The sequence below is a fragment of the Roseburia sp. AF12-17LB genome (assembly GCF_003479605.1).
Classification (GTDB): Bacteria; Bacillota; Clostridia; order Lachnospirales; family Lachnospiraceae; genus Roseburia_C; species Roseburia_C amylophila.
Map to the genome: position 1 here is coordinate 1 of NZ_QUHR01000007.1, position 115,343 is coordinate 115,343.

Below are 115,343 nucleotides of genomic sequence, written 5' to 3' on the forward strand. Positions count from 1 at the left end.
GTCAGCTTTTGTCAACAACTTTTTTTATTTTTTTAATTCTTATCTCCCGCCGCGGCAGGCGTTTCCTGCGCGGTGGAGTTTTATAATAGCACGTCATTTTCGGGATGTCAACACCCTTTTTTCGGTTTTTTTACACACTTTTTTCAGGCGGTTTGTGGTTTCTAACAAAAAGCAATAGATATTGTGGATTCTGTTTTTTCATCCTACAATATCTATTTGCTGATATTTTTATGTCATTTTAAATTTTTTATACATTTTAGAAAATTCCGGTAAATATCTGTACCAGAAGATTATGCTGATAGAGAAATGCGAGGAACTCATTTTCTCCGATATATGTCACCAGCCGCGTGCCCCATTCTGTGGCTGCCATAATATGTATCAGATAAAATGCCACCCAGACTATAAGAAATCCTTTCACACCGCCTGCCAACATTCCCATGAACCGGTTGATTCCTTTCAGAACCGGAAGCTTCACCACCAGATCCAGCACATTCAAAATAATATGAAGAACCAGATATACCACCACATATGTCACTATGCAGGCAATCAGACTGATGATAAAATGCGTGATTTTTTGTGCCATTGCCTGATAAACTCCGCTATCTGCCAGTGCCTGATGGACCGCATCACTTCCCGCTTCTGCCGCTTTGTCCATAAGGGCATCCAGTTCTCCGCCACTGATACCATTTTCTTCTAACTGCTGTCTGGTCTCTTCGGACTTCTCCTGTGCTTCCCGGTCCAGCCGGTCCTGCGCATTTTTTTCCACATGCTCTAAGCATTTCTCCGTGATTCTCTCATCCAGCTCTGTGTTTTCTTCTATATAGGTTGTAATCTTTGGAGCTGCAACCGACACCACTGCAAGGGTGATAATCATTGCAAGCAGGGAGAATACTATTTTTATAAATCCACGGAAGTATCCCTCCAGGGCACATACTACCAGGATTCCAATCACACATATCAATAACCAATTCACTTCAGTCTTACCTTCTCTGTTGTTCCTTCCATTATAAATATATAACCATTCTGGCTGCCGTCTGAAATTACATCATACAGCGGTGTATCAAATGTATAGGAAAATTTCTTTACACCATATGTATTGTAAATCTGACACTCTGTGGCGTTCCGGATACAGATTTCTCCATTTCCAAGGAAGTCCACATTTTCATAATCCATGGTAAAATCCTTGCTTAATACATGTTTGCCACCGGTATTATAAATTTCCATATGGCGGCTTTCTTCTGTGCTTTCGGTATCGGATTCTGCCTGCACATCATTATTGTAAATGATGCCAATATAATTTTCACTGGTAAATACACTCTTTATTTCCTGGTTCAGCGCAATTTCATCATCCGGCTCCGGTTTCTGGGTACCTCTGAACAAAATAATTTTGGAATCGCCAAATGCCACCAGACGGTTGTTATCGGTAAATTCTATCTGAGGTATTATCACATCCGGATAGTCGAAGCTTCCTACCATATAATCAATCTCATTTTGTCCTACTGAGCCAAAATTGTAGAATTTGATTGTGCTGCATACTTCTCCATTATTGACCGTGAGCATGGACACTGCTAATTTCTTTCCATCATTGCAAAGGGAAATATCCAGCGGATAACCGCTTTTTTCTGTATAGAATGCGCCGGACACCAGATTTTTGCCATTTTGGTCATACATACGGATGTAATTCTCTCCGTCACTCTCCATCCATACTGCCACAACGCCCTGGTTGGCTACGCTTATTCTGGAGATGTTCATCGGTGTCTCAATTTTGCCCTGCATTCCCGCCTGATTCATGATATAGATTTCAGTTCCGCCCCTATCTGCCAATGCCACATAATCCTCACAGACATCTGCCATTGGTTCTTTCATCTCATAGGTCTGGTTCCAGTACACTTCATCATTGGCGTCGGTATAAATTGCCCCATCGTTACTATATTTGATAAAACCATTTCCATATGCAAGAAACTGGCTTCCAGCAGTGTCCTGACGTTCCACGCTTTTTTCTACCGTGTAACTATTATATTTCCGCAATTTCTGAAAAAAGAAAATCCCCAATGCTGCAACAGCTGCCAGTGCCAGCAACAACAATATGATTTTTATTATTTTCAAACGATGTTTCCGTATTTTGGTATTCAGTTCTTCTTCGTCTGTTTCGATGGTACGAAACTGTGTTTTATCTGCCATTTCTGTTTCTTAACTCCTGCTGTTCTCTTCACTCTTCTATTGATTATAGCCTATATTCCATGTTTCGGCATTATTTTTTTCTTATGGAAGTATTAATTTTTCGCCAACCTTTATATTATCGACATTTTCAATCCCATTTGCCGCACACAAATCTGCCACATGGGAAGCATCCTGATATATCTTTTTACTGATGGAAATCATGCTGTCTCCCGGCTGCACGATATAATAGCCCTGCTGCAATATAATTTCCGCCTCAGACTGGGGCTGCGTACTTGCGGATGCTGCCTGGTCAGATGTATTATCTGGTGCTGCCGTGTTATCCTGTGCTGCCGTGTTATCCTGTGCTGCCGTGTTATCCTGTGCTGCCGTGTCGTCCGCAACCTGTAAGTTTTCTGCATTCTCTTTTTCTGTTGGTTCTACCTGTCCCGCAAGGTCCTCGATGACCAGCTTTGTCTGGGTTTCCGTATCCGGTGCAGGGTCTGTTCCTGATGAATCATTTTTCTGTTCCATGACGCTGACTGCAGTTTCTAATTTCTTCATTTTCTCATAATTATTAAACATGCTGATGCCGACGACTATAATTGCAATGACCACCAGAAGACCACTTCCATAAACCAGTGAATGAAATGCCGGCAGTTGAAAATTCTTTTTTGGTCTGTTTAAGACCAGCTCCCGGTAGTTTTTTAATGCCTCATCCCGGACCTCCTCCGGTTTCACTTCCTGCGGTGTGTCTTTCCGCGATACTATCATATACTCCTGCATCGCCTGGTTGCGTTCATAATAGATATAATAGCCTTCTTTTTTATGAACGGCTCCATCTTCATATATGTATAACGTTTCTTCTTTTTCCAGGGAATCCGACAGCAGCAGAAGTCTATTGTTTCCACCAAAGAAATTTTTCAGTATCCGTTCCAGTTCCGGTGTCAGGCAGGGTGCTGTCCCCTTCTCATCATAAAACCAGCCCAGCAGGGTGCTTCCATCAAAATAGCGTTTAATTAAGGTGCATATTTCTGTCCGGATTTTCTCCTGAAAGACCGGAGCTGTCCCACAATATGCAATTTCTGGCAATTCAAATGCACCGTTTACATAAATGTTTGTATTTTTACCATACTGCTCGATTCTGCCCACCAGAATGCATACCCGCCGTTCATTCATTCCGAGAAATGCCGGATGCAGATAGGTGTATACATAATCTTCTATGAAAATGTGTTTTTCACCCTCTGGCGTCCCAATCTGGCGGAAATTTCGTGGAAACGTTGCCGTATCCTCCGCCTTCTCGTTCGTTCTTCTATTTTCTGTCACTATATTTCCTGTTGCGGTATTTCCTGCCGGTGCATTTCCTGTTGCTGAATTTTCTATTTCCTTCCGTTGTATAATCTCTATCACTTCTGCCGCCCCTTTCCTCTTGTCCTGGGACAACCATAACACAGAGGCGGCGGATTTTTTGCCATATCATGGATGGCGAAAAATGAAGTTTCTGACAGGTTTTTACGAAAAAAGCTGCCACTTTTTCAGTGACAGCTTTCCTTTTTGTCTTTTTTAGTTTTCTTTTACAAAGGCTTTTACCTTTTTGTAGATACTTTCTGCATCCAGTCCGTATTTTGCAATCAGTTCCGGTGCCGGGCCTGACTCGCCAAAGGTATCATTTACGCCAATGCGGAGCACTTTGGCCGGCGCTTTCTCGCAAAGGACTTCACATACAGCACTTCCAAGTCCACCGATGATGGAATGTTCTTCTACGGTTACGACTTTGCCTGTCTTAGCGGCTGATGCAGCAACTAATTCTGCATCGATTGGCTTAATGGTATGGATGTTGATAATCTCTGCATCAATGCCATCTGCTGCCAACATTTTCTCTGCTGCTAATGTCTCACTTACTTCCAGTCCGGTTGCAAAGATGGTAACATCTTTTCCTTCTTTTAAGACGATTCCTTTTCCGATTTCGAATTTGTAATCTTCGTTATCGTTAAATACAGGAATTGCAAGTCTGCCAAAGCGGAGGTAAACCGGTCCTACATGTTCATATGCCGCTTTTACTGCAGCTTTTGCTTCAATATCATCACTCGGATTGATCACTACCATTCCAGGAATTTCACGCATCAGTGCAAGGTCTTCTAAGCACTGGTGGGTTGCACCGTCTTCTCCTACAGAGATTCCTGCATGGGTTGCACCGATTTTTACATTCAGGTGTGGATATCCGATTGCGTTACGCACCTGCTCATAAGCACGTCCTGCTGCAAACATTGCAAAGGAACTCATGAATGGAACTTTACCGCAGGTAGAAAGTCCTGCTGCGATTCCAGCCATATTTGCTTCTGCAATTCCACAGTCCAAGAAACGTTCCGGAAATGCTTTCTTGAAGATTTCCGTCTTGGTTGCACCTGCCAAATCGGCATCTAATACTACAAGGTCTGTGTGTTCCCTGCCCAGTTCTACTAAAGCATTACCGTAGCTTTCTCTTGTTGCAATCTTCTTTACTTCTGACATAATGCTTCACCTGCTTTCTTCAATTCTTCCATTGCCTGTTCGTACTGCTCGTCATTTGGAGCTTTTCCATGCCAACCCACCTGATTTTCCATAAAGGAAACTCCTTTTCCTTTGGTGGTCTTTGCGATGATTGCAACCGGCATGCCTTTTACTTTCTTTGCTTCTGCAAAGGCATTACGGATTTCTTCCATATCATTTCCATTGATATTGATTACATGGAAATTGAATGCTTCAAATTTCTTATCAATCGGATATGGAGAACATACTTCTTCTACCGTTCCATCTATCTGAAGGTTATTGTTATCTACGATTACAGTCAGGTTGTCTAAGTGATGTGCGCCTGCCCACATGGCAGCTTCCCAGATTTGTCCTTCCTGAATCTCACCATCACCACACATTGCATACACCTGGTAATCCTTATCATCCATCTTACCAGCCTGTGCCATTCCTACTGCGCAGGACAATCCCTGTCCTAAGGAACCTGCAGACATATCAACACCCGGAATATGTTTCATATCCGGATGTCCCTGTAAATAAGAACCTGTATGACGCAGTGTCACAAGATCTTCTACCGGAAAATATCCTTTGTGTGCCAGTACAGAATATAATGCCGGAGCTACATGTCCTTTCGACAGCACAAATCTGTCGCGGTCTGCCATCTTCGGATTCTTCGGATCCACATTCATCTCTTCAAAATACAGATATGTCATAATATCTGCTGCGGAAAGTGATCCGCCTGGATGTCCGGATTTTGCACTGTGCAATGCCGTAACAATACTTTGTCTTACTTCATTTGCCTTTTTTTCCAACTCTGCATTCGTCATTTTACTTAACCTTTCTCATGAATAAGCTTGTTTGTATCCATTACAACTCCACACGTCCCTCTAACGCGCGAAGTAATGTTACCTCGTCAATGTATTCCAAATCCCCTCCCACAGGGACGCCGCTGGCAATTCTTGAGACCTTGATTCCGGTCGGTTTCACCAGCTTGCTGATATACATTGCTGTTGTCTCTCCCTCTAAGCTTGAATTGGTGGCGATGATGACTTCTCTTACATCACCCTCCAGCCGATGTATCAGCTCCTTGAGCTTAATGTCATTCGGTCCGATTCCAAGCATCGGAGATATTGCCCCATGAAGTACATGATATACTCCTTCATATTTTCCAGTTTTCTCATAAGCTGCCAAATCCCTGGTGTCCTCTACTACCATGATTACGCTGTGATCCCTCTGGGGATTTTTGCATATCGGACAGAGTTCATCATCGGTCAGGGTCAGGCACTCTTTGCAGTAGTGTATATTCTGTCTTGCATCTAATATGGAATGACTTAATTTTTCCACATTTTCTTCCGGCATATTCAAAATATGAAATGCCAGTCTCTGCGCCGACTTTGGTCCAATTCCCGGCAAGCCGGAAAGTTGTTCTATCAGACGGCTTATCTGACTGCTGTAATAGTCCATTCTGCTTCCTCTTCTCTTCCAGCTGATTAGAATGGGAATCCGCCGCCAAGTCCACCCATGCCACCGGTAATCTTGGACATGGACTGCTGGGAATATTCTTCAATCTGGCGCAGTGCCTCATTGGTTGCTGCCATAATCATGTCTTCTAACATTTCTACATCATCCGGGTCAACTGCTTCCGGATCAATCTTTACTTTGGTTACTTCTTTCTTACCGGAGACTGTAACCTCAACTGCACCGCCACCTGCTGCGGCTGTTACTTCTTTCTCCTCTAACTCCTTGGATGCCTCTTCCATCTGGCGCTGCATCTTCTGTGCCTGTTTCATAAGGTTTCCCATATTTCCCGGCATTCCGCCTGGAAATCCTCCGCCTCTTTTTGCCATGTTTCCATTTCCTCCTGTATTTTATTCATCTTCAATGGTTATATCCATATTGATTATCTGTGACAAATCCACATAGGATTCTTCAAACGGACGATTCGACTGATTCTGCTGAATCTGAATCTCCACTTCTTTTTCTATATAATCAGAAATCACCTGTCGGATTTCATTTCTGTGACCTTCTTCTTCCACGTAGCCTGCTGCAACCGGGTCATCCAGTACAATCATCAGACGGTCATCTCCGCCAAGACTTAAATGTGCCGACTTAAGATAGGTGCGCACCACGCCGCTCATCTTCGGCAGAATGGAATTCCAGTTCTTTACAATCTGTTCCACATCTTCCGGTATTGCTTTTGGCATTGGTGGACGGCTGACCGGTGCTGCTGCCTCGGCCGGCTGTGCTGCGGTATTCACCGGTGCTGCCATGGGAATCCCCTGCTCCATCTTCTTTTCCAACTTTGCTAACCGGTCTGTAATGGAATCCATGTTGGTCTCCATTGCAGGTTTACATAATTTTATAATTGCAATTTCAATTAAGATTCGTTTCTGGGAAGAATATTTTACCTGATTGGACAGCTCGGAGAAAATCCGGATATACCGCATCAGCACATCCGCTTCTACCAACCGGGCTTCTTCTTTTAAAAGTGCCATGTTCTCAGAAGACATATCTAAGACTTCTTCCATATCGTCTGAGCCTTTTAACAAAAGCAGGTTTCTTAAATACCAGGTAAAGTCATTGACAAACTGTCCTAAATCTCTTCCTTCGATGACCAGCTCTTCTAACTGCGAAATAGCACCGGCCACATCTTCTGCCAGCACTTTCCGCAGTAATTTGGAAAAGACTTCCGTATCTACCGCACCCAGCACCTCTAACACATGGTCATAGGTCAGCTTCTGTCCTAGATAAAAAGCGATGCACTGGTCTAAAAGGCTTAAGGCATCCCGCATGGAGCCGTCTGCCGCTTTAGCAATATAACGGATTGCCCGCTCTTCCACTTCCACATTTTCCTTTTCCATCAGTTCCATCAGACGGTCTGATATGGTCTCAATGGAAATTCTCCGAAAATCATACCGCTGACATCTCGAAAGAATCGTAATCGGTATCTTATGGGCTTCCGTGGTTGCCAGTATAAAAATGACATAGGAAGGCGGCTCTTCCAGGGTCTTCAACAAAGCGTTAAAGGCTCCGATGGAGAGCATGTGCACCTCGTCTATGATATAAACTTTGTATTTTCCTTCTGTCGGGCGGTATGCTACCTCTTCCCGGATTTCACGGATATTATCTACGCCGTTATTGGATGCCGCATCAATTTCGATAACATTCATGGAACTTCCTGCCGCAATTGCTTTACAGCTTGCACATTCTCCACAAGGGCTTCCATCTACGGGATGTTCGCAGTTGACTGCCTTGGCAAATATTTTTGCGATAGTTGTCTTACCGGTTCCTCTCGTTCCACAGAACAGATATGCATGGCCGATACGGTCTGCCTTTATCTGGTTCTTTAAGGTTGTTACTATATGCTCCTGTCCTTTGACATCCGCGAATTCCTGTGGGCGGAACTTACGGTAAAGTGCCATGTATGACATCTATTCCATCCTCGCTTCTCTTAATCTCCAAAGCTGATTCCAATGGTCTTTGCTTCTTTAATCATCTGACAATCCGGGTCAACAGTCTTTAACTTGCCAGCCACATCCTTCAGTGGAACACGCTTTGTCTTATCATTAATCATCGCAATCATGTATCCGTAATCTTCATCAATGATTGCCTGGGCTGCTGCTGCACCAAGTCGTGTACAGAGTGCACGGTCATATGGGCATGGACTGCCACCGCGCTGGGTATGGCCCGGTACGGTTACACGTACTTCGGTGCCACTGCGTTTCTCAATCTGGTCTGCAATCTCATAGGATACAGACGGATATTTATAATTCTTTAACTTCTCTTTGTATTCTTTCTTGGAAAGTGCTGCATCTTCCTTGGAAATAGCACCCTCTGCTACCGCAAGAATGGTAAAGCCTTTTCCATCCCTGGTTCTCTTATCTATTGCTTCGATGACTTTATCAATATCATATGGGATTTCCGGCAGTAATATGATATCTGCTCCACTGGCAACACCTGCGTACAGGGTCAGCCAGCCCACTTTATGTCCCATGACTTCTACGATAAAGACACGATTATGGGATGCTGCTGTTGTGTGTATACAATCAATAGCTGCACATGCTACATTGATTGCACTATAGAAACCAAAGGTAATGTCTGTTCCATAGATATCATTGTCGATGGTCTTCGGCAGATGGATGACATTTAATCCCTCTTCCCGAAGGAGATTGGCAGTCTTCTGTGTTCCGTTTCCGCCAAGGATTACCAGACAATCCAGTTTCAGTTTATGATAGGTCTGCTTCATTGCTTCCACCTTATCCAGCCCGTTCTCATCCGGCACACGCATCAGTTTAAATGGCTGTCTGGAAGAACCTAAGATAGTTCCGCCCTTGGTAAGGATTCCTGAAAAATCCTTTGATGTAAGCAGACGGTAATCGCCATAAATCAATCCCTTGTAACCATTATAAAAACCGTAGATTTCCAACTCATCCACATTATGACTTAATCCTTTTACCACGCTACGCATTGCTGCATTTAATGCCTGACAGTCTCCGCCGCTGGTCAACATACCTATTCTTTTCATTTGCTGCATCCCTTTCTTTGCTTATTGTTGTGCATACGCCCACACATCCAAAATATATTATAATATATTTTTTTTTAGGGTACAAGCTATAATGCCCGCTTAAGCAATTTATTTACAGGCAATTACTTTTAAGATATAATCCCATACTCTCTTTGTGGAAGAAATGCTTAATTTCTCCTCTGTGGTATGAATGGCAATCATATCCGGTCCGATGGAGACAGCATCCAGTCCGTCAATCTTACCTGCTAAAATGCCACACTCAAGTCCGGCATGAATTGCTTCTACGGTCGGCTCTTTTCCATACATTTCCTTGAAAATGCGGACCATATCATCCCGGAGTACAGAATCCCTGCGGTATTCCCACGCAGGATAATTACCGGTATTGGTGACTCTTCCGCCAAACTCTTCCACCAGCGCAGCAATACGTTTCAAAAGATATTCTTTTGCGGTTCCCACTGCACTTCTTACGGCATACTGCAGAGTCAGCTTATCTTTTTCCAGAGTCAGAACGCCGAGGTTTAAAGAAGTCTCTACCAGTCCCTTGATGTCATCACTCATGCGAAGAATTCCATTTGGAAGCAGGTTGATTAAAAGCACTGTTTTTCTTGCCGCAGCTTCTGTTAATACTTCCTTCTCACAGTTTTCTTCTACTGCTACGGATATCTGGATATCCGGGTCACTGGTGGAAAATTCATGGGTGATTTTCTCTGCAATTTCTTCTATTTTATGGACAAGCTGTGTGGCATCTTCCTGTACCATAAGCTCTGCTGCACTTTCTCTTGGAATGGCATTCTGCTTATTTCCGCCGGATAATGCTGCTATCTGATAATGATATTCATCTTTTAATTCCAAAAGAATTCTTCCCAGTAAAATGTTGGAGTTGGCTCTTCCTTTGTCAATTTCCACGCCGGAATGTCCGCCCTTTAAGCCTGCCACATGAATAGAAACAAGATTTCCTGCGCTCTTTTCCCATTCCGCCGGAAGCTCACATACGGTGCTGCATCCACCGGCACAGCTTACCAGCATGATTCCTTCATTTTCAGAATCTAGGTTCAGAAGCTTCTTGGCTTTCAAGTGGGAAACATTCAGTGCTACGGCACCTTCCATGCCAACCTCTTCGGACACGGTACAGATAAATTCGATACGCGGATGCGCAATACTGTCAGAGTCTAAGATTGCCAATGCGTATGCAACTGCAATTCCATCGTCGCCGCCAAGGGTTGTTCCCTTTGCACTGATATAATCTCCATTTACTTCCAGTGTCAGTCCGTCATTTTCAAAATCGATGGTGCTGCCCGGTTCTTTCTCGCACACCATATCCATATGTCCCTGAATCATCAGCGGTGCAACATCTTCATAGCCCGGTGCTGCCTCTTTGATGATAATGACATTTTTTACTTCATCCTGATAATATTCTAAGTTCCGTTCCTTTGCGAAGTTTACCAGATAATTGCTGATTTTCTCCTCTTTATAGGATGGACGTGGAATATTGCTGATTTCTTCAAAATAATGAAATACCTCTTTTGGTTCTAAGCCTGCTAATGTGCTCATTATGATTCCTTCTTTCTTAATTTATTCTCATATACGATAAAATGGTTGTTATGCAGAATCTTGATATACTGGGACAGTCTCTCGTAAAGAGGTTCTGCCTTGTCGCCGAATTTTTCTTTTACCAGTGTACCAATCTCATAGATGGTTTTCTTTCCATCCATCTGCTCCCACACGAAGCTGCCGAATTCATCCAGCTCGATATAGCTGTATTTCGGTTTCTTAAATAATACCTGTGCGATTTTGTTAAACACACCTTTGTTATGCATTTTTATTTCTATTTTGCCATCTTTGTTCTTATTACATTCAAATAATGTATTCGGACGTGGGATATAATCTAAATAATTGTCTTTTTTCTTTGCCATATTGCCTCCTGTTATCTTCGCTAGCAGTATAAAACATCTGCCGCCTTTTCGCAAGACGGCAGATGTAAGAACTACTTTATTCTGTTTTTAATTTTCTTTTTTCTTCTTTCCACGGATGAAAAGGATTAAGGTTACAGCAAGTAATGCAAAGAATACCAGTCCGCCAATGTTTCCTAAACTGAAACCGAATATTGCAGATAAGTTAAATGCATCTGCAAAGGTCTCTCCCTTGAATGGAATGACTGCACAGACTGCAAGGAGAATTCCTACCAGTCCCTCTCCGGCAATCAGACCGGATGAGTAAAGCACTCCATTTTCCACTTTGCGTTTCTTCTCTTCTTCAGATTCACCCTTCTTCTTATCGAAGTATAAGCGGATTAATCCACCAACAATCATTGGTGTGCTTAAGTAAATCGGAAGGTAAAGACCTACTGCAAATGGCAATACCGGAATTCCAAGGATTTCTACTACTACTGCAATACCAACACCTGCAAATACCAGTACCCAAGGAAGGTTTCCGCCCATAACTCCTTCTACTACCATCTTCATCAAGGTTGCCTGCGGTGCAGGGATTGATGAGGAACCATAGCTCCATGCTGCATTTAACAGATATAATACTCCACCGATTGCAATAGCAGATGCTGCTACACCGATGATTTCACCAACCTGCTGTTTCCAAGGTGTTGCTCCTACCAGATAACCGGTTTTTAAATCCTGGGATGTATCTCCGGCGATTGCTGCGATGATACAGATGACAGAACCGATTGCAATAGAAGCTACCATTCCAGGCATTCCGATGGTTCCGGTTGCTTTTAAAATCATAGTTGTGATAAGCAGTGTTGCAATTGCCATTCCGGATACCGGGTTATTAGAACTTCCTACGATACCAACCATTCTGGATGATACGGTTGCAAAGAAGAATCCGAAGATTACAATAATAATTGCTCCAAGAAGGCTTACCGGAACTGCCGGAACCAGCCACATGATAATAGCCATGATTCCAATCGTAAGAATTACGATATTTATTGGAATATCTTTATTGAGACGGCTGTTGTCGCCATTTCCTTTGCTTCCGTAGCTCTTTAATGCCTGACGGAAGGTCTTTGCGATAAGTGGCAGATTCTTTACCAGACTGATGATTCCGCCTGCAGCAACTGCTCCTGCTCCAATGTAACGGATATAGTTTGACCAGATTCCTGCTGCGCCAAGTTCAGATACCGGAACACTTGCCGGGAAAATGGTAAGGTCTGCGCCAAAGAGTGCGATTAACGGCATCAGTACGAACCAGCCGATTACTCCACCTGCAAAAATGTAGGAAGATACTCTGGCTCCACAGATATAACCAACTCCAAGAAGTGCCGGAAGTACATCCATTCCGATTCCGGAACCCTTGTAAGATTTGATTTCATAAGTCACTTCACTCGGGAATACTTTCAAACCATCTGTGATGAATTTGTATGCTGCTGCAATTCCCAGACCAGCAAATACGGTACTTGCTTTTGCTCCGCCTTCTTCTCCGGCTACCAGCACTTCTGCACATGCTTTTCCTTCCGGATAAGGAAGCTTTCCATGCTCCTGTACGATTAACGCACTACGAAGTGGAATCATAAACATAACTCCGATAACACCACCGATTAATGCAATCAATGCGATTTCCACTAAAGATGGCATGCTTGTGCCACCTTCCTCTGCCCACATGAACAGAGCCGGAAGTGTAAAGATTGCTCCTGCTGCAAGAGACTCTCCGGCAGAACCGATGGTCTGTACCATGTTATTCTCCAGAATGGAGTCCCTTCTTAAAATTACGCGGATAATTCCCATGGAAATTACCGCTGCCGGTATGGATGCCGACACTGTCATTCCTACTCTAAGTCCTAAGTATGCATTTGCTCCACCGAAAACTACGGCCAGCAGGATACCCAGAATAATAGAGATTGGCGTAAGCTCCGGCAAAACTTTGTCTGCCGGAATATACGGCTTGAACTCTTTTTCATTATTCATTTGTCTAATCCTCCTACTTATGGTCACTATAACCAATATAAATAATATTATACGGGCATTTGCCGGGTCTGTCAATGAAATCTGCTTGCATCCGGCAGGAAAATATTGTATGATATATATGTTATTGTGCAAAACACTTTACCACACGAATCCAACAAAGTGTATGCACTCTTTTTTATCTGGAGATGTATCGAAGTGGTCATAACGGGGCGCACTCGAAATGCGTTAGCCCTCCGGGGCACGCGGGTTCGAATCCCGCCATCTCCGTTTCATAAAAAGTGCCGGTGGAATATTCCATCGGCACTTTTTATACACTCCGGCACCTGTGTCCGGTATTATTTTTATTCCGGCAAATCCGGTATCAGTTCTACATAAATCTGGTCAAAGTATTTCTTTAATTCCTCCCGGATTCCATTTCTGATTCTGGTGAGGGACTGCATTGTAATAATATCATTGGGACTGTCTATGTATATTTCCACCCAGGTTTTTCGTCCGGTCTGGATGACATCCAAAAATTCTATCGTATAGGAACAGGTCTGCATATATTGTTCTGCTATGGAACGTATCTGGTCCATCACTTCCTGCTCCGGTGCAAAGAGCACCAGCTCCCTGAGTCCATGCAATATCATTTTCACCGGTTCTACAATTAAGATTAATGCCATCACAATTGCTACTACCGGGTCTATGTACGGTGCCAGCCATTCGTACGGTGTCTTCTGCAGCAGGAACTGTCCGAAGAATGCGGCGGATACGCCAAAACTGCTGACTACATCCAGTTTCCAGTTATACATTTCCGCTTTTACCACTACGGATGCATACCGTTTACTGAAATAATGAAGCAGGAAATAAATGACAAGGCAGCCGGCAAATACACCAAACTCAAAGCCTGCAAGCTGGCTGGCATTTACCATATGTCCACCATGCAGAATGCTTTGAACACTGTCAATTAAAAGCTGGATGGTAACTACTAAAAGCACACTGTACTTGATTACCAGAAATAACGATTCCACCTGGGAAAATCCATATGGTCTGCGTTCCGTTACCGGCCGGTACAACAGTGGCACCAGCACCAGAAACGGTCCTATCATTATTAAATCTGTCACATCAAATACGCAGTCCATCAGTATTGCATGGGAATGACTGATATATGCCATAACTCCTTCTGCTGCTACAAAGAGTACACTTCCAATAAAGGACAGGTTTATCATTCTTTTTTCCAGTTTCATTTTACTGGCTGCATTCATTTCCTTAATTACCGGTAAATCTTCATTGGCTGTACGGACTATTTTTCGTTCCGGCATTTTCTTTCCTCCCATTCCTGGCTGTTCAAAAGCACATCAGATATATTCTCTTTAAAAAATCACATCAAAAATCGTCCCTCCAGACGGACTGGCCTTAACTGTTATACTGCCATCATGCACTCTCACAATTTCATGAACCAAAGCAAGTCCCAGACCTACGCCCCCCAGTTCCCTGCTTCTGGATTTATCCACACGGAAGAATGGTTCAAACACGCGCTCCCGTAGTTCCTCCGGGATTCCACTTCCTGTATCCTCTACTGACAGATAAACATGCTTTTCCTTCTGATACGCAGTAACTGTAACCTGTCCACCTGAATGATTATATTTTATTGCATTTTCAACAAGATTATATACCAGCCTGTAAATAAGAATATCACTTCCGACCATTGTTGTATTCTTGCATTTTCCAGCAAGCTTTATATTTTTTTCCTGTGCAAGAGGTTCCAAATCTGCCAGCACTTCATCAATGAGAGCGTCAACTGCAATTTTCTCATCTCTCCCCACCGTCTGAAGTTCGCTCATGTCAAGAAGTGTCTTTACCATCCTGCTGAGCCTGTCATTCTGTTCCGTAACCATCTTTATCGTCTGTAAAGTATCTGTATCATTGCCCGGATGTCTGGCGGAATTATATAAATCAAGCTGTACCTGCATTAAAGACAGCGGGGTTCGAAGCTCATGTGCTGCATTTGCGGTAAATTGTCTTTGTATCTCAAAGGCATCCGAAAGGCGTTCCAGCATTTTGTTATATGAAGCACTAAGCTGGTTCAGTTCTTTCACCTGATTCTCTTCTATCCGTGAATCTGCCAGATTCTGTGCCTGTACTTCTTCGATTTTATCCGAAAACTCTCTAATCGGTCTGAGGGCACGCCCACTTATAAAATATGTAGCCACTCCACCAAGAAGTGCCAATAAAGCTGAAATTATCAGGCTGCTTTTTTTGTAATCCGTCTTATTGTTATATACCTGGACCGAAAAATCATTTGCAAATTCGTCCCACTTGTCTTCCGGAATACTGATATATATTTCGTCTGATTCATTTCCATTCCCATCTCCCTGTGCATCAACAGTCTCCTGCAGGGAATCCATATAATACACACCGTTTTTATAGACCAGCATAGTCAGGCATCCACATATTACCGCAATATATAATGTAATGATACAGGTAAGCCTCCACTGCAGCGACATTCTTCTCATTTATCGGACTCCTCTCGTATTTTATACCCCTCTCCCACCTTGTTCAAAACCGGATCATATCCAAGCACGGACTTTAGTTTTCTTCTGAGTGACGACATATGCACTCTGATGGAGCCGCTAAAGCTATCCACGGATGCATCCCAGACATGCTCTATCAGTTCCTCCTGGCTGACCGGTCTGCCAAGATTAAGAAGAAGGTATTCCAGAATACCATTTTCTTTTCTTGTCAGGGGAACCATTTTCCCTTTTGCATATGCCTCGCGTCTTATCGTATTGAACTTAATTTCACCACTTTCCAGGCATATATCCTTCTGCACAAATTTTCTTCTTGTCAGGCTTCTGATACGTGCCTCAAGTTCCTGCAAATGAAACGGTTTTTCCATATAATCGTTTGCACCTGCATCCAGTCCCTCAACCTTATCGGCAATCTGTCCTCTTGCAGATAATATCAGGACCTTCGTCTCCTCATTTTTCTGTCTAAGTTCCCTTAAAATGTCCATTCCATCCATACCCGGCAGATTCAGATCCAGAACAATCAAATCATAATCCTCCGCCAGAATGCATTCCAGTGCCTCTTCCCCGTCATAGCAGGTATCCACCTCGTAACCGGCATCATACAGACTTTTTGCAATTGTGTCACATATTTGTTTCTCATCTTCAACTATTAATAATCTCAAGAGCTTTCACCTGTTTCTTAACAAAAATTTTACAACTGCTATTGTATAATACCCAGGTCAGCAGGTCAATAAATTCAACAAATGAAAGGAGCAACAATATCTTGAAGTGTCAAAAAATATCTCAAATTGCCTTGCTTATCACCGGTATCACTATGGTCAGCTATGGTGCAATCAGAGGTGAAGCAGCTGCCGTACTTGGCAAAGCGATAAAATTATGTCTGGAGTGTGTCGGAATTGGATAAGAATAAAAAAATAATATCAAAAAGAGCTGCTGGAATACGTGGATGGATACAGGCAGCTGCCACGCTGCTTACTAATATTCATATTCCCAATTTATTCAAGGGTAAAATATATCAGGGCAGTGCTAAAACGGTATGTGTACCCGGATTAAACTGTTATTCCTGTCCCGCTGCATCCGGAGCCTGTCCTATCGGAGCTTTTCAGGCAGTTGTCGGTTCATCGCGATTTAAATTTTCATACTACATAACAGGATTTTTTATTTTACTCGGTGTGACACTTGGGCGATTTATATGTGGTTTTTTGTGTCCGTTTGGATGGTTTCAGGATTTAATCCATAAAATTCCCGGGAAAAAATTTTCTACAGCCCGGCTGAAACCACTAAGATACCTGAAATATCTTATCCTTATTGTTTTCGTTATACTTCTGCCAATGTTTGTAACGAACTCCATTGGGATGGGGGATCCGTTCTTCTGCAAATACATTTGTCCTCAAGGCGTTCTGGAAGGGGCTATACCTCTTTCACTGGGAAATGTTGCCATACGATCTGCACTGGGAAAGCTATTTTCTTTTAAATGCCTTATTTTAATTACAGTTGTTGTGTTAAGTATTTTGTTTTACAGACCCTTCTGCAAATGGATTTGTCCTCTCGGGGCAATCTACTCACTGTTTAACAAGGTCAGCTTTCTTAAAATTAAGGTTGAAAACAGTAAATGTGTCGGATGCGGTCAATGTTCCAATGCCTGTAAAATGGATGTTGATGTGCTTAAGACCCCGGATCATCCGGAATGCATACGATGCGGAGCATGTATAAAAGCCTGCCCTAAAGATGCCATCCACTATCAGTTTATGGGCATGCCATGCGAAAAAAGAGCATCCGTAGACAACAATATTCAAAAAAGTAACCATTAATTTTATTATCAATTATTCAAAGGAGAAATTATTCATGAAAACAAAAAGAACCGTTATTTCTATTTTTACCCTCTGTACAGCATTATTGTTTACAGCTTGTAGCGGAAAAGGAACTTCAAACACAGAAGCTTCCCGCGATACCCAGACCGAAGCCGGCACTGAAGTTTCCGGCAGTTCCAACACTACGCTGGATGATTTATATCAGCAGGAGAATCAGCTCTTTGCTGATCATGAAGATGCATGGAACAAAGCATTTGGCATGATGAATAAAAGTACTGCTGATCCAAGCGGAAATTACGCCGACTATCTGGCTGCCACCGTCGAATCAAATAAAGACTCATTTACAGACGATGAATTAAAAACTCTTACAGATGATATTGAAACAATTCGAAAAATCGAGGAACAGATAGCAGCAATCGAAAAGGACAATACAGCATCTGACAATGCCTCCCAGAAGGATAATTCTGACGATACCTCTCCTTTCAGGAATTTCTCCGGTCAGGATTATGATGGTAATTCTGTTGACGAAAGCCTGTTTTCCGGAAATGCAGTAACTGTCGTTAATTTCTGGTTTACCGGCTGTAAGCCTTGTGTTGCCGAGCTGTCAAAACTTAATGAATTAAATGATACCATCAAATCCATGGGAGGAGAGGTAATTGGAATCAATACAGAAACCTTTGATGGAAACGAGGATGCCATCAAAGAAGCTGCAGCTATTCTGGAAAGCCAGGGGGTAGCATACCGCAATCTTTCCATTGACTCTGCTTCTGATGCAGGTAAATATGCCTCTGATATTATGGCATTCCCTACCACAATTTTAGTCGATAGAAATGGTAATATTGTGGGCGATCCGATGCTCGGTGGAATTGATAATCAGGACAACTACGATACCCTGATGAAACAGATTCAATCTGTAATTGATGCTGACGGTGCCAATAAATAAAACGCCCCTGTGGCTACAGTTCCATTGCAGTCATTCTGGTTATATGATATCCGCCGCCCATCGTTCTTTCCCGAACGATGAGGCGGCGGTTTTTTGCCAATTACATCTATCTGATTTTTACTCCAGTTCCACATAAGTTGTAAAATATTTACTTCTTTAAATATTTTTCTTTAATGTTCCGAGATATTCTCCATTACAATAAACAAAGGGACCTGCTTCACCCTCTTCTCCAAAATATTCCGGTCTTAGCGACATAATATCAAGCAATTCATCCATATTATGCACCTTTGTTGCCTGATACGGCTGTTCAAAAGCGATTTTTTCTATAAACAAATAATAGTCACTGTACTTTATCAGAACACCGGTATGCCCCACAAAAACAACATCCGAGTATGGGTCATATATTACTATGCTAAGAAGAGAGAGCCTGTCACTATCCACTTGAAATCCATAATGTTTCCAGCTATCGGAAAATGTATTTTCCGGGTGACTGCCATCTGTTACACTTTTTTCTCCATAGAGTGTGGTGAACATATTTTTATTCTCTTTTATGCTTTCATACCTGTCCACATTATCTATTGCTTCTGTATCAAACATTAAGTAGGTACCCTCATAGCTGTCTTCTGTCGATTCTGCACGGAGCACACCATCCAGCAGAAGAAACGCTGTCATTCTGCAATCAGCATCCGAATAGTCATGGTTCTGTTCCCAGCCATCCATACATTTTCCAATATCTGCTTTCATTTTTCCAGGATCTGACCAGCCATCCTCCAGTCCGGCATTTTTTCCGGCAGTATCCGCGAAATCAGTCGTCCATTCCCGAAATGTATCTACATGGGAAGCTCCTGCTGATTCCAGTTCTTCACAAATCCCGGCAATGGAGTCTTTTCCTCCCATATATGTTGCAGCCGGCAGCTCCTGATTCTGTGATGCTTCTGTACAGGCACACAGCAGCATGGCCAGGAATACCATTGCTGCTGACAATCTCATTGTTATTTTGATTTTATTTTGCCTTTTCAACAGATAATACCTCTCCCTCAAACGGATCTACCTCAGAAATTGTTCCTGTATATTTTACCGTTACAGTATCTCCATTGCTGACATTTTCCAATCCCTCCGGTTTTTCTTCAAAAGTAAAACTATATGGCGTATCATTCTCATCTGTCACAACAAACATAAAATCCTTTATCTCATCAATGGTTCCTGTTAATTCTTTTTCTTCTGCTGTTCCTTCTTCTTTTCCCTCTTCGCTGCTATTTGTGATTGCATTATCCTGCTTCACCTCTGTCTGGCCACATCCTCCAAATAATCCAGCCCAAAATACCATTCCCATTACAATTGCGATTAATTTTTTCTTCATCATCCTATACCTCTTTCTTTTTTATCATGTTTTACAGTCTCTAAAATGCATCTCTGTAATGCCGCTTTGTAGAATTCCAGTCCACCATCAGTACATAGAACACTCTGCCGTATCGTCCATTTTCCACAATTCTGCCATGGTCAAGCACCCTCATTGAGGTTCCATCTGCTTTTTTCAGATGGAAGTGTACATAATCATTGGAATGTCCTTCTCCTATCTGCTGCCAGATACTTTCTTCAACCTGCTCCCTTTCTTCTTCTTCAATCAGGTTACGGAAGCTTCCTTTTGTATACTCCTGCAGTTCTGCCATGGACCTGCATCCGGTGAGACGGATCATCTCATGGTTTGCAAAAAGAATTTCATCATTTTCTTTATCTGCTTTATAAATAATAAATGCTCCCGGAAGATTTTCTGAAACATCCTTCAATGCAAATCCAAGCTGCTTTCTGATTTCAAGGCCAATTCCTTCCCGGTACTGAATACAACCATTTTTCCCGTCAAGCTTTACTTCATAAAGTGCTGCATCTGCACAGCGCATCAACCGTGAATAGTTTTTTCCCTGTAACGGATACTCTGCATATCCCAGGGAAATAGTATATGTCACTTTTTCACCTTCATACCAGAAAGAACGCTTCTTTTTTGTAAACTGTTCCAGTTTCTCCCTTACTTCTTCACCGGTGCAATTATCTAAGAAAATGCAGAATTCATCCCCTCCTTTCCGTCCAAGCACAGCATGTTCCGGGAACGATTTCCGCATGCTTTCGGCTAATATCTGTAATGCCCTGTCTCCGGATTCATGTCCATACATGTCATTAATGAATTTGAAATCATCAATGTCAAACTGCGCTGCCACGCAGGAAGCTTCCGGATACTTTTTCAAATACTGTCTTACCTGCTCCTCAAATCCATGCCTGTTATTGATTCTGGTCAATACATCGGTTACAGCCAGCTTTTTAAATCTATTTTTATGCTCATCCAAAGCCAAAATCATAGAGACAAGTCCCGTCAGCAGCAGAACAATCAACAGTCCGCCAGCCAGCATTCCATAAAGGTGCTCATGATTCGACCAGCCTGTCTTCGGCATGATTTCCAGTTTCCACCGGTTTCCAGCTGCTTCAAATTCATAAGCAACCGGATTTGTCAGAATTGCTCCTGAGCTATATACTTCTTCATATGTTGTATCCCATGGAGAAACGGTCTTTGATAACGTATAATCATAGTCAAAATCCGAAAGTGCTTTTAATGAATCTGAAAAAATAGCCGGTACACGGATAATTACAATGGCAAATCCCCAGAATTCTTCTTCTCCGTTTTCATTTATCAGGTATATCGGATTTCGTATTGCCATTCCATATCCACCCTGCTCTAATTGAAACGGTCCCTGCATAATTTCAATATGGTTATCTCTGGCATAACGGGAAATTTCTCCCCTGTCTGCATCATTGAGCAAGTCGATTTTTCCGGCTTCATTGCCATCTTCCGGATATATCTCTGTTACTACACCATCCGGTGCAAGCTGGATACTCTGGATGGAATCCGTCATCATATCCTCTGCCACCTCTGAAAATTTATTAATCCTGCCATTTTCACTGACCAGAAGCTGCTTTAAAGCATTTGTAGCTCCAACTTCCTGCATAATATCAGACTTTATCCGCTCAGAATATATCATTGCATTCAGGTTCGCCATTTTTCTGCTATGGTTCCTCTGTATATTTCCTACTCCATATAATACAGCTCCCAAAGCAGTCATCCCAAGCAGTAATACCATGACTGGCAATATTATTTTTCTCTTTTGTATCCGCATTTTCTGTCCTCACAACTACCCGAAAATCTTATTTCTCTTTTCATTCTGCTTCCTGTTATCAGGTATGCACTGAGTATAAACCCAAAACTCGGAACGCACAATATCAAAACAGCCGGAAGTGTTGCATCTTCGCTATGCCAGAAAGCTTCCACGAACCAATAAAAACACCTGGTCAGCGGATATGCCAGCAGAAGGTCGATACTTCCTGACACCAAAAGACATTTTCCATATAGTTTCTGTGCCCTGTACCAGTGCTCCTCTGATTGCTCTGCTTTCTTTCCCCGGTAGGTAGGATATCTTTCTCTCTGCCGTTCCTCCCACCTCAAGGGCATATAAAATGCAATACTTCCAGCTACTAGTATAATGATGCTTAATGTAATTGGTAAGATTAATATTGCATATTTTTCCACCGGACTTCTCCTTGTATCTGCGTCTTACTGAAATGCCACCACTTCGTAGCCTGCTGCCTGCGCCGCATCAATAAATCTTCCAAGAATGGCTGTATTGGTGGTAGACTCCGCATGTAAAAGATAAATTGCTCCCGGATGCATCCGGTCTTTTAATTTCTGTAACGCTTCTGACTCGCCTGGCTGGTTATTGACATCATAGTCCTTGTATGCAAAGCTCCAGAACACGCTCTTGTAGTTGCAGTTATTGACCACTGCTAAGGACTGGTCACTGAATTTACCCGCCGGGAACCGGAACAGGTGCATATCATAGCCAAAATTATCCTTAATATACTGGTGGTTCTCCATGACTTCATTTTTCTGCTGCTCCAAACTCTGGGATGGAAGGCCCTCGGACGGATGGGTCACGCTGTGATTACCAATCTCATGTCCCTCGTCAATCATCCGCTGTACCAGCTCTGGCTGTGCCTTGGCATATGGCTCTGTCACAAAAAAGGTTGCCTTTACGCCCTTTTCCTTTAAAGTATCTAAGATTTGCGGCGTACAGCCATATTCGTAGCCTTCGTCAAAGGTCAGATAAATCTTCTTTTCATCTGCTCCGATAAAATTCGCCTGATAGTCTCCGTATTTTTCCTGATAAGAAACAGCTCCAATCGGCCGGTTCTCTTCATCAAAATTCACGCCCTGCCCCCAGTTCTGACAGGTTCCATCCAAAGCTTCCACATTGGCAATCTGCTGGTTGGTAATAACTTCTCCAACGTTTTTCGTATCTTCTGTGGCGGTACTGTCTTCTGTGCTGCCGGAGGTTCCATCTGTGTCTGTATCACCTGTTGTAGTATCTCCGATGGACGTATCTGCTTCTGTATTTCCACCTGTTCCGTCACCATGGTAAGTCTTATAAGTAGCAATAATGGCATCTCCAATAGCCGCCGCATATGCTTCCTTATTATCATCAAAAAGCTGATTGTCTTTGGCATTATTCATAAATCCCATTTCAACGATACAGGACGGCATATGGGAATGGCTGTTTACATAATAATCCTTTGAACTGCTCTTCTGGGTTCCCTTTTTCACATCACGGTCGCGCTGTACACCGACTCCGGCTAACCCCTGCTGGATATTTCCGGCAAGTCCCATGGTCTCTTCATTGGCTCCACTGTATACCCATGTCTCTACTCCATATCCCTCTCCGGTATTCCGGTGCAGGGATACATAATAATCTGCTTCCGCTTCATTTGCTATATCACATCTCTCTGACAGTTTTAAGAAGGTATCATCACTTCGTGTCATGATGACATTCACATCTTTTTCCTGCAAATAACTCTGTACGGCAAGTGCCATGGCAAGAGTATCATCTTTCTCATAGCGGTTCTTATAGTCAGAACCATTGTCCTTTCCGCCGTGTCCCGCATCAATGCACACCGTCAGTCCCTTCTTATCCGGTTCCTTCTCCTCTTTATCTCCGGACAGCTTTTCCAGTATACTGATGGTATAGTCTCCATTCCCATCTATAATAGGAAGATGTTTTTCCAAAACACCGGTCAGAAGGTTTACGATTCCCAGCACTAACAGCAATACCAGTACACAAAAAGCTGCTGAAATTGCATTTCTTATTCTCCTTAATTTCTTTCTTCGTTCTCTTTCTCTTCTTGTAGACAATGTTTTTCTCCGTTGTTTCTTATGTTTTCCGTAATTGCTTACAATCTATTTTCATTGTAAAGCAGCCCCCACAGCGGGTCAATTTAAGATTTCTTAAATTTTTTCATAAACTGGTTTAATCCTGTTTTAATCTGTGTTAAATTATGATTTAATCATATTTGATATGGTAATGTGTTAGCTTGTTATGATTTCTATTTAAGATATATTTGCCACTGCATATTTCTATTAAGCGGCTATTTTGTCTATTTTATAGCATTTTCATTTTTCCGATTATATAATCAGACTAAACAATATAGAAATTGCCTTTTAAGGAGGGGTACTATGCGTATTTATAAAGCAAAGGATTATAATGAAGTATCAGGCCCTGTTTGGTCCAATCACTCCGACTGTTCCTGCTTCTATCCTGCAGTTACATAACAACGTATCCATTGTTGCTGATGAAGCAGCTCTTTCACTGATTATTAAAAATAAACTGATTTAAGGGGGTATTCGAATGATTATCCGAAACGGTCTTGTATGGGGTGATGACTTCACTTTCCGTGAAAAAGACTTATATATCGATGATGTTACACATACAATCGTAGACAAACCCGTCTCCGAACATGAGGAAATTCTGGATGCAAACGGCAATTATGTGATTCCGGGACTGGTTGATGTGCATATCCATGGTGCAAAGGGTCATGATTTCTGTGACGCAAATACAGACGGACTTTCCGATATTGCAGCTTACCTGTATTCCTGCGGTGTTACATCCTTCTGTGCAACATCCATGACTTTACCGGAAAACCAGCTTATGGAAATCTTCGAAACTGTTTCCGGTGTACCGGATGACAGAAACCATTCCTATGTAGCCGGTATTCATATGGAAGGTCCTTTCCTTTCCCCGGCAAAGAAGGGTGCCCAGAAAGAAAGTTACCTCTGTAGCCCTAGTATAGACGTATTTTGCCGCTTGTTAGAAGTTTTCAGTGGCAAAATAAAGTTAATCACCATCGCTCCGGAACTTCCGGGAGCAGACAAATTTATCGAAAAATTCCATGATGAAGTTACTATTTCTCTTGGACACTCTACTGCTTCTTATGAAATTGCCTCAAAGGCCTTCGCAGCAGGTGCCATCCATGCAACTCATCTGTTCAACGCCATGCCGGCATTCCACCACCGTGACCCGGGTATTGTGGGTACCGCTGCTGATGCCCCACATGCAATGGTGGAAATTATCTGTGATGGCATCCACATCCATCCAGCCGTTATCCGCAGCGTTTTCCGCATATTTGGAGATGACCGCGTCATCTTAATCAGCGATGCCATGCGTGCAACCCTGCCAAGAGCATTGGAATGGAGAAAACCATCGGAAGCCTGACCCCGGGTGCAAGGGCTGATGTACTTCTGTTGAATAAGAAATACGAATTAGAACGCGTATTATGATTATTTAATCATCTTTTAATTATTTAGTCTCCCTTTCTTTTTACTGGACTTTGTGCCTTTTTCAAGGTCCAAGAGAGTCCTTTGGTTCTCGCAATAAATCAAGAAAAGCCTCCGTCCCAGGACGGAGGCTTTTCACTTACTTACGAAAGAATCTGGCAAAGCATGTTTCTCGATTCATCTGATTCTTAGTCTAATATCATCTGCACGCAGCCGTACATTCCGGCATCATTTCCAAGGGATGCCAATGCAAACTTGGTGTCCTTGCAGGATGCAAATGCATGCTCTTTGAAATGTTTTGCTACCGTATCAATTAAGATATCTCCGGCTCTGGATACGCCACCACCGATTACGAATACCTGTGGGTTAACGACACAGGCAATATTAGATAACGCCATACCAAGTGTCTCGCCTAAGATTTCTACCGCCTCTAATGCCAGAGCATCTCCTTTTTTTGCCTCATCAAAGATATCCTTTGCTGTCAGCGGTTCAAATCCGCGTAAGGAAGACTCATCATCTTTCTCAGCCAGAAGTTTCTTCGCCATGCGGACGATTCCGGTAGCTGATGCGTACTGCTCTAAGCAGCCATGTCTGCCACATCCGCAGGTATCTTTTTCCTCTGTATTGACGGTAATATGTCCAATTTCGCCGCCTGCTCCGTTTGCGCCCGGAATAATTTTACCATTGTGAATAATTCCGCCGCCAACACCGGTTCCAAGCGTAACCATAACGACTCCGGTGTAGCCTTTTCCACCGCCCTGCCACATCTCGCCAAGGGCTGCTACATTCGCATCATTTCCTACTTTAACCGGAAGACCTGTCTTACTGCTTAATTCATCGGCAACCTGAACCTGTCCCCATCCGAGGTTTACACATACGGAAACAGAGCCATCTTCTAATACAGGACCAGGAACACCTACGCCGATTCCTTCCACATCTTCTTTTGCAATGGATGCTGATTTCATTTTCTCGTCAATGGATGCTGCCACATCATCTAAAATATGTCCGCCATTATCTGCCTTGTTGGTTGGGATTTCCCACTTATTCAGCATTTTCCCGCTGGTCTCAAATAATCCGATCTTACAGGTGGTTCCACCAATATCTACGCCAAAACCGTACTTCTTCATCTTTATCTCCTTTATTATATTAAATTTTCTTCTCTCCGACTTTCTTATGAAGAACCCTTATCTTTATTATATTATAATTTCTAATTTTTTGCATTAAAAACCGAGCATCCTGTTTTGAATTCTCGTTGCAAACGTTACCTGAACAGCCAACTCAGTCCAGGCGACCTTACGGCACACAGGAGCTTCCGCTTAGGGCTGCTTCATTCCTGACCTGACCCGGTTCACAGATTCCTGTTGCGTAAGACCCAGACATCAACGCCACTTATTCAGGGCTGCTTTACAATTTCAAACCCGAGACAGGATATCACCCCAGCTATAGCGGATTGCTGGTACAGGGCACCGCTGCCACCCCGGCTGCTCGGAATCTAAATTATAGCCTATTTTGTGCCGGATTGTCAAGGTTTTGCCTTCATTTTCTGCTGTTTCTTCTTCTCACGCAACCGCCTGAAAAATTCCGACAGCATGTCTGAACATTCTTCCTCCAATACGCCCCGCTCTATCTCTACCTGATGATTAAATGCTGCCACCTGCAAAAGATTCATCACTGAACCGGCGCATCCAGCCTTGGGATTCATAGTTCCGATTACCACCTTTTTCATACGGGACTGTACAATGGCTCCCGCACACATCTGGCAGGGCTCTAAGGTCACATACATCACGCAGTCCTCAAGCCTCCAGTCCCCGGTCTTCTTCGATGCCTTTTTAATGGCAGTCAGTTCCGCATGGGAAAGGGTATTTTTATCGGTATTGCGCCGGTTATAGCCCCGGGCAATAATTTTATCATTCTGCACAATCACGCAGCCAATAGGAACTTCCTCTAATTTTTCTGCTTTCCTTGCCTCCCGCAGGGCTGCTTTCATATATTTTATCTCCGGTTCCATGTTTACTCCTGACTTTTACTCTTTTCTCTGTTATAATAATAGCATATTTTGAGCATAACAAAAAGGTATTCTTATACCAGCTGCAGGAGTTAATAACATGAAATTTATCTATGAAACAGACCGCTTAATCCTGAAATTGTTAGGGGAAGATGATGCCCCTGCAGTTCTTCAGTTTTATAAGCAGAACCGGAATGTCTTTGAGCCATATGAAACCATACACCCGGAGCAGTTCTATACGGTGGCCTACCAGCGGACCCTGATGAACTGTGAGCTGAGTCTCACCTTAAAGCACAGCCTCATCCGCTTCTATATATTCCGCATGGAAAATCCGGACGAAATCATAGGCACCGTCTGCTTCCGCAATATCAACCGTTCTACTTACTATTCCTGTGAGACCGGCTATCGCTTTTCCCCTGCATACTGGCACAGAGGATACGCCCGCGAAGCCCTTGCTTTTGGTATTCAGCTTATGTTTGAAGAATTTCATCTGCACCGGATAGAAGCTGCCGTCATGCCGGAAAATACCGCTTCCATCCGTCTGCTAGAATCCCTTGATTTCCAACAGGAAGGTGTCGCCAGGGAATATGCCCTGATACAGGGAAAATGGGAAGACCATATCCGGTTCGCCCTTATTCGTCCATCCGGCGATACCAGTAGCCAAAACTCCCCTCTAACTGCCGGCACGGCTTTTCCGTCCGGAACTGTGGAAAACCAAAAATAGCCGCCATTACTTTTTCCGGCTTCTGATAAACCCCCGGCACCGCCAAGAACAGCTCTCGTCCTTCCGGCGTCACCTGTTCTCCGAAGAAAAGATACCGGTAATTAAAGAAACCATGCAGAAGAAAGCTGTTATTCCCAAGACACCAGTATTTCTGTGGCAGCTCCCGTAAATCCTGCAGTTCCATATGAACGCAGGTTATATTCTCTCCTTCAAAAGGATGCAGGATCGTCATTTTCTGCTTCAGATTCTCCCAGTGCTCCCAGATGGAGGCCTCTTTTTCCCCAGTGCCTTTTTCCTGCGTGCTTCTTTCCTGGATTCCTTTTTCCATGCTTATCTGTTCCGGGAAAATATGGTGCATCGGCACTTCCTCAGTCTGAAGAGACGGCTCTTCTGCTGCTTGCATTTCTATTTCTTCCTTATGTATCTCCCCATTGTCCCACTGGCTGCCATAAAAATTACCATCTGCCGGCTGAATCAGAATTCCACAGACATCCTGTATATGACAGGTTTCATCCCCCAGCTCACCATCAGAAATCCTTCCACTATAATCTGAGCTTTGGGACATCAGCCGCATATTACCCACCGGAAAAGCCAGAATTTTTCCTTCCCTACGGATAAAAAGGCTTACCTTTCCTTCCTGCCCCGCATATTCTGTTCCTTTTAAATGTATTTCTAATCTGCAGATGTCTCCGCGCATTTCTACTCTGGCAAATCCGGCAAGATATTCCTTTGTATCATTTTCATAATAATAAAGATATGCAACGAACCGTTTAAACTGCGGCATAACCTTTCCTTCCTATATCTTTTTGTTCCTTATATCATATTCCATCTTCTAAGATTCCATGCAGATTTTTGCCTATACTTCTCATACATGCAGATTTTTACTTTACACTTCTCCTTGACAAAGTTCCTTTTAAGAATTATATTAAAATCAATAACGATTATTATTATTTGTTGAGGAGAATATATGATTAAATTTAGCCGACAACGGGAAAGTATTAAGAATAACCTGATGGGACGTACCGACCATCCGACTGCCGAAACAGTTTATTCCGATATCCGGCAGGAATATCCCAACATCAGTCTGGGAACGGTATACCGCAATCTCTCTCTTCTGGCAGATTTAGGCGAGATTCAAAAGATTTCAACGGAAAATGGGCCGGACCGCTTTGATGGTAATCCGAAACCTCATTACCACTTCTTCTGTACAAACTGTAATTCCGTCCTCGATTTAAAAATGAAAAACATTGATCTGATTAATGTTATTGCTGCAGAAGAATTTTCCGGTTTAATTGAGGGACATATTACCAGATTCTACGGACTTTGTCCGGAATGTAAAAAGTTATTGGATAAATCCGGTTCTCTGGCAGATAAATCAACCAATTCTGCAGAAAATAAAAAAGAAAAACGAAATCAGAAAATCTCAAAAAAAACAGTTGACATTTAAAAATAATTATGCTAATTTAATATCAGTAACAATTACTATTATTGATATATAAATACAATTATAAAAAGAAAAGGAGATCTTAAAATGAAAAAATTTGTTTGTACAGTATGTGGTTATGTTTATGAAGGTGAAAGTGCTCCGGAATTCTGCCCGGTATGTAAGGCTCCGGCTGAGAAATTCAAAGAACAGACAGGTGATAAGACATGGGCTGCTGAGCATGTAGTTGGTGTAGCACAGGGTGCTCCAGAAGATATCATTGCTGATTTAAGAGCAAACTTCGAAGGAGAATGTTCTGAGGTTGGAATGTACCTTGCAATGGCAAGAGTTGCACATAGAGAAGGATATCCGGAAATCGGACTTTACTGGGAGAAGGCAGCTTTTGAAGAGGCTGAACATGCAGCAAAATTTGCAGAACTGCTTGGTGAAGTTGTAACCGACAGCACAAAGAAGAACCTGGAAATGCGTGTAGATGCAGAAAATGGTGCTACTGCTGGTAAATTTGACCTTGCAAAACGTGCCAAAGCTGCTAACCTCGACGCAATCCACGATACAGTTCATGAGATGGCTAGAGACGAGGCAAGACACGGAAAAGCTTTTGAGGGTCTGTTAAAGAGATACTTTGGTTAATCTTAAAACCGTATAGAATAAGCATTTTAAGGATAGATGGTTCATGAACTGTCTATCCTTTTTGTATTCCATAACACGTGAATAAAAATACGAATATAAAAAATATAAAGTGATTGCATAATTGCATGATTGTTGTATAACACTTGGCTTGCAAACGCCGGAATCAGATTATAATGTATTGTTCAAAAGCCCTATTTTACTACGTTTCAGCCATTTTATCATAGACTGTCATGCCATTAGCTTCTCCGGATAATTTTCTCTACATCGACACACAATGGACTTCATTTCCATGCGCCCGGATGATACGGAGTAAATCCTCTGTCTTCATCCATATAGTAGCAGTATTCTCGTTGGGATGTACTCCAATCAATGCATCATTTTCCAGAAAATAAGCATCCACAAATACCTTCACGCTGCAGGTTTCATCGTTGAGTACTCCAAGCGGCGTTACCGAACCCGCCTGCAGTCCCATTTTCTCAGTTAAATCTTCTTCCGAGGCAAAACTTAACGGACGCGTTCCGTTTGCCTTTCGAAATGCCTTTAAATCTACCCTCTGGTTCCCTCGCACTGTAATCAGATAATAATTCTGCTTCTTATTATCACGTACAAAAAGATTCTTGGCATCTGCCTGTGGATAAGGAATTTCCACATCTGATAAATCTTCCATATTGTAAACAGCTTTATGCTCTGTCACTTCGTACCAGATATGCTGTTGACTCAGGTATTCATAAATTTCCTGCTTATTCATTGTATTTCCTCGCATTCTTCCCGCTTGCGTTCATTATATCATGTGCAAAACCAGCCCATGATCAATATTCGCCGTTCGCCAAAAGTAAACAGGCTCACTATATCATAAACTTTTTATAAAATTTTTTCCAGTTCACTTTACATTTTTTCCTTCCGGTGCTAGTATACCATCAAAATAATTATTTCATTTTTGAACTATTTCATTTTGAAGTATTTTCATCAGGAGGACTCTTATATGAATACAGGTATTGCATTTGCAAGAAAAATGTCTGCTGCCTACACTGCAGTATGTAAGCCTTTATGCCAGTCGCTGCATCTGCCGCAGACTGCTTTTGATATTTTGATGTTTTTAGGAAATAATCCGGAATATTCAACTGCCAGAGATATAGTTGAGGTTCGCCAGATTAAGGCAAATCTGGTCTCCGTCAATGTAGAACGGCTGGTGAAAGACGGTTATCTCATCCGCAAAGAGGTTGCCGGCGACCGCCGGAAGACACAGCTTCTATGTACGAAAAAGGCTGCCCCTGTTATAAAAAAGGGACAGGCTCTGCAGCAGGATTTTGCCGACCGGCTGATTGCCGATCTGGATGATGCCACGAAAGATGCCTTTTTTAAAGGAATGGCACAGATGGAGACAACGCTGGATATGATTTTAGAGGAGGTATCCTAAAATGGATTTATTAACTACGATTTTTGTTACTTTTTTTGCAGGCATGGGTGCCGGACTTGGAACCGGTTTTGCCGGCATGAGTGCCGCTGCTGTCATCAGTCCGCTGCTTATTCATTTTCTAGGCATTGACCCATATATGGCAGTCGGCATTGCGCTTTCTTCCGATGTTTTGGCAAGTGCCATTTCTGCCTATACATATGGAAAGCATAAGAACCTCGATATTAAAAACGGTCTGATTATGATGGTCAGCGTATTGCTTTTCACCGTAGTAGGAAGCTATGTTTCAAGCCTTGTTCCTTCTACCACCATGGGAAATTTTTCCGTTTTCATGACCTTCCTTTTGGGTATTAAATTTATCATAAAGCCGGTTATGACCACGAAAGAATCCATGTCTGCCGTTTCTGCAAAGAAGCGTGCCATCCAGTCCATAATCTGTGGTGTGCTGATTGGCTTTATCTGCGGCTTTGTTGGTGCCGGAGGCGGCATGATGATGCTTTTAATCCTGACCTCTGTACTTGGATATGAACTGAAAACTGCTGTTGGAACCAGTGTATTTATTATGGCCTTTACCGCACTTACCGGTGCCTTTTCCCATTTTGCCATCGGCGGACTGCCGGATGTCACCGTCTGGGTTCTGTGCATTGTATTTACCTTAATCTGGGCAAGAATTGCCGCTGTCTTTGCCAATAAGGCTACCCCAAAGACACTGAACCGGGTTACCGGTGTCATTCTGGTAATTCTTGGAATTGTGGTAATGATTTTTTAAGCTCCCCAGACCTCTTCTGCGATTTCCTTGACAAGCTTCAGTTTCGCCCACTGTTCTTTTTCCGTAAGCTTGTTACCGATTTCGCAGGAGGCAAATCCACACTGTGGACTTAAATAGAGATTTTCCAATGGAACATATTTGGACGCTTCTTTTATTCTTGCAATGACTGACTGCTTGTCTTCAAGCTTCGGTGTCTTGGTGGTAACAAGTCCTAATACCACCTTCTTATTGCCGGTTATTTTTGCCAGCGGTGCGAAACCACCGGAACGCTCATCATCATATTCCAGATAATAAGCATTGACATTCTCCTCTCCGAATAACAAATCTGCTACTCCGTCATATGCGCCGGAGCTGAAGAAAGTAGAATGATAATTTCCACGGCATACATGGGTGTTGATGATCAGGTCAGCCGGTGCCTCTTCTACTACCTTATTATTTAATGCAAGAATAACCTTCTTATATTCTTCCAATGCTTCGCCTCTTCTTCCGGTCAGTGCAACGGCAAGCTTCGGATTTACCAGTCCACCCCATACACAGTCATCGAACTGAAGATTTCTGCAGCCTGCTGCATAGATTTCCTCAATAAATTCTCCATATGCCCTGATGACATCCTCTGCAAAAGCTTCTTCTGTTCCATAAATTTCAAGGGTTGTATCCAAAAGCTCTGCGCCGGTGAAATAAGCATAGAACTGGGCTGGAGATGGAACGGTCTGCTTTGCTATGGTATTCTCATCTTCCAGTGCTTTTACAAATTTGAAATGATCAACGAATGGATGATTCTTTATGGAAATCTTTCCCACCATGAAAGTGTCATCTATCATTGCTGCTTCGCCGTCAAAGGTTGTATTTCCATCTACAGTCTTCTTATGCTCGATTCCATCGAATCCCCACATAAAGTCCAGATGCCAGGTGGCTCTGCGAAACTCCCCATCGGTAATCACATGGTATCCAAGCTCCTTTATCTTTGCGACCAGTTCTAAAATACAGACATCCTCTACCTCTTTTAACTGCTCTCTGGTAATTTTCCCTGCTTCAAAGTCAGCACGGGCTTTCTTTAATTTTTCCGGACGTAAAAAACTTCCTACATAATCGTATCGGAACGGTGTTGTTAAATTCTTCATTCTGATTTTCTCCATTTCCTGTGAATTGATTTCCCTCATTATAATTGGAGTTCCTCATTCTGAAAAATACATAAAAATAAATGTTGTCCATAGTTTTAAACTATGACCAGTCCATTTTTTGATTGGAAAATTACTTTCTTTGGCTCATACTCTTTGTTCTCCTGTAATATATTTCTTTAATGCCTCAAGGTAGGTTTCCCCTAACCGGCTTATCATTCCCTTCCGGTGGGTCACATATCCGATTCTCATATCACCTTCATCTGCCAGCGGCACTGCGATAATATCTTCGCCATTTAATTTCTGGTCAATGATTCCGCTGCACACCGTATAACCATTTAAACCAATCAGAAGATTAAATAAGGTTGCCCGGTCACTGACGCGGATATTTTTCTTCCGCTCAAAAGAGGAGAAAATTTCTTCCGAGAAATAAAAGGAATTGTGTTCCCCCTGCTCATAGGAAAGATACGGATACTCTGCCAGTTCTTCATTGGTTATGATTTTCTTCTTTGCCAGCGGATGATGCCTGCTGATGAAAACATGGGGTTCTGCCACAAATAACAGATGAAATTCCAAATCGGAGGATTTCAATATTTTCATAATCACTTTTTCATTGAAATCATTTAAGAAAAGGATTCCGATTTCACTTCTCATTTGCGCTACATCTTCGATTAACTTATAGGTCTGGGTCTCCCGCAGGCTGAAATCATATTCCTCCTGCCCGTATTTTTTTACCAGATCCACAAAGGCATTTACCGCAAAAGAGTAATGCTGGGTTGATACGCAAAACTGCTTTTTTCCGCCACCGTTTTTCTTATATTTATCCTCTAAGATGGTGGTCTGCTCCAATACCTGCCTTGCATATCCTAAGAATTCTTCCCCTTCCCTGGAAATAAAGATTCCCTTATTCGTCCGATTAAAAATGGTAATGCCCATCTCCTTTTCCAGCTCATGGATGGCGTTGGTAAGGCTGGGCTGGGAAATGTATAATTTCTTCGCCGCCTCCGTGATGGTTCCGGTATCTGCCACGGTTGTAATATAGCGTAACTGCTGAAGTGTCATATGCTCACCTGCTTTCTAAAATGACTTTTCTTAACTGACGCGCCGCCTCATTTAAAGGATGCTGACTGTCGTATACCATACAGATATTTCTTTTTGGAATCGTCTCCGAAAGAGAAATCTGTACGATTTCATGTTTTTCGATGGCCTCTCTTGCCATCGGTTCCGGGATGAAAGCCAGACCAAGCTCACTCTTTACCAGTGGCAGTATCTGATCTGTGGTTGCTGTCTCTGTATCCGGCTCCAGTGCCAGCCCATAAGACAAAAACAGCTTATTATAAAACTGAAATGTCATGGTTTCTTTTCCCAGACAGATTAACGGATAATCCTTTAAATCCTTTAGGGAAAGCTCCTGACTGCCCAGTGCGGTAAATGTTGTTCCACCCACCAGTACCTCCCGGAATGTCCGCAGATTAACTTTTTTTAGTGGCTGCTCTACTTCTGCTGGTGCAGACACTACTGCAAAATCTATCTGTCCGCTCTTTACTGCCTCAATTGCCTGAGGTGTTGAATGATTATAAATTTTCAACCGGATTCCCGGATATTTCATATGGAAATCTTTCAGCTTATCCAAAAGAAATATGTTAAGGGCAGTCTCGCTGGCTCCAATAGAAATGCTTCCATGGGCAAGACCGCTGCTGTCTGCCAGTTCCTCTTCTGCCGCCCAAAGATGCGACATGGCTGCCGACACATGGGTATACAGCTTCTCCCCTTCCGGTGTCAGCTGTACCCCACGGTTCGTCCTGACAAAAAGCGTACAGTGAAGCTGCTGCTCCAGTCCGTTCATTGCCCTTGTGATATTAGGCTGACTGTTGCCAAGGGCATTGGCAGCCCTGGTAAAATTACTGTATTTTGCCACATAATAAAAAATCTTATAATATTCAAAATTTATATCCATACATTTTCACCATATCAATTTATTATTTCTGCTATATCAATTATAGCTTTTACTTATTCCCAATGCAATAGTATAATCAAGCCGAAATTAAGGGAAACAACCCCTTTACATTTCTCCACCCAAACCCTACAAGGAGCTGCCACCGGCAGCTCTTTACGAATGCTATAAAGCAGAAAGGAAGCGCATATTTTCTATGAAAAATTCAACATTTTTCCCTCGTGAAGAAAGAGCAGACGTTTTATTTGAAAAGATTTTGCATGACCCATGGGCCTGTGAAAGACTTCAGGAAACTTTTTGCAATTATTTATTCTGTAATGATGAATTTGATTCTTCTCTTTCTTCACAGGATTTTTCAGAAGCTCTTTTTGATGCTTATCAAAATAAAGATTTATCGGCATTTCTTATGGCTATCTGCCGGAATACCCTATTCGATTTACTGAGGAATTCCTATCTGATTCCCTACCGTTTCAACGCAGATGGAAAAGAAAATCCGATAATTATGACCGATGATACCGGCAGACTTCTGCCAAAGTATTGTGGTGATATTCACAATAAGGATTATCAGCATTTTCTTGAGAGCTACCGCGATTTAGGGGAACCAAAGAATATGTATTTTTCCCAGGCATACCGGTACAGCCACGCTTATACCGGTGAAGATACCATTGGACAGCTTGTCTTAGAACGCAGCCATGGGGTGCTTCTCATCCGGGAGCTTCCAGATACCATAAAACAGAAGGAGACCGAAGCGGAAGCCTACTCTGCAATCTTCGACCTTGTACTGAAATTAGAGAAAGAGCTTCCAATGGCATTTGTCTTCTACGGACAGGATTCTCTTGTGGAACATGATGAAAAATATGATGAAATCGGCATTTTCCTTCCAAATTCCATTTTTTTAAAGAATCTGGAACGGCATATTGCCAAAGCTGAGGCGATTATTTATGAATAAGAGTGCATCTTCCACTACTTCATATATTGATATTATGGAAAAAAATCATATGGAAATACCCTGGCATGATTATGCCAGTGATGACAGCAACGTACTGATTGCCCAGGCGGGACTGATTGAAAAAGCCTCGGTCATCGGACGTGTGGGATTAATCATGTTATCCTGTGGAACCGGAGCCTGGCGTGTCCGTACTTCCATGAATAAGCTGTCAAAGGAACTGGGAGTTACCTGTACGGTAGATGTAGGTCTTATGTCCATCGAATTTAACTGCTTTGATGGAAATGACTGTGTCTCCCAGTCCTTAAGCATCGCCAATACCGGCGTCAACACCTCCAAACTTTACCGCATGGAACAATTCGTAGAAAGCTTTCCAAAGGAAGAAGCCCATTTAACCGGCGAGGAAATCCATAAGCGGCTGGATGAAATCGAAAAAATCCACGCCCTTTATTCTCCCGCCAAACTGGGACTTGCGGCAGCCTTAGCCTGCTGCGCATTTACTTTTCTTCTGGGCGGAGGCCCTGTGGAAATGATTCTGGCATTTATTGCAGCCGGTATCGGAAATGTTATCCGGACCAAATTAATCAAACATCATTTTACGCTGTTTTTAAATATTGCAGTCTCTATTTCCGCCGCCTGCCTTATGTATGCCATCTGCTTAAAGGCTGCCGAAATTTTTTTCCATGTTCCGGCAACCCATGAAGCCGGATACATCTGCTCCATGTTGTTTATTATCCCGGGCTTTCCATTTATCACAAGCGGCATTGACCTTGCGAAACTGGATCTTCGTTCCGGACTGGAGCGGCTGACCTATTCCATCATCATTGTTCTTGTGGCTACCATGTTTGCCTGGATTATGGCAATGCTGCTTAGACTTCAGCCTCAGGACTTTACCTCTGTAAATCTCAGTGATGTTTCACGGCTGGTTCTGCGGTTAATTGCAAGCTTCTGCGGCGTATTTGGATTCTCTATTATGTTTAACAGTTCCATTCCCATGGCAGCTACTGCTGCACTGATTGGCTCCGTTGCCAATACCTTACGTCTGGAACTGGTTGACTTTACCGGAATTCCAGCCGCTGCTGCTGCCTTTATCGGTGCACTGACCGCCGGTCTGCTGGCATCCTTTATTAAGAAAAACAATGGATATCCGCGAATCTCTTTAACCGTACCTTCCATTGTAATTATGGTTCCGGGACTATATCTTTACCGCGCCTTCTATAACTTTGGCATTATGTCCTTAACGGAAGCGGTTTCCTGGTTCTCCATTGCCATAATGATTATTATTGCCCTGCCGCTGGGACTTATTTTCGCAAGAATACTTACCGACCGGACTTTCCGGTACTGCACCTGATAAATTTTATACGCTTAAAATTATTTATTTTATACATGATTACAGAAAGGAAGAATCGATATGCTTACAGCCGTAACAGGAATTAACTGGGGAGACGAAGGAAAAGGACGTGTCATTGATCTGCTTGCAGAACATGCAGATGTCGTTGTCCGTTATCAGGGTGGCAACAATGCCGGTCATACCGTTGTAACCAAACAGGAAAAATTTGTCTTAAATCTTCTGCCGTCCGGCATTCTGCATCCCAATGTGGTATGCGTACTGGGGGATGGAATGGTCATTGATTTAGAGCACCTCACCCATGAAATTGAAGATATCGAAAGCCGCGGTATTTCTATTACCCCGGAACATTTAAAACTTTCCAAACGTGCCACCATCTCCATGCCATGGCACAGGATTCAGGATGAACTGGAAGAAACACGTCTTGAGAAATCCGGTGCTGCCTTCGGCTCCACCCGCCGCGGCATTGCTTACGCATACAGCGATAAATACCGGAAGAAAACACTGCGTCTTGGTGATTTGCTTCATTTAAAAGAAGAAAATGTCCAGGTTCGGATAAAAACCATGTTGGAATCCAAAAATCTGGAACTGGCAGGCAGTTATCATCAGGAGCCGATGTCTTATCCGGCATTGCTGTCCTGGTGTGAAAAACAGGCTTCCCTTTTTGCACCTTATATCTGCGATACCGGAAGCTTCTTGGAAAATGCTCTTGCCAGCCATAAAAAGGTGGTTTTGGAAGCCCAGCTTGGAGCCATGCGTGATATCGATTATGGTATTTTCCCTTACACTTCAAGTTCCTCCACCATTTCCGCCTATGGTCCGATTGGAGCCGGTATCCCGGGTGAATCCCTAGACCATGTTGTGGGTGTCCTAAAAGCATATTCCACCTGTGTGGGAGCCGGACCTTTCGTAGCAGAAAGAGCCATGTCCGAAGACTGGTGCAACATCCTTCGTAAATTTGGAAATGAATACGGTGCTGCCACCGGCCGTCCACGTAGAGTCGGACCTTTTGATGCCGTTGCCAGCCGTTATGGATTGAAATGCCAGCATGCAGATAAAATTGCCTTAACGAAGCTTGATGTTTTAAGCTCCCTGACAGAAATCCCTGTCATTACTGCTTATGAAAGAAATCATAAGACCACAACCGTCTTCGACCCTACCGAAAATATCGATAGCTTCTCTCCGGTTGTAACAATGCTTCCGGGCTGGAAACAGGATATTTCTGCCTGCCGCAAATATGAAGATTTACCGGAAAATGCCAGATTATACATTGAAACATTAGAACGCCTTTTAGACTGCGATATCCAGTTTATTTCCACTGGTGCAGAACGAAATGAATACATGATAAAGGGGGAATGGCTTTGAGACACCTAATCAGTCCACTGGACCTTACAGAAGAAGAAACAACCCGTATTCTGGATCTTGCAGACCGGATTGGTATCCACAAAGAGGCTTATGCCCACCTTGCAGAAGGGAAACAGCTTGCTACACTCTTTTATGAGCCAAGCACCAGAACCCGACTGTCCTTTGAATCCGCCATGTTAAGTCTTGGTGGTCAGACACTGGGATTTGCCGGTGCGGAACAGTCCAGTGCTACCAAAGGAGAAACCGTTGCCGATACCGTCCGGGTAGTAAGCTGTTACGCAGATATTATTGCCATGCGTCATCCAAAAGAAGGTGCACCGCTCTGCGCCTCTATGTATGCAACCATTCCGGTCATTAATGCCGGTGACGGCGGACACTATCACCCAACCCAGACCCTGATTGACTTATTAACCATACGCCAGCGCAAGGGACGGCTTGACCACCTGACAGTAGGCTTCTGTGGTGATTTAAAATTCGGAAGAACCGTTCATTCCCTGGTAAACAGTCTGGTACGCTATCCGGGTAACGAATTCTATTTCATTTCTCCGGAAGAACTCCGCATTCCGGACTATATGATTGAAAGAACCTTAAAGCCTTCCCACAGCACCTATCGGGAAGTCTCTAACTTAGAGGAAACACTTCCAAAGCTGGATGTTCTCTATATGACCCGTGTCCAAAAAGAGCGTTTCTTCAACGAGGAAGACTATATCCGGTTAAAAGATACCTACATTTTAAATAAAGAAAAATTAGAACTGGCTCCTTCCGATATGCCGGTTTTACATCCGCTTCCACGAGTCGATGAAATCTCTGTTGATGTGGATTCCGACCCGCGCGCCGCTTATTTCCAACAGGTACAGAACGGAAAATATGTCCGTATGGCACTGATTTTAGCTCTGTTAGAAATCACGGACCCGCTAACCGGAGAAAAGGTTCTCTAATGTTCCAGTAACTTAATCCGTTTTCTCTATTTTCATTCCGAAACGTTTTAAATCTACTTTTCCGTCCACTACTTCTATACCGTCTGCCATCAGGCGGCGTGCCTGTTCATTCTCGCCGCCAAAGGCAAAGGCTCCGGAAAGCCCGCCTTTTGCATTTACCACCCGGTAACATGGTATGTTTTCCGGGTCTTTATTCTTATGCAGGGCATTTCCTACAGCTCTTGACATCCGCTTGTTTCCGGCAAGCTCCGCTACCTGCCCATAGGTTGCCACCTGCCCTTTTGGAATTTTCTTTACTGCTTCATAAATCCGTCTGGTAGGGCTGTCCGTTACTAAATCATAGCTTTCTGCTATCATGCGGCAGATATCTTTATCCGGGATTGTGCCATCCACGATTATGGTATTCCAGTGCTCCTTATTCTGATGATACCCCGGAATGACTGCAGGATAAGCACTCCGCCAGAAATCTCTCCACTGTGGGTCTGCTTTTACGTTCAGATTGAGGAATCCATCCCGCATATAAGTCCAGAGAAATGCCTTTTTGCTTTCCCTTATGCGCACCAGCTGCCAGTTCTGGTCATGGAACGGTGCCTCCTGATAGGTGTCCGGAAAAGACAGTCCGTATGCTAATATTTCTTCTCTTGTTTTCATGCTCCACTCTATGCTTTTGTCCATATGCAATCCCTTGTAATCTCTGCCAGGCTGTGTACGCCACACATTTTCATGGTATCTTCTAATTCGGTTCCTATCCTGGCAACATAAGACGCTACGCCTTCCCTGCCGCCGCCGTAAACCGCTGTCACAAACGGTCTTGCGATAATTACCGCATCTGCACCTAAGGCAATTGCCTTAAATACATCCGTTCCGCAGCGGATTCCACCATCTACGAGAATTTTCATGGAGTCTTTCACTGCATCCGCAATCCCGCCTAAGACTTCTGCTGTTGCCGGGCACTGGTCTAATACCCTGCCACCGTGGTTCGATACCACGATTCCGGCAGCCCCGGCTTCTTTTGCCTTTAAAGCTCCTTTTACCGTCATAATTCCTTTTACAATAAACGGAACTCCAGCAAGCTCTGCCACTTCCCGCAGTTCTTCCACGGTCTTGCTGCCTGCCGGCGGCTCCAAATTCTTAAGAAATGGCAAGCCTGCTGCATCTACATCCATGGCTACCGCAAAGGCTTTCGCTTCGTGCACCAGTGCCATTTTTTCTTTGATGATTTCAAGATTCCATGGCTTTACCGTTGGAATTCCAAGTCCCTGTTCTTTGGCAATTGCCTTTGTAGCTGCCACCATGACATTACTGTCTGTACCATCCCCGGTAAAGGCTGCAATGCCGCATTCCGCACAGGACGATACCAGAATATCATTATAGGAAATGTCATTGAGACAGTCTCCGTAATGCAGATTCACCGCTCCTACCGGGCCTGCAAAGAACGGATATTTAAACTCTTTTCCAAATAATTTCAGCGAAGTATCCACCGGAGCATTTTCCACAATGGTATCCATCTGCACACGAATCTCTTTCCATTTATCATAATTACGCATGGCAGTATCGCCAATTCCCTTTGCACCGGGTCCCGGCATCTGATTCCGGCAGGCGCGTCCATTGCATTCTACACACGCCTTGCAATAATTTCCAATTCTTCCTCTTGCCTGTTCGATACATTCTGCATAATTCAATCTTCTTTCCTTCTTTCCACTCTTTTTCTTCTCTGACGTTTACTTATCCACATATCTATCTGCTGCCAAGCACAATCTGTATCAGATTCTTATCCAGCATTATGGTACGGTTCCACGGATTTAAAATGACTCCTTCGATTCCCTCTGCCTGCAATGCTCCTTGAAAAAGCTTTTCTATATCAGCTAAGAATGTGGATTTCACACTTCCGCCGCCTTTCAATTCTTCTTCAAAGCTGCTGAAGGCTGCCCACCAGGTCTTACCATCTGTCTCAATCGCCTGTAGCAGCATCTGGCTTCCACCCTTCGGTGGTTCCACTGCCACAATCACCTGACCGCCTTCCTGCATCCGCCGGCGGATTACCGTCAGTGTATGGGCTAACTGCTCCGGTGTTGCCTCCTGCTGCAAGCCGGCAATTGCCTGTTCGATTTTTTCATTTCCTATCAGTCCCTCATCTATCTTTTCCTTTGCCATATGTGGATTCCTTTCTGTGGGGGGTATTTTTTTATCTCATTTTTTACTGCTTAGCACATTTCCAGCAGTGCCATCTCGAAAATCAAAGATTTTCCCTGACTGGCACTGCTCATTATAACACACTTTTGCTGGAAATAGTGGCATCTTGAAGCTATCTGTATTATAATAGCATGGTATTTCATTTTAGGATTAGGAGATTAGACAACATGACACCAGCTAAAACCAGAAGTTCCAACATTGAATTATTGCGTATTCTGGCTATGTTTATGATTATTATTTTTCATATTTCTGACCACTGTGTGAAGGTACAGTTAACAGACACTGCTTCCATGCTGCGTATGAATAACGGACTGTTCTGTGAACCTGTTTTTTATAAGAAGCTCCTGCTTCTTTCCACCTTTGCTCCAATGGGAAAAATCGGAAATGTTATTTTCATTACGATTTCCGGATACTTTATGGTTTCAAAGGGAAATGGAATTAATCTTGCCAAAATTTCCAAGAAATTGCTGTTACAGCTTGGTTTTGCCGCAGTTTCCCTGACACTGGTATCTTCCTTCTGGTACCGCATGACTGACGGTGTCTTTTTAAAACTGGTCAACATCAATAAATTTAACAGTATGTCCTGGTTTGTGGGTTACTATTTCTTTATTATGGTAATCGCTTACCTCTTTTTAAACAAGTTTCTGGCAAAACTGGACAAGCAGAAATATTTTACCTTTCTGATTGTCTTATTTGCATTTATCCAGTTCCGCTGGACCGGAAGTATGGCAAATTCCCTGGCTAACGGACTCCGGACACTGCTGACCGGTATTTTCTTATATGCCTTGGGCGGTTTTATCCACCTTTACAATCCATTTGGGAAAATCAGAACTTATTGCCTCTATCTGATTATTGCAGTTTCCTTCCTGTTTATTTATATCTCTGCTTATAATGTAACACAGACCAATATTCAGACTTACTTTTTAAATGAAAGCAAAGACATTTTTATCCAGAAGATTCCTTCCTTTTCAGACTATAGCATTATTCCGATTCTTGTGGGACTTTCTCTGTTTGAAATCTTCCGGCGCATCCATATTCCATGCAGCCGCATGATTAATTTTGTGGGAGCTTCCACTTTTATGGTTTATCTTTTACATGATAATGCTTTTGCTTACAGTCTCTGGAATACACAGGACTGGATTACCCTGCTCTATGAGCATCCATATATTTACCTGTTTAAGCATCTGCGCTGGGCAGCTGCCACTTTCCTCATCGGCATCCTTTTCTATATTATTTACCTGTGTCTCGGAAAAGCCCTCAGTAAATGCAGATGGTTAGTGATGAAAGAATAATCTTCCTTATATCTGTTGCACAATTCTTCCTCTTATGTCATGATAGAATTGGTTTAAAAAAATACACGGGAGAAAAAAGAAAATGGAAGAATTTAAAAAGGATTTATTGAAAGTCTGTGGGAAAAACATCGCTGCACTGATTATTTTCTTTGTATTAGGTGGCGTTTTCCTTGCCTTCGGTCTTCTGATGTGGATTACTGCTTATGATCCGTTTGACGCACAGACCGATGGTTACGCAACAATGGAGGTTACTTATGTAATGGGGCCATTTGCGGAGCTTACTTCTGATGGAAAAGATCACACAGAATTCTATATTGCAGAGGATTCTGAAGGTTACTGGAGTATCATTGCTACCAAGGGAGAAACTTCCCTTCCGGTCTATGGTGTAGACGTAGATGACACTGTTCTCGACAGCTTACCTGCTCACACGATCCGGGGAAAAAGCACCAGCATGCCTCCTCAGGCAGCTCATTATCTGGTGGATTATCTTTCTGATACCGGACTGGACATTACTACTTACAACTATGACGAGTACTTTGGTGACCATTATCTGGATACCACACACACAGCCGTTGAAAACAGCATTGTACTCTATGTGATTGCTGCCGTATTTACAGTTCTTGGTATTATTATTTTTTCAGCAGGCGGCAACAAGAAAAAGGCCGTTAAGAAAAAGATTGCTCTCTTAGAACAGAATGGCGGTCTGCAGCGGATTTACTCTGATTTTGCCAACAGCCCACGCATTTTTTCACCAAAGCTTGGCGTTGCTGTTTCCAATCATTTCATATTGGATTACAACAATACAAAGGAAGGCTTCTATGTCACTCCTTTAGACGATATTACGAACGTTTTCAAATGTAACATGTTAAATGGTGACCCGACAACAACCAGCTATATTGCACTGGAAACTGCAGATGGTAAACGTACTCTGGTTGCCGCTCACAGTGGAAAAAGCAAAGATTTTGATCAGGTTCTTAATCAGTTAAAAGCAAATATTCATCAGGGAGGTGTTATGACATGGTAATTATCTACGGTACAAGAACAGTTTTTAAACGTGAAGGCCCGGTTGGCACTTCTGTCTGCCCAAACTGCCGGCATAATGTCATGCATACCCTTTGCAGACAGTTAAATCAGGCAACCCTTTTCTATATTCCGATTTTCAGCCACCAGAAACAGCGTGGCATTATGTGCGAAAGCTGCGGTATGATTACACCGGTCAGTGCACAGGAATACCGGGAACGGAAACAGGCTGCAAAGATGTATTATTAAACAATGTCTTATCGATATAACGTCAGCTCTTGCGGATATCTGGCAACACAAAACCGCCACATACACAGGCAATACGCACATCTGATGATGGCTTTGTCTTATGTATGTGGCGGTATTTTAATACTTACTTCTTCTTAGAATACTACGACTAAAAGCATTTTAAACTGCTCTTTTCCATATACGGCATGTGGATGTCCTGCCGGCATTACGATGGACTGTCCTTCCGTCAGTTGGAATTTCTCACCATCAATGGTTACTTCTCCAACTCCATCCAGACAGGTTACAAAGGCATCTCCGCTGGAAGCGTGTGTGCTGATTTCCTCGCCCTTTGCAAAGGAAAATAAGGTTACGCTTACTGCATCATTCTGTGCCAGTGTCTTACTTACAATCTGTCCATCCTGATATGCTACTTCTTCTTTTAAATTTAAAACTTCTTTCTTGGAAATATTTTTTAATAAATCTGCCATTTTTGTGCTCCTTATCTTTTCTTTATCTGATTTGTATAAACCTTTTCGGTGGGTTTATCCATATTGTAGCAGATAACGGAGTGACTGACTGTTGGATTTCCAACATTTATGCAAAGAATTTATTTCAATAGGAAATCTCTTATTTTTTATAGTACATTCTTGCTTCATACGGACGAAGCACGGAAGAATCCTCTGTCTCTTTATAGTTGGAAATAAGAAGCTCCATATCCTCTGTCTCTTCCGTCAAAGGCATTTTAACGGTATTGCCGTAGAAATTGCAGACAACAAGCAGTGTCTCATCCGCATTTTTACGCTCATATGCAAAGATATTTTCATCCTCGGCTAACAGTAATTTGAAGCTGCCGTCCACCAAAACAGGATACTCTTTTCTAAAGCTTACCAGCTTCCGGTAGCAGTTGAAAATGGAATCCGGGTCATCTATCTGGCTCTTGGCATTGATGGTTTTATAGTTATCATTTACTTTTATCCAAGGTGTGCCTGTTGTAAATCCGGCATTTTCCGTATCATCCCACTGCATTGGCGTTCTGGCATTATCGCGTCCCTTGGCATAAATGGAATTCATAACATCTTCCTTATCATAGCCCGCTGCGATACGCTCCTTGTATACATTCTGGATTTCAACATCCCGGTAATCTTCAATATTGTAGTGGACGTTTGTCATACCCAGCTCTTCGCCCTCGAAAATGTACGGAGTTCCCTGCATTCCATGTAATAAAACTGCCAGCATTTTTGCAGATTCTACCCGGTACTCCTTATCATTCCCCCAGCGGGAAACGATACGCGGCAAATCGTGATTATCCCAGAAAAGGCTGTTCCAGCCGCAGTTATAAAGCTCTGTCTGCCAGCGGTTCATAATCTGTTTCAACTTTAAGAATGGCAGCGGTGCCAAATCCCATTTATCCTTGCCTTCCTGCTGATCCAGTCCGATGTGCTCAAACTGGAATACCATGGAAAATTCACTTCCATCCGGATTACTGTAAAGCTTTGCCCGCTCCGGGTCTGCACCCCAGGCTTCTCCTACGGTAATTAAATCTCCCTTCTGGAAAGTTTCTTTGCTCATTTCACGGAAATACTCATGAAGTCTCGGGCCGTTTATGGTAATTTTCTTATCCGGCTCTTTTGCAATCTGGTCGATTACATCCAGACGGAAGCCGCCAACACCTTTTTCCATCCACCATAAAATCATGTCATATATTTCTTTTCGCACCTGCGGATTTTCCCAGTTCAAATCCGGCTGTTCCGGCAAAAACTGATGGAAATAATACTGCTTTATTTCCGGTACCCATTCCCATGCACTTCCACCGAAAACGGCTTTCATATCGTTTGGCTCTACGCCTTCTTCCCCATCTCTCCACACATAGTAATCATGATATGGGTTGTCCTTACTCTTCTTTGCTTCCTCAAACCATCTGTGTTTATTGGAGGTATGATTTAAAACCAGATCCATAATGATGCGGATGTTGTATTTCTTTGCTTCTTTAATTAAAGCTTCCATATCTTCCACACTGCCGAACATCGGATCAATATCCTGATAATCAGAAATGTCATAGCCATTGTCCGCCTGCGGGGATTTGCAGACCGGTGATAACCAGATCGCATCAATACCAAGCTTTCCAAGGTACTCCAGCCGCTCCATAATTCCTCTTAAATCACCGACTCCATCTCCATTACTGTCCTGAAAACTTTTTGGGTAAATCTGATATACTACTGCACTTTGCCACCATTTCTTTTCTGTTACGTTATTACTCATTTTGTCCTCCTAAACTTTCTTTACTTATTTTATCTGCTTGCTGCTTCCCTAATGCGGGCAACTAAAAACACCAAGGAGAAAACAACCCTGTGCGATTGCATTTCAGCCATTGTTTATGCATTATAAATACTCTTCTAAAATTTCCGTATTCATTACTTCAAATTTATTTTCTTTCCATTGCATTTTTATCTTAACTGCTGCAGTCTGTCTGTCTAAAAACGCTTCATATAAAAATATATCATCTCCATCCACTGCTATTTTCCATGCTTTTGAAGAACTCAATATCCTTTCTCCAACTTTTAAGTCTTTATAACAACTATCAAATTCTTCTCTTTGATTTTCAGGTAGAACATATTCCTCTTCCAATCCCAATTCAGGACAGGTAACAAGAATTGTATTTTCCTGCTCCGCCTTTTCAATATAAATATCATATCCTGCAGAATATCGCATTCCGGTTTGCTTTCCCGGCAGATTCATTCTTGTGTACTCACTGCCATCTTTTCTCCAGATTGCAATTTCACTTCCACTCTGTATCCATGTATTTCCTGTATGCTCTCCACAAAAGACAATCTCATTTTTCCCGTCTCCGGTAATATCCGCTCCCCATACTTCAAGACCGAGAAATGTATCATCAAATGCTCCCAGTTCAAGGTGGTCACCATTTCCAAAGCAAATCGTATATACTTTCTTATTATCATTTCTGAAATACTGGAAAATACGATCTGTTTTTCCATCTCCATCGTAATCCTGATTTTTATAGTCTTCCTCAAATAATTTTACATTATCAAGATACCCTTCATACTCAGAAAGTGCTTCATCATAGCCGATATTTATTTTTTCATCTTTTGTATTGGCAATTTTTCTGTCAATTAACGAGTCATACTCTGTACTTATTTCATTCTTTTCCGAATCATCCAGTTCATCATCATAAGGAAACTTATCATTTTTACACGCAGTCAACATGATACACATCACTAAAAATATACCAATATTTTTCTTCATAGCAGCCCCAATTTTTCAAATGCATCATACAATCCATTCTTATCCACATCCCCGGTGACATAATCTGCCATAGCCTTTATCTCGTCTCCGCCGCTTCCCATGGCAACACCATAGCCACAGTATTCTAACATAGGAATATCCACTTTGGCATCCCCAAAAGCTATGGTATCTGCCACATCTGCATGAAGATATTCTAACAGATGCGCAATGGCATTGCCCTTGGTGATATTTTTTACACCCAAATCTCCAAATAATGCAATTTCGCCGGCTCCGCCCCAGGTTCCAGCCTGCAAATCCGAAAATTCGGTCACGGCATCTTTATAATCCTGATACTGATTTAAGATAAAGCTTACTTTATTTACATCGTCCCGGTACAGTTCTCCATCAAAAATCATTTTCGGAAATGCATCCCGTACCTTTATTTTATCTGCGCCCTCTTTGCCTTTCCGCCTGGAATATTCCTGAATCACAGGTTCTCCAGCCTCTTCAAATCCGGCACTTGCAAACAGTCCTGCATTACTTTCCAGATAAAATTCCAGTCCGCGCTCCTTTAACCAGTCCACAATATGGCGGCACTGCTCCGGCGTAATCATCTGGTGCATAACCACATGTCCATGATCTTCCACATAACTTCCGTTTCCGCCTATCATTCCATCCAGTCCGAGTTCCCAGATATTCTCATAGACTTCTGCTTTACTTCTTCCTGTGCAGATATACACTCTGTGTCCGTTTTCTCTTGCCTTCCGCACCGCAAGAACTGCTGATTCCGGCAAATGATTTTCATAATCCACCAAGGTTCCGTCAACATCCAGAAAAATGATTTTTCCCATACTGCCCGTCCTCCTACTCCTTTTCTTCTATCCTACCTGCATTTTTTGAAGAAATCAACATTTTCTTCTAATGTATTTAAATCGATTGGTCGATAAAGTTATTACATGGATGGCATTTTATTTCAAGGGATTGATTGAGATAAAGTGTCTTTATTTTTTTCTGATGATTGCAAAAATGTATGGATTGTAAATTTATCAGGATATTCAAAGTGTATCTGGGTTTTGACATAAAATACCGCAGCTCTAAGATACATGTTTTTCTTTTGTTTATTAAGCCGGTCTTTCCAATGTTTGACAAATCACAGGACTGTTCGTCGAAGTGCGGATGCATCTTAAAGGCTGTTAGGGGCACTTGGAATTTCGTCTGGCAACAGGCAACGCCGGCACAGGGAAGTGCCGGCGAGGCGCATATGAACACGGATGTGAATTTGCGCCGATTGCCAGACAAAAGATTATCCTGCCGAAATTCTTAGTGCCCCTTGCAGGCTTTATCCGCATCCGTACCCGACGGACAGTACTGCGATTGTGTCAAAGCAACGGAAAGACAGCCTGACAGCAAGAAAAACATGTACCTAAGAACTGCTGGCATTTTACGCCAGATAAACCCAGAATGCACTTTGAATCCCTGAAATCTTTACAAGTTACAAATATTCTTTTGCAATCACCAGACAACAACTTCTGAAAGGAGCTCTTATGGCAATTAACTCAATATGGAACAACAACTCCCCAATGGACTACCTCGGTTTTCTGTCCACTGACCCGGATAACAATACTGAGGATAACGAATGGCTGACTCATTTTCAACAGCTTGTGCAGGAAAAGCTTTCTGAAATGAATGAGGATAAGGATTCTGCAGCTACGGTAAATCCGGCTGAAGAAATTGCAAAATGGAAAGAAAATATTTATAACAAAATGAAAAATGGTAAAACCGAAGAGAGCTTTCAAATCGGTGGTCAGTCTTTCAGCATAAAGGAATGGGACAAGCTGTTAGACTCCTTTGATAAAGCGGAAGAGGCTTTACAGGAAGCTATTGAAGAGGACGAAGAAGTTAAGGATAAGGAAATGGCAGAGACAGCAAAGAAAAGCATTGTAAATGATACACCAGCCCAGCCTCTTATCGATATGCTTTTATCCGATACCCTTAAGGTTACGTTTCCGACAGATGCCACAAATGAATCTGATGAAGATGCGGAAGATGTATTTTATATGGTTGCCATGGATGAAAAAGGTATCCGCTGCATCAAAAATGGGGCTGATACTTACGAATGGAAAATTGAATTTGAAGACGATTCCCAGTATGAGGCTGCCTGTGATTTCTTAGGCTGGGCTTCTCCACGAATGGACAAGCTTTTATTTGCAGCCCATGACAATTTCTGGATGGATTATCTGAACGGTGACCTTGATGTAGATGCTTTTAAAGACTTCTTAGAGGGCACTAATAACGGCATTCCAAACTATGGCATTGGTGATGAGGAAAATATGTACATTGACGAGACGAAACTTCAGTGGACAAAATATATGAACCCTCTGGGTGCCCACTTTGGTACCCCGGAAGAATTATTTCCGATTCCGGAATTATAGATTAAATACAATAAAACAGGCACTTTTTTCTGTCAAAACGGGCATGTCCAAAGAAAAATGAAATTGGTAAAATAAAATCGTAAACCTTGATTTTGTCGGTTTGAATCTTACTAAAAATCATTAAAAGGAAAGGACGAATTATGGGAAAAAGAAAAAAGTTACTAGGTTTGGTTTTGGTAGTCTGTATGTTGTTTACACTGACACCGATAACTTCCCGGGCAGATGTTACAACAGAGAAATGGACAGATTTTACAGCAGCTGACTTTGCTGGCGGCAGCGGTACAAAGAATGATCCATATCAGATTGCTACGGCAGGACAGCTTGCAAAGCTGGCATCAGAAGTAAATTCTGGAGTACCTGAGCAAACACATTCGGGGGAATATTTTAAGTTGACCGCTCCAATTGATTTGAGCGGAAAGAGATGGATTCCTATCGGTTATGGAAATGCAAGTTCCAAAGCTTTTTCAGGATATTTCGATGGAAATAATCAGGTCATTACAGGCTTATATGTGGATGAACGGGGAAATAACGTCTGTGCCGGCTTGTTTGGTGTCGTAGTAGCTGTATCTGATGAAACAGTACTGAAAAATTTCTGTATTGAAAATGCTACCATCTATGCCGGAAATTCCACGGATGCAAGTGCCAGTCCGGATATTTACGGTGCCGGAGTGCTGGTAGGTTCGCTTACAACGATGGGTGGTTCCAGAGCTACCTTTGTTGGAGTAGAAAACTGTCAGGGAACCGGACAGGTAGACTCCAAGATGTATGCCGGAGGGCTGATTGGTGATGCAAGCCGTGCCCATGTTTCGGATTGTTCCGCGGATGTTACTGTGACAGGAAGGTGTATCAGTGGTGGATTCATCGGAAATGTTTTCCAGGGCTCCTACAAAAACTGTACCGCCAAAGGCAGCGTATCCGGAGGATGGTCAACCGGCGGGTTTGCCGGATGTGTATTTGAGTCCGACGCCAGTGTGGAAATAGAGCATTGTGCATCTTATGGCAATGTTGAGGCAAATAACTGGAATACCGGTGGTTTTGTCGGATATCTGGAAAAAGGAAAGATTCGTAACAGTGTTTCCTATGGTAATGTAAAGAGTACGGTGGCAGGCTGGGAGCCGAAAACCGGTGGCTTTTCCGGTACAAATACCAAAGGAAATATTCAGAACTGTAATGCTGCAGGTACTGTAACAGGTTCTCATCCAACAATTGCACCGGGTGGATTCATTGGATATGATAATAATGGCACCACTGCTGGCTGCGCTTTTGATAAAAAGAAGAACCCTTCACTCAATGCTGTAGGTGCGGATAGTGGAACACCTGGTTCCAACCAGATTAAGGCAGCAGACACAACCTCCCTGCTCTCAAATATCTGCGGCAGTTATCTTGGCGGACATACACTGTCTAAGGTTGACAGAAAAGAAGCAACTCATCTGACAGAGGGAAATATACAATATTGGGTCTGTGCAAATTGCGGTGGTTATTTCAGTGATGCAAGTGGAGCAAATATGATTACTTCTTTGGATGTTGTAATCGCAAAATCAGCAGAGCATACAGCAGACCGTACCGGATGGCATTCCGATGCGGATAATCATTGGAATACCTGTGAATGTGGTGAAAAAATAAATCAATCCGGACATAGCTTTACCTGGGTAATCGACAAGGAAGCTACGTCTACGGAAAAAGGTTCTAAGCATGAGCAGTGTACAGTTTGTAATTATGCTAAAACTGCAGTCGAAATCCCGCCGGTAAAAACCGGAACTGAAGAAACCAAAACTTCTTATAAAATTATAGAAGGATCTGAAAGCAGCTATGTCCTGCAGAGTGGCAACAGCCTTACCATCCGGGTGGATGCAGAGTTCTCTAAATTTGCCGGAATCAAAGTAGATGGTGTTCAGATTGGAAAAGATAATTATGATGTGAAGTCCGGTTCAACCATTGTTACTTTGAAATCCTCTTACCTGAATACACTGACTGCCGGAACACATAACCTGGAAATGTTGTGGACAGATGGTTCTGCAAGTACTACGTTTACCATCCAGGCAAGCGTAAACCAGAATCCAGACAATAAAAATCAGGAAACGGCTACAGCCTCAAATACCCAGCCTGCAACTCAAACTAATACAAAGCAGACTACGGATAAGTCTCCGAAAACAGGGGATTATAATAATCCTTTGGTATGGGCGGCATGGCTGATTGTTTCAGAAATTATTATTGCTAGTACCGTTTATTATCGTAAAAAGAAACATTTGTAAATAAATATTACCCCATAAAAATGCTCTCTATGTAACAAACTGTATCATTTTACAGGAAACGTTATATAGAGAGCATCTTTCATTCCGTCAAAAATGCTCCAATATGGAACCATTGTATTACCAGAAAATGATGGTCATGTTATCAAAAAAGGAGTACCGGGATTGTAGTGTGCATGATTGTGGTGTCAGGAAGAAAAGATGTGCTATACGCCCCACTTGTGATATACTTAAATATATCTGGAATCATTAAAGCAATCAAAAATTGGGATAGGAAAATTTTTCATTGAAAGGAACGGGGATACGATGATATTATCGGACAGAGCCGTACTTCCTTTAACCGGAAGCACATTTGAGCCAGGAAACGCTGAAAAAGTAATTAAAGAAATGGAAGATAAAGAATCAGCACAGATTGCATTAGCAGAATATTATTACTTTTCTGCCAATGCAGAACTGTGTGCAGAGACTGTGAAACCATATTTGTCACAAGAAGATATCATGCTTCGTTTATCTGCAGATATGCTCTATACCTTTGCCAATCTGACAATTGGAGATTCCAAAGCGGCACAACAGGCCAGAGATTGTTTGCAATCAGCCTTCTGGCACATGAAACTTATTTAAGGCAGGAATATGCCCGGGCAAAGGGGCTTGTTCAGGGAGCTTTTTTGATGGCAGATACGACATATCCCATACCCATAATATATCTGAACTGTGTGCAGGCAATGTGTCAGATTAATCTGAAAGAACAAAAAGAAGCCATACACTCAGTAAATTCTGCATGGGAAATGGCCAGACCGGATAGATTTTGGGAGCCATTTATTGAGTATCATGGGCTGTTACAGGGATTATTGGAGGTCTGTGTCCGAAAAAAAGAACCAGAGATTTATAAGCAGTTGGCAGGCGGGATAATCTCATTTAGTCGTAGCTGGATGAAAATCCACAATCCTAAGATGCAAAAAACAGTGACGGATCTCCTGTCTCCATTGGAGTTTTCCATTGCAATGCTGGCATGCCGGAACTGGACCAATCAGGAAATTGCAGAATATTTAGGATTTTCAATAAACACAGTTAAGCATTATGTATCAGGAATTCTGGAAAAGTTAGGTATCGATAAACGGGATAAAATTAAAAATTTTGTAAATCAATAATATACGAAGGAGAAGGTTTATGATTGTAAAAAGATATGTGAAAAAGAGTACCATCTACATTATTGCTGCCGTTATGGCGGTCTTAACTGCAGGAGCCCTGTATCTTGGAGTGGTTCATCGTTTTACTTATGGGGCAAAGTATAAGAACTACACCACCTGGTCTGCACAGGTTCTCTCTCTGAAGGAATACAAACATGAGGACAGCAATGATAATGTTTATTACCACTACTCGGCTTTTTTAACCTATAACGTGAACGGAACGGTTTATACTCCGGTTACCGATGAGGTCTTTACGGAAGAGGATGTTCCGATGGAAGGCGAAAAGATTCCGATTTTCTACAATAACAGTGACCCTGATAATTATGTGCTTGTCAAATATGACTGGTTGACGAAGTCCTATATTCCTCTCAGTGACAAAGGCGATGTCTGGCTTTTTACAGCATTTCTTCTGCTGGGATTTGTTCTGCTTCTGATTCCGATGAATCTGGAAAATGACCAGGTGCAGGGCGTCATGATTGGAAGCGGACTTCTGCTCTTTGGTCTTGATGGTATCGTAATGGGTACTATTATGCATAAATTTCAAATGTTCTTCCTGGCTATCTTTGGTATCTTCGGCGGCATTATCCTGTTCCGCTACCTCTTTATTCCAAAGGAGAAACGCCAGAAAGCCGATGCGGTATCTGCATCCCTGCGGCTGTTCAAGGTTGTTGATATTTATGTAAATCCACAGACCGGTGTGAAAACCGTGGTATTTTCCATGCCGGAAAATAACGGTGCGACCTATGAACTGTTTTCCCTTGACGATATTTATAATCAGTATAACTACGGGGATATGTATCAGATTGACAAGACGGTTCTCTTAGGATTTGGTCTGGGACGACAGATTAACGGCTCTTATACCATTGACATCAACGGTCTGAACCCTTCCCATATACAGCCTTTGAACCCCCTTCTTAAGAAAATGTTTTCACGAGTATAAAAACTGCGAGGGACACGTAAATCGTGTCCCTCTTGTTTTGTTTATTTCTGATTTGCCGGTTCCATATTAACGGCTTTTCCCTTTATCTTCGCATGCTTCATGGCATTTAAGACTTCTTTTCCATATTCTCTTGGTACTTCCACAAAGGTATATTTATCAAACATATCAATGGCCCCCACCAGTCTGCCCGGCATACCGGACTCTCCGGCGATGGCGCCAAGAATATCTCCCGGCTTAATCTTATCTTTCTTTCCAATGTTGATAAACAGTCTTACCATTCCCTCTTCTGCACCGGTATTGGCAAAGTCGTATTCTTCTTTTTCAGAAGAACTCTCCCCTGCACCCATTGCCTGATAGAGGAAGGCTGCTGCAATATCCATGGCAGTATAATCAGCTTCATTTACCTGCTTCTCAATCAGCTCTATCATATCAGAAAGATTCTCTTCCTCTATGATAGTTCCAATCTGTTCCATGATATTTTCAGCCTTTATCTGTGCCACATCATCGGTAGATGGAATCGGCTGTGCTAAAATCTTTGTCTTGCAGTAACGCTGGATATCTTTTAATTTATAGACTTCCTTGCCTTTTACAAAAGAAAACGCCTTACCACAACGGCCTGCACGTCCGGTTCTTCCGATTCGATGTACATAATATTCATCATCCTGCGGCAGGTCATAATTAAATACCGCTTCTACATCATCTACGTCAATTCCTCTTGCTGCCACATCCGTTGCAATAAGAATATCCGTCTTTCCTTTCCGGAAATTATTCATGACCCGGTCTCTCTGGGACTGCTTCATATCTCCATGAAGTCCCTCTGCACTATAGCCTCTGCCGGATAATTCCGTTGCCAGCTCATCGACCATTTTCTTGGTATTACAGAATACCAATGAAAGCTTCGGATTATAATAATCCAAAAGTCTCGTAAGGACATCTACTTTATCCTTGCGCTTTACATCATAGTAATACTGGTCAATATTGGCTACGGTGAGTTCCTTTTTTACAACCTTGATATTGACTGCATCATGCTGGTATTTTCTTGTAATGTCAAGAATCGGCTTTGGCATGGTTGCAGAAAACAGTACGGTCTGATGCTCTCCCGGAATATATTCTAATACAGTTTCTATGTCCTCACGGAATCCCATATTTAACATTTCATCCGCTTCATCCAAGACGATGGTATGGACAAAATCCGGACGGATGGTTTTTCTGCGAAGATGGTCCATCAAGCGTCCCGGTGTTCCGATAATAATCTGTACGCCACCCTTTAGGGCTTTAATCTGGCGGGAAATGTCCTGTCCACCATACACTGGCAGCACTTTTACACCGTGCATATATTTTGCCAGCTTACGGATTTCGTCTGCCACCTGAATGGCGAGCTCTCTGGTGGGAGATAAAATCAAAACCTGCGTTTTCCGTAAAGACGGGTCTACTTTCTGTAAAATCGGAATTCCAAAAGCTGCTGTCTTGCCGGTTCCGGTCTGAGCCTGTCCGATAACGTCCACACCTGATAAAACCACCGGGATTGCCTGACTCTGAATCGGTGTTGCCTCTTCAAATCCCATATCCGCAATTCCTCTTAAAATCTGCGGATTTAAATCTAATTCATCAAATCTGATTGTATTCATTCTTTTCCTTCCTGTTGCGGGAACTTTTTCCCATCTGTCAGTAACCTGTTCTCCAGTAACTTTATAAAAAGCCACCGCGGCTAATCATAACAGACTGTTTTTTGCTTGTCAATTTACTGCAACAGATTTTTCTTCGACAAAATCAGCGCATCCTTCTGCTTTCTGGTCAGCTTTTTATAGGCTGCTTCCTTCTGCATGGCCTCCTCCTTCGTCCCGGATTCCTCTAAATACCGCAGTTCCACCGGTCCCCGGTTTCTGGTATACTTTGCTCCTTTTCCACTGTTATGTGCTTCAATCCGCTTGTCGATATCAGTCGTCCAGCCGGTATAGAGGCTCCCATCCCGGCAGCGCACCATATAAGTGTAATTATGTTTCTCTTTCATGTAATCCTTCCTATGTAGACCGGGCTCCGCCCAGTCTTATCTCTATATAAAGCAATCGACCAAAAAAGTATCTTACTCATATTCCATAAACTGGTAAAAAAGTATCGATTGCGGATTTTTGGCCGTTACATTTTATCTTATGCAGTTTTCTTATGTATGTTCCACTTACCGGCAGCTTCCAATACAGATTCCTCCCCGGTTTTCTTCTTTTACCTGATAGAGTAAATCATCGGCTTTCTGTAAAAAGTTCTTCATCGTTCTGTCCTCATCCGGTATATCATAACAGATTCCCTGGGAAATGGATACATAGTGCTGTGCCGCTGAAAAAGCATGCTCCATATCTAGGTCACGGATGCTGCGCTTTAATTTTTCTGTAAGAATGACTACAGCTTCCCTTGGATATCTCTCATAAATTAAAATGAATTCATCCCCGCCATACCGTGCACAGAAAATATCATCCTTTTCCGCTAACTTCTGAATTTCCTTTGCTACACGGCAGATACATAAATCACCCTTCTGATGTCCATAGTTATCATTATATTGTTTAAAATAATCGATATCCAGTATTTCCACTGCCACTGGAATTTTCTCTGCTATGGCATGTTCGAATACCTTCTGCGCATGCTGTTCTAACCGATAGCGGTTCGGGATTCCGGTCAGTGCATCGGTCTGGGACTGCTCTAAGAGAATCCTGTTTTCTTTTTCCATCTTCTTTCTGCTGTGGTTCGTCTCTTCCAATGTATAACGCATATCTAAGATGCAGGTCATGATATATTTATTTTCTTTTTCCAGTATCTCGGACAATTCAAAAAACAAACCGCATGCCTGCAGATATTCACGATTCTTTTCCTGCCGCTTATAATAACGGATTTTTAAAGTCAGAATCCGCTTCTGCATATAAATAATCTTAGCTTCCCTTGCCATCTTCTCTAAAAGTTCTACTAATTTCCAGAATTCCTCTTCCTTTCTGGTATCTAACAGCATCTCACTATAAGCATAAAGATCATCAAAAATATCTAGAATCGGCACTCTGGTATCTGATACCTTCTGCACAATTGCTATATTCTGGTCACATTCTTCTTTCTTTCCCATGGCATTACAGAGTCTTGCTTCAAAGCAGGCAAAGGCAATCTGCTCTAACTCTTCCAGATGTCCACTGCACACCTCTTTTGCCCGCAGTGCATATTCCTGTGCCTGCATATACTCTTCCTGATAAAAGCAGCTGTTTCCCAGTCCTATATAGATATTCAGAAGATAACTGTAATATTCCGGTATTTCCTTATTCTTCTGTAATAAATCATATGCCTGCCCTAAATATTTTTCTGCCTGCCGGTATTCCCCAAAATTATTATAAAGCATACCGATATTAATATTGATAATAATACCAATATCATATAATTTATATTTTTCACAATACATTCTGGCATTCAGATAATAATCCATGGCAAAAGGAGCATTTCCACGATTCATGGACGTAATGGCAAGAATATTATAGGCTCTTGCCAATAAACCATGCTGTCTGGAATGCTCCAGGTATGGCAGGGAACAGGAAAGATTGCGAAACAGTTTATCCACATCATTCAGAAGATAATATGTCTCGCCACTGTAATAATAGGCATAGCCTAACAGTTTCTCATCATCCTGCTCTTTGGCATAATCTCTTATATTTTTACATAGCATCAATGTTTTTTCGGCATCTGTTCCCCGATTCTTCCGGACACCCTCTAACCATTCCAATACTTCGCTGCTGTAAGCATTAAAATCCATCTTTTTGCGCACCCTTTTTCGTATTTTTTAATGTCTTTTATTATATAGGTATGCGGCTCTTTTTTCAAGTATGGCTCTTTTACTCAAAGAAGCTTACCGGGTCTACCGGTTCGCCATCTTTTTGCAGGGCAAAGTAAAGATTACTTCCTTCCACGGAATAATATTTCGTCGGTTCTGCAATATAACCCACCAGCTTTCCTTTGCCGACAATGTCGCCCACTTCATACGGCACTTCCTTAAGCTGCCCGTAAATGGCACTGTAACCATCTCCTAAATCCATGGTCACGGTACATCCTGTAACCGCACTGTTGGAAATATCAGTTATCTTTCCTTCTGCGGCTGCGGATACCCTGTCATTTACTTCTCCGGCAATAATCACTGCCGGATTATATTTGTACTGATCCAGAGTCGCAAAATACACGGTCTGATCCATGCTGTAATTTAAGACTACATTGCCCTGTAATGGCCAGTTTAATCCATCTTCTTCCGCAAAATGCAGTGTTTTTGTGGTGGCTGCTGCCGCCTTTGTCTCTGGCTCATTTTCTGCCTCAGCCGCTGCATTTGCCACATTTTCTTCTTCTGTCTGCCCGCTGTCGGACTGTGCCTGTCCATCCGAATCCTTTGAAGCAACTGCGTTATCAGAAGGTTTTATGATACTGTCTGCTTCTGCCAGTTTCTCCGATGCTTCTTCCTCTGTCTTTGGAAGCGTTGCCACAAAATCATCCGAAGTTCCATCTTCTTTCTTATTGCCTTTGTCTTTTCCTGCATTCTTATCTGCAACATTTTCCTGCTGCTTTTTTTCTTCCTTCTGGGAATAATTATATACTGCTGTCATTGCTCCTGCTGCCAGTACCATGACAGCCAGGGCAATCATCCATGATCTTCTTCCTTTCATTTTCTCACCATCCATATCTTATTTTTTATAAGTATGGACAGTTTTTTCGTATTTTATTCTTCTTTATATTTCATTCTTTTTTTGTAATTTCAATTCCGGAATAATAATAGCTTAAAATCTCCTGATAAGTTTTTCCCTCTTTTGCCATCTCATTTGCTCCATATATGCTAAGTCCATAACCGTGTCCTAACCCTTTGGTCACAATACGTACCCTGCCATCGATTTCCCTGATATAAAAACAGCCGGAATTCAGGGAAAATGCCTTGCGGAATTCCTCCCCACTGACACTACTGTTCCCAACCTGTATGGTTTTTACATATCCGCTTTCTTCCCGCTCTGTCACCACCAGCGTATTCACCCAGTCCTCCGCTGTAAGTCCTGCTTCCGGAAATGCCTGATTGCAGGTATCCACCAGTTCTCCTGCATCATAGAATTCCACCTTAAGAAAATCCTCTGATGTAATGTCCCATATGGATTCCACACTTTTGAGATAAGGAAGCTCTGTCCCTCTCGTTTTCTCTGCACTGACTGCAAAATAGGGAGCCTCAATTTCCTGTCCCTGATATGTTAAGACTTCCCCCTCGGTATCTATCAGGCAATTTTCTAATTTCTGATAATATCGATTATAATTTTCATTTCCAAACAATTTGGTCTGCTCTGCAACACTCAGTCCCGTCTCCGGTGCTTTTCCCTGCGACAGGGCATATTCATAATTGGTCCGCACAATAACTGCCTGCGCACGAATTGCTTCTTCTTCATAGGTAACCGGAATATCCCGTGCCAGAATAGACACAAGAGCAGCCATCTTCTCTTCTTCATCGGGATGACTGCTCTTATGTTGTATTTCATTGCTGTCTGTATCCAATAATATCTCATCTCCCTGGAACACCAGGGTCATAAGTATCGGTAATCCTGCAATAATCAGGCACAGACACAGTATCATTTTTATTTTTTCTTTCATATCCTGTCCACTCCTGTTCTACATATATATGTAACAGAAATGGATGTATACCAGTAAAATATTACTGTTTCATACGCTGTCCTATCTCATTGGAAAGTTCCGCAAACTGCTCTAAGGACAGTGCCTCTCCACGAATGTTCTCCGGGACTCCAAGGCTTACGATACTTTCCTGTATTACCTCTTTCGGCAAATGTATCTCCGGGGAATTATTCAGTCCGTTTGCCAGTGTCTTTCTGCGCTGGTTAAAGGATGCCCGGATAATACGGAACATCAGTTTCTCATCTTCCACTTCTACCGGCGGCTTCTCATGCCGGGTCAGACGGATGACCGCACTGCCTACATTCGGTCTTGGCATAAAACAGTTCGGTGGTACATTTGCCACGATTTCCGGCTTCGCATAATACTGTACTGCAAGGGAAAGCGCTCCATATTCCTTGCTTCCCGGTTTCTCCTGCATACGCTCTGCCACTTCCTTCTGCACCATAATCGTAATGCTGTCAATTGGCACATGGCTTTCAAACAGTCCCATAATAATCGGTGTGGTAATATAATAAGGCAGATTCGCCACTACCTTGATTGGCTTTCCCTGGTTCTTCTCTTCTGCCAGCTTACAGATATCAAGCTTTAAAATATCTTCATTGATTACTGTTACATTGGAATAATTCTTCAGTGTGTCCGACAAAATCGGAATCAGATTCTTATCTATCTCCACCGCAACCACTTCTCTTGCCCTCTCGCAAAGATACTGTGTCATAGTTCCGATTCCCGGACCAATCTCCAATACAAAATCATCCTCCGTCACTCCGGATGCATCGATAATCTTATCCAGCACATGAGTATCTATCAAAAAATTCTGTCCGAATTTCTTCTGAAAATTAAACCGGTACTTCTGCAGTACCTCTATTGTATTCTGTGGATTTCCTAATTCCGCCATGCCTGCTCCTTTATTCAACCGCTCTTTCTATCTTTTTCGAATAAATGTTCGTTTTTTTGTTGCCAACTGCATTTTTCTGTGTTACAATCATTTTAGAACAAATGTTCTTATTTGTCCAGTCCTTTTTATGATAACAGAGGAAAATAGTTCTACGCAACTATTATTGGGGATTTTCATAAAACTTACAATGGAAGATGGATGGCTGGAAGCCTGTCTTGTCTTTTTCTTATGGAAAAGCGGCACTGTTCATCGAAGGACAGATGCCTGATAAGGGTTGCTAGGGGCACTTGGAATTTCATCTGAAAGCAGGCAACGCTGGTACAAGGATGTACCAGCGAGGCACATATGAACAGGGATGTGAATTTGTGCCGGTTGCCGGATAAAACTACATACTACAAAGAAATTCCTAGTGCCCTTTGCAGGCATTATGCGGCATCTGACGTTTGATGAACAAGGCTGCTCTTATCTGATAAATCATTAAAACAGGACAGGCTTCCACCACTACTTCCTTTGCAAGTGCTTCTATATATTTGATAGAAAAAGAAAAGGTGATTGCTTTGAACATAACAGAAAACATGTCTTTAATGGAAAAACTGACCATCCTTTCGGATGCCGCCAAATATGATGTTGCCTGTACCTCCAGCGGTGTTGACCGCAAGGGAAACGGCCGTGGCATGGGTAATTCCGTTGCTCCGGGAATCTGCCATACCTTCTCTGCCGATGGCCGCTGTATTTCCCTGCTTAAGATTCTTTTTACCAATGAATGCATTTTCCGCTGTGCCTACTGCCAGAATAACTGCAACAATGATGTACCAAGGGCTTCCTTTACACCGGACGAAGTCTGCAACCTTACCATGGAATTTTACCGCAGAAATTATATTGAAGGTCTTTTCTTAAGCTCCGGTATTCTCATCAGCCCGAATTATACTATGGAACTGATTTATCAGACACTTTACCAACTCCGTGTCTGCCATCATTTTAACGGATATATTCATGTAAAAGCCATTCCCGGTGCCGACCCGGTTCTTATTGAAAAAGCAGGCTTTCTTGCCGACCGCATGAGCGTTAATCTGGAGCTTCCGACCGCAGACGGACTGAAGGCTCTTGCACCAAATAAGTCCCGCAAAACCATCTTAAAACCCATGCGTCTGATTCAAAATGGCATTATGGAAAATCAGAATGAGCTGATGGTTTACCATAAGACCCCGAAATTTGTACCGGCAGGCCAAAGCACCCAGATGATTATCGGTGCCACCCCGGAAAACGATTATCAGATTATAAAGGTAGCAGAAGGCTTATACCAGAATTTCCAGTTGAAACGAGTCTTCTACTCAGCCTTTGTCAATGTAAATCACAATTCCAATCTGCCAACCCTTCCCGGTGGTCCACCCCTTCTGCGGGAACACCGCCTATATCAGGCAGACTGGCTGCTTCGCTTCTATGGTTTTTCTGCCGGAGAGCTATTAAGCGAAGACCGTCCGGATTTTAATATCTTCTTAGACCCGAAATGCGATTGGGCACTCCGCCACTTAGAAGCCTTCCCGGTAGAGATTAACCGGGCAGATTACAACACCTTACTACGTGTTCCGGGCATTGGTGTGAAATCTGCCAACCGTATTGTAAAAGCCCGCCGGCACAGTCGCCTTGACTTTTCCGATTTAAAGAAAATCGGAGTTGTCTTAAAACGGGCTGCCTACTTTATTACCTGCTCCGGTCGTATGATGTATTCCATTCCACAAAATGAAGATTATATCTGCAGCTGTCTGATGCAGGATAAAACTCAGATTCCGAAGGAAATACGGGATTCCAGTTATAAGCAGATTTCCTTCTTCGATGAAGATGCCTTAAGTGATTTTAAACTGACCACCAACGATTTATGCGTCGGATAAACTGCTATAACCATGATTTTTCAGTAAACAGGAAAGGACTTTTTCTTATGCATATATTTCTCTGTGAAGATTCCATCGATGGCATCTTTACCGGCATCTATGATGCCTGGGCCAGCAGATATGGGCACAAAAATATAAAGCTTTGTATCAATGATACGATAACTTACGAACTCTTTTCTGAATATATTACTGTCACACCGGATTCCGAAAAGAGCAAAAAGGTTGGACGCACCATTATTGCCCGTCTTGGCATGGAGGTCTATCAGGATATTCTTCAGGCGGTTCTTGCCCATGATGATAAGAAAAAGAATGAGCATCCGGACAAAGCCGACTGCATTTACCGTACACTCTTATATGGATTTTCTTTAGCGGATGGTCATCGGATTTTACAGGCTCTTGGCAATCCTTATATTGCAAGAGTCTTTGAACTAAGTCGTTCCACCGGAAATGAAGCCCACCATCTGCTTGGTTTTTTACGTTTTCAGGAACTGGAAAACGGAGTCCTGTTTTCTACCATCCACCCTAAGAATCAGGTGATTTCCGTTCTGGCAGAACATTTTACTGACCGCCTTCCACAGGAACATTTTATGATTTATGATGCAACACACCAGATTGCCGCCATTCACAAAGCCGGCAGTGGATACTTCCTTACGGATGCATCCAATTTAAATCCGGACGTTATCACACGGCTTTCCCCTGCCGAGAAGGAATACCAGAAGCTCTGGTGCGGTTTCTTTGACAGCATTGCCATTGAAGCAAGAAAGAATCCGAAGCTGCAAAGTCAGAATATTCCAAAACGTTTCTGGAAAGACACGGTGGAACTGGCATCCGGTAAATAAATGTTTCTATTGTTTTCTGGCAGACTTTACCTGGCAGTCTCTACCCGGCAGCAGAGTACATGCAGATGAAACCATAAACTGGATAATGTCTACTTTGTGCCATATCCTGGAAAAGATTTGTGTCCTGCCGGTATGACAGAAGAAGAGCGCACCGATTATGCACTGTTTGAGCTGAATAAATTATTGAAATATGTTGTCTATCCGGAAGATGTTGCCTGTATTTATATGGAGCCGGTTATGGGCGAAGGCGGCTATGTCGTTCCTTCCAGGAAATTCATACAAAGTGTCCGCGAGATTTGTGACAAACATGGAATTCTCCTGATTTTCGACGAAATCCAGTGTGGCTACGGACGTACCGGCAAAATGTGGGCAAGCCAGAACTTCGACGTTGTGCCTGATATTATGACAGTTGGTAAAGCCATTGCCGGCGGTCTTCCAATGAGTGCCGTGATTTCCACCCCGGAAATTATGGATAAATGGCCGGTTGGTACCCATGGAACCACTTTTGGCGGAAATCCTTGCATCTCCGATGTCCGTGGTATCGGTCTTATGGTTGCCATTGAATTTTCCCATAAGGATGGCTCCCCGGCACCAGACATCTGGGCAAAAGTAAAGAAAGGCTGCTTAGAACGCCATATGCTCACCTTAAACTGTGGCGTAAATGGAAATGGTATGCGGTTTGCCACTCCATTAAATGTCAAAAAAGAAGAAATCGATGAGGGACTGTCTGCCTTCCGAGCGTGTTCTTGCAACACAATATGGAGTCAGCCGTAATGTCATCCGGGAAGCCATCAAGATTCTTACCGAGAAAAAACTGGTTACGAATGTAATCGGCAAAGGCAATTATGTTACGCTTCCAAATGAAACGGATCTTGTAGATATGGTTGAATCTGCCCTGAACACTTCCGCTTCGTGTCTTCTATATGACACTGAATAACCTGATCAGTAAATCGATTTATTATGGTGAAGGGAATACCTCTTATGGAAGAATTACTGCACAGCAAGAGCATGAACAAATTTTATTATCCCTTAAGAACCGGGATATGGATGCTTATAAAATGGCTATCCACTTACACTTAGAATTAATCAGGCAGCTACTCCAGTAGGAGTGCTGCCCCTTTTTATTTACTTATTGCTGATATTTTTCCAATATAAGTTTCGCCTGCTCTTCATCTATCTGCAGTTCTTCCTGCAATAATGACAGAATTTCCGTATCTTCTTTTCCTAGTTTACGGCTGAGTTTTATAATGCCTTCTTCCAGTCCAGCTTTTCTTCCTTCTTCTTCGCCCTGTCTTCGAATCCTCTCTTCTCTCTCAAAACTCTTCATATATGCAAGACCTACCTCTCCATCCCGCTTGACTGCTGTTACCATCCGGTGTAACTTTTTCAGACTCTCGGTGGAAGCATTCTCTATGGATGAATGCTCCATGTAATGTAGTAGCTGTTTTAATTCCTCCGGCGGGTTTCCTTCCCTTCCTCTTGTATACAGGAATATGGTCTGTGCGCCATCCTCATACTCTAATTCCGGCACTTCGATACAACCATTCTTGATTGTATACACCATACGATTCAGTCCAAAGGGGTCATAAGTTGTAATAAAAATTACGATGACATTCCGAAGACTCCCATATGTATCACCTGCATTCAGATTGCTTGCATCAATCTTCGCATGGTAAAACCGGACTCTCCGTGGTAATGATATGATTTCTTCTTTTCCACCATTCTGGTCTGGTTCTATATCAAAGATTTCTCCGTTCTCCTCATCCAGATATACATCCAGCCGAATGCCGTGGGTTTCCAAATTTTCTCCGCAGAAGAAACGCTGCGGCACTACCGTAAGCTTTCCTATCTGCCGGTGTAGAATACACTCCAAAATATACCTCGCCGACTGTTCCCCATAAATTTTGTGACTGGTCAGGCTATTTACCAGAAAGTCATCCACCAGATTCAGCTCTTCTAAAGTTTTCATATTTCCTCCTTTTCCCATAATGCAAGGAAAAGCAGGATTACATATCCTGTTCCGATTCTGAAATTCCGCTTATTCAATGCACTATGCGTTCGTAAATTGTAATTAGAATTTAAAAGCATAGAATTCATTGAATTGATACTAGAAATTTAGATTGGCTTTTTCCACTCGAAAATCAGAATATATGCTTTGTGTTGATTGTAACAAATGCATATTTATAATACAAGTAAAATATTTATTGACAGTAAAATATTTATAAAATCCGATTCCCTTCTGACAGGAAGGCTACTTCACTTTTCCAAATAATTTTCTGGCATTTTCCCAGGTAACTGTTTCCACTTCTTCCGGTGTTGTTCCGGTCAGTTCGGCAATGGTTTTTACTACATAAATAAGATTCCTTGAATCGTTCCGGGTGCCACGATGCGGTTCCGGTGCCATATAGGGACAGTCAGTTTCCAATACAATGTGAGGCAGTCCGATTTCTGCCACGGTCTCCTTTAACTTCTTTGCATTTTTGAAGGTAACTACACCGCCGACACCAATATAATATCCCATTTTCACATATTCTTTCGCCATTTCCCTGGAATAAGAATAACAATGAATGACACCCGGAATGTCATCCTTATGGGCCTGCTGCATAATTTTCATGGTATCCTCTGCGGCATCTCTGGAATGAATGATAACCGGAAGACTCATTTCTTTTGCCAGTGCAAGCTGGCGGCAGAATATTTCCCGCTGTGCCTGCTGCACTGTTGGCTCCTTATCCCAATAATAATCAAGCCCGATTTCTCCGATGGCAACGGTTTTCTCCCAGGAAGCCTTTCCCTTTATCCATGCTAAATTTTCTTCCGTTGCATCTTCGATATTGCTTGGATGAATTCCGATTGCTGCATAAATATAATCGTATTTCTCTGCCAGTGCTACGCTATCCACGCAGCCGGCAAAGTCTGCGCCTACGTTAATTACCCGCTTTATGTTCTGCTCCGGAAGAGAAGAAACAAGCTGTTCTCTGTCCTCTTTGAATTTCTCATCATCATAATGTGCATGTGTCTCAAAAATCATAAAAATCCTCTTTCTATTTTACAAATGCTGGTAATAAAATACCGCCAGCTGCGTCCGGTCTCTTAGGGACAGCTTTTCTAATATGCTGCTGATATAGTTGCGGACAGTTCCTTCACTTAAGAATAATGCTTCCGCGATTTCCTTGTTGCTGCATCCAAGTGCCACCTGGTGAATGATTTCCTGCTCTTTTTCACTGATATCATAGCTGGCATAGTCAAAGCTTTCCTTATTCTGCATCAGAACCGGAAGCTTATTCACAATTTCCCCACCAAAAACGCTCTGTCCGCTCATGACTGCATTTAACGATGGAACAATTGCTGCAAAATCCTGCTTCAGGCAATAGCCTTTCGCACCGATTCGTAACGCCTCCACAATATATTCATCATCGGAAAATGTGGTCAGAAACAGCACCCTTGCCGTCTTGTCTTCTGCAAGAATCTGCTCTGCCGCATCCAGACCATTCATTGGCTTCATCTGGATATCCATTAATAAAATGTCCGGCTGAAGCTCTTCATATAATTTTACCGCTTCACTTCCATCGGTGCCTGTTCCAACTACCTCCACTCCCTTGGCGCAGAGAATGGTCTGCAGGGAAAATACCACATCTTCGTCATCATCTATTATCAGGACTCTCATACTGCCTCCTCTTTCTTTCGAATTGATATAAATATTTTAAAACCTTTTTCGCAGTTTACATGAATGCTTCCGCCCAGCGACTCCACACGTTCCCGCATATTCGAAAGTCCCATGCCTCCGGCTGCACTCTTAAGGTCATCCTTTTCTTCCCGCATCTGCTCCGTTGCCTTTTTCTGCTTTTCCTCATCCGTACCATTGTCCTCGATGGTCATCTGATACAGTGCCGGATGTTCCCTGAGAACAATCTCAATCCGGTCACCGTTGCTGTATTTGACAATATTTGACATTGCTTCTTTTACGGCTGCGATAAAACAATATTTGACTTTTCGTGGAACATTCTGTGACATATCGTATTCTAAATCCAGATGATAATGCTGCTTCATTTCCCGGGTTGCCTCTAATAATGCCTGCTTTAAATCCACGGAATCATCATGCAGATCATGCACACTTTCCCGGATATTATTCATGGCAAGATTTAAGGTATCATTTACCTTTAAAAGCTGACCATGCAGCGGCTCTTCCTCATATACGGTGCTCAGTGCTCCCATCTGAAGGATTGCCCGGGAGAGCATATGCCCCACATTATCATGGATTTCCCTTGCAATCCGGTTCCGCTCCTTTAGCGTTGCCATATAGATTTCCGTATCCTGTTCCTCTAAAAGCTTGCGGTTCTTCTCCCGCATCACAAGGCTTAACTCTGTGCTGGTATCCCGGAGTCGTATCAGATTCCGCTTCAACTCCGTTGCCTGCCTGGTGCAATGAGCCAACAGCACCGCCACTAATGATAAGAACAGCCAGATGGCTGTCATCCACGGTTGGTACACCGGCAGTGCATAAAAGAATAAAACTGCAAATCCCATGCCCCACCACAGACTGAACCAGAAGCTGTCAAAAAATACCAGCGGCAGCAAAAAAGTAAAGCCCGGCTCGATTAGACACAGTACTGCCATTGCTATCAGCAATGCACCAATGACTTTCCGGTTTTCAATATAAAGAGTCAACGCTGCCACAATCAGACCAATGATGAAGATTACAACTCTGCGGTAGTCTCCCTCTAAATGGAAAATAAGGCAGCTGCACATGGCAAAAAGAAGTAACTTATCCAGTATTCTTAACATTCTTCTTCCCCTTCCTTAGGGTTCTACTGCATTTACTGTATCATTTTTCCTAAGATATGACAAATGTCATTTTATTTCCTGACAGAATGCACTTACCAGTCCTCCGCTCACTCTACTATACTACATTTATAAAACCGCTATTATTTATCTCTATCTACAGGAGGCATAACATGGATGCAATACAGATTTCACACTTGAAAAAATATTATTCCGATATAAAAGCAGTAGATGATATTTCTTTTTCTGTTAAAAAAGGAGATTTATTTGGACTGCTCGGTGTAAATGGTGCCGGAAAATCCACTACGATTCATATTCTTTGCACGTTACTTAAAGCAACTGCAGGAACTGTCAAAATATGTGATTACGATGCTTTTAAAGAAGCCAATGCCATCCGCAATAAAATTGGAGTTGTTTTTCAGAATAATACTTTAGATGATTATCTGACAGTAAAAGAAAATCTTTTGATGAGAGGCTTTCTATATGAAAAAGATTTAAAGACGGTTCAAAAAAATCTCTATGAGATTGCCGAAATTCTTAACATTCAAAATTTATTATCACGACCTTTTCGTAAATTATCCGGTGGTCAGAAACGACGCTGCGAAATTGCCCGGGCACTCATGAATACTCCTGAAATATTATTTCTAGATGAGCCTTCTACCGGGCTTGACCCGCAGACCAGAAAACTTATGTGGGACTGTCTGGAAAGTCTCCGGTTAAAGCGCCATATGACAATTTTTCTCACCACACACTATATGGAAGAAGCCTCTATGGCACAACAACTTTGCATTATGGATGCCGGAAAAATCATTGCTTCCGGCTCTCCATCCCAGTTAAAAAATAAATATGCTTCCGATACTTTAAAAATCTATACTGACAAAATTACACCATTGAACCGGGAATTGGCTGCTCTTTCACTGGCTTCTTACCGCCTCCCTAACGGAATTGCAATTCCCCTATCTACTACCAAAGATGCTTTGCATATCATGCCCCAGATAACCACTCCCTATGATGGCATTGAAATTATTCAAGGCAGTATGGATGATGCTTTTATTCAAATAACAGGAAAAAAACTGGAGGATTAACCTATGATACTAATTTCATTTATAAAACGTAATATCTTACTTTATTTCCGAGACCGAATCAGTGTATTCTTTTCTCTTCTTTCTACTCTTATTGTGTTAACCCTTATGATTGCATTTCTCGGACAGGGAAATATTGATTCCACAATTCAGGTTCTTGGAACCGGTCTGAAATACGAAGCTGTTCATGCATCTTCGCTCATCATTATCTGGACCATTGCCGGTATCCTGGTTGTCAATGCCGTAAGCATTTCCATGACTCTGGTGGGAACCATGGTAAGAGATGAGGAATCCGGTAAGATATCTGCATTTTTTGTTGCACCCGTAAAACGTGGATACTATGTTGCAGGTTATGTCATTGCTGCAATTATTGTCTCCTTTATCATGTGCCTGCTCACATTGATAATCGGAATCATCTATCTTGGTATTGCTAATGGCTCCTTTATAACTGCCCATGATACTTTAGAAATTCTCTTTGCACTTCTTGCAATTATTTTTTCCTCTGCTTCCTTTGTCTTTTTATGCGCTTCTTTTATTCATACCAATAGTGCATTCAATGGTCTGACCACGCTTTTGGGTACTCTGATTGGATTTTTTGCTGCAATTTATGTTCCATACGGCAATATGCCCCAGACTCTTAAATATATCATCCGCTTTCTTCCAGCCTTTCAGGGGGCTTCCGCCATTCGTGAAATCTGGATGAATCAGGAATTGCAATGGTTTCATTGCCCCTCCGAAATAAAGACCGGATATGCGGATTATATGGGACTTACCATTTCTTTTAGAAATGCCACTCTTTCCCCTCATATGAAAATACTATATATGTTTATCTCAGGTCTTATCTTCCTTGGTCTTGCAACGGCTATTCTTTCAAGGAAAAGACAACAGGAACGTTAAGATATGACAAATGTCATTTTATTTCCTGACAGAATGCACTTACCTTCTGCAGCTCTTTTCCCTATACTTAAGTTATAGGCGATTGCGAGAAGAGAAAATTTCATAAAGAAGCTGGCTTGCCAATGTCTGGCAAAAGCGCTGGAGCGTTCATCGGAATACGGATACCTTATGAGGCTTGTTAGGGGCACTTGGAATTTCGCCCAATATCCGGCAACGCCGGTACAGGGATGTACCGGCGAGGCGCATATGAACATGGATGCGAATTTGCGCCGGTTGCCGAAAAAACTACTCATGTTTCGAAATTCTTAGTGCCCCTTTTCAAGCATCATGCAGTATCCAGTTTCGACGAACACTCCAGTGCTTTTGATGTAACACAGCAAAACAGTTTTTATAAATTTCTTTTCTTCTCTCGCAATCGCCTGCACAACCAATCAACCTAAAAAAGGAGGAAACCTATGAGTACCCCAGTTGTAAAAATAGAAAACCTGGTGAAACGCTACAAAGAGCTTGTAGCATTAGACCACTTTAACTTAGAGATTGAAGAAGGTGAGATTTTCGGTCTGCTCGGTCCAAACGGTTCCGGCAAGACTACGACCATCAACTGCCTTCTTTCCCTGCTTTCCTATGACAAAGGAAACATTGAAGTATTTGGGAAAAAGATGAACCCGGATAGTTATGACCTGAAGCGGCAAATCGGCGTTGTTATGCAGAACGTTGCCGTAGTGGATGAACTGACGGTATATGAAAACATTGATTATTTCTGTGGGCTTTATGTAAAAGATAAAGCACTCCGGAAACAGTATGTAGAGGAAGCCATTGCTTTTGTAGGCTTAGATGATTTCCGTAAATTCTTTCCAAAGAAGTTATCCGGCGGACTTTTAAGGCGGTTAAATATTGCCTGCGGCATTGCCCATAAACCAAAGCTGATTATCATGGATGAGCCGACCGTTGCCGTTGACCCGCAGAGCCGGAATAAGATTCTTGAGGGAATCGTGGAGCTGAACCGGAACGGTGCCACCATCATTTACACTTCCCATTACATGGAAGAGGTGGAGCAGATTTGTTCCCGGATTGCCATTATGGACAAAGGAAAAAATCTTGCCATCGGCACGAAGGATGAATTAAAGCAGATGATTAAGAAGAGTGAAAGTATTTCCATTGATATCTTAGACCTGCCGGATACAGCAATCGATGAAATCCGTGCTTTAAAACATGTTTATGAAGTGACTTACGAAAATCACATGCTGACTGTTTTATGCAGCGGTGGAAGCCACAATCTCATTCATGTGCTGGATTATCTGCAGCAGCATGAGATTACCTTCGGAAAAGTGTATTCCGAGCTTCCGACCTTAAATGATGTATTCTTAGAGATTACCGGCAAAGAATTAAGAGACTAGGAGGAGAAAGATATGCTTCAAATCATGAAATATCATTTCCGGATTCTCCTTAGAAATAGGGAGCAGATGTTCTGGATACTGCTTTTTCCGATTCTGCTTGGCATTATGTTCAAGGTAGCATTTTCCAATATCAGCAGTTCCGAAATACAAAAGCCGGTTTCCATTGCTGTTGTAGAAGAAAATAATTCGGATGCATTAAAAAATATCAAGACCTTTTTAGAAAAAACGGAATTAAAAGATGGCGTTGCCCTCTTTGTTCCAACCTACTGCACAGAAGAAAAAGCCGTTTCCCTGTTAAAGGACCAGACGGTGGATGGCATTTTGTATACAGACAATTCTGCATCGGATACAGTCACACTTTCCCTTACGGTTTCTTCTTCTAGCTCTGATACCGTCCGCATGAATCAGAGTATTTTGCAGGCATTTGTAAAGCAGTACAATTCCTCGGTTTCTGCCATTGCGGATACTGCAAAAAATCACCCGGAGAACTTAGAAGCACTGCTTCAAAGTCTCTCTGAGCAGGTTACTTATACCAAAGAAGTTTCTTTAAACAAACATAATACCGATACTTATACACAGTACTTTTACAATCTGATAGCTATGGCATGCCTCTTTACCAGCCTTTCCGGACTGTATGTTTCCCTCAATAACCAGGGAAATCTCTCCGCCATTGGTGCAAGACGCAATGTCTCTCCGGTTCATAAAATGAAGGTCATTATAGCAGAGCTTTTTTCCAATGTGATATTCCAGTTTATCTGTAATCTGGTTTCCTTTGCATTTATTGTACTGGTGCTTAAGATTGATTTAACCTACCATCTCCCACTGGCAATCCTGACGGTATTTGTCGGCTGTCTGACCGGAACTACCATGGGCTTTTTCGTAGGTTCCATCGGAGCCTTTTCCGAGGGAACAAAACAGGGAATTCTTGTCTCCGGCAGTCTGCTGCTTTGCTTCTTAAGCGGGCTTATGGTTGGAAATATGTGGATCATTGTCGAGAATACCTGCCCGGTTATCAACCGGATTTCACCGGCTGCCCTGATTTCCCGTGCCTTCTATACACTGGGCATTCAGGATAACCTAAACCAGTATTACCAATGTATTCTGACACTGGTTGGCATTTCCGCTCTCTTCTGTTTGGGTGGATTCTTACTGACAAGGAGGAAAAGATATGCAAGTATTTAAAACTTTTCTGAAAATTGCAAAGAAGAAATTTCCTTCGGTGCTTTTATACTATATTATTTTTACCGTTGTTGTAATTGCCATGAGTAAAATCGGAGCATCCGACCATGAAACTTCTTTTACTGCCACAAAGGCAGACATTTATATTATTGACGAGGATAACAGCACTGCAAGCCACGCTTTAAGTGATTATCTTTCCTCCATGCACAATCCGGTCACTTTAAAGGATACGGATACTATGACCTTACAGGATGCCCTTTATTATCAAAAGGTTGACTATATTTTAACCATCCCGGAAGGTTTTGAAGAACAGCTTACTGATTCTGATGCCAGAGATTTCCTTCCGGTTTCCATGCGAAAGGACAACTCCAATGGCTATTTTGTAGACCAGCAGGTAACTGAGTATCTTTCCAGTGTCCGCTTATTTATGGCTGGTGGCTTCTCTCTTTCCGAAGCAGTAACAAAATCCAGTGAATCACTTTCCAAAGGAAACGATACTACGGTTCTTAAGCTTGAAGAAAAGGAAACGGATGGTGCACAGATTGGACTTACCTATTTCTTCCAGTATCTTCCTTATGTACTCATTAATATGCTGTTACTTGGTATGACTCCTATTCTGATGACCTTTAACCAGAAAGATTTAGGTGCAAGGATTTCCTGCTCCTCTCTTTCCTTAAAGTCCAGAAATGCGCAGATTACTTTAGGATGTATCGTATTCAGTCTCTTTGTATGGCTGCTCTTTATCCTGACTGCACTTTTTATCTACGGACCAGACACTCTGTTCTCGATAAACGGACTCCACTCTCTTTTAAACAGTGCCATGGTTCTGCTGTTTTCCATAGCACTTACGCTCCTTGTAAGTACTTTTGCACTCAAACAGCAGTCCCTCAGTATGATTGCAAATGTTGCCTCCCTGGGATTGAGTTTCCTCTCCGGAATCTTCGTTCCGCAATACCTTTTGGGAAAAGGTGTTCTTGCTGTGGCGCATTTTCTTCCAACCTACTGGTATATCCGCCTCAATTCCATGCTGGGCGGTATATCGGATGAAATACTTACCACTGCGAAATACTGGCGCTTTATCGGTATCCAGTTTGGCTTCTTCGTCGCAATATTCTGTATTTATCTGGTTTCCAGCAAATACCAGAAACGCAGCCGCAACGCATAATTATCTACAGTAGCTTTGGCAACAGAAAGCCCCGGAAGAACTAATTTACAATGTTCTTCCGGGGCTTCTTTCTATAGCTATTCCCTTATATGCTCTTTCTTTATGCAGCTAATCTGAAAATCTTATAATTAGCAGATTTCTGCTCCTGCCGGCATATCCTTTTCCGGTGTCAGAAGTGCTAATTCTCCATTTTCATCCTCCGCGCAAAGTAACATTCCTTCAGATAATACACCTGCAAGTTTTGCCGGTTTTAAGTTTACTAATACCATAACTTTCTTGCCGACCATTTCTTCCGGTGTGTACTGTTTGCGGATACCGGATACAATCTGTTTTACCTGGCTTCCGATTCTTACCTGTGAACACAGTAATTTCTTGGATTTCTCTACTGCCTTACACTCGATGATTTCACCAACCTGGAACTGCATTTTCATAAAATCATCATAAGTGATTTCTTCCTTTGGCTCAATGTCGATGACAGCGGCATCTGCTTTTGCTTCTGTCTCAACTTCTTTGCCTAATGCTTTCTGCTCTGCTTCGAATTCTGCTTTCTGGGCAGCGCGGATTGCTTCTACCTTCGGCATTACTTCCTTCGGGTCTAATCTTGCGAAGAGAATCTCCGGTTTCTCCGTTACTTTATTATCATTTGGATAAAGTCCAAACTGATTCAGCTCATCAAATCCACGCAGTCCTGTATTAAGCTGCGCTGCGATTTTCTCTGCGGTCTCCGGCAGAAAGCTTGCTAAAAGGCTTGCGCCGATAGTGATGGACTCGGTCAGATTGTAAAGCACTTCGCTTAAGCGGTCTTTCTTTGCTTCATCCTTTGCCAGTACCCAAGGGGCTGTTTCATCAATATATTTGTTGCAGCGGCGGAATACATTAAATACTTCTGTAATGGCATCTGCCACACGAAGTCCGGACATCTTATCTGCAATCTTATCTCTTGCGCCGGTTACGACTGCCTTCAAGTCATTATCTACTTCTTCTGTGACTCCGGTGCTCTTTACGACACCGTCAAAATATTTATTGCTCATGGAAATGGTACGGCTTACCAGGTTTCCAAGGATGTTGGCAAGGTCGGAATTGAAACGCTCTACAACCAGCTCCCAGGTAATGATTCCATCATTTTCAAATGGCATCTCATGCAATACGAAATAACGGGTTGCATCTACACCAAAGAGGTCTACCATATCATCAGCATAGATTACATTTCCCTTGGATTTGCTCATTTTCTCGCCACCCTGTAAGAGCCATGGATGTCCAAATACCTGCTTTGGCAGTGGCAGGTCTAATGCCATTAAGAAAATCGGCCAGTAAATGGTATGGAAACGGATGATATCTTTTCCTATTAAGTGTAAATCTGCCGGCCAGTTCTTCTTGAATAAATCGGAAGAATTGCCATCTGCATCATAGCCAATCTTGGTAATGTAGTTGGTCAGTGCATCCAGCCATACATATACTACATGCTTTGGATCAAAGTCTACCGGAATTCCCCAGGAAAATGAGGTTCTGGATACACATAAATCCTGAAGTCCCGGAAGCAGGAAGTTATTCATCATCTCATTCTTACGGGATACCGGCTGGATAAACTCCGGATGCTCATTGATATATTCGATTAACCGGTCCGCATATTTGCTCATTTTAAAGAAATATGCTTCTTCTTTTGCCGGCTGTACTTCACGACCACAGTCCGGACATTTTCCATCTACCAGCTGGGATTCTGTCCAGAAAGACTCACATGGAGTACAATAAAGTCCCTCATAGGAACCCTTATAAATATCACCTTTATCATAAAGTTTCTTAAAAATCTTCTTAACCTGTGTCTCATGGTCTTCATCGGTAGTACGCACGAAATTATCATAAGAAGTATTCATCAAATCCCAGATTCTCTTTACTTCTCCGGCAACTTCGTCTACGAACTGCTTCGGTGTAATTCCTTTTTCCTCTGCCTTTAATTCAATCTTCTGTCCATGTTCATCGGTACCGGTCTGGAAATATACATCATAGCCTTCCAGTCTCTTGTATCTTGCGATTGCGTCTGCCAGTACAATCTCATAAGTGTTTCCAATGTGCGGTTTACCTGATGTGTAGGCAATCGCGGTGGTCATGTAAAACTTTCCTTTGCTGCTCATCTTCATTCTCCTTTTTATACTTTTGGTGCTCCTCAAGCGTTCCTGCGAGCCGCTTCGCTACTCGCGACCTGAGAAACTTCGTTTCACAGGTTTTCGCGGTATTTCTCAAGCGTTCCTGCGAGCTGCTTCGCTACTCGCGACCTGAGAAACTTCGTTTCACAGGTTTTCGCGGTGCTCCTCAAATGCTCGTGCAAGCACGGCATTTTCATCGCTACTCGCGAAAAAAAATCCCGTCTTCTAATGAAAGAAGACGGGTGTTATCCGTGTTACCACTTCTATTTTACACATACCTTACAATATGTGCCTCATGAAGTATCCTGCAATACTTCCCGCTATAACAGGCGGTCCTGTCGAAGCTTTGTCTCTTAAGATTCAGCCCCGCCACTCCAAAGCCATCTTCCATCTATCGCCCTTGATTCCATCTCAGCTAAACCCTGCGGTTTATTGGAACTCTCTGTACAATTCCGATAAATGTACTCTCTTCTTCCTTGCGTTTATCATCTAGGTGTAAAACTAACACAATTTATTTGAAAAGTCAACCTTTGCAACCGGACCATCCGATATCCTTAAGCTTCACAAATTGCCTTTATCATCTGGTAAATCTCATCTTTATTTTTCTGCAATACTAATTCAAGTTCAGAATAGAGAAGATTTTCTGCCAGATTAAAATAACGTCCATCTACTGTAGTTGTTTTCTTTCCCTGCTCCTGGCGCGTCTTTTTCCTCTGATAGATTAGCTTTATAATACAATTTGTTGGAATCTGCTACAAAATCCGGATTTACAATGTCCTTTATTTTGCATACTCCATTTGTTGATTTTACAATATATGCTCCAATTGGATACATTTTCTCACCTCTGACACCGCATATTTTCGCTTTTTATGATAAACTTTTCAGTCTGCGATTTCAAAGGCACTTTTTCACAATTTTAGAATTGCTATGGTTGTATATTTATTCCACATGGAAATACTGTACGCTTCCTGCCAGCTGGTCAGCAATCTCACGAAGCTGCTCTGCGCTCATGTATACCTGCTTAAAGGTATCTACAACCTCTTCCGTATCTTCGTAAGTCTTTTTCGTTCCGGATACACTGTCCTGCGCTATATTAGAAAGAGTCTCAACTGCCTGCAGAACCTCATTTCTCACATTCGCAAGATGCTCTGTGGTCTCTTTAATCTGCTGGATACTCTGCATGGAATTGGCTATCTGTGCCACAACCTCTTCCACCACCTTCTGGGTATCCTGCATGCTCTCACTCTGGCTCATAATGATTTCCTGCATTTTCTGCATAATCTCAACAGCTTTCTGGGAATCCTCGCTCAGCATCATGGCTGTTTCTTCAATTTCGTTGCTGGACTGATTGGACTGCTCAGATAATTTCTTAATCTGTTCTGCAACTACGGCAAATCCTTTTCCGTTCTCTCCTGCTCTGGCTGCCTCTATGGATGCATTCAGACTAAGTAAATCTGTCTCTTCTGCAATCGATGCGATAAATGCGGTTGCTTTGTAAATCTGCTGGACAGAATCGTTGGTACGGTTGGTCTGCTCCTGTACTTCTCCGATAATCTGCTCTACTTCGCCATTGATGCGCTGAAGATTTGCCAGTGTCTCCGCTGCTTTTTCACTGGATTCATGCATAAATGCCGCATTGCTGTTTAATGCCTCCACCTCAGCAGAAGTCTCTGTTATATTATCTCCCATCAGCCGCATATGTTCTGAGGTACTCTTTGAATTCTCTGCCTGCTCCGTAGAATTTTCTACAATACGGTTTACGGCTGTGCGCACCTTATTCATGGTTCCATTGGTATTATCGGCCGCTGTTCCAAGCAGAGAAGATGCCTCTAACAACTTCTGCACATTCTGATTGATTTCAAGTGTTGTCCGCTGCATCGCATCACGCAGGGTAATCGTAACTCTGGAAAGGTCTCCGATTTCATCCTTACTCTTAAGCAGCTTATTATTCACCTGTACATTCAAATCGCCTGCTGCAATCTTCTCCACCGTTTTAATACTGGTTCTGATATTCCTGCTGATCGTGCTTGCCAGCTTCGTGCTGACAATCAGGCAGACCAGCATAATTGCCACCACCGCTGCCACAATCGATCCTAAAAGCCGCATTACAACAGCATCTTTATCCTGCTTATTGGTTCCTACGAATACCATTCCCACAATATCTGTATCGGAGCCATTCTGATATACCGGCATAAAATAACCATAATTTAAAGTTCCTTCTATAGATACTGCCTGACTGAAATATTCTTCTCCACCATTTAATACTTTTTCTACAATGACATCTCCTGCTTTGGATTTTAAGATACGATTTCCATTCTCATCCGTTGCTGAAGTCATGATTCGTTTATCTCCATAGAAAAAAGTTACATCCATTCCGGTATTATCTTTAATCCGGTCTACCAGATTCTCTGATTTGGAAATATTGTAACTTCCCTTCCAGATGTCCCCATTGCTGGTCTCAAGATAATCTCCGGTATTCTGGTCATATGCTGCCAACGTTGCGGCAGCGGTTCCCTTTAATGCATCCTTTATCTCATCCATCATGGAATTCTTTACCATGGTTACGGTAAATAGTATGGTGATAATTCCTAATATCAATACCGGTCCAATTGTAATTGCCAGAATTTTTTTCTTTAGATTCATTTGCTTCCCCCTACTCTACCACTTCAACTGTCTTAAAATACCAGTCTATTCCTCCGGTAATTGTCGCATCATCTAATGTTTTTCCTTCTTTTCCTACGGTTTCTCCGGTATTGGTCTCAATTACACCATCAAACACGCCATTTTCCCCGGAAAGAATTGCTGCCTTTGCCTCCTCAACTTTCTCCTCAGTTCCATCTGCACAGAAATCAGCAAGCGACGTAAGTCCTACCAGGTTCTCATTCATTCCGCCATAATAATTGCTGCCATCCCATGTTCCGTCGATAACACTCTGCACTGCTGATGTATAATAGGCACTCCAGTTCCAGATAACACTGCAAAGACAAGCCTCCGGTGCATTTTTACTCATATCAGAATTATAACCGATACTATAAACACCTTTTTCCTGTGCCAATGTCTGCGGATATTCTGTATCACAATGCTGTGCAATGACATCACAGCCCATGTTAAGAAGCGTCTCTGCTGCCGCCTTCTCTCCGTCAGGGTCAAACCAGCTGTTTGTAACTTTTACATAGACTTTCGCGTCCTGGTTTACAGAATATATTCCCAGTGCAAATGCATCTATTCCACCAGTTACCTCTGAATTTGAAGAATCCATCGCTGCCACATAACCGATTTTATCGGACTTGGTATTCATGCCCGCTACGATTCCGCTCAAGTAACGTGCCTGATAAATTCTTCCAAAATAATTATTAAAATTCTTTCCGTTGCTCATATATCCGGTTCCATGTGAAAAATAAATATCCGGATATTCTTCTGCCATCTCTGCGGTGGTCTCCATATACCCCCAGCTTGTGGCGAAAATAATATTACAGCCTTCGTCAATGCATTCCTGTATTGCTGCTCTGGTTGCATCTGCATCAGTATCCGAAATATTAATTTTACGCACAATCTGGTCATCGGAAAGATTTAAGTTCTGCTGCATTCCCTGAATACCAAGATCATGGGTATATGTATAACCACTTCCCTCTGCCGGATCGGATAGATGAATGACACCTACCTTAATCTCATCCTTCGGTATCCCCCCGGTATCACCCGATGTGTTATCCGCCACTGCTTCCGTGCCTTCTTCTACGCTGTCACTGCCTTCATTGGTAGCATAATCGTCTAACTGCGTGCTTTTCCCGCACCCGGAAAAAACCAAGCTGGCTACCAGTAATAAAGCACCGGTCAGCTTTATCATTCGTTTCTTCATAAATTGCTGCACCTCCCTATACCTTTCTCTTCCCTATTGGTATACCATTTATTATATCTTATGTTTTTTCATAAAACAACCTACCCATTTGTCTTATTTTTCTAAAACAAATGGGTAGGTTGTCCACTAATCTTCAAAGATATTCAGTTTTGCTCCACATTTTCCACAGAACTCTGTGTCCTCCGGCACAGTAGCGCCACACTGCGGGCACTGACGCGCTCCTTTAATCTTTAATACTTCCTCTTTCATATGGTCAATTGCTGCAAATGCCTCTGCAATTGCCTGCATCTGCTGTCCATATGCACCATCTGCTTCTTCCTTGTGGTCTTCATAATAAAGCTTTCCAATCTGTACATACTGCTTTTCAATAAAATCCTCTTTTGCCTTGATGTCAAAGTTTAACTTTGCAGTTCCGGATAAATCCTTTGCCTTCTGTGTGACATCCTTTCCTGCAGTTACCAGTTTCTCTCCCATGCGGTCAAAAAAATCCATTGTGTATCCTCCTGTTCTTACTATATTCCCCTGCGCGTCCGCACTTTACCTGATTATATACCTCTTGATATTGCTTTTCAATTGGGCGAATCTTAAAAAAGAATAAAGTTTTGGTCAAACGGATGTCTGCACCGTTTACCGGGTCCGGACGCGATAAAAGGGCGGCAAGGGGCACTTGGAATGCCAAATGTCCGTGTTGTTCAGCAAAGTGCGGATGCATGATAAGAGCAGCTAGGGGCACTTGGAATTTCGGATAGTGCCAGGCAACGCCGGCACAGGGACGTGCCGGTGAGGCGCAGATGAACATGGATGTGAATTTACGCCGGTTGCCAGTCAATCTCATATCCCTTCGAAATTCTTAGTGCCCCTTGCCGCCCTTATGTCGCATTCGGACTCACTGAACAGCACGGACATTACGCTTCTTTCACCCCCTAACGCTTTCCCCGGAAAACTTCATTCTTTTTTAAAGATTTTTCCAGATAAAATGTGCTATACTCTAGGTACGAATGCGAACCACAAGGAGATATCTATGAAGCAAAGATTTATTGCCCTGATTTGTATTGCCACCCTGGTCTTTTGCGGATGTGGTGGGAAGAAACAGTCTTCTGTACAGACGGATTCCGGCAGTGAACAGCCGGACGCTACAGAAGAGTCAACAGAACAGTCCCGGAATGACCCGGTAACAATAACATTTAATTCCAAAACAGAGACTTATCATGCCGATGATTTATCTACTGTTTTATTATATACCTCCTATCAGAAACCAACGGTGACCATAGACGGTCATCCGAAGATTTCCAAAACCATTACACAATCTTTAAACGAAGAACTGGATGCTTTCCAAGATGCCCGATTAGAAAGTCTGCTTTCCGCAAGAATTTCTTTTGCTGAGTCACCGGATTCCTTTTCCGCCTATCACTTAGATGAGGATTTTTCCTGTACCAGACAGGACAGCCGGATTATCTCTTTTGAGAGTACCAGAAAAGAATTTACCAGTGAGGAGACCCACAGTGCTGCTTATGGTGGGTTTAATTATGATCTGGAAAATGGCAAAACACTTTCTCTTTCTGATATTGCTACAGATTCCAATGCCCTGATAAACAGTGCACTTTCTTTTATTAACCAGCAGCTTTTGTTACCGAACTACGGCAAAATCAGCCAGCTTGCCAAACATGACGGCTCCGATGTATCTTCGAACCTTTTGGAACATGTACTGATGGATGGCAACTGGTATTTTACCAAAGCAGGAATTACTTTTATTGCAAATGACGGTGTTATTACTCCATCCTATTCCGAAACACTGTTATTTTCTGTGCCTTACCAGCAGCTCAATGCACTTAGACCGGAATATCATTACACGGGCAATTTCCAGTTAAATGCTCTTATGGGCTCTGCCGTATCTGCAGATATGGATGGAAACGGAGAAATGGATGCCGTCTACTACGACACTACTTACAACGAAGAAACGGGAATGCTTTCTTCTACCCTGACGGTAGATGGAACCGATTATTCTGAAATGCTTTATAATGGCGACTTTACACTGTCCCGCAGTGCTGCCTCCGATATAACAAATGAATATTATCTCATTGACCTTGATACAACAGATGAATATATCGAGCTTGCCATCCCGGATGATGGATTAAGAACAACCTATTTCTTCCGCTATGCCGGCTTTCATCTGGAATACTTAGGTTCCATTCCGGACCTGATAGACAGCTCCACCTTCCAGCTTAACAATGTACTTTCCCAGTTAGAAGAATCGGAAAATTAGTCAGCATCCTGCAGAATCTGCCACCGGCAGCTTCTTACAGATATTTTTGCTGCGCGCATAACACAATAAGAAGCCCACAATAACGGGCTTCTTATTTCTTATCAAATATATTATCTCATACAGATATAGACCATATATCCCGCATAGGAAAGCAGCATAATTGCTCCTTCAATGCGGTTTATTTTCTGCCTGCTCCAGGCAAACAGCAGTACCATTATGCTCATTGCAATTAAGATTACAATATCAATCACATTTTCCATGATAAAGGCGACCGGACTTATGGCTGCGGCAATACCAAGAACAAAAAGGATATTGAAAATATTAGAACCAATGACATTTCCCAAAGCCATATCTACTTCATTTTTACGGGCTGCCACAATAGAGGTTACCAGCTCCGGTAATGACGTTCCCATTGCTACTATCGTAAGCCCGATTAAATTCTGGCTCAACCCGAATGCTGCTGCAATAGCAGACGCACTGTCTACTACCATGTCGCCACCAAATGCAATGGCTGCTGCTCCACCTACAATGTATACAAGACAGAGCCATACCGGGATTGGCTTTGCGCGTTCAATCTCATCTGCTTCTTCAGAAGCATCTGTTGTAATTCCTGCTGTTCTTGCCTTTAATGCAGAATGCACCATCCAGAACATGAAGAGAGCAAAGAAAATCAATAAAATCACACCATCTATTCTGCCAACGCTCATTCCAATGTAACCCAGCACTAAAAGCAGGGCTGCCATAAGCACAGAAAACGGAAATTCCTGCTTTAAGGTCTTTTTTCCTACTGCAAGTGGTGTAATTACGGCACAGAAACCACAAACCACCATCAGGTTAAAGATATTTGAGCCAACTACATTACTGACTGCCAGGGCATTGTTTCCGGAAATAGCTGCTGCCACACTGACGGCACATTCCGGCAGGGATGTTCCCATTGCCACTATCGTAAGTCCGATAATCAACGATGGCACCTTTAATTTCTTTGCAATTCCCGAGCTTCCTTCTACAAAGAAATCTGCTCCTTTAATTAACAGTACAAAACCAACTACCAGTAATACATATGTCCAGATTGTTGTCATATTATATTCCTCCTTCTTTTAAAATGCCAAAATTCCAAGATGCTCCAGCAAAATCTTAAGTCCGATTAAGATAAGAATTATACCGCCAGCCAATTCCGCCTTCTTCTTATATCTGTTTCCAAAGAAGTTTCCTACATACACACCAATGACAGAAATCACAAAGGTCGTAATTCCGATGATGGAAATTGCCTCAACGATTGGCACCTGCAGAAATGCAAATGTGATTCCAACGGCAAGGGCATCGATGCTGGTTGCGATTGCCAGAATAAACATCTCTTTGAAATCCAGTGGCGGGTCCATTTTCCCGACTTCTACTGCTTCATCCTTTTCCCGGATTGCTTCCACTACCATTTTTCCACCGATAAATCCTAACAGGATAAATGCAATCCAGTGGTCAATGCTTGTAATATACTGTTCAAACTGGCTTCCCAGTACCCAGCCAATAAATGGCATCAGTGCCTGGAATCCTCCGAAGAATAAGCCAATTACAAGACATTGCTTTTTGTTTACCTTCCGCATGGAAAGTCCCTTACAAATAGACACTGCAAAAGCATCCATCGAAAGACCTGCTCCCATCAGTAAGAGTGTAAAGAACATTACCATAAACACAAATTCCTCCGATAGTATATTTAAAATGAGACTGCATGTATGCAGTTATCCTGTGCTGCATACATGAGTCTCATTCATTAAGATTTGCCAGGCCTTCATCAGACCGAGGTTGTTGACAAATCACGTATTCACGCGAACTACTCCCTCACGGATTGTTATTCAAATATACGCTAAATGATAATTTATGTCAATTCTTTCCATTCTTGTTCTTCCTAAAATACAATTTCTATGGTGGTTCCCTCATCCAGCTCACTGTCCAAGTGAAGGGCAGCATTATGCTGTGCCACAATATGCTTTACAATGGCAAGTCCAAGTCCTGTTCCGCCGGTGGATTTCGAACGGCTCTTATCTACCCGGTAAAACCGCTCAAATACACGTTCCTGGCATTCCTTTGGAATTCCGATTCCGGTATCCGCTACACTTAAGAACGGACGCTCATCCTTTGTTCCTACCGTTACTGTAACACTTCCGCCTGGCTTATTATAGCGGATGGCATTGCTGCAAAGATTATAAAAGACTTCATCCATCAGTCCCTTGTTTGCCATGGCCATGGTGCTTTCTCCCTGCAACGTCAGCCTGATTCCCTGCTTCTCTGCTGTCACCTGCATCATCTGCACACAGTTCTCTGCCAGTTTATAAAGGTCGATTCTTTCCATTTCCATCTGGTGGTCTGCTTCATCCAGTTCTGAAAGCTTTATAATATCATTAATCAGGCTTAACAGCCGGTTGGCATTGGAATGTATCTCATTAGAGAAACGGATGGTATCCTCTTTACCGGTCATTCCGTTTCCGATTAACTCCGCATAACCGGAAATTGCCGTCAGCGGTGTCTTTAATTCATGGGATACGTTCGCGGTAAATTCCTGGCGAAGCTGCGCATTATTGATAATATTGACGTGCTGCTCCTTAATAGTATTCACAAAAGGCCGGATTTCTTCATATACATTATTTTCATCCACCAGCATAATATTCGTTGCCAGCTTCTCGATAGGCTCTACCAGCTTCTTCGTCAGATAATGGGAAATTCCCATACAGACAAAGAGAATGCCAAGTGCAATTACCAGTACAATCACTAAAGTATTTACCATAATACGGTTTACACTGACGGAATCCCTTCCGATTCGAAGCACATTTCCATTCTGTAAACGCTCCGCATAGTAAAAAGTATGGGTTCCGGAAGTGGCCGAGTAACGGACGGCTTCGCCTTCACCTTTTTCCCTTGCTTCAATAATTTCCGGGCGTTCATTATGATTGTCCATCTCGTCTTTATTTAACAGACTTTCATATAATACTTCCCCATCTGTTCCAATCAATGTGATTCGAAGGTCATCATCGATGGGATTATACGGGTCTTTTTCTATTTCCACTGCAAGGTCATCTATATTCAAAAGCTCTATCACATGGGCGTAGGCTTTCAAATCTCCAAATACCTGCTCTTTTAAAATATTATAATACACCAACATAGCAGACAGCGCTGTGACCACAATGGCAAGCGCTGCTATCATAATAAATCGTATATTTATTTTTTTCTTCATGAATGCTCCTATGGCTCCATCACATAGCCCACATTGCGGATGGTTTTAATCTGTTGTCCGCCATCGCCAAGCTTGTGCCGGAGCGTCTTTATGTGCATATCTACAGTACGGCTTTCTCCTTCGTATTCAAATCCCCAGACCTGATTCATCAGCTTGTCACGGGATAATACAATGCCCTGGTTTATCATAAGGTATTTTAATAGTTCAAATTCTTTAAAAGTAAGCTCACAGGTTTCTCCCTGAACGGTTACGCTGTGACGCTTATTATCAATCTCTATGCTTCCACAGGCTAATGTATCACCATCATCTTCCTTTTCGGTGCGGCGGAGTAATGCTTTCACTCTGGAGATCAGCTCCATAACGCCAAAAGGCTTACTGATATAATCATCTGCACCCATATCCAGTCCACGGACTTTGTCAATCTCTGTGGTCTTTGCCGTTACCATAATCACAGGAGTCTTTTCTGTTGCTGGATTTTTCCGGACACGGCTTAAAATTTCCAGCCCATCCTCTCCCGGCAGCATAATATCTAACAGCATCAGGGATGGTGCCTGCTCTGACACTCTCTGGAAGAAATCTTTTCCGTTATCAAATTCCTCTACTTCAAATCCACTGTTTTTTAGTGCATAACGTTCGATTTCCCGTATGTTTATATCATCTTCTACGATATAAATAAGTGCCATTGCATTTCCCTCCCGGCTTTTTTATTTTTCCGGCAAAGCGTATTTTTCTGTATATTCTTTTATCTGCTCTGCAAATTTTCTATTGTCTTCTTCATCCATATGTGCCGTCAGGTCATGCTCTTCTACATCTTTATCCTGTTCCTGGATCAGGCAGACTGCAATGTTGGAACAATGGTCTGATACACGTTCATAGTTGGTAACGATATCTGCCAGCACCAGTCCTAACTCGATAGAACATTTTCCTTTCCGGAGACGTTTGATATGCCGTTTCTTAATTGCTTTATTTAATTCATCAATAACCTGCTCTAATGGTTCTACGGTCTTAGCCAGCTCTTCATCATCGGCAGTGTATGCAGTCATGGTACGGCAGAGAATGTCTTCTACTGCTTTTCCAAATACATGCATTTCTTCCTCTGCTTTCTTAGAGAAAACCAGCTCCTTCTTTTTCATCTCGATATTGGAATCTACGATATTCGCTGCATGGTCCGAAATACGTTCAAAATCTGTAATACAATGTAACAGCGTAGATACATTCTGGCTGTCTGCATAGGTCAAATTCTGACTGCTTAACTTGGTCAGATAAGCACGCAGCTTGTCTTCGTATTTATCTACGAGATTTTCCTTTGCGATAATGTCATCTGCTACTTCCTGTGTATAATTCTCCAAAAGTCCGATTGCTTCTAAGAAGGAATCCTTGGAAAGGTTTGCCATCTCAATGGACATGCTGTGGCACTGCTCAATGGCAAAGGATGGTGTTGCAAGGAAACGGTCGTCTAATAACGGGAACTCCTGTACCTCTTTCTTGCTCTTTTCCTCTTCGGTAATCGGAAGTGTCAGATATGCCAGCTTCTCCAGTCCTTTTGTAAATGGGAATAAAACTACAGTTGCAAATATATTAAAGATACTGTGAATCAGTGCAATTCCTGCTACACCAACTGTATCATTTGCAAACGGAAAATGAATAACTGCATTCAAAATACTATATAATGTCAGAAACAATACGGTACCAATAATATTAAAATACAGATGCACAAAAGCAGTTCGCTTTGCATTCCGGTTTGCTCCAACAGAAGAAATCATAGCTGTAACACAGGTTCCGATATTCTGTCCTAAAATAATTGGAATAACTGAGCCATAAGTAAATGCTCCTGTTACAGACAGTGCCTGCAGTATACCTACAGATGCGGACGAGCTCTGAATCACCGCTGTCAGAAGTGCTCCTACCAGAATTCCTAAAATTGGATTATGGAACATAGTCAGTATATTGGTAAATTCAGGAACATCAGCCAACGGTTTTACTGCTCCGCTCATACTTTCCATTCCGGTCATCAATACTGCAAAGCCTAATAAAATCTCCCCTACATCAGCTTTCTTGCTTTTCTTTCCGGTCATCATTAAAACAATACCTATCATCGCAAGAACCGGTGTAAAAGAAGATGGTTTCAAGAGATTAATCCATACATTTCCACTATCTATTCCGGTCAGACTTAAGAGCCAGGATGTTACCGTTGTACCGATATTGGCACCCATGATAATACCAATTGCCTGGGAAAGTTTCATAATTCCGGAATTTACAAAACCAACTACCATTACGGTAGTTGCTGAAGATGACTGAATAACAGCAGTTACTCCGGCTCCTAATAATACACCTTTCAGCGGATTGGAAGTTAATTTCTCCAGTATCCGTTCTAACTTGCCTCCTGATACTTTCTCCAGCCCGGCTCCCATAACATCCATTCCATACAGGAACAGGGCCAATCCTCCAATCAGTGTCAGTATTCCAAAAATGTCCATTTTGTCCTCCTTATGCATGGTAATATGCATAGACTTTTCAATTTTTTACATATTTTTCGTCTTACATATACACCATATACACTTTAGAGACTTTTTGCAAGGATATTTTATCAGTTTGTAAGAATTATGTATAAGCAGTGTAAAAAATGTACTTATTTTTTCTCTTTTGTCTAAGAATTTTTAGTCAATATGACTTCCCGTAATAGAATAGATGACCCACTCCGCAATATTGGTAGCATGGTCGCCGATACGTTCAAAATATTTGGCTACCATAAGGATATCTGCTGCCTGCTCGCCATTTTTTGCACTCTTATTAATCATCTGGATTAAATCCTGTTTTACTTTCATAAAAAGGTCATCCACAACATCATCCTGTGCGATTACTTTCTTTGCCAGCTCCATATCGCGTTTTACAAAGGCATCAATGCTCTTGATAACCATGTCTGTGGTTTCCTTTGCCATACCCTGAATCTCTTCCGGGCTGATGATATACGGTTCATCAGACATCAGCAGTGTCATCTCGGAAATATCACCGGCATGGTCACCGATTCGCTCCATATCGGTAATCATTTTTAATGCTGCAGAAATCAGGCGCAAATCTCTTGCCACCGGCTGTTGCTGCAATAAAAGCTTCATGCATAAGGATTCAATATCACGCTCCTGATGGTCGATTTCCACATCATATGCCATTGCTTCCTTGGCTTTTTCCGTATCCTGGTTTACCAGGGCAGAAACTGCCATTTCAATGGCATGCTCTATCATGCTTCCCATCTGGATTAATTCATTGTTTAACTGTTCTAGCTGTCTGTCAAAACGATTACGCATTTAACCGAACCTCCCTGTAATATAATCTTCTGTCCGTTTGTCTGTTGGAACGGAGAATAATTTTTCGGTATCTCCACTCTCAATAATCTCTCCCAATAAGAAAAATACTGTTTTATCCGATACTCGGGTTGCCTGCTGCATATTGTGGGTTACCATAATAATGGTATAATCTTTTTTTAATTCGATTACCAGATCCTCAATTTTGGAAGTGGAAATCGGATCCAGTGCAGAAGTCGGCTCATCCATCAGGATTACTTCCGGCTGTACTGCCAGTGCTCTTGCAATACAAAGTCTCTGCTGCTGTCCACCGGACATTCCCAATGCACTCTTATTCAGACGATCCTTTACTTCATCCCAGATAGCTGCCTGACGCAGGGATGTCTCCACGATTTCATTTAATTTGGCTTTGTTGTGGATACCGTGGGTTCTCGGACCGTATGCAATGTTGTCATAGATACTCATCGGAAATGGATTTGGCTTCTGGAATACCATTCCCACACGCTTTCTAAGCTGGCTGACATCCATGCCGCTGTATATATTTTCACCGTCTAATCTTACGTCTCCGGTAATCTTACAGCCCTCTACCAAATCATTCATTCTGTTTAATGTTTTTAAAAATGTTGACTTTCCACACCCGGATGGTCCGATAAATGCAGTTATCTCTTTTGCATTGATATCAAGATTCACATCTTTTAATGCGTGGAAATCTCCGTAATATAAGTCAAGTCCTTTGACAGAAAATTTTGCCTGCTCACTCATTTTACTTCTCCATCTCCTTTCGTGAATTTTCTGGCTATCAACGTTGATACACCATTTATCAGTAATACAATAACCAGAAGGACTACGCCGGTTGCATAAGCTTCATTGGTATGTAAGCCCTCTCTGGAAAGGGAATACATATGAACGGCCAAGGTTCGTCCGGATGCCATCAGGTTTGGTGCAAGGTCTGCTACCGTTCCTGCAGTATAAATCAGTGCTGCGGTCTCTCCTACAATTCGTCCTACTGCCAGAATGATTCCGGACAAGATTCCAGGCATCGCAGATGGGAGTACGATACGGAATACCGTACGAAGTCTTCCGGCTCCCAATCCAAAGCTTCCTTCCCGGTAGGTATCCGGTACACAGAGTAATGCTTCTTCTGTTGTTCGCATGATAACCGGCAATACCATAATGGCAAGGGTTGCCGCACCGGCTAACATGGAATAACCCCAGTGCAGATAAGTTACGAAAAATAACATACCAAACAGACCATATATAATAGAAGGGATACCGGTTAAGGTCTCTGCCGTAATTCTTACTACTTTAACCAGTTTACTTCCCTTCGGTGCATATTCCACCAGATAAACTGCGGCTCCGATTCCAAGCGGTACTGCAAAAAGCAGGGAAAACAGCGTCATTTCCAGTGTATTTATCATTGCCGGAAGCATGGATACGTTATCCGAATTATATTCCAATGCGAAAAGACCTGGTTTTAAATATGGCACACCGTGAATCAATATGTACGCCACCAGATAAAGTAATACTGCTACTGTTATAATTGCCGCTGCTACTACCAGCAGTAATAAAAGGAAGGAACCCGGATGCTTTTTATAAGAATTCATTTTATCTTTGAATTTTGTCATTATTCTTTATCCGCCTTTCCTTTTACAATTGAAAATACCAGATTGATAATAAGGATAAATACAAACAACACAACGCCGGTTGCAATCAATGCCTCACGATGCAGGTCCGTTGCATAACCCATTTCAATTACGATATTTGTTGTCAGGGTACGTACACCCTTAAATATACTGTTCGGAATACGTGCCTGGTTACCTACTACCATCATAACCGCCATGGTCTCACCAATGGCACGGCCGATTCCCAAGATGACTGCTGCCATAATTCCTGATTTTGCTGCCGGAACCACGGTTTTAAAAACACTCCGCTCATGGGTTGCGCCAAGTGCCAGTGCACCTTCATAATAATGCTCCGGCACTGCACGGATTGCAGCTTCCGATACACTGATTATGGTTGGAAGTATCATGATTCCAAGAAGAATCGATGCTGTAAATATACTGTTTCCATTTCCTTTAAAATGTTCTCTTACAAATGGTACTATGACTACCAGACCAAAGAATCCATATACGATGGACGGGATTCCTGCTAACAGATCTACCATCGGCTTTAAGAAGCTATGAAGCTTCTTCGGGCAAAATCTTGCCATAAAGATTGCCATTAAAATCCCAATTGGTACTCCCACCACAATTGCTCCGGCGGTTACATAGATACTGCCTAAAATCATCGGGAAGATCCCGTAGAGGTTATTTCCCGGTTTCCATTTTGTACCTAGCAGAAAGTCCGGCAATCCGATTTCTTTGATTGCCGGTATTCCATTTGCAAAAAGGAAAACACAGATTAAGGCAACAGCCAGTATGGAGAAACTGGCTGTGAGTAAGAATACTATTTTCATTGCTTTTTCTTTGAAATTATTCATACTGTTCTTACCTTATTCTACTTGCAGATTTATTTTGCAACTTCATCCCAGGTTGTTACTGCACCTGTGAAGATATCCTTTACATTATCTGAACTCATCTCATCCATTGGGTTACTGTTGTTTACTACTACTGCGATACCATCCATTGCAATTACCTGTGCGGTAAGTCCACCTTCTGTTTCGCTTTCTTTTAATTCTCTGGAAGCCATTCCGATATCACAGGTTCCTTCCATTGCTGCTGTCATACCTGTTGTAGAATCAGATTCCTGAAGTTCGATTTCTGCATCTTTGTTGATTGCTTTGTATGCTTCAATTAATTTCTCCATTACAGGTGTTACAGAAGAAGAACCAGCTACTACGATTTTTCCGGTAGAACCATCCGATGTAAATGCTCCGTTGCTTCCCTGTGAAATATAACCATTGTCTTCGATTACTTTCTGTCCTTCATCACTCATGATGTAGTTGATGAAATCTGCTGCAAGTCCTGTTGCATCACCTTTCGTTGCGATGTTAAATGGTCTTGCGATTTTGTATGTACCAGCTTTGATATTTTCTGCAGTTGCTTCTGCTCCGTCAATCTTTAATGCCTTTACGGTATCATTTAAAGAACCAAGTGATACATAACCGATTGCATATTCATCACCTGCTACAGATGTAAGCATTACTTCTGTACTGTTTGTGATGTTTGCTTCCTCTGTTGTGTTATCAATTTTATTTCCATCTGCATCTTTCTCTTCGATACCGAACAGCTCGATGAATGCTCCTCTTGTTCCGGAACCATCTTCTCTGGACTGTACATTGATCATTTCACTGGTATCAAAATCTGATGCTGCGTCGCTGCTATCTGTGTTTGTGTCTGCTTCTGCTGTTGTGTCAGCCTGGCTGTCGTTTGATGTAGTATCTTTGCTTCCACATCCTGTTAAAGCGCTGATTGCTAATGCTCCTACAATCATTACGGATAATAATTTCTTCTTCATTTTCTTTCCTCCAAAATGATTTATTTTTTTCTTTCTCGTCCTCGTGACAATTGCTATCATAATGGAAGAACGTAAAATGCAAAGCTATGGTTTTGTAAATTGTATGTAAAAAAGCAGGTATATCAAAACTATGATATGCCTGCTTTCAATATTTTAATGTAGTTCTTCTTTATTTATCATACATTTCTAAAATTTCCAGTGCATTTTCTTCTTTTACGCCTAATTCTTCCTTTAATAATTCCACTATCTCATCTTTGGATTTTTCAAATCGGCGACCAAGACGTATGATTTCCTCTGCTTTTCCTTCTGCTTCGCCCTGTTTCCGAATCCGCTCTTCTCTCTCAAAACTCTTCATATATGCAAGACCTACCTCTCCATCCCGCTTAACTGCCGTTACCATCCGATGTAACTTTTTCAAGTTTTCAGATGGAGCATTCTCTATGGATGAATGCTCCATGTAATGCAGTAGCTGTTTTAATTCCTCCGGCGGGTTTCCTTCCCTTCCCCTTGTATACAAGAATATCGTCTGTGCGCCATCCTCATATTCTAATTCCGGTACTTCGATACATCCATTTTTGATTGTATACACCATACGATTCAATCCAAAGGGATCATAAGTTGTAATAAAGATTACGATGACATTCCGAAGACTCCCATAGGTATCCCCTGCCGTCAGATTGCCTGCGTCAATCTTCGCATGGTAAAACCGGACTCTTCGTGGCAGTGATACGATTTCTTCTTTCCCGTCATTCTGGTCTGGTTCTATATCAAAGATTTCTCCGTTTTCTTCATCCAGATATACATCCAGCCGAATGCCGTGAGTCTCTGTATTCTCTCCGCAGAAGAAACGTTGTGGCACTACCGTAAGCTTTCCTATCTGCCGATGCAGAATACATTCCAAAATGTATCTCGCCGACTGTTCCCCATAAATTTTGTGGCTGGTCAGGCTGTTTACCAGAAAGTCATCCACCAGATTTAGTTCTTCTAAAGTTTTCATGTTTCCTCCTTTTCCCATAATGCACGGAAAAGCAGGACTGCATATCTCATTTTCGATTCTGAAATTCCGCCTATCCAATGCACTATGCGTTCATTAATTGTAATTAGAATTTAAAAGCATAGAATTCATTGAATTGATACCAGAAATTTAGATTGGCTTTTGCCATTCGAAAATTAGAATATATGCTTTGTGTTGATTGTAACAAATGCCCTTAAAGAAAACAAGTAAAACATTTATAAAATTATTAATAAGAAGAAGGCAGGTAACTGCTTTTGCAATTACCTGCCTTCTTCTTATTAATAATGATTTCTGATTTTAATTACTCTGTTGCTACATCTAATAATGCTTCATCAAGCTCTGTCATGCTTCCATCAGAAATGCTGTATACGTTGTCTTCTCCAATCACTTCTACAACAACTTCCTGTGGATCATTATATGTGATGCTGTCTACTCTTGCACTCATAAGATCATACATCATCTGATACATCTGTTCATACATTTCATCCTCTGTTGGATAAGCATCTGCATCAAAGGAATTTGCCCACTCTGTGAACTCTGTCATAAGTTCTTCCTGGATTCCGTTGAAAAGACCTGTCATCTGCTCAATTTCAACAGTTACATAATATCCGTCTTTGTCATCCATCTTCTCAGCATCTTTCACGGTATATTTTGCTTTTGCATATACATCTTTAAAAAGCTGACGATAGCTGTTGCTTAACTCATCGGATAAGTTGAACTGATCCATCTCTGTCATCATAGCATCGATGTTAGATTCGTAATCAGATTCTGCCTGCTCTTTGCTTCGGCCGGTCATTTTCATGTACTGCTCTGTCTCTCCTTTTGTTAAAAGATCAAGGCATGACTCTACATAAGCTGCTGCATCAAATTTTCCACAGCCAGCCAGGTTTACTACCATCATTACGGCAACTAAACCAGTTACTAATGCTTTCTTCAATGTTTTCATGATAATTTCTCCCTTACATTCATTGTTCTTTAGCGCATTAACACAGTTACATGGAATAATATACCATACCTTATTCTATTTCGCAACCGATTTTACTTCTCTGGTTTTAAATCTGTATGCAGGCATGCGATTTTCTCGCTACATGGAACAAAGAATGTGCCAAGGTACATCCTCGCGGAGCGGCTTTTACTTTACAGGAAAGCAATTTCCTGTAAAGTACAAAAAGGACGATTCTTTCGAATCGTCCTTTTGTATACGTTGTGTACCTGCCGGTTTCAGAATTAATCCTGAACGTAAGGCATAATTGCGATATGACGTGCTCTCTTGATAGCAACTGTCAAAGCTCTCTGATGTTTTGCACAGTTTCCTGTAATTCTTCTTGGAAGAATTTTTCCTCTCTCAGAGATATATCTTTTTAACTTATTTACATCTTTATAATCGATGGTGTTGTCTTTTCCACAGAAAACACAAACTTTCTTTCTTCTGTGCATTCCGCCTCTTCTTCTCATTGGCGCACCATCTCTGTCTGTCTTATTGAAAGCCATGGCTATTACCTCCTATTGATTTAGTTAAATGGTAATTCCTCATCAATTCCGTCAGGGATATTCATAAATCCATCGCCTGCACTGCTTGGTGAAGGTCTGTCAGCCGGTGCAAAACCGCCTGCATTGTCGGATGCTGATTTACTCTCAGCAAATTCCTGCTCTTCTATTATGACATCAGTGGCATATACTTTCTGACCGTCTTTGTTGGTGTAACTTCCGGTCTGGATACGACCTGTTACAAGTACCTTAATTCCTTTATGGAAATATTTCTCAGCAAACTCTCCTGCTCTTCCAAATGCCACGCAGTTGATAAAATCAGCGGTCTGCCCATCATTCCCTTCACGTCTGCCTCTGCGGTCTACAGCCAGTGAATATCTTGCGATTGCCATCTGGTTATCTCCGCTGGAGTAACGAACCTCCGGGTCTCTTGTTAAACGTCCCATAAGTATAACTTTATTCATACCACTTTCTCCTTCTCTTCTATTTATGCCTCGTCTTTTCTAACGCATAAGAAACGAAGTACGTTGTCCATAATACGAACATTCTGCTCTACTTCTGCCGGAACAGATGATTCTGCCTCGAACTGGATGAAATAGTAGAAGCCGTCGCTCATTTTCTGAATGTCGTAAGCTAATTTCTTCTTACCCCACTCTTCTACTTCTGTTACAGTTCCACCTGCACGAGTGATATACTCTTTTGCTCTCTCAACTGTAGCAGTTCTGACATCGTCTTCGATCTTGGCATTCACAACAAGTGCTAATTCATATTTGTTCATGCTAGATTTACCTCCTTTTGGTCTCTGGCCTCCTGTCTATGCGGGAAGCAAGGAATTTTTACATATCACGAGCCTATATGATAGCATAATCTGACCCGTTTCGCAAGTGTTTTTCTTATTATTCTTACGATTCTGTTTCATTTTTTTGCTCACTTTTTTTTCGAAGACCTTTGGTATTCTTCTCCACCAGTTTTCTGGCAATCATAATCTGATGGTCACAACCCATGCATTTCAACCGGAAATCCGCTCCTACCCGAAGAATTTCCCACTCCTGGCTTCCACAGGGATGCTGTTTTTTTAATTTTACAATATCGCCTACTTCGTATTGATAATTATTCATGTCGTCCCTTTCTTCTATGATTATCTTCTATATTATTAGGTAATTTCTTCTGCCTCTTTCAGACCTCTGACAATACGGCTCCGATGCTGCCCTGTATCAGTAAGTCTGCCCGGTTGTCCAATGGCGTGGTGGACTTATTAATCAGCACCAGCTTATTGCCCCGGTAATAATCGATAAGTCCTGCTGCAGGATATACTGCCAGTGAAGTACCTCCGATGATGAGCATATCTGCATGGCTGATATAATACACCGCATCCTCTAAGGTCTGCTGGTCTAAGCCTTCCTCATATAAAACCACATCCGGCTTGATGCTGCCGCCGCATTCATCACAGGTTGGAATTCCACTGCTCTTTAAAATATATTCGGCATCAAATAGCTTTCCGCAGCTCTGGCAGTAGTTCCGGTGGACACTGCCATGAAGCTCTAATACCTTTTTACTGCCGGCTGCCTGATGCAGTCCATCAATATTCTGCGTCACAACCGCCTTTAATTTACCGGCTGCCTCAAGCTCTGCCAATTTCTTATGTGCCGCGTTAGGCTTTGCATCCAGGCACAGCATTTTATCCCGGTAGAATCGGTAAAATTCTTCTTTTTTACGCATATAAAAGCTGTGGCTTAAGATGGTTTCCGGCGGATAATCGTATTTCTGGTTATAAAGTCCGTCCACACTCCTGAAATCCGGAATGCCGCTCTCCGTAGATACACCTGCACCTCCAAAGAATACAATATTATCTGAGTCCATGACCCATTGCTTTAATGTCTCGATACCATCCATTCTGCTGCCTCCTGTTCCATTAAAAGTAGTCTTTCTCTTTTATTCCGCTTCGCTTTCTGTGCCTGCATTCTCCTCTGCCGGCGCCACGTCACCGTTTGGAACTGCCTCTGTCTGTACCGCATGTACCAAGAAACGGTAATCATAGCCTGCTTTGTTGCAGGTCATCAATGTAATTACTTTATCCTCTGGTGTTACCTCTACGCCGGTATCATACGCTGACTGCGCCTTTACACCATCTAAGAATTCCTGAAACTGCTCATCGGATGCAAACTGGGTATAGAAATCCACTTCATTATCCACTCTTGCCAGATAACAGGAAAAAATATCATAACGGTAGGTATAATCCGGTGTATAAATATAAAAATACGGATTTTCTTTATAAAATTCCTCATCCTTATAGTTATTTAATTTACCAAACATGGTCTTGTCCTTCATATTATGACCATAGATGAAGGTATTCTGGTCAGAAAAATCAGCATGATTGTTGGCATCCATGAAAATACTTGCCGCTGTTACAGCCTGTCCCTCAAAGGTATGCTTCAGATAATATTCATTATCCTCTCCCTGCATAATCGGATAGCTGATATCAATATTTTCAAACCGGATCCAGCCGATGCAGTCCGGGTTCAGCTCCTTTAATCCGGAAAAATCTACGGTAAATTCTCCGTTTTCTTCCGTACTGCTTTCATCCTTTGGCTGCTCCCTGACATATTTCTGCAGTCCCTTATATTCATGGCTTCCTTTCCAGTAAGTAATTCCATACAGAATCAATCTTACTGCCGCATACAAAAATACTGCCAGTGCCAGCAGAAATAAAATCCGAAACAGGATATTCTGCTGCTTTTTCTTCTTTCGCTCATTTTTAATCTTTCCTGTCATTGTCACACCCCTTATTTTTCTCTATTTGCTGCAATAGACCTACAGAATCTGCCACTGGCAGCTTCTTACGGATGCGTTGGTAACTGCGAGCAACTCGCGTAAAAAAGAATGTGCCTTGGCACATTCTCGCGCCTGCGGCGGTCGATTGCGACATCTACCTTATACGCCGCAGTGCGCATCCTCGCGGAGCGTTTTTTACTTTACAGGAAAGCAATTTCCTGTAAACTAAGAAAACCACCGCCCATAAGGCAGTGGTTAAAGAGTTGCGGGAACAGGATTTGAACCTGTGACCTTCGGGTTATGAGCCCGACGAGCTTCCAGACTGCTCCATCCCGCGCTATTTATTTGCAAAAGCTATTATAGTCCTTCCTTCTGCAAATGTCAAATTTCTATGTCCCTGCCTTACATAATATACAGTTACAAGCACTTTTATTCCTGATTTTTGAAGAATTGTATCTTCATCATCTGAAGTCCTGTACAGTCTTCGTCAACCCAGAAAAAGTGTAGCACACTATTTATGGAAAGTCTACACCCGTCCCGCCAAAAAGATACTTGCCGCAATTCCTGCCAGCGTAGCAAACAATGCCCCCGGAAGTGTAAAGCCGGTCTTTCGTACTTTTACCGACATAAAATAAATTGACATGGTATAAAAAATGGTCTCGGTGCAGCTTAACATGACAGAGGCTGCCATTCCTACAAAGGAATCACATCCGGCTTCCTTGTATAAATCCACCAGCAGTCCGGTTGCCGCCGAGGAGGAAAACATTTTGACAATGGCAATGGGGATAAGCTCGGAAGGGATTCCGATATGTTTCGTCCAGCCCATGCAGGTAGTAGAAATGAAGTCCAACAGCCCGGAGGCTCTTAGGATCCCGACTGCTACCATAAGTCCCACCAGCGTTGGCAGAATTCCGACCACTGTCTGTATGCCCTCTTTTGCTCCCTTTAAGAAATCGTCATATACATTTTTCTTCATCAGAATGCCGAATCCTACTATGTAAAAGACCAGTATCGGAATCAGGGCATCTGACAGGAACATAAGAAAGCGCATCCTCATTCTCCTGCTAAGAGCTTCTTTTTCATTCTATGCAGGCAGGAGAACTATCATGCCTCTTTTTACTGCTTCCGCAGGCGCAGCCCCACGCCCTTGCGGGTTTCGATGTAATCCCTGCCGCTTAATTCCCGCAGTTTCCGTCGTAAGTTGCTGGCATGGACTTTGATGGAACTTTCCACACAGTCCGGTGTATCTTCTGCAATTTCGTCTAACAGCGTGGTCTTTGTCACTGTCCGTCCGTTCCGCTGTATCAGGCATTTTAAAATAGCAGCTTCTGTTCTGGTAAGCTTCGTAGTCTGCCCGCCAATGGTCGCCAGCCGCTTCTCGATATCCAGCTTTATCTCTTCGTAATAGAAAAATCTTACTTTCTCTTTTTCTGCCGGAATCTTACTCAGACGTACTTCCACCCGGATGCGGAATTCCTGTATATCAAAGGGCTTTCTGATATAATCGTCTGCCCGTTCTATGCATTTTTTACACCGTTCAAAAACAGAGCCGGTTTTCTCCGGCCGAATCAATAGCAGTGGCTTTGCCTGCACCAGGGCGAGGAAGGTATTCTCCCATTTTGCTGCTGCATCCTCTTTTCCGGCAAATTCCTTCTGCTCAAGGTCTAATACCACCATATCCACAATAACCTGCTGAAATAACTCCCCGACATCTGCGAGGGAATCCGCCCGCACTGTAAAATAGCCTTTTTCATCCAGTACCTGCTCCATGGCATCCCCCAATGCTTTATCCTGTTCGATGATTCCTATGGTATACATTAATCCGTTCTCCTTCGACTTACAATCCGGCAGAAAATGACTGCCGTTGCTGTGCTGATAATGGTCGCTGCAAGTCCCGGCCCCACCACAGCAGCCGGATGCACCGAGCCGTACTGACTGCGGTATGCCACAATGTTCATGGGAATCAGTTGCAGAGACGATATGTTGATAATCAAAAAGGTACACATTTCCTTTGTGGCATTTCCGGAATACTTCTGTATGTTTTTTCCGGCTGCCTTAAGTCTGGCAATATGTAACTCCTGTAATTGCTGCATTGCCTTTAATCCTGCCGGCGTTGCCGCCCAGCCAAGCCCTAACATATTGGCTATCATGTTGACTGCTATGTAATGATTGACAGGATGGTCATCGGGTATATCCGGGAAGAGAAATGTCAGCACCGGCCGCATTTTCTTTACTGCCGCTTTTACAATGCCGCTGCATTCCGCAATTTTCATCATTCCCATCCAGAACGCCATGACTCCTGTCATCGTAATGGCTAATGCCACTGCTTCTTTGGCAGAGTTTACTGCTGCCTCGGTCACTTCCGGCAGTGTTCCGTTGATTGCACCGTAGAGCACTCCCGCAAGAATCATAAATCCCCACAGATAATTCATTTCGAACCTCTTTTGCTTTCCCGTTACTCTACTATATGCAGTTTTCCCGGAAGGAACTACTTTCTCTGGTGATTATAGCACACCCTCTTCTGCCATATCACGTTCTTTTGTCATATCGATACGATTTTTTTCATATTCTTTGTTGAACACTCTTCATCCGAGGCCGTCTATGCTGCACAAATATATTTCTCCTTTTCTGATAACCATTTGCTTTGCTTTATCCTTATTTCTTCTAAGCGGGTGCAGCAAAGACCAGTCGGCTTCTGATTCCGGTTATATTGCGCCGGATTCCATTTCCTTTGAGGAATATACCAGTCTTTTATTTCAAAGCGAAGTAACCTCCGATACCCTGACCCTTCACTATACCTTAAGCCAGCCGGAAGTCTATGGTATTACCGATTATAAAATTGCTCTGCCGGATTATTCTGCCGATGCCAGAAAGCAATCTGCCTTAAATATCGAAAATATCTCCTGTGGGTTACAGTCCTATGACTATGAGGTACTGACCACCGAGCAGAAGCTGACCTATGATATTTTAAATGACTATGTCTCTTCTAACCGCAGTCAGTCGGACTATACCTATTACCCGGAAATCCTGCGTCCTTCCACGGGATTTCCTGCCCAGCTTCCGATCCTGCTATCAGAATACCATTTCTATGACCGCAAAGATGTGGAGGATTATCTGACTCTGCTTTCACTGATCCCATCCTGCTTTGATTCTGTCTTAGATTATGAAACGAATAAAATCAATGAGGGACTTTTTCTTTCGGATACCCAGGCGGATACGCTGATTGCAGACTTAAATACCTTCTGTGATAACAGTTCTGAGCATTATCTGATTACTACTTTTCGTAATAAAGTAGCGGAACTTCCTGATTTAACAGCAGAGGAACAGGCTTCCTACTGTATCGAAAATGAAGCTGCTTTTAGAGAATATGTTCTGCCAGCCTATGAAGCTTTGCGGGATTTTCTGGTGGAGCACAAAGGTAGTGGCAGTAACTCCGCCGGACTTTGCTATTTTCCGGATGGCTCAGACTATTATGCTGCTTTGGTTTATGATGCCACCGGCTCTTCCCATTCCATAGATGAACTTTTAGAAATGACGGAAAAGCAACGGAAATCCGACCTTCTTGCCATCAACGGGATTGCTGCCAGTCATCCCGGCATTTCTCTTACTACCGATGATTTTCCGCTGAAGGATGCCACCCCGGAAGAGATGCTTACCTGTCTTTCTTCCGCTATTGCAAAGGATTTCCTGCCGCCGGTCTCAACGGATTTTTCTGTCCGCTCCGTGGATCCTTGTATGCAGGATTCCATGGCTCCCGCCTTTTATCTGACGGCCCCTATCGATGACATTTCCCATAATGTCATCTATATCAATCCCCGCAGCCACTACGAAGGCTTCGAGCTTTTCACCACACTGGCGCACGAAGGATTCCCGGGACATCTCTATCAGACTACCACTACGTCTGCCTCCGGCTGTGCACCCATCCGGAGTATTCTCAACTATCCCGGCTATGTAGAGGGCTGGGCAACTTATGTGGAAATGCTCTCTTACTCTTATGCCGGTCTGACGGAGGAAAAGGCTTCGCTCCTTATGCACAACCAGTCCGCTCTTTTGAGCCTCTATGCCACCGCAGATTTATCCATTCATGCAAAGGGTTGGACACTCAGTGACCTTAAGGACTTCTTAAGTGATTATGGCATCGACAATAAGGAAGCCGTCTCCGAAATCTACGACTATATCGTAGCAGAGCCGGCTCATTATCTCAAATATTATATTGGCTGCCTGGAATTCCTTCAGCTAAAGGACTACGCCAAAGAAACCTTCGGGGATTCCTATTCCGATAAACAGTTCCACCAGGCAGTGTTGTCCATCGGTCCTGCACCTTTTGATATTATCCAAAAATACTTAGAATACTATTGGTGAGCTATTGTACAATTACACCTGTTGCAATGGATTCCGGCTCTGATTCAAGACTGACACAGGTATTATCCAGTCTCAAAAAGAAAGGAATCTTCTTCTCTGTACGGTTCAATACTACAAAACTGATTTTATCCTCTTTCTGAAATGCTGTTACTTCCAGTTCGTCTGTATAACGTGTCATTCCAATCCGGATTGCTCCCGGCTCGATAAAATGACTGAAATGCCAGATGTATCCTGCAATATTACTTTCCATCACCACTTTTTTCTTTGTATCAAAGAGAAACGGTGCATCACAGAAATTTCCCACATGATTCGGACCACCCTGCTCATCCAGAAGCAGATTCCAGTCTAAAAATGTCTGCATTCCATTGTTTAAATTACCTATCATATCATGTGCATATTTCTGTGCATTCTTAAGATAATCGTTCGCAGCAAATTTACTGTATTCAATACATGCCTCGGATAAGAGCAGCTTTTTATCCGGAAAACGTTTTTTTATCATCTGCAATGCTTCGAAATGATCTCCACTGTACCAGTGGAATGCCAGACCTGCCACCATATCAGCTGTCTCTCCGGTAAAGATTGTCTCTGCCCATTCCAGCGCACGCTCTTTATTATGATCCCAGATATAAAGTTCTATATCATCAAGATGATGTTCTACCAGTGCAGGATGAAGATAATCTTTTATAAAATCCCGTTCTTCCTGTGCGGTATAAATGCAGGAATCCCATGGCTGCACTGCCTTTGGCTCATTCTGCATCGTCATTTTCGTCACATGATAGCCACGGTATCTGTACTCTTCTATATAACGACACAGATATTCTGCCCACCGTCTTTTATAAGCTTCTTTTAATTTTCCACCGTGATTTCTCTCTCCATTAGTCTTCATATATGCTGGCGGGCTCCATGGAGATAACATAATATCAAGTTTTGCACCATAGGATGCTTCTGCTGCATCTAATAATGGAAGAATATATTTTTCAACCCGTGCAAAAGAAAATTCTGCAAAATCTTTATCTTCTTCATCAGAATCTGCTTCATAATGCTCAATTGAAAAATCACAGCTGTCAATTGGAATCCGCACTAGATTGTATTTCATGTCATTTTTTCCAAAATAAGTCTCTACCAGCTTTTTCTTCTGGCTGTCATCTAACAGGGAATAGACATATCCAGCTGAATCCGTAACTGCTCCACCAAATCCCTCTATTTTCTGCATGGTAATCTGCGGATACAGATTAATTAGTTGATTCTCCTCTCCTCTATCATCTACAAATACATGATGCTCTTCTTTTGTTTCTTTTTTATTGCCTTTATATGTAGTTGTATAATAAGTCAGTTCCATAAACTTCCTCCTTTACCGCTCTTTTATCCGATATTCCTTCGGTGACATTCCTTTGATTTTCTTAAATACTTTGGAGAAATATTTTTCGTCATTAAACCCCACTTTATAAGCAATCTCATAATTTTTAAGGAAATTCTGCTCCAGATAACAGCACGCTCTTTCCACACGGATCTGATTCAGATAATCGGTAAATCCACATTTCAAATTCTGATTCATCAACGTAGAAAGATAGCCTGTGGATATCTGCAGATATTCCGCCACATCTGCCAACGTAAGACTGCTTGCGTAATTTTCTTTCATATATTCTTTGGCTTCACTCACTAGTGGATTCTCTTTTTCTTTATCGGCGGCTGCCTCAGACTGTTCTTTCACAGTCTCTTCTTTTCCAATATATTCATCTGCCAGATTATTCAGCAATGTAAGAATATCTGCTGCACGGACCGGCTTTAAAAGGTACTCTTTGGCTCCGAATTTGATTGCTTTCTGAGCATAAGTAAATTCATCATAACCACTTAGAATGACCGTAATCGGTCTTATCCCGGCTTTAGCTGCTTCCCGCATCACATCCAATCCCGACTTAATTGGCATCTGCACATCCAGTATCATCATGTCTGGCTGTTTTTGATAAATAACATCTAAGGCTTCTTCTCCATTTTCTGCTTCATAAATTTTACTGAAACGGTCTGTATGAAGTCTTAGATATTTCGCAACACCTTTACATATAACATCTTCATCATCTGCGATCAGTAATTTAATCCCCATTAATCTCCCTCCTCAAATGGAATCTCAAGTATTACAGTTGTCCCTTCTCCAACTGTGCTTTCTATTTTCAGAATATATTGCTCATGATACTTCAACTGAAGTCTTTCCCTGATATTTTTTATTGCATATCTTCCAATTCTCTGTTTGGAATAATTGACCGGTTCATTTTCCCATAAAGCATCTATCTGTTCCTGCTTCATTCCTACTCCTGTATCTTTTATTTCAAAATGAATACGGTCTCCGGTACGCGTTCCTGTTATGGTAAGTTTACACGGTTTGCTGACATTTTCAAAACCATGTACAATTGCATTTTCCACAAATGGCTGAATAATCAGTTTGGGAATCTTTGCATCTTTAATTTCATCTGCAATATGTAATTCGTAATTCAGCTTTCTTGGGAAACGCATTTTCTGTATCTTTAAGTACTCCCGGACCAGTTCGAATTCTTTTTCTACCGTAATTATGCTGCGTCCCTGGTTTAAAGTCAGCCGAAACAATGACGACAGTGATAAGATACTCTCTGCAATTTCATCATTACCTGCCTCTGTTGCCTGCCAGTACAAAGAATCCAGCGTATTATACAGGAAATGCGGATTTATCTGTGCCTGCAGTGCGGCCAGCTCACTTTCTTTTTCCGATAAGGTAATCACATAATTCTCATCAATCAGCTTCTTAATCTCTCCGACCATTGCATTAAAGCATTCCGCCACCTGTCCGACTTCGTCATTGGTTTCTACTTTTACCTGCTGCTCAAAATCACCGGCAGAGAATTTTAAAATGGCTTCGCTTACTTTTCGCAACGGATTGGTTACAAGATTTGAAATAATCATAAAAAACGGAAACATGCCAATCAACAGTCCAAACAGTAATGCCAGTGGCATATAAACGACACTTCTTATCTGAGCCTGCACCTGCTGTCTTGGTATAATCTTGCAGGTAATTGCTCCTTCTTTATTCAGCTGGGTACAAATGACTTCATAATCTCCCCAGATGAAATCCTTTTCCCTCTCTCTGTAATCCTGCTGACGGAATTCTTCTGCCGTCAGATATTTTTTTAATTTATCATCCACATCTCCAACGGTTACCAGTTCCCCCGTATGTGGATCTACGACCATTACGGCTTCTCCGCCTTCTTTCACCATATTGGTCATCAGTTCTTCAAATTTACTTTTTCCAACACCTATTACAATAAATCCAAGTCTTTTCTTATGTGACAGATCATAAATTTCCCTGCAGAGCACTACTTTATCTGAGAAATTAGCAAGATACGGTCCACTATCGTCTGCATCCACGCTTTTCCATATCATTCCAAGCTTTGTATCCACCGTTTCCTGATAAATCTGTGTCTGCCGTATATCTTCCATTGTGGAGAGATTTACACTTCCATCCATACCCCTTAAATAAGGTCTTATTCCATTTTCCGGATAGATAGCTATTGTCTTAATCTCTCCACGCATGGAAATCATATCCTGAACCACTTCCATTGGTCCATTATTCTGCCACAATCTTGCATCTGCATTATAAGGAGCAGAATCACGTTCCGATAATAATCCCCTTATCTCCTGGTTAATACAGATATAGGTTGTATAATCTTTTACATCCGATTGTAGCAGACTTATATTCTCTGCTAAGGATTCCACGTTGGCACGGTTACCTTCCAACCGGTCACTGGATGCCTGTTTATAATTATGTACCATCAGGATGCCGCAGATGAGAATCAGTACAGGCGTAAAGATTGCATATGCATAAATAATTAATTTTGCTTTTACACTCAGACCGTTTATCCATTTTCTAATCTTCTGCATCCCTCATGTACCCTCTCTTATCCTTTTACTGCACCCATGGCAACACCCTTGGTGATATGTTTATTCAATATAATATATACAATAACTGCCGGAGCTGCTGTCAATGCCATAACTGCAAACTGTACTGCGTAATTTGACGAATACTCACCGGTAAATTCAAGAACCGAGAATGGAAGTGTCTTCCATTTATCAGAGCTTAAATAGGTACTTGCCATCATAAATTCATTCCAGTTATTTAAGAACGTCATGATTGCTACAGTTGCAATGGAGGATTTTAACATTGGTGTAATAATCTGGAATAAAATACGATATATTCCACAACCATCCATTACTGCTGCTTCCTCTAACTCTACCGGAATGGATTCCATAAAGCTTGTCATTAAGAACAATCCCTGTGGAAGTGAAAATGCAACATATGGTATCAACAATGCCCAGATGGTATCTGTCATTCCCAGGCGGCTGTAAATCTTATAATTCGGAAGCAGTGTCGCATGAATCGGAATCATCAGTCCCATTAATAAAAGTGTTTTTACGAATGTACTTAATTTCCATTTCATTCTACGGCATGCAAATGCCGACATAATAGATACTACAATTACAAGAAGCACTGCTAATCCATTGATTAAAATACTATTCTTCAGATACCAGAGGAAATTACCATCTACAAAAGCTTTTACGTAATTGCCCCACTGGATTTTCTTCGGCATTACCAGAAGTCCGTTGGTAAACATTTCTGAACTGCTCGCCAGTGAAAAATCTAACAGCCAGATTAATGGAAATATCTGTATTACCGCAACTATAATAAGTATAACATACAGGATTGGTTTCGACAGCTTCTTTTTCTTCTTCTTACTTCCGATCATTTCCATAATTATGCGACCTCCTTTACTTTAATTTTTGCTTCTCTTTCTTCAAAAATCTTATTTAAAATTACAGTTACTAACAGACAGATAATAATGAATACCACACCGATTGCATTTCCATATCCATATTTGTATGCTTTAAATGCCTGCTGATACAGATAGTTTGCTGCAAATTGTGTACTATTTCCCGGACCGCCATTGGTTAACAGATATACCGTCTCCATCTGCTTTAATGCAGAAATAACAGCCATGGTTACATTTACCTGAATAACCGGCTTCATCTGTGGTAATGTAATCTTAAAGAAGATCTGTATCTGTGTCGCTCCGTCAATTGCTGCTGCTTCATACAATACCGGATCAATATTTTTAATTCCGGTGTAGTAAATTAACATTCCCCATCCAAATCCATGCCAGATTAAGACGATTAAGACTGCCCATATTGCTGTGTCATAATTGAACCAGTTAATATCACCTTTTCCGCCAAAGGCTTTGATAATGTTATTCAGCAATCCAAAATCCGGATTGTAAATGAATTTCCACAGATATGCGATAACTGCTACGGAAATTACATTTGGAATAAAGTATACGCAGCGGAAGAAGTTCTCTCCTTTTCCTCCGAGCTTATCGAGGACTGCTGCTACGATCATTGCCAGCGGATGCTGGATAAAAATAAATCCGATTGCTAAAAGCAGTGAGTTCCGAAGTGATGTTCCAAAGGCTGCATCATGGAACAGATTTTTGTAATTCTCCCACCCAACAAACTGATAAGAGCCCATTCCTGAGTAGTTGGTAAATCCATAATATACACTGAGGCAGATTGGAGCTAATATTGCAAATACAAATAAGAATAACCCCGGAAGTACCAGACTCAGAATAACCCACTTGTTACTGTAAAGTTTCTTCACTATATTTTCCCTCCCTATGTTTTTTCTTTATAAAAATTATAGCAACCGGGCCATGTGGTTTACAGATACCAGTCTTTAGAAAAGGTGTAATATTTTCACATACCTATATATGTTTTTTTCTCCTGCATGCATAAAAAAAGAGGAACCGCAGATTGATCTGCGGCTCCTGATAGGGTATGTAATTAAAAGAATTTGGAGAATGCTATGAAATTAATTTTGTTTACTGGCAGGCTTTTCCGATAGAAGAAAGGAAATCGTCTACGCTCATGCTTCCATTGGAAACACTCTGGATCTCACTTTCAATGCCTGTCTTAAATGCAGATGGTCCACAGTCATTGATTGGGGTTCCGGATACACTTGTTGCATTATTTACTGCATCTACAAACTGCATCTGTAATTCTGTTTCATCACCTGTCATATATGCTGACTGATCCTGTGCAGACATTCCTACACCATTTTCCCAGCCATATTTGGAAAGTTTATCCGGCTGATACATATAATTTAAGAATTTGATTGCTTCATCTTTGTGTTCAGAAGATGCGGATACTCCATATCCACCACCATTCCATGCTGCGATATCTGTTGCAGTTCCTTTTCCACCGTCTACTACCGGCATGGTAAATACACGGATGTTGGTTCTGATATCTTCGTCAATATCTTCATTCAATGCCATGGATGCATCCCAGCTTCCCATATAATACATGGCAGCCTGACCATTGATAAAAAGATTCTGTGCAGTTGCATAATCCTGTGAATCATATCCATTCTGGAATAATCCTGCATCTGCTGTTTCTTTCAGTAGTTCTGTTGCTTTTACAATGCTTGAATCTGTAAAATCACCAGTTGCTACTGCATTGCTTACAATACTGGAATAATCACTTCCTGCTACTTTGTAAAGTAAATCAGATAAATAAACTGCCATTGGCCATCCATCTCCACCATCCATTGCCAGTGGAATATAGCCTGCATCCTTGATTGTTCCTGCTAATTCCAACAGTTCATCATATGTCTTTGGAACTTCCCAGCCATTGTCTTCAAACATTTTCTGATTGTAATAGAATCCGGCAACATCTGTATTTCTTGGAAGTCCATAAAGTTTTCCATCTTTCTTGAATCCTTCTAAGGAACCGGATACGAATCCATAATCATCATAATCTGACTCATTTAATTCTGCAAGTACTCCTGCATCCAACACTTCGTCTAAGAATGCCGGCTGTCCCCAGATACTTACAACATCCGGAAGTCCTTCCATGGAGTATGCTTTGAATTTTGTCTTATAAGCTTCTTCATCCAAAGCTTCTACTTCGATTTTTACATTTGGATTCTCTTCCATGTACTCATCAATAATTTTCTGTTCTACCAGTCCCTGACCATTTTTACGGTCTGGCAGGTTGGAGAATACCTTCAATGTAATTTCATCCCCGCTTGAACTTCCTGCTTCTGCGGATGGGCTCTTCTCGGAACCATCACTACTTGCTGTAGTATCTTTTCCGCCGCATCCTGCAAGCATTGCTGTTACCATTGCTGTTGTTAATAACACTGATACAATTTTTTTCCTCATCATAATACCTCCTTTTTTCAAATGTCTCTCTTCATTTGATGATTCTATTCTAGCATTCACTTTTTTTGAAAAACAGTCATCAAACTTTCAAAAAAGTGCAATTTTTTAATATAATTTTGTTCTTTATACGATAAATTTACCCAAAGTCTCGATTAAACGGCTGGCTCTTTCTCTCAAATTTACAGATGCTTCTTTTAATTCTTTTACTGCACCCAGCTGGGAATCTGCACTCTCATATACTTTAACGGAACATTCTGCCGTTTCCCCGGACACTTCGGAAATGCCTTCTATTGCTTCTAATGTCTCAGAACGGGAGCTATCCATTTCCGATACATTATTGCTGATTGTATCCAATGCAATTAACAAAGAGGCTACCTGCGTATCTATCTGCCGGAAGGACTGCGTCGTCTCTTCTACTGCACCACTTTGTGTAGAAACTATTTCTTCTGCTTTTCGTGCAATTTCTGCCACTTCTCCGGTCTTTTCCACGATTTCTGCTACAATATCCGATATCTGTCCTGCTGATACCAGACACTGATCCGATAATTTACGGATTTCTTCTGCAACTACTGCAAATCCTTTTCCTGCCTCCTGGGCACGGGCTGCTTCAATAAATGCATTCAGGGATAACAGGTTGGTCTGCTCTGCAATCTGGTTAATTGCTGCGACAATCTCATTAATTGCTCTGGAACGTTCTTCCAATTCCTCAATTGCATCAATTACGCTGCGGGTTATCTCTACCGTAGATTCCGCACTGCTGGTCAGTCCCTGTACCGATTGTATGCCAGATTCAATCGTTGTTCCTGCAGAAGATGTAAGATTACTTATTTCCTGTGCATGCAGACTTACATCTGCTATTTTACCAGATAATGCATCCATCTGTGTCAGACAGCTTTCTGCTCCATTGTCAAGTTTATTTACTCCTGTTTCTATACATTCCACTGCCTCCTGTATGTTCTGAGAGGTCTTTAAGAAAGTGCCGGACGCTTCATTGACATAACCTGCTGCTTCATTTAACTGGTTACTCACTTCATTGACATGGACAATCAGTTCCTTTACATGTTCTACGGTATGATTGATTCCTTCACACAAAAGCCCGAATTCATCCTGTTTTCTCGTAGTCAGATGTATCGTCAGGTCTCCGTCTGCTACTTTACGCAGTTTGCGGAGAATATAATGTATCGTTCCGGACATATTCTGCGCAATCATTACGCCAAGTATAAGTGCAACAACGGCAAAACAGATGGAAAGAATTACCGTCAATGTCCGGATCTGTGCTGCTTCTGCCATAATATTCTCTTCCGGCACCAAGGCACATAAAAGTGCATCTTTTTCCGGAATCCGGCTGCTTAGGAAAAGATACTTCTTTCCATTTATCTCTGTCATTGTACTAAATGTCTCATCCTCTGTAGAAAGTGCCTCCTTATAAAATCCGGTGTCATATATCATGGTACTATCCGGAATATTGTCTTCCTGTCCATAAAATTCCTGTCCGTCACTGGTCACCAGCACCGTATAACCGCCGGTTCCCGGATTTAAGGATTCCATGACTTTCCGCAGATAGGAAGCGTCCATATCAATAAGAATTGCACCCTTTTGTGCATTATAATTTTTTACAAGACGGATGCTATAGGTACTGCTATCTAATCCAAGTACTTCATCCGCTTCTTTATCCTGCCCGAATATCAGCCAGTCAGTGGAATCTGCTGCCATTTTCTGTCCCTGTTGTGTTTCTACATATTCCGAATATCCGGCACTGTTTACCGGATTTGTATTATCGGAAATACTTTTTCCACCCTCTGCCAGAAAACAATTCCACTGACTTTCTCGTCTACCACTGTCTTTGTATTTACTTCATCTGTAACCTTTTTCTTCTGGCTCTTTTCCTCTGAATCTGTATACATTCCGGAAATGTATTTCTGCATCTCTGTATCCGTAAGATACCGCTTGAATTCATCTTCCTCACTAGATACTGCAAGCCCGATGCACTGCTGCATCATATTTATGGTCTGCTCGACCGATTCTTTATACTTGCTTACAATTGCGTATGAAGATTTGTTATAGGAAACCAGCCCCAGTATAACGATTCCGGCTACCGGAACCAGAAATCCCAAAATCAGTTTCATCGCAATCGTCTTGTAAAAAGGCAGTTCCTTTTTTTCTTTCTGATCTCTTTTGTGCATACATAATCCTCCTTTTCTTCCCTTTTAAAGTCACCCTTTTCCCGACACTTTCTCCATTATCTGGTTGATATTATTTATCGTATCATTGACTTTTTATAAAAAATAGTCGAAAGCTTTTTAAAAAAGTGGATTATTTTCATATTACACAAAAATGGGACAATGGCTGCTCTCTGTCCATTGTCCCTTATATTGGTTTCCTGTTATTCTTCCTATTCTTTTAACAATGCCTGATAGACATCCCGCTTACTGATGCCGCGGTCCTTTGCCACCTGCTTCATGGCTTCCTTTCGTTCCATGCCGGAAGCCTCATAATGTGCCATATGTTCCTCGATGGAAAGGCTCTCCCAGGCTTCTCTTGCTTCCTGCTCCTTTGTCTCAAATGTCTTTCCAGAAATAACTAAAACGTACTCTCCTTTTGGTTCGTTGTCCTTATAGAATCTTATGACATCTTCGAATGTCGTTTTTGTCGTGTTCTCATATCGTTTGGTCAGCTCCTTGCAGACCGTTAATTCACGGTTTCCAAGAACTTCATAAAGCTCCTTTAAGGTCTTTAGAAGATGGTGTGGTGCCTCATATACAATCATGGTTCGGCTCTCCTGCGCCAGCTCCTCTAAGACTCTGGCACGTTCTTTTTTATCCCTCGGAAGAAATGCCTCGAAAGCAAATCGTCTGGTGGGAAGTCCCGACATGGTCAATGCAGTAATGCAGGCTGCCGGTCCCGGAAGGGAAGTTACTTCGATGCCATTCTCATAACAGATTCGAACCAGTTCTTCTCCCGGATCTGAAATACCCGGTGTTCCGGCATCTGTTATCAGGGCAATATTTTTGCCTTCCTGTAATTTCTCTACCAGCTTGTATGCCTTTTCAATTTTGTTATATTCATGATAGCTGGTCATCGGTGTCTTAATCTCAAAATGATTTAAGAGCTTAATGGAATTTCTCGTATCCTCTGCCGCTATTAAATCTACTTCCTTTAAGGTACGCAATACCCGGAATGTGATGTCCTCTAAATTTCCAATGGGTGTTGCACACAGATACAGTTTTCCTGCCATAATCTATCCTCTTTTATTTAAGTGGTATTATATATCTTCTTACTCCGCTTTCTTCGCATTTTCATAAATGCGCGGCAACATCTGATAGAGTATGATGCCTGCTGCCACAATACCAATGGAAATAAACTGGGAAGTAGAAAGGAATCCCACGCTTCCGCGGTAATCACTTCTTAAAAATTCCACACCAAATCTTCCGATTCCATAGAACATTAAATATAAGGATGCCACTCTGCCTTTTTTCGGCTTACGCTTTGCATAAGCAAGCAGCATCAGGCAAATCATGAAGTCTCCTGCAGATGAAATAAGCTGTGTCGGTATCAGCTTGACTCCATTTGGAGCATAGTCGGAATGGGTAAAGGTGATTCCAAACCAGCTGTCCGTTGCTTTTCCGTAACAACAGCCTGCAAAGAAGCATCCGATTCTTCCAAAGCCCTGTGCCAGTGCTACTGCCGGCATAACAAGGTCAAAGTATTCGATGAAAGATACCTTCTTTATCCTGCAGTAAAGCCAGGATACTAAGATTCCTCCAATAATTCCTCCATATACTACATAACCGTTTTTAAAGTCCCAGAGAATGGATGGGTCTTTGATAATCTCCGGAATCTCTACAATATAATAAAGCAATCTGGTTCCCACCAGTCCGCCGATGATGGCACACCAGAAGATTCCATAAAGGATATCTCCGCTTTTTTCCATTTTCATCTTTTTCCCACGGTAATAACACATCGCATATGCGGCTAAAAATCCAAGTCCAATCATCAGTCCATACGTATGAAGTGTCAACGGTCCAATTGTTATCTCATTAAACATATGTCTTTCCTTTCTTTCATTACAAATCATAAATCTCATATATTTCATCGGTGTATACATTCGGTTCCTTGTATACAATCAGCGGCTTCTCCACCGTCATACGGGAACGCCCGCCTCTGCAGCCTTCGATAAGTACCATGTTCGGCTCCCGGTCTGCATATGGATATACCAGCCGCATCCGCTTTGGCTCGATGCGATGCTCATGCATACAACAGATGATTTCCGTCAGACGAAACGGACGGTGTACCATAAAAAAATGTCCCCCCGGCTTTAGTATTCTCGCACTCTCTCTCATAATATCCGTAAGATTGCACAATATTTCATGGCGGGCAATTGCCTTTGCTTCCTCCGGATTCGTAAGACCGTGCTGTCCTATCATATAAGGCGGATTTGTGGTTATAATATCAAAAGAAGATGCCCCAAAGATCTTCGAGGCATCTTTTATATCTCCTGTTACGATATCGATTTTATCCGTCAATCCATTTAACGCAACGCTTCTTCCTGCCATGTCGGCACTGTCCGGCTGAATCTCAAGCCCGGTAAAATGCTCTCCGGGAGTCTTCGCCTCTAATAGGATAGGAATCACTCCCGTTCCGGTTCCAAGGTCTAACACTCTCTGTTTCGGCTTTACCTTTACAAAAGCACTTAAGAGTACCGCATCCATTCCAAAGCAGAACTGCTTCGTATCCTGAATGATACGATAACCCTTGCGATTCAGCTCGTCCACACGCTCATCCGGTTTTAATTGAATCTCATTACTTGACGTCATTAATCTTAGACTTTCCTCCCTTATCCTCTAAGGCTTCCAGCTCTTTCATCTCTTCCGGAGAAAGTTTGATATTGTCTCTGCGTCTTCTTGGCTTGAACTTCAGCTCTTTTACCTTATATTCCCGAAGTTCTTTCTCATCATTTACTTCGATTAAGACCTTCACCAGCTGACGCAATACGTTAATGCTCTGTACTTCACCTTTACATCCATCAATTGTGGTAACGGTATCACCCACATTCGGAAGACGGCTGTTTAAATATTCGTATGTTTCAGCCTCATTTTTCAGACAGCACATCAGTCTGCCACATACACCGGAAATCTTAGTCGGATTTAAGGACAGGTTCTGCTCCTTTGCCATCTTAATGGATACCGGAGCAAAATCAGCCAGATAGGATTTACAGCATAATTCTCTTCCGCAGATTCCAATTCCGCCTAAAATCTTGGTCTCGTCTCTCACTCCAATCTGGCGCAGCTCAATTCTGGTACGGAATACTGCTGCCAGATCTTTTACCAGTTCACGGAAATCAATTCGTCCGTCTGCGGTAAAGTAAAACAGAAGCTTATTGTTATCAAAGGTATACTCTGCTTCTACCAGCTTCATTTCAAGCTTATGCTTTGCGATTTTCTCAAAACAGATTTTGTATGCTTCTTTTTCTTTCTCTTTATTTCTCTGCTCGGTCTTATCGTCCTCCGGTGTTGCCACGCGGATGACCGGCTTCAATGGCTGAACCACTGCTTTATCGTCTACCTCTTTCGGGGCAATCAGCACGGTTCCGTACTCTATGCCACGGGCAGTCTCCACGATAACATGGCTGCCTGCCGCCATCTTTGCTTTACCCGGGTCAAAATAATATATCTTTCCGGCTCTGCGGAATCTGACTCCAACTACTTTTGTCATTCTAATTCTCCTTTATTGTCAGCAGCAACAATTCCATCACAAGGTCAAAGTTGACATTTGCCGTAAGGCGCACCTTTGCCTTTTCCAACGCTTCTAATATTGCTTCAATTCCACTGTAGGAACTCTTGCTTGCCTGCTTCTTTATGTCATAGACTTCATCCTTAAATATCAGTCCATTTACATCTGTTGTTGCTTTATATAATAAAATGTCCCGAAACCAGATCATCATGATATCAAGATAATCGTTGATTTCCATTTTATATTCGTTAATCT

115 protein-coding genes, 2 tRNA genes, 1 other RNA gene and 2 pseudogenes (1 of these 120 running past the window's edge) are annotated in these 115,343 nt (G+C 42.3%); 34 read left to right on the top strand and 86 right to left on the bottom strand.

Features of this window, described 5'->3' with window-relative positions; all coding sequences use genetic code 11:
- Positions 1-256: 256 nt before the first annotated feature.
- From DWV68_RS09350 to DWV68_RS09405, 12 genes are all read right to left on the bottom strand, one after another.
- Complete coding sequence (locus tag DWV68_RS09350) at positions 257-973, bottom strand: CvpA family protein (protein ID WP_118665613.1); 717 nt, start codon at positions 971-973, stop codon at positions 257-259.
- Positions 970-2,181, bottom strand: a complete 1,212-nt coding sequence (locus DWV68_RS09355) for a DUF5711 family protein (protein WP_117947531.1) — start codon at positions 2,179-2,181, stop codon at positions 970-972. The genes DWV68_RS09350 and DWV68_RS09355 overlap by 4 nt, the downstream gene beginning before the upstream one ends.
- A gap of 81 nt (positions 2,182-2,262) precedes the next feature.
- Positions 2,263-3,567: a LysM peptidoglycan-binding domain-containing protein gene (locus tag DWV68_RS09360; RefSeq protein WP_118665615.1), complete on the bottom strand. Its 1,305-nt coding sequence runs from the start codon at positions 3,565-3,567 to the stop codon at positions 2,263-2,265.
- Positions 3,568-3,720: 153 nt separating this feature from the next.
- Positions 3,721-4,668, bottom strand: a complete 948-nt coding sequence (locus DWV68_RS09365; protein WP_022244305.1) for a transketolase family protein — start codon at positions 4,666-4,668, stop codon at positions 3,721-3,723.
- Complete coding sequence (locus tag DWV68_RS09370) at positions 4,656-5,492, bottom strand: transketolase (RefSeq protein ID WP_022244306.1); 837 nt, start codon at positions 5,490-5,492, stop codon at positions 4,656-4,658. The genes DWV68_RS09365 and DWV68_RS09370 overlap by 13 nt, the downstream gene beginning before the upstream one ends.
- 40 nt (positions 5,493-5,532) lie before the next feature.
- Positions 5,533-6,129, bottom strand: coding sequence for a recombination mediator RecR (gene recR / locus DWV68_RS09375; RefSeq protein ID WP_118057577.1), 597 nt, complete (start codon positions 6,127-6,129; stop codon positions 5,533-5,535).
- 26 nt (positions 6,130-6,155) lie between these two features.
- Positions 6,156-6,512 (bottom strand): YbaB/EbfC family nucleoid-associated protein, encoded by a 357-nt coding sequence (locus DWV68_RS09380; protein ID WP_022244308.1) that lies wholly within the window; start codon positions 6,510-6,512, stop codon positions 6,156-6,158.
- Between the two features lie 21 nt (positions 6,513-6,533).
- Positions 6,534-8,096 (bottom strand): DNA polymerase III subunit gamma/tau, encoded by a 1,563-nt coding sequence (gene dnaX / locus DWV68_RS09385; RefSeq protein WP_118665617.1) that lies wholly within the window; start codon positions 8,094-8,096, stop codon positions 6,534-6,536.
- A gap of 20 nt (positions 8,097-8,116) precedes the next feature.
- Positions 8,117-9,190 (bottom strand): 6-phosphofructokinase, encoded by a 1,074-nt coding sequence (locus DWV68_RS09390; protein WP_118544559.1) that lies wholly within the window; start codon positions 9,188-9,190, stop codon positions 8,117-8,119.
- A 108-nt stretch (positions 9,191-9,298) separates the two neighbouring features.
- Entirely contained in the window at positions 9,299-10,741 is a 1,443-nt protein-coding gene (locus DWV68_RS09395) for an aminoacyl-histidine dipeptidase (RefSeq protein ID WP_118665619.1), read from the bottom strand.
- Positions 10,741-11,103: a PqqD family protein gene (locus tag DWV68_RS09400; protein WP_118665621.1), complete on the bottom strand. Its 363-nt coding sequence runs from the start codon at positions 11,101-11,103 to the stop codon at positions 10,741-10,743. Before DWV68_RS09400 ends, DWV68_RS09395 begins: the two co-directional genes overlap by 1 nt.
- A gap of 87 nt (positions 11,104-11,190) precedes the next feature.
- Positions 11,191-13,104 carry an OPT family oligopeptide transporter gene (locus DWV68_RS09405; protein WP_118665623.1) on the bottom strand — a complete coding sequence of 638 codons (1,914 nt, stop codon included), beginning with the start codon at positions 13,102-13,104 and terminating at the stop codon, positions 11,191-11,193.
- Between the two features lie 181 nt (positions 13,105-13,285).
- Here DWV68_RS09405 and DWV68_RS09410 point away from each other — a divergent pair.
- A tRNA-Ser gene (locus tag DWV68_RS09410) sits at positions 13,286-13,371 on the top strand.
- A gap of 74 nt (positions 13,372-13,445) precedes the next feature.
- On the opposite strand, the gene DWV68_RS09415 is transcribed toward DWV68_RS09410, so the two are convergent.
- From DWV68_RS09415 to DWV68_RS09425, 3 genes are read right to left on the bottom strand one after another with little or no spacing between them, the layout of a single operon-like run.
- On the bottom strand, positions 13,446-14,405 hold the full coding sequence (locus DWV68_RS09415; RefSeq protein WP_158575686.1) for a cation diffusion facilitator family transporter: 960 nt from the start codon (positions 14,403-14,405) through the stop codon (positions 13,446-13,448).
- Between the two features lie 51 nt (positions 14,406-14,456).
- The gene (locus DWV68_RS09420; protein ID WP_117842080.1) at positions 14,457-15,599 is read right to left on the bottom strand and encodes a sensor histidine kinase; all 1,143 of its coding nucleotides are present in this window, start codon (positions 15,597-15,599) and stop codon (positions 14,457-14,459) included.
- Positions 15,596-16,276 carry a response regulator transcription factor gene (locus DWV68_RS09425; protein WP_022244316.1) on the bottom strand — a complete coding sequence of 227 codons (681 nt, stop codon included), beginning with the start codon at positions 16,274-16,276 and terminating at the stop codon, positions 15,596-15,598. The genes DWV68_RS09420 and DWV68_RS09425 overlap by 4 nt, the downstream gene beginning before the upstream one ends.
- A 101-nt stretch (positions 16,277-16,377) precedes the next feature.
- Here DWV68_RS09425 and DWV68_RS09430 point away from each other — a divergent pair, with 101 nt between their 5' ends.
- Genes DWV68_RS09430 through DWV68_RS09440 form a run of 3 tightly spaced genes read left to right on the top strand, consistent with a single transcriptional unit; the run spans position 16,378 to position 18,368 of the window.
- Positions 16,378-16,518 (top strand): CD1871A family CXXC motif-containing protein, encoded by a 141-nt coding sequence (locus DWV68_RS09430; protein WP_197420846.1) that lies wholly within the window; start codon positions 16,378-16,380, stop codon positions 16,516-16,518.
- Positions 16,511-17,425, top strand: coding sequence for a 4Fe-4S binding protein (locus DWV68_RS09435; protein ID WP_118057573.1), 915 nt, complete (start codon positions 16,511-16,513; stop codon positions 17,423-17,425). Before DWV68_RS09430 ends, DWV68_RS09435 begins: the two co-directional genes overlap by 8 nt.
- Before the next feature lie 34 nt (positions 17,426-17,459).
- Positions 17,460-18,368, top strand: a complete 909-nt coding sequence (locus DWV68_RS09440) for a TlpA disulfide reductase family protein (RefSeq protein ID WP_118057572.1) — start codon at positions 17,460-17,462, stop codon at positions 18,366-18,368.
- A gap of 156 nt (positions 18,369-18,524) precedes the next feature.
- Here the strand turns inward: DWV68_RS09440 and DWV68_RS09445 are convergent, their stop codons facing one another.
- The 5 genes from DWV68_RS09445 to DWV68_RS09465 are packed head-to-tail and all read right to left on the bottom strand — an operon-like array spanning position 18,525 to position 23,598.
- Positions 18,525-19,388: a DUF4300 family protein gene (locus DWV68_RS09445; RefSeq protein WP_242988783.1), complete on the bottom strand. Its 864-nt coding sequence runs from the start codon at positions 19,386-19,388 to the stop codon at positions 18,525-18,527.
- Positions 19,372-19,731 (bottom strand): hypothetical protein, encoded by a 360-nt coding sequence (locus DWV68_RS09450; protein ID WP_242988784.1) that lies wholly within the window; start codon positions 19,729-19,731, stop codon positions 19,372-19,374. Before DWV68_RS09450 ends, DWV68_RS09445 begins: the two co-directional genes overlap by 17 nt.
- A 37-nt stretch (positions 19,732-19,768) precedes the next feature.
- Positions 19,769-21,532, bottom strand: coding sequence for a sensor domain-containing diguanylate cyclase (locus DWV68_RS09455; protein WP_118057570.1), 1,764 nt, complete (start codon positions 21,530-21,532; stop codon positions 19,769-19,771).
- The gene (locus DWV68_RS09460; RefSeq protein WP_118057569.1) at positions 21,508-21,942 is read right to left on the bottom strand and encodes an SdpI family protein; all 435 of its coding nucleotides are present in this window, start codon (positions 21,940-21,942) and stop codon (positions 21,508-21,510) included. The genes DWV68_RS09455 and DWV68_RS09460 overlap by 25 nt, the downstream gene beginning before the upstream one ends.
- A gap of 24 nt (positions 21,943-21,966) precedes the next feature.
- Complete coding sequence (locus DWV68_RS09465) at positions 21,967-23,598, bottom strand: N-acetylmuramoyl-L-alanine amidase (protein WP_118057568.1); 1,632 nt, start codon at positions 23,596-23,598, stop codon at positions 21,967-21,969.
- Positions 23,599-23,956: 358 nt separating this feature from the next.
- Here DWV68_RS09465 and DWV68_RS09470 point away from each other — a divergent pair.
- Both DWV68_RS09470 and nagA read left to right on the top strand, forming a co-directional pair.
- Positions 23,957-24,079 (top strand): annotated as a pseudogene (locus DWV68_RS09470) (glucosamine-6-phosphate deaminase); the annotation flags it as partial.
- A gap of 12 nt (positions 24,080-24,091) precedes the next feature.
- Positions 24,092-24,955, top strand: a complete 864-nt coding sequence (nagA, locus tag DWV68_RS09475) for an N-acetylglucosamine-6-phosphate deacetylase (RefSeq protein WP_243089524.1) — start codon at positions 24,092-24,094, stop codon at positions 24,953-24,955.
- A 250-nt stretch (positions 24,956-25,205) separates the two neighbouring features.
- Here the strand turns inward: nagA and DWV68_RS09480 are convergent, their stop codons facing one another.
- From DWV68_RS09480 to tadA, 3 genes are all read right to left on the bottom strand, one after another.
- Complete coding sequence (locus DWV68_RS09480) at positions 25,206-26,144, bottom strand: ROK family glucokinase (RefSeq protein WP_118057567.1); 939 nt, start codon at positions 26,142-26,144, stop codon at positions 25,206-25,208.
- A gap of 100 nt (positions 26,145-26,244) precedes the next feature.
- Positions 26,245-26,506, bottom strand: an RNA gene (ffs, locus tag DWV68_RS09485) — signal recognition particle sRNA large type.
- A 33-nt stretch (positions 26,507-26,539) separates the two neighbouring features.
- The gene (tadA, locus tag DWV68_RS09490; RefSeq protein WP_022244326.1) at positions 26,540-27,025 is read right to left on the bottom strand and encodes a tRNA adenosine(34) deaminase TadA; all 486 of its coding nucleotides are present in this window, start codon (positions 27,023-27,025) and stop codon (positions 26,540-26,542) included.
- 97 nt (positions 27,026-27,122) lie between these two features.
- On the opposite strand from tadA, the gene DWV68_RS09495 reads away from it, so the two are divergent.
- The gene (locus DWV68_RS09495) at positions 27,123-27,746 is read left to right on the top strand and encodes a GNAT family N-acetyltransferase (protein ID WP_118665625.1); all 624 of its coding nucleotides are present in this window, start codon (positions 27,123-27,125) and stop codon (positions 27,744-27,746) included.
- On the opposite strand, the gene DWV68_RS09500 is transcribed toward DWV68_RS09495, so the two are convergent.
- Positions 27,655-28,530: a DUF6128 domain-containing protein gene (locus tag DWV68_RS09500; protein ID WP_117947521.1), complete on the bottom strand. Its 876-nt coding sequence runs from the start codon at positions 28,528-28,530 to the stop codon at positions 27,655-27,657. The genes DWV68_RS09495 and DWV68_RS09500 overlap by 92 nt on opposite strands.
- 183 nt (positions 28,531-28,713) lie before the next feature.
- On the opposite strand from DWV68_RS09500, the pseudogene DWV68_RS09505 reads away from it, so the two are divergent.
- Together DWV68_RS09505 and DWV68_RS09510 are read left to right on the top strand one after the other, a co-directional pair.
- Positions 28,714-29,085, top strand: a pseudogene (locus DWV68_RS09505) (Fur family transcriptional regulator); the annotation flags it as partial.
- Between the two features lie 192 nt (positions 29,086-29,277).
- Positions 29,278-29,820: an NADH peroxidase gene (locus DWV68_RS09510; RefSeq protein WP_022244330.1), complete on the top strand. Its 543-nt coding sequence runs from the start codon at positions 29,278-29,280 to the stop codon at positions 29,818-29,820.
- 259 nt (positions 29,821-30,079) lie between these two features.
- On the opposite strand, the gene DWV68_RS09515 is transcribed toward DWV68_RS09510, so the two are convergent.
- Entirely contained in the window at positions 30,080-30,568 is a 489-nt protein-coding gene (locus DWV68_RS09515; protein WP_117947519.1) for a prolyl-tRNA synthetase associated domain-containing protein, read from the bottom strand.
- Between the two features lie 234 nt (positions 30,569-30,802).
- Between DWV68_RS09515 and DWV68_RS09520 the strand changes: the two genes are divergently transcribed.
- On the top strand, positions 30,803-31,237 hold the full coding sequence (locus DWV68_RS09520; protein ID WP_118665629.1) for a MarR family winged helix-turn-helix transcriptional regulator: 435 nt from the start codon (positions 30,803-30,805) through the stop codon (positions 31,235-31,237).
- Between the two features lies 1 nt (position 31,238).
- Positions 31,239-32,003 (top strand): sulfite exporter TauE/SafE family protein, encoded by a 765-nt coding sequence (locus DWV68_RS09525; protein WP_118665631.1) that lies wholly within the window; start codon positions 31,239-31,241, stop codon positions 32,001-32,003.
- Here DWV68_RS09525 and DWV68_RS09530 read toward each other — a convergent pair.
- The 3 genes from DWV68_RS09530 to DWV68_RS09540 all read right to left on the bottom strand — a co-directional run bounded on the left by DWV68_RS09530 (position 32,000) and on the right by DWV68_RS09540 (position 35,078).
- A complete protein-coding gene (locus tag DWV68_RS09530; protein ID WP_118665702.1) occupies positions 32,000-33,124 on the bottom strand; it encodes a 5-methyltetrahydropteroyltriglutamate--homocysteine S-methyltransferase in 1,125 nt (374 codons plus the stop codon). The two genes, DWV68_RS09525 and DWV68_RS09530, sit on opposite strands and share 4 nt — an antisense overlap.
- Before the next feature lie 144 nt (positions 33,125-33,268).
- Positions 33,269-34,183 carry a LysR family transcriptional regulator gene (locus tag DWV68_RS09535; RefSeq protein ID WP_118665633.1) on the bottom strand — a complete coding sequence of 305 codons (915 nt, stop codon included), beginning with the start codon at positions 34,181-34,183 and terminating at the stop codon, positions 33,269-33,271.
- A 4-nt stretch (positions 34,184-34,187) separates the two neighbouring features.
- Positions 34,188-35,078 carry a LysR family transcriptional regulator gene (locus tag DWV68_RS09540; RefSeq protein WP_117697877.1) on the bottom strand — a complete coding sequence of 297 codons (891 nt, stop codon included), beginning with the start codon at positions 35,076-35,078 and terminating at the stop codon, positions 34,188-34,190.
- A 193-nt stretch (positions 35,079-35,271) separates the two neighbouring features.
- On the opposite strand from DWV68_RS09540, the gene DWV68_RS09545 reads away from it, so the two are divergent.
- Genes DWV68_RS09545 through pyrB form a run of 4 tightly spaced genes read left to right on the top strand, consistent with a single transcriptional unit; the run spans position 35,272 to position 39,672 of the window.
- Positions 35,272-36,024, top strand: a complete 753-nt coding sequence (locus tag DWV68_RS09545) for a DUF4866 domain-containing protein (protein ID WP_118665635.1) — start codon at positions 35,272-35,274, stop codon at positions 36,022-36,024.
- On the top strand, positions 36,017-37,372 hold the full coding sequence (locus DWV68_RS09550; protein ID WP_118665637.1) for a threonine/serine ThrE exporter family protein: 1,356 nt from the start codon (positions 36,017-36,019) through the stop codon (positions 37,370-37,372). The genes DWV68_RS09545 and DWV68_RS09550 overlap by 8 nt, the downstream gene beginning before the upstream one ends.
- Positions 37,373-37,432: 60 nt before the next feature.
- Positions 37,433-38,734, top strand: coding sequence for an adenylosuccinate synthase (locus DWV68_RS09555; protein ID WP_022242717.1), 1,302 nt, complete (start codon positions 37,433-37,435; stop codon positions 38,732-38,734).
- On the top strand, positions 38,731-39,672 hold the full coding sequence (gene pyrB / locus DWV68_RS09560; protein WP_330419939.1) for an aspartate carbamoyltransferase: 942 nt from the start codon (positions 38,731-38,733) through the stop codon (positions 39,670-39,672). The genes DWV68_RS09555 and pyrB overlap by 4 nt, the downstream gene beginning before the upstream one ends.
- A gap of 12 nt (positions 39,673-39,684) precedes the next feature.
- On the opposite strand, the gene DWV68_RS09565 is transcribed toward pyrB, so the two are convergent.
- Genes DWV68_RS09565 through DWV68_RS09575 form a run of 3 tightly spaced genes read right to left on the bottom strand, consistent with a single transcriptional unit; the run spans position 39,685 to position 41,826 of the window.
- On the bottom strand, positions 39,685-40,323 hold the full coding sequence (locus DWV68_RS09565; RefSeq protein WP_118665704.1) for a methylated-DNA--[protein]-cysteine S-methyltransferase: 639 nt from the start codon (positions 40,321-40,323) through the stop codon (positions 39,685-39,687).
- Between the two features lie 8 nt (positions 40,324-40,331).
- Positions 40,332-41,354, bottom strand: coding sequence for an alpha-hydroxy-acid oxidizing protein (locus tag DWV68_RS09570; protein WP_118665641.1), 1,023 nt, complete (start codon positions 41,352-41,354; stop codon positions 40,332-40,334).
- 55 nt (positions 41,355-41,409) lie between these two features.
- Positions 41,410-41,826, bottom strand: a complete 417-nt coding sequence (locus tag DWV68_RS09575; RefSeq protein WP_022242721.1) for an SseB family protein — start codon at positions 41,824-41,826, stop codon at positions 41,410-41,412.
- 206 nt (positions 41,827-42,032) lie between these two features.
- On the opposite strand from DWV68_RS09575, the gene DWV68_RS09580 reads away from it, so the two are divergent.
- From DWV68_RS09580 to DWV68_RS09590, 3 genes are all read left to right on the top strand, one after another.
- Positions 42,033-43,157, top strand: a complete 1,125-nt coding sequence (locus tag DWV68_RS09580; protein ID WP_158561577.1) for an acyltransferase family protein — start codon at positions 42,033-42,035, stop codon at positions 43,155-43,157.
- Positions 43,158-43,239: 82 nt separating this feature from the next.
- Positions 43,240-44,181 (top strand): DUF6709 family protein, encoded by a 942-nt coding sequence (locus tag DWV68_RS09585; protein ID WP_117842107.1) that lies wholly within the window; start codon positions 43,240-43,242, stop codon positions 44,179-44,181.
- Positions 44,175-44,426: a zinc-ribbon domain-containing protein gene (locus DWV68_RS09590; RefSeq protein WP_022242724.1), complete on the top strand. Its 252-nt coding sequence runs from the start codon at positions 44,175-44,177 to the stop codon at positions 44,424-44,426. Before DWV68_RS09585 ends, DWV68_RS09590 begins: the two co-directional genes overlap by 7 nt.
- Before the next feature lie 134 nt (positions 44,427-44,560).
- On the opposite strand, the gene DWV68_RS09595 is transcribed toward DWV68_RS09590, so the two are convergent.
- From DWV68_RS09595 to DWV68_RS09610, 4 genes are all read right to left on the bottom strand, one after another.
- Positions 44,561-44,893, bottom strand: coding sequence for a cupin domain-containing protein (locus DWV68_RS09595; protein WP_118665643.1), 333 nt, complete (start codon positions 44,891-44,893; stop codon positions 44,561-44,563).
- 139 nt (positions 44,894-45,032) lie between these two features.
- Positions 45,033-46,664, bottom strand: coding sequence for a glycoside hydrolase family 13 protein (locus tag DWV68_RS09600; protein WP_118665645.1), 1,632 nt, complete (start codon positions 46,662-46,664; stop codon positions 45,033-45,035).
- Positions 46,665-46,784: 120 nt separating this feature from the next.
- Positions 46,785-47,666, bottom strand: coding sequence for a hypothetical protein (locus DWV68_RS09605; RefSeq protein ID WP_118665647.1), 882 nt, complete (start codon positions 47,664-47,666; stop codon positions 46,785-46,787).
- A complete protein-coding gene (locus DWV68_RS09610; RefSeq protein ID WP_118665649.1) occupies positions 47,663-48,496 on the bottom strand; it encodes an HAD family hydrolase in 834 nt (277 codons plus the stop codon). The genes DWV68_RS09605 and DWV68_RS09610 overlap by 4 nt, the downstream gene beginning before the upstream one ends.
- A 693-nt stretch (positions 48,497-49,189) precedes the next feature.
- Between DWV68_RS09610 and DWV68_RS09615 the strand changes: the two genes are divergently transcribed.
- From DWV68_RS09615 to DWV68_RS09630, 5 genes are all read left to right on the top strand, one after another.
- Complete coding sequence (locus DWV68_RS09615; RefSeq protein WP_118665651.1) at positions 49,190-50,077, top strand: hypothetical protein; 888 nt, start codon at positions 49,190-49,192, stop codon at positions 50,075-50,077.
- 140 nt (positions 50,078-50,217) lie between these two features.
- Positions 50,218-52,329, top strand: a complete 2,112-nt coding sequence (locus tag DWV68_RS09620; RefSeq protein ID WP_118665653.1) for a hypothetical protein — start codon at positions 50,218-50,220, stop codon at positions 52,327-52,329.
- Positions 52,330-52,632: 303 nt separating this feature from the next.
- On the top strand, positions 52,633-52,947 hold the full coding sequence (locus tag DWV68_RS14745) for a hypothetical protein (protein ID WP_242994339.1): 315 nt from the start codon (positions 52,633-52,635) through the stop codon (positions 52,945-52,947).
- Positions 52,948-52,994: 47 nt separating this feature from the next.
- Positions 52,995-53,474: a response regulator transcription factor gene (locus DWV68_RS14750; protein ID WP_242988787.1), complete on the top strand. Its 480-nt coding sequence runs from the start codon at positions 52,995-52,997 to the stop codon at positions 53,472-53,474.
- A 19-nt stretch (positions 53,475-53,493) separates the two neighbouring features.
- On the top strand, positions 53,494-54,453 hold the full coding sequence (locus DWV68_RS09630) for a DUF3592 domain-containing protein (protein ID WP_118057547.1): 960 nt from the start codon (positions 53,494-53,496) through the stop codon (positions 54,451-54,453).
- Between the two features lie 41 nt (positions 54,454-54,494).
- On the opposite strand, the gene DWV68_RS09635 is transcribed toward DWV68_RS09630, so the two are convergent.
- The 7 genes from DWV68_RS09635 to DWV68_RS14435 all read right to left on the bottom strand — a co-directional run bounded on the left by DWV68_RS09635 (position 54,495) and on the right by DWV68_RS14435 (position 61,586).
- The gene (locus tag DWV68_RS09635) at positions 54,495-56,081 is read right to left on the bottom strand and encodes a DEAD/DEAH box helicase (protein WP_118173499.1); all 1,587 of its coding nucleotides are present in this window, start codon (positions 56,079-56,081) and stop codon (positions 54,495-54,497) included.
- 113 nt (positions 56,082-56,194) lie between these two features.
- Positions 56,195-56,464, bottom strand: a complete 270-nt coding sequence (locus DWV68_RS09640) for a GIY-YIG nuclease family protein (protein WP_117842116.1) — start codon at positions 56,462-56,464, stop codon at positions 56,195-56,197.
- Positions 56,465-56,629: 165 nt separating this feature from the next.
- Positions 56,630-58,231 (bottom strand): GGDEF domain-containing protein, encoded by a 1,602-nt coding sequence (locus DWV68_RS09645; protein WP_118665655.1) that lies wholly within the window; start codon positions 58,229-58,231, stop codon positions 56,630-56,632.
- 79 nt (positions 58,232-58,310) lie between these two features.
- The gene (locus tag DWV68_RS09650; protein WP_242988788.1) at positions 58,311-59,126 is read right to left on the bottom strand and encodes a M23 family metallopeptidase; all 816 of its coding nucleotides are present in this window, start codon (positions 59,124-59,126) and stop codon (positions 58,311-58,313) included.
- 70 nt (positions 59,127-59,196) lie between these two features.
- Positions 59,197-60,087, bottom strand: a complete 891-nt coding sequence (locus DWV68_RS09655; RefSeq protein WP_118057544.1) for a SpoIID/LytB domain-containing protein — start codon at positions 60,085-60,087, stop codon at positions 59,197-59,199.
- Positions 60,088-60,148: 61 nt separating this feature from the next.
- Entirely contained in the window at positions 60,149-61,021 is an 873-nt protein-coding gene (rsmA, locus tag DWV68_RS09660) for a 16S rRNA (adenine(1518)-N(6)/adenine(1519)-N(6))-dimethyltransferase RsmA (protein WP_118057543.1), read from the bottom strand.
- Positions 61,022-61,427: 406 nt separating this feature from the next.
- A complete protein-coding gene (locus DWV68_RS14435) occupies positions 61,428-61,586 on the bottom strand; it encodes a hypothetical protein (RefSeq protein ID WP_156454683.1) in 159 nt (52 codons plus the stop codon).
- On the opposite strand from DWV68_RS14435, the gene DWV68_RS09670 reads away from it, so the two are divergent.
- The 4 genes from DWV68_RS09670 to DWV68_RS15185 all read left to right on the top strand — a co-directional run bounded on the left by DWV68_RS09670 (position 61,579) and on the right by DWV68_RS15185 (position 64,686).
- Positions 61,579-62,910 carry a putative DNA modification/repair radical SAM protein gene (locus DWV68_RS09670; protein ID WP_199535177.1) on the top strand — a complete coding sequence of 444 codons (1,332 nt, stop codon included), beginning with the start codon at positions 61,579-61,581 and terminating at the stop codon, positions 62,908-62,910. The two genes, DWV68_RS14435 and DWV68_RS09670, sit on opposite strands and share 8 nt — an antisense overlap.
- Positions 62,911-62,957: 47 nt before the next feature.
- A complete protein-coding gene (locus tag DWV68_RS09675; protein ID WP_118057541.1) occupies positions 62,958-63,749 on the top strand; it encodes a TIGR03915 family putative DNA repair protein in 792 nt (263 codons plus the stop codon).
- A gap of 78 nt (positions 63,750-63,827) precedes the next feature.
- Entirely contained in the window at positions 63,828-64,523 is a 696-nt protein-coding gene (locus DWV68_RS09680) for an aminotransferase class III-fold pyridoxal phosphate-dependent enzyme (protein WP_118057540.1), read from the top strand.
- On the top strand, positions 64,465-64,686 hold the full coding sequence (locus tag DWV68_RS15185; protein WP_197420847.1) for a winged helix-turn-helix domain-containing protein: 222 nt from the start codon (positions 64,465-64,467) through the stop codon (positions 64,684-64,686). The genes DWV68_RS09680 and DWV68_RS15185 overlap by 59 nt, the downstream gene beginning before the upstream one ends.
- 192 nt (positions 64,687-64,878) lie before the next feature.
- On the opposite strand, the gene DWV68_RS09690 is transcribed toward DWV68_RS15185, so the two are convergent.
- From DWV68_RS09690 to DWV68_RS09705, 4 genes are all read right to left on the bottom strand, one after another.
- Positions 64,879-65,718 (bottom strand): Rpn family recombination-promoting nuclease/putative transposase, encoded by an 840-nt coding sequence (locus DWV68_RS09690; protein WP_117947495.1) that lies wholly within the window; start codon positions 65,716-65,718, stop codon positions 64,879-64,881.
- A 282-nt stretch (positions 65,719-66,000) separates the two neighbouring features.
- Positions 66,001-66,777 carry a TatD family hydrolase gene (locus DWV68_RS09695; protein WP_118057539.1) on the bottom strand — a complete coding sequence of 259 codons (777 nt, stop codon included), beginning with the start codon at positions 66,775-66,777 and terminating at the stop codon, positions 66,001-66,003.
- Positions 66,778-66,795: 18 nt separating this feature from the next.
- On the bottom strand, positions 66,796-67,413 hold the full coding sequence (locus DWV68_RS09700) for a response regulator transcription factor (protein WP_117947493.1): 618 nt from the start codon (positions 67,411-67,413) through the stop codon (positions 66,796-66,798).
- Positions 67,410-68,531, bottom strand: coding sequence for a sensor histidine kinase (locus tag DWV68_RS09705; RefSeq protein ID WP_117947492.1), 1,122 nt, complete (start codon positions 68,529-68,531; stop codon positions 67,410-67,412). The genes DWV68_RS09700 and DWV68_RS09705 overlap by 4 nt, the downstream gene beginning before the upstream one ends.
- A 170-nt stretch (positions 68,532-68,701) precedes the next feature.
- Here DWV68_RS09705 and DWV68_RS09710 point away from each other — a divergent pair, with 170 nt between their 5' ends.
- The 5 genes from DWV68_RS09710 to DWV68_RS09730 all read left to right on the top strand — a co-directional run bounded on the left by DWV68_RS09710 (position 68,702) and on the right by DWV68_RS09730 (position 74,248).
- Entirely contained in the window at positions 68,702-69,613 is a 912-nt protein-coding gene (locus DWV68_RS09710; protein WP_118057538.1) for an ABC transporter ATP-binding protein, read from the top strand.
- A 3-nt stretch (positions 69,614-69,616) separates the two neighbouring features.
- On the top strand, positions 69,617-70,507 hold the full coding sequence (locus tag DWV68_RS09715) for an ABC transporter permease (protein WP_118057537.1): 891 nt from the start codon (positions 69,617-69,619) through the stop codon (positions 70,505-70,507).
- A 455-nt stretch (positions 70,508-70,962) separates the two neighbouring features.
- The gene (locus DWV68_RS09720; protein WP_118057536.1) at positions 70,963-71,904 is read left to right on the top strand and encodes an ABC transporter ATP-binding protein; all 942 of its coding nucleotides are present in this window, start codon (positions 70,963-70,965) and stop codon (positions 71,902-71,904) included.
- Positions 71,905-71,916: 12 nt separating this feature from the next.
- On the top strand, positions 71,917-73,086 hold the full coding sequence (locus DWV68_RS09725; protein ID WP_117842131.1) for an ABC transporter permease: 1,170 nt from the start codon (positions 71,917-71,919) through the stop codon (positions 73,084-73,086).
- Entirely contained in the window at positions 73,073-74,248 is a 1,176-nt protein-coding gene (locus tag DWV68_RS09730; protein ID WP_118057535.1) for an ABC transporter permease, read from the top strand. Before DWV68_RS09725 ends, DWV68_RS09730 begins: the two co-directional genes overlap by 14 nt.
- A gap of 128 nt (positions 74,249-74,376) precedes the next feature.
- On the opposite strand, the gene metG is transcribed toward DWV68_RS09730, so the two are convergent.
- From metG to DWV68_RS09755, 5 genes are all read right to left on the bottom strand, one after another.
- The gene (metG, locus tag DWV68_RS09735; RefSeq protein WP_118057534.1) at positions 74,377-76,377 is read right to left on the bottom strand and encodes a methionine--tRNA ligase; all 2,001 of its coding nucleotides are present in this window, start codon (positions 76,375-76,377) and stop codon (positions 74,377-74,379) included.
- A gap of 663 nt (positions 76,378-77,040) precedes the next feature.
- Positions 77,041-77,223: a hypothetical protein gene (locus tag DWV68_RS09740; RefSeq protein ID WP_227701260.1), complete on the bottom strand. Its 183-nt coding sequence runs from the start codon at positions 77,221-77,223 to the stop codon at positions 77,041-77,043.
- Between the two features lie 105 nt (positions 77,224-77,328).
- Complete coding sequence (locus DWV68_RS09745) at positions 77,329-79,032, bottom strand: methyl-accepting chemotaxis protein (protein ID WP_118665657.1); 1,704 nt, start codon at positions 79,030-79,032, stop codon at positions 77,329-77,331.
- A gap of 10 nt (positions 79,033-79,042) precedes the next feature.
- Positions 79,043-80,245 carry a BMP family ABC transporter substrate-binding protein gene (locus tag DWV68_RS09750; protein WP_118665659.1) on the bottom strand — a complete coding sequence of 401 codons (1,203 nt, stop codon included), beginning with the start codon at positions 80,243-80,245 and terminating at the stop codon, positions 79,043-79,045.
- A gap of 126 nt (positions 80,246-80,371) precedes the next feature.
- The gene (locus DWV68_RS09755; protein ID WP_118088358.1) at positions 80,372-80,737 is read right to left on the bottom strand and encodes a zinc ribbon domain-containing protein; all 366 of its coding nucleotides are present in this window, start codon (positions 80,735-80,737) and stop codon (positions 80,372-80,374) included.
- Positions 80,738-81,266: 529 nt separating this feature from the next.
- Here DWV68_RS09755 and DWV68_RS09765 point away from each other — a divergent pair.
- A complete protein-coding gene (locus tag DWV68_RS09765) occupies positions 81,267-82,508 on the top strand; it encodes a hypothetical protein (RefSeq protein WP_118665663.1) in 1,242 nt (413 codons plus the stop codon).
- A 110-nt stretch (positions 82,509-82,618) separates the two neighbouring features.
- Here the strand turns inward: DWV68_RS09765 and DWV68_RS09770 are convergent, their stop codons facing one another.
- The 22 genes from DWV68_RS09770 to DWV68_RS09875 all read right to left on the bottom strand — a co-directional run bounded on the left by DWV68_RS09770 (position 82,619) and on the right by DWV68_RS09875 (position 100,193).
- The gene (locus DWV68_RS09770; RefSeq protein ID WP_118665665.1) at positions 82,619-83,587 is read right to left on the bottom strand and encodes a calcium/sodium antiporter; all 969 of its coding nucleotides are present in this window, start codon (positions 83,585-83,587) and stop codon (positions 82,619-82,621) included.
- 18 nt (positions 83,588-83,605) lie between these two features.
- On the bottom strand, positions 83,606-84,190 hold the full coding sequence (locus DWV68_RS09775) for a manganese efflux pump MntP (protein WP_118088362.1): 585 nt from the start codon (positions 84,188-84,190) through the stop codon (positions 83,606-83,608).
- Positions 84,191-84,408: 218 nt separating this feature from the next.
- Complete coding sequence (locus DWV68_RS09780) at positions 84,409-85,731, bottom strand: sensor histidine kinase (protein WP_118665667.1); 1,323 nt, start codon at positions 85,729-85,731, stop codon at positions 84,409-84,411.
- An 8-nt stretch (positions 85,732-85,739) separates the two neighbouring features.
- Entirely contained in the window at positions 85,740-86,414 is a 675-nt protein-coding gene (locus tag DWV68_RS09785; RefSeq protein WP_118665669.1) for a response regulator transcription factor, read from the bottom strand.
- Positions 86,415-86,435: 21 nt separating this feature from the next.
- Positions 86,436-88,208, bottom strand: coding sequence for a Na/Pi cotransporter family protein (locus tag DWV68_RS09790; protein WP_118665671.1), 1,773 nt, complete (start codon positions 88,206-88,208; stop codon positions 86,436-86,438).
- A gap of 180 nt (positions 88,209-88,388) precedes the next feature.
- The gene (gene phoU, locus DWV68_RS09795) at positions 88,389-89,033 is read right to left on the bottom strand and encodes a phosphate signaling complex protein PhoU (protein WP_117947481.1); all 645 of its coding nucleotides are present in this window, start codon (positions 89,031-89,033) and stop codon (positions 88,389-88,391) included.
- Entirely contained in the window at positions 89,034-89,792 is a 759-nt protein-coding gene (gene pstB / locus DWV68_RS09800) for a phosphate ABC transporter ATP-binding protein PstB (protein WP_117697924.1), read from the bottom strand.
- Entirely contained in the window at positions 89,789-90,655 is an 867-nt protein-coding gene (gene pstA, locus DWV68_RS09805) for a phosphate ABC transporter permease PstA (protein WP_117842260.1), read from the bottom strand. The genes pstB and pstA overlap by 4 nt, the downstream gene beginning before the upstream one ends.
- Entirely contained in the window at positions 90,655-91,509 is an 855-nt protein-coding gene (gene pstC / locus DWV68_RS09810) for a phosphate ABC transporter permease subunit PstC (RefSeq protein ID WP_117697926.1), read from the bottom strand. Before pstC ends, pstA begins: the two co-directional genes overlap by 1 nt.
- A 29-nt stretch (positions 91,510-91,538) precedes the next feature.
- A complete protein-coding gene (locus DWV68_RS09815) occupies positions 91,539-92,486 on the bottom strand; it encodes a substrate-binding domain-containing protein (protein WP_118665673.1) in 948 nt (315 codons plus the stop codon).
- A 169-nt stretch (positions 92,487-92,655) separates the two neighbouring features.
- Complete coding sequence (locus DWV68_RS09820) at positions 92,656-93,483, bottom strand: PD-(D/E)XK nuclease family transposase (protein WP_118057523.1); 828 nt, start codon at positions 93,481-93,483, stop codon at positions 92,656-92,658.
- A 319-nt stretch (positions 93,484-93,802) separates the two neighbouring features.
- On the bottom strand, positions 93,803-94,447 hold the full coding sequence (locus DWV68_RS09825; protein WP_117842264.1) for a hypothetical protein: 645 nt from the start codon (positions 94,445-94,447) through the stop codon (positions 93,803-93,805).
- Positions 94,448-94,728: 281 nt separating this feature from the next.
- Entirely contained in the window at positions 94,729-94,992 is a 264-nt protein-coding gene (gene rpsR / locus DWV68_RS09830; RefSeq protein WP_022244266.1) for a 30S ribosomal protein S18, read from the bottom strand.
- A 20-nt stretch (positions 94,993-95,012) separates the two neighbouring features.
- Positions 95,013-95,453 carry a single-stranded DNA-binding protein gene (locus tag DWV68_RS09835; RefSeq protein WP_118665675.1) on the bottom strand — a complete coding sequence of 147 codons (441 nt, stop codon included), beginning with the start codon at positions 95,451-95,453 and terminating at the stop codon, positions 95,013-95,015.
- 23 nt (positions 95,454-95,476) lie between these two features.
- Positions 95,477-95,767 (bottom strand): 30S ribosomal protein S6, encoded by a 291-nt coding sequence (gene rpsF / locus DWV68_RS09840; RefSeq protein ID WP_022244268.1) that lies wholly within the window; start codon positions 95,765-95,767, stop codon positions 95,477-95,479.
- Between the two features lie 124 nt (positions 95,768-95,891).
- Positions 95,892-96,107 (bottom strand): DUF951 domain-containing protein, encoded by a 216-nt coding sequence (locus DWV68_RS09845; protein ID WP_117842265.1) that lies wholly within the window; start codon positions 96,105-96,107, stop codon positions 95,892-95,894.
- A gap of 58 nt (positions 96,108-96,165) precedes the next feature.
- On the bottom strand, positions 96,166-96,882 hold the full coding sequence (locus tag DWV68_RS09850) for an NAD-dependent protein deacylase (RefSeq protein ID WP_022244270.1): 717 nt from the start codon (positions 96,880-96,882) through the stop codon (positions 96,166-96,168).
- Positions 96,883-96,921: 39 nt separating this feature from the next.
- Complete coding sequence (gene srtB / locus DWV68_RS09855) at positions 96,922-97,761, bottom strand: class B sortase (RefSeq protein WP_117947474.1); 840 nt, start codon at positions 97,759-97,761, stop codon at positions 96,922-96,924.
- Positions 97,762-98,024: 263 nt separating this feature from the next.
- Positions 98,025-98,098 (bottom strand) — tRNA-Met (locus tag DWV68_RS09860).
- Positions 98,099-98,287: 189 nt separating this feature from the next.
- The gene (locus DWV68_RS09865) at positions 98,288-98,812 is read right to left on the bottom strand and encodes a spore maturation protein (RefSeq protein WP_022244272.1); all 525 of its coding nucleotides are present in this window, start codon (positions 98,810-98,812) and stop codon (positions 98,288-98,290) included.
- A gap of 65 nt (positions 98,813-98,877) precedes the next feature.
- Positions 98,878-99,579 carry a response regulator transcription factor gene (locus DWV68_RS09870; protein ID WP_118088367.1) on the bottom strand — a complete coding sequence of 234 codons (702 nt, stop codon included), beginning with the start codon at positions 99,577-99,579 and terminating at the stop codon, positions 98,878-98,880.
- Positions 99,579-100,193, bottom strand: coding sequence for a nucleoside recognition domain-containing protein (locus DWV68_RS09875; RefSeq protein WP_118088368.1), 615 nt, complete (start codon positions 100,191-100,193; stop codon positions 99,579-99,581). Before DWV68_RS09875 ends, DWV68_RS09870 begins: the two co-directional genes overlap by 1 nt.
- Before the next feature lie 169 nt (positions 100,194-100,362).
- Between DWV68_RS09875 and DWV68_RS09880 the strand changes: the two genes are divergently transcribed.
- Positions 100,363-102,123: a DUF885 domain-containing protein gene (locus DWV68_RS09880; protein WP_118088369.1), complete on the top strand. Its 1,761-nt coding sequence runs from the start codon at positions 100,363-100,365 to the stop codon at positions 102,121-102,123.
- A gap of 1 nt (position 102,124) precedes the next feature.
- Here the strand turns inward: DWV68_RS09880 and DWV68_RS09885 are convergent, their stop codons facing one another.
- The 13 genes from DWV68_RS09885 to DWV68_RS09945 all read right to left on the bottom strand — a co-directional run.
- On the bottom strand, positions 102,125-103,462 hold the full coding sequence (locus tag DWV68_RS09885) for a glycoside hydrolase family 30 protein (RefSeq protein ID WP_118088370.1): 1,338 nt from the start codon (positions 103,460-103,462) through the stop codon (positions 102,125-102,127).
- A gap of 12 nt (positions 103,463-103,474) precedes the next feature.
- Positions 103,475-104,224: a response regulator transcription factor gene (locus DWV68_RS09890; protein ID WP_117697934.1), complete on the bottom strand. Its 750-nt coding sequence runs from the start codon at positions 104,222-104,224 to the stop codon at positions 103,475-103,477.
- The gene (locus DWV68_RS09895; RefSeq protein WP_117697935.1) at positions 104,224-106,029 is read right to left on the bottom strand and encodes a sensor histidine kinase; all 1,806 of its coding nucleotides are present in this window, start codon (positions 106,027-106,029) and stop codon (positions 104,224-104,226) included. Before DWV68_RS09895 ends, DWV68_RS09890 begins: the two co-directional genes overlap by 1 nt.
- A 17-nt stretch (positions 106,030-106,046) precedes the next feature.
- Positions 106,047-106,898, bottom strand: a complete 852-nt coding sequence (locus DWV68_RS09900; protein ID WP_197420848.1) for a carbohydrate ABC transporter permease — start codon at positions 106,896-106,898, stop codon at positions 106,047-106,049.
- Positions 106,899-106,900: 2 nt separating this feature from the next.
- On the bottom strand, positions 106,901-107,797 hold the full coding sequence (locus DWV68_RS09905; protein WP_118665677.1) for a carbohydrate ABC transporter permease: 897 nt from the start codon (positions 107,795-107,797) through the stop codon (positions 106,901-106,903).
- Positions 107,798-108,017: 220 nt separating this feature from the next.
- Positions 108,018-109,358 (bottom strand): ABC transporter substrate-binding protein, encoded by a 1,341-nt coding sequence (locus DWV68_RS09910; protein ID WP_117697937.1) that lies wholly within the window; start codon positions 109,356-109,358, stop codon positions 108,018-108,020.
- 123 nt (positions 109,359-109,481) lie between these two features.
- The gene (locus DWV68_RS09915; protein ID WP_118665679.1) at positions 109,482-111,071 is read right to left on the bottom strand and encodes a methyl-accepting chemotaxis protein; all 1,590 of its coding nucleotides are present in this window, start codon (positions 111,069-111,071) and stop codon (positions 109,482-109,484) included.
- 47 nt (positions 111,072-111,118) lie between these two features.
- Positions 111,119-111,541, bottom strand: a complete 423-nt coding sequence (locus DWV68_RS09920; RefSeq protein ID WP_118665681.1) for a hypothetical protein — start codon at positions 111,539-111,541, stop codon at positions 111,119-111,121.
- Positions 111,542-111,750: 209 nt separating this feature from the next.
- Positions 111,751-112,593 (bottom strand): 16S rRNA (cytidine(1402)-2'-O)-methyltransferase, encoded by an 843-nt coding sequence (gene rsmI, locus DWV68_RS09925; RefSeq protein WP_117842273.1) that lies wholly within the window; start codon positions 112,591-112,593, stop codon positions 111,751-111,753.
- A gap of 39 nt (positions 112,594-112,632) precedes the next feature.
- Entirely contained in the window at positions 112,633-113,403 is a 771-nt protein-coding gene (locus DWV68_RS09930) for a prolipoprotein diacylglyceryl transferase (protein WP_118088393.1), read from the bottom strand.
- Between the two features lie 19 nt (positions 113,404-113,422).
- The gene (locus DWV68_RS09935; protein WP_118173508.1) at positions 113,423-114,172 is read right to left on the bottom strand and encodes a tRNA1(Val) (adenine(37)-N6)-methyltransferase; all 750 of its coding nucleotides are present in this window, start codon (positions 114,170-114,172) and stop codon (positions 113,423-113,425) included.
- Complete coding sequence (locus DWV68_RS09940) at positions 114,159-115,070, bottom strand: PSP1 domain-containing protein (protein ID WP_117842275.1); 912 nt, start codon at positions 115,068-115,070, stop codon at positions 114,159-114,161. The genes DWV68_RS09935 and DWV68_RS09940 overlap by 14 nt, the downstream gene beginning before the upstream one ends.
- A gap of 1 nt (position 115,071) precedes the next feature.
- Positions 115,072-115,343: the final stretch of a DNA polymerase III subunit gene (locus DWV68_RS09945; RefSeq protein WP_118665683.1), read on the bottom strand. 718 nt of this gene lie beyond the right edge of the window; only the last 272 of its 990 coding nucleotides appear in the window; its start codon lies beyond the right edge, outside the window — the gene reads right to left on this strand; the stop codon is at positions 115,072-115,074.

Excerpts from the sequence above, each read along its gene's own strand:
- DWV68_RS09355 (WP_117947531.1), bottom strand. The coding sequence starts at position 2,181 with ATGGCAGATAAAACACAGTTTCGTACCATCGAAACAGACGAAGAAGAA.
- DWV68_RS09365 (WP_022244305.1), bottom strand. The coding sequence starts at position 4,668 with ATGTCAGAAGTAAAGAAGATTGCAACAAGAGAAAGCTACGGTAATGCT.
- DWV68_RS09370 (WP_022244306.1), bottom strand. The coding sequence starts at position 5,492 with ATGACGAATGCAGAGTTGGAAAAAAAGGCAAATGAAGTAAGACAAAGT.
- recR (WP_118057577.1), bottom strand. The coding sequence starts at position 6,129 with ATGGACTATTACAGCAGTCAGATAAGCCGTCTGATAGAACAACTTTCC.
- DWV68_RS09380 (WP_022244308.1), bottom strand. The coding sequence starts at position 6,512 with ATGGCAAAAAGAGGCGGAGGATTTCCAGGCGGAATGCCGGGAAATATG.
- dnaX (WP_118665617.1), bottom strand. The coding sequence starts at position 8,096 with ATGTCATACATGGCACTTTACCGTAAGTTCCGCCCACAGGAATTCGCG.
- DWV68_RS09390 (WP_118544559.1), bottom strand. The coding sequence starts at position 9,190 with ATGAAAAGAATAGGTATGTTGACCAGCGGCGGAGACTGTCAGGCATTA.
- DWV68_RS09395 (WP_118665619.1), bottom strand. The coding sequence starts at position 10,741 with ATGAGCACATTAGCAGGCTTAGAACCAAAAGAGGTATTTCATTATTTT.
- DWV68_RS09400 (WP_118665621.1), bottom strand. The coding sequence starts at position 11,103 with ATGGCAAAGAAAAAAGACAATTATTTAGATTATATCCCACGTCCGAAT.
- DWV68_RS09405 (WP_118665623.1), bottom strand. The coding sequence starts at position 13,104 with ATGAATAATGAAAAAGAGTTCAAGCCGTATATTCCGGCAGACAAAGTT.
- DWV68_RS09415 (WP_158575686.1), bottom strand. The coding sequence starts at position 14,405 with ATGCCGGAACGAAAAATAGTCCGTACAGCCAATGAAGATTTACCGGTA.
- DWV68_RS09420 (WP_117842080.1), bottom strand. The coding sequence starts at position 15,599 with ATGAGAAGAATGTCGCTGCAGTGGAGGCTTACCTGTATCATTACATTA.
- DWV68_RS09440 (WP_118057572.1), top strand. The coding sequence starts at position 17,460 with ATGAAAACAAAAAGAACCGTTATTTCTATTTTTACCCTCTGTACAGCA.
- DWV68_RS09450 (WP_242988784.1), bottom strand. The coding sequence starts at position 19,731 with ATGATGAAGAAAAAATTAATCGCAATTGTAATGGGAATGGTATTTTGG.
- DWV68_RS09455 (WP_118057570.1), bottom strand. The coding sequence starts at position 21,532 with ATGCGGATACAAAAGAGAAAAATAATATTGCCAGTCATGGTATTACTG.
- nagA (WP_243089524.1), top strand. The coding sequence starts at position 24,092 with ATGATTATCCGAAACGGTCTTGTATGGGGTGATGACTTCACTTTCCGT.
- DWV68_RS09480 (WP_118057567.1), bottom strand. The coding sequence starts at position 26,144 with ATGAAGAAGTACGGTTTTGGCGTAGATATTGGTGGAACCACCTGTAAG.
- tadA (WP_022244326.1), bottom strand. The coding sequence starts at position 27,025 with ATGGAACCGGAGATAAAATATATGAAAGCAGCCCTGCGGGAGGCAAGG.
- DWV68_RS09495 (WP_118665625.1), top strand. The coding sequence starts at position 27,123 with ATGAAATTTATCTATGAAACAGACCGCTTAATCCTGAAATTGTTAGGG.
- DWV68_RS09500 (WP_117947521.1), bottom strand. The coding sequence starts at position 28,530 with ATGCCGCAGTTTAAACGGTTCGTTGCATATCTTTATTATTATGAAAAT.
- DWV68_RS09510 (WP_022244330.1), top strand. The coding sequence starts at position 29,278 with ATGAAAAAATTTGTTTGTACAGTATGTGGTTATGTTTATGAAGGTGAA.
- DWV68_RS09515 (WP_117947519.1), bottom strand. The coding sequence starts at position 30,568 with ATGAATAAGCAGGAAATTTATGAATACCTGAGTCAACAGCATATCTGG.
- DWV68_RS09520 (WP_118665629.1), top strand. The coding sequence starts at position 30,803 with ATGAATACAGGTATTGCATTTGCAAGAAAAATGTCTGCTGCCTACACT.
- DWV68_RS09525 (WP_118665631.1), top strand. The coding sequence starts at position 31,239 with ATGGATTTATTAACTACGATTTTTGTTACTTTTTTTGCAGGCATGGGT.
- DWV68_RS09530 (WP_118665702.1), bottom strand. The coding sequence starts at position 33,124 with ATGAAGAATTTAACAACACCGTTCCGATACGATTATGTAGGAAGTTTT.
- DWV68_RS09535 (WP_118665633.1), bottom strand. The coding sequence starts at position 34,183 with ATGACACTTCAGCAGTTACGCTATATTACAACCGTGGCAGATACCGGA.
- DWV68_RS09540 (WP_117697877.1), bottom strand. The coding sequence starts at position 35,078 with ATGGATATAAATTTTGAATATTATAAGATTTTTTATTATGTGGCAAAA.
- DWV68_RS09545 (WP_118665635.1), top strand. The coding sequence starts at position 35,272 with ATGAAAAATTCAACATTTTTCCCTCGTGAAGAAAGAGCAGACGTTTTA.
- DWV68_RS09550 (WP_118665637.1), top strand. The coding sequence starts at position 36,017 with ATGAATAAGAGTGCATCTTCCACTACTTCATATATTGATATTATGGAA.
- DWV68_RS09555 (WP_022242717.1), top strand. The coding sequence starts at position 37,433 with ATGCTTACAGCCGTAACAGGAATTAACTGGGGAGACGAAGGAAAAGGA.
- DWV68_RS09565 (WP_118665704.1), bottom strand. The coding sequence starts at position 40,323 with ATGAAAACAAGAGAAGAAATATTAGCATACGGACTGTCTTTTCCGGAC.
- DWV68_RS09575 (WP_022242721.1), bottom strand. The coding sequence starts at position 41,826 with ATGGCAAAGGAAAAGATAGATGAGGGACTGATAGGAAATGAAAAAATC.
- DWV68_RS09580 (WP_158561577.1), top strand. The coding sequence starts at position 42,033 with ATGACACCAGCTAAAACCAGAAGTTCCAACATTGAATTATTGCGTATT.
- DWV68_RS09585 (WP_117842107.1), top strand. The coding sequence starts at position 43,240 with ATGGAAGAATTTAAAAAGGATTTATTGAAAGTCTGTGGGAAAAACATC.
- DWV68_RS09590 (WP_022242724.1), top strand. The coding sequence starts at position 44,175 with ATGGTAATTATCTACGGTACAAGAACAGTTTTTAAACGTGAAGGCCCG.
- DWV68_RS09595 (WP_118665643.1), bottom strand. The coding sequence starts at position 44,893 with ATGGCAGATTTATTAAAAAATATTTCCAAGAAAGAAGTTTTAAATTTA.
- DWV68_RS09600 (WP_118665645.1), bottom strand. The coding sequence starts at position 46,664 with ATGAGTAATAACGTAACAGAAAAGAAATGGTGGCAAAGTGCAGTAGTA.
- DWV68_RS09605 (WP_118665647.1), bottom strand. The coding sequence starts at position 47,666 with ATGAAGAAAAATATTGGTATATTTTTAGTGATGTGTATCATGTTGACT.
- DWV68_RS09610 (WP_118665649.1), bottom strand. The coding sequence starts at position 48,496 with ATGGGAAAAATCATTTTTCTGGATGTTGACGGAACCTTGGTGGATTAT.
- DWV68_RS09615 (WP_118665651.1), top strand. The coding sequence starts at position 49,190 with ATGGCAATTAACTCAATATGGAACAACAACTCCCCAATGGACTACCTC.
- DWV68_RS09620 (WP_118665653.1), top strand. The coding sequence starts at position 50,218 with ATGGGAAAAAGAAAAAAGTTACTAGGTTTGGTTTTGGTAGTCTGTATG.
- DWV68_RS14745 (WP_242994339.1), top strand. The coding sequence starts at position 52,633 with ATGATATTATCGGACAGAGCCGTACTTCCTTTAACCGGAAGCACATTT.
- DWV68_RS14750 (WP_242988787.1), top strand. The coding sequence starts at position 52,995 with ATGGCAGATACGACATATCCCATACCCATAATATATCTGAACTGTGTG.
- DWV68_RS09630 (WP_118057547.1), top strand. The coding sequence starts at position 53,494 with ATGATTGTAAAAAGATATGTGAAAAAGAGTACCATCTACATTATTGCT.
- DWV68_RS09635 (WP_118173499.1), bottom strand. The coding sequence starts at position 56,081 with ATGAATACAATCAGATTTGATGAATTAGATTTAAATCCGCAGATTTTA.
- DWV68_RS09640 (WP_117842116.1), bottom strand. The coding sequence starts at position 56,464 with ATGAAAGAGAAACATAATTACACTTATATGGTGCGCTGCCGGGATGGG.
- DWV68_RS09645 (WP_118665655.1), bottom strand. The coding sequence starts at position 58,231 with ATGGATTTTAATGCTTACAGCAGCGAAGTATTGGAATGGTTAGAGGGT.
- DWV68_RS09650 (WP_242988788.1), bottom strand. The coding sequence starts at position 59,126 with ATGAAAGGAAGAAGATCATGGATGATTGCCCTGGCTGTCATGGTACTG.
- DWV68_RS09655 (WP_118057544.1), bottom strand. The coding sequence starts at position 60,087 with ATGAAAGAAAAAATAAAAATGATACTGTGTCTGTGCCTGATTATTGCA.
- rsmA (WP_118057543.1), bottom strand. The coding sequence starts at position 61,021 with ATGGCGGAATTAGGAAATCCACAGAATACAATAGAGGTACTGCAGAAG.
- DWV68_RS14435 (WP_156454683.1), bottom strand. The coding sequence starts at position 61,586 with ATGTTCAAAGCAATCACCTTTTCTTTTTCTATCAAATATATAGAAGCA.
- DWV68_RS09675 (WP_118057541.1), top strand. The coding sequence starts at position 62,958 with ATGCATATATTTCTCTGTGAAGATTCCATCGATGGCATCTTTACCGGC.
- DWV68_RS15185 (WP_197420847.1), top strand. The coding sequence starts at position 64,465 with ATGAGGGACTGTCTGCCTTCCGAGCGTGTTCTTGCAACACAATATGGA.
- DWV68_RS09690 (WP_117947495.1), bottom strand. The coding sequence starts at position 65,718 with ATGAAAACTTTAGAAGAGCTGAATCTGGTGGATGACTTTCTGGTAAAT.
- DWV68_RS09695 (WP_118057539.1), bottom strand. The coding sequence starts at position 66,777 with ATGATTTTTGAGACACATGCACATTATGATGATGAGAAATTCAAAGAG.
- DWV68_RS09700 (WP_117947493.1), bottom strand. The coding sequence starts at position 67,413 with ATGAGAGTCCTGATAATAGATGATGACGAAGATGTGGTATTTTCCCTG.
- DWV68_RS09705 (WP_117947492.1), bottom strand. The coding sequence starts at position 68,531 with ATGTTAAGAATACTGGATAAGTTACTTCTTTTTGCCATGTGCAGCTGC.
- DWV68_RS09710 (WP_118057538.1), top strand. The coding sequence starts at position 68,702 with ATGGATGCAATACAGATTTCACACTTGAAAAAATATTATTCCGATATA.
- DWV68_RS09715 (WP_118057537.1), top strand. The coding sequence starts at position 69,617 with ATGATACTAATTTCATTTATAAAACGTAATATCTTACTTTATTTCCGA.
- DWV68_RS09720 (WP_118057536.1), top strand. The coding sequence starts at position 70,963 with ATGAGTACCCCAGTTGTAAAAATAGAAAACCTGGTGAAACGCTACAAA.
- DWV68_RS09725 (WP_117842131.1), top strand. The coding sequence starts at position 71,917 with ATGCTTCAAATCATGAAATATCATTTCCGGATTCTCCTTAGAAATAGG.
- DWV68_RS09730 (WP_118057535.1), top strand. The coding sequence starts at position 73,073 with ATGCAAGTATTTAAAACTTTTCTGAAAATTGCAAAGAAGAAATTTCCT.
- metG (WP_118057534.1), bottom strand. The coding sequence starts at position 76,377 with ATGAGCAGCAAAGGAAAGTTTTACATGACCACCGCGATTGCCTACACA.
- DWV68_RS09740 (WP_227701260.1), bottom strand. The coding sequence starts at position 77,223 with ATGTATCCAATTGGAGCATATATTGTAAAATCAACAAATGGAGTATGC.
- DWV68_RS09745 (WP_118665657.1), bottom strand. The coding sequence starts at position 79,032 with ATGAATCTAAAGAAAAAAATTCTGGCAATTACAATTGGACCGGTATTG.
- DWV68_RS09750 (WP_118665659.1), bottom strand. The coding sequence starts at position 80,245 with ATGAAGAAACGAATGATAAAGCTGACCGGTGCTTTATTACTGGTAGCC.
- DWV68_RS09755 (WP_118088358.1), bottom strand. The coding sequence starts at position 80,737 with ATGGATTTTTTTGACCGCATGGGAGAGAAACTGGTAACTGCAGGAAAG.
- DWV68_RS09765 (WP_118665663.1), top strand. The coding sequence starts at position 81,267 with ATGAAGCAAAGATTTATTGCCCTGATTTGTATTGCCACCCTGGTCTTT.
- DWV68_RS09770 (WP_118665665.1), bottom strand. The coding sequence starts at position 83,587 with ATGACAACAATCTGGACATATGTATTACTGGTAGTTGGTTTTGTACTG.
- DWV68_RS09775 (WP_118088362.1), bottom strand. The coding sequence starts at position 84,190 with ATGGTAATGTTCTTTACACTCTTACTGATGGGAGCAGGTCTTTCGATG.
- DWV68_RS09780 (WP_118665667.1), bottom strand. The coding sequence starts at position 85,731 with ATGAAGAAAAAAATAAATATACGATTTATTATGATAGCAGCGCTTGCC.
- DWV68_RS09785 (WP_118665669.1), bottom strand. The coding sequence starts at position 86,414 with ATGGCACTTATTTATATCGTAGAAGATGATATAAACATACGGGAAATC.
- DWV68_RS09790 (WP_118665671.1), bottom strand. The coding sequence starts at position 88,208 with ATGGACATTTTTGGAATACTGACACTGATTGGAGGATTGGCCCTGTTC.
- phoU (WP_117947481.1), bottom strand. The coding sequence starts at position 89,033 with ATGCGTAATCGTTTTGACAGACAGCTAGAACAGTTAAACAATGAATTA.
- pstB (WP_117697924.1), bottom strand. The coding sequence starts at position 89,792 with ATGAGTGAGCAGGCAAAATTTTCTGTCAAAGGACTTGACTTATATTAC.
- pstA (WP_117842260.1), bottom strand. The coding sequence starts at position 90,655 with ATGACAAAATTCAAAGATAAAATGAATTCTTATAAAAAGCATCCGGGT.
- pstC (WP_117697926.1), bottom strand. The coding sequence starts at position 91,509 with ATGAATAATTTCAAAGAAAAAGCAATGAAAATAGTATTCTTACTCACA.
- DWV68_RS09815 (WP_118665673.1), bottom strand. The coding sequence starts at position 92,486 with ATGAAGAAGAAATTATTATCCGTAATGATTGTAGGAGCATTAGCAATC.
- DWV68_RS09820 (WP_118057523.1), bottom strand. The coding sequence starts at position 93,483 with ATGAAAACTTTAGAAGAACTAAATCTGGTGGATGACTTTCTGGTAAAC.
- DWV68_RS09825 (WP_117842264.1), bottom strand. The coding sequence starts at position 94,447 with ATGAAAACATTGAAGAAAGCATTAGTAACTGGTTTAGTTGCCGTAATG.
- rpsR (WP_022244266.1), bottom strand. The coding sequence starts at position 94,992 with ATGGCTTTCAATAAGACAGACAGAGATGGTGCGCCAATGAGAAGAAGA.
- DWV68_RS09835 (WP_118665675.1), bottom strand. The coding sequence starts at position 95,453 with ATGAATAAAGTTATACTTATGGGACGTTTAACAAGAGACCCGGAGGTT.
- rpsF (WP_022244268.1), bottom strand. The coding sequence starts at position 95,767 with ATGAACAAATATGAATTAGCACTTGTTGTGAATGCCAAGATCGAAGAC.
- DWV68_RS09845 (WP_117842265.1), bottom strand. The coding sequence starts at position 96,107 with ATGAATAATTATCAATACGAAGTAGGCGATATTGTAAAATTAAAAAAA.
- DWV68_RS09850 (WP_022244270.1), bottom strand. The coding sequence starts at position 96,882 with ATGGATGGTATCGAGACATTAAAGCAATGGGTCATGGACTCAGATAAT.
- srtB (WP_117947474.1), bottom strand. The coding sequence starts at position 97,761 with ATGACAGGAAAGATTAAAAATGAGCGAAAGAAGAAAAAGCAGCAGAAT.
- DWV68_RS09865 (WP_022244272.1), bottom strand. The coding sequence starts at position 98,812 with ATGCGCTTTCTTATGTTCCTGTCAGATGCCCTGATTCCGATACTGGTC.
- DWV68_RS09870 (WP_118088367.1), bottom strand. The coding sequence starts at position 99,579 with ATGTATACCATAGGAATCATCGAACAGGATAAAGCATTGGGGGATGCC.
- DWV68_RS09875 (WP_118088368.1), bottom strand. The coding sequence starts at position 100,193 with ATGAATTATCTGTGGGGATTTATGATTCTTGCGGGAGTGCTCTACGGT.
- DWV68_RS09880 (WP_118088369.1), top strand. The coding sequence starts at position 100,363 with ATGCTGCACAAATATATTTCTCCTTTTCTGATAACCATTTGCTTTGCT.
- DWV68_RS09885 (WP_118088370.1), bottom strand. The coding sequence starts at position 103,462 with ATGGAACTGACTTATTATACAACTACATATAAAGGCAATAAAAAAGAA.
- DWV68_RS09890 (WP_117697934.1), bottom strand. The coding sequence starts at position 104,224 with ATGGGGATTAAATTACTGATCGCAGATGATGAAGATGTTATATGTAAA.
- DWV68_RS09895 (WP_117697935.1), bottom strand. The coding sequence starts at position 106,029 with ATGCAGAAGATTAGAAAATGGATAAACGGTCTGAGTGTAAAAGCAAAA.
- DWV68_RS09900 (WP_197420848.1), bottom strand. The coding sequence starts at position 106,898 with ATGGAAATGATCGGAAGTAAGAAGAAGAAAAAGAAGCTGTCGAAACCA.
- DWV68_RS09910 (WP_117697937.1), bottom strand. The coding sequence starts at position 109,358 with ATGAGGAAAAAAATTGTATCAGTGTTATTAACAACAGCAATGGTAACA.
- DWV68_RS09915 (WP_118665679.1), bottom strand. The coding sequence starts at position 111,071 with ATGGCAGCAGATTCCACTGACTGGCTGATATTCGGGCAGGATAAAGAA.
- DWV68_RS09920 (WP_118665681.1), bottom strand. The coding sequence starts at position 111,541 with ATGCACAAAAGAGATCAGAAAGAAAAAAAGGAACTGCCTTTTTACAAG.
- rsmI (WP_117842273.1), bottom strand. The coding sequence starts at position 112,593 with ATGGCAGGAAAACTGTATCTGTGTGCAACACCCATTGGAAATTTAGAG.
- DWV68_RS09930 (WP_118088393.1), bottom strand. The coding sequence starts at position 113,403 with ATGTTTAATGAGATAACAATTGGACCGTTGACACTTCATACGTATGGA.
- DWV68_RS09935 (WP_118173508.1), bottom strand. The coding sequence starts at position 114,172 with ATGACGTCAAGTAATGAGATTCAATTAAAACCGGATGAGCGTGTGGAC.
- DWV68_RS09940 (WP_117842275.1), bottom strand. The coding sequence starts at position 115,070 with ATGACAAAAGTAGTTGGAGTCAGATTCCGCAGAGCCGGAAAGATATAT.